Annotated in this window: 108 protein-coding genes and 1 other RNA gene (2 of these 109 only partly in view); 61 read left to right on the plus strand and 48 right to left on the minus strand. The window is 51.4% G+C overall.

Features of this window, described 5'->3' with window-relative positions; translation table 11 throughout:
• The 3 genes in view from ACN0IC_RS07470 to ACN0IC_RS07480 are tightly spaced (at most 31 nt apart) and all read left to right on the plus strand, a layout consistent with a single transcriptional unit that may run on beyond the window.
• Positions 1-595, plus strand: the 3' end of a protein-coding gene (locus tag ACN0IC_RS07470; protein WP_416878145.1) for a TonB-dependent receptor. Its footprint begins 1,574 nt before the window's first position; 595 of the gene's 2,169 nt are visible here — the last part of the coding sequence; the start codon falls outside the window, past its left edge; its stop codon occupies positions 593-595.
• Positions 596-626: 31 nt separating this feature from the next.
• On the plus strand, positions 627-1,730 hold the full coding sequence (locus ACN0IC_RS07475) for a PepSY-associated TM helix domain-containing protein (protein WP_416878271.1): 1,104 nt from the start codon (positions 627-629) through the stop codon (positions 1,728-1,730).
• Positions 1,727-1,945 carry a hypothetical protein gene (locus ACN0IC_RS07480; RefSeq protein WP_416878146.1) on the plus strand — a complete coding sequence of 73 codons (219 nt, stop codon included), beginning with the start codon at positions 1,727-1,729 and terminating at the stop codon, positions 1,943-1,945. Before ACN0IC_RS07475 ends, ACN0IC_RS07480 begins: the two co-directional genes overlap by 4 nt.
• A gap of 5 nt (positions 1,946-1,950) precedes the next feature.
• On the opposite strand, the gene ACN0IC_RS07485 is transcribed toward ACN0IC_RS07480, so the two are convergent.
• The 5 genes from ACN0IC_RS07485 to ACN0IC_RS07505 all read right to left on the minus strand — a co-directional run bounded on the left by ACN0IC_RS07485 (position 1,951) and on the right by ACN0IC_RS07505 (position 11,189).
• A complete protein-coding gene (locus ACN0IC_RS07485; RefSeq protein ID WP_416878147.1) occupies positions 1,951-2,838 on the minus strand; it encodes an S-methyl-5'-thioadenosine phosphorylase in 888 nt (295 codons plus the stop codon).
• A gap of 105 nt (positions 2,839-2,943) precedes the next feature.
• Positions 2,944-5,025: a M13 family metallopeptidase gene (locus tag ACN0IC_RS07490; protein WP_416878148.1), complete on the minus strand. Its 2,082-nt coding sequence runs from the start codon at positions 5,023-5,025 to the stop codon at positions 2,944-2,946.
• A 115-nt stretch (positions 5,026-5,140) separates the two neighbouring features.
• Positions 5,141-8,350 (minus strand): efflux RND transporter permease subunit, encoded by a 3,210-nt coding sequence (locus ACN0IC_RS07495; protein ID WP_416878149.1) that lies wholly within the window; start codon positions 8,348-8,350, stop codon positions 5,141-5,143.
• Positions 8,347-9,723: an efflux RND transporter periplasmic adaptor subunit gene (locus ACN0IC_RS07500; RefSeq protein WP_416878150.1), complete on the minus strand. Its 1,377-nt coding sequence runs from the start codon at positions 9,721-9,723 to the stop codon at positions 8,347-8,349. Before ACN0IC_RS07500 ends, ACN0IC_RS07495 begins: the two co-directional genes overlap by 4 nt.
• Before the next feature lie 8 nt (positions 9,724-9,731).
• A complete protein-coding gene (locus tag ACN0IC_RS07505; protein WP_416878151.1) occupies positions 9,732-11,189 on the minus strand; it encodes an efflux transporter outer membrane subunit in 1,458 nt (485 codons plus the stop codon).
• A gap of 236 nt (positions 11,190-11,425) precedes the next feature.
• On the opposite strand from ACN0IC_RS07505, the gene ACN0IC_RS07510 reads away from it, so the two are divergent.
• From ACN0IC_RS07510 to phoB, 3 genes are all read left to right on the plus strand, one after another.
• Positions 11,426-12,790, plus strand: a complete 1,365-nt coding sequence (locus ACN0IC_RS07510; protein ID WP_416878152.1) for a sensor histidine kinase — start codon at positions 11,426-11,428, stop codon at positions 12,788-12,790.
• A gap of 93 nt (positions 12,791-12,883) precedes the next feature.
• Entirely contained in the window at positions 12,884-13,588 is a 705-nt protein-coding gene (gene phoU / locus ACN0IC_RS07515; protein WP_416878153.1) for a phosphate signaling complex protein PhoU, read from the plus strand.
• Between the two features lie 18 nt (positions 13,589-13,606).
• Positions 13,607-14,299: a phosphate regulon transcriptional regulator PhoB gene (gene phoB / locus ACN0IC_RS07520; RefSeq protein ID WP_416878154.1), complete on the plus strand. Its 693-nt coding sequence runs from the start codon at positions 13,607-13,609 to the stop codon at positions 14,297-14,299.
• A 55-nt stretch (positions 14,300-14,354) separates the two neighbouring features.
• On the opposite strand, the gene ACN0IC_RS07525 is transcribed toward phoB, so the two are convergent.
• Entirely contained in the window at positions 14,355-15,548 is a 1,194-nt protein-coding gene (locus ACN0IC_RS07525) for an aromatic amino acid transaminase (protein ID WP_416878155.1), read from the minus strand.
• Positions 15,549-15,743: 195 nt separating this feature from the next.
• Between ACN0IC_RS07525 and ACN0IC_RS07530 the strand changes: the two genes are divergently transcribed.
• The 11 genes from ACN0IC_RS07530 to ACN0IC_RS07580 all read left to right on the plus strand — a co-directional run bounded on the left by ACN0IC_RS07530 (position 15,744) and on the right by ACN0IC_RS07580 (position 27,139).
• Positions 15,744-17,210 (plus strand): alanine/glycine:cation symporter family protein, encoded by a 1,467-nt coding sequence (locus ACN0IC_RS07530; RefSeq protein ID WP_416878156.1) that lies wholly within the window; start codon positions 15,744-15,746, stop codon positions 17,208-17,210.
• Positions 17,211-17,321: 111 nt separating this feature from the next.
• Positions 17,322-17,957, plus strand: coding sequence for a histidine phosphotransferase family protein (locus ACN0IC_RS07535; RefSeq protein WP_416878157.1), 636 nt, complete (start codon positions 17,322-17,324; stop codon positions 17,955-17,957).
• 180 nt (positions 17,958-18,137) lie between these two features.
• Positions 18,138-19,181: a hypothetical protein gene (locus tag ACN0IC_RS07540; protein ID WP_416878158.1), complete on the plus strand. Its 1,044-nt coding sequence runs from the start codon at positions 18,138-18,140 to the stop codon at positions 19,179-19,181.
• Positions 19,178-19,552 carry a response regulator gene (locus tag ACN0IC_RS07545; RefSeq protein ID WP_416878159.1) on the plus strand — a complete coding sequence of 125 codons (375 nt, stop codon included), beginning with the start codon at positions 19,178-19,180 and terminating at the stop codon, positions 19,550-19,552. The genes ACN0IC_RS07540 and ACN0IC_RS07545 overlap by 4 nt, the downstream gene beginning before the upstream one ends.
• Positions 19,553-19,554: 2 nt before the next feature.
• On the plus strand, positions 19,555-20,490 hold the full coding sequence (locus tag ACN0IC_RS07550; RefSeq protein WP_416878160.1) for a CheR family methyltransferase: 936 nt from the start codon (positions 19,555-19,557) through the stop codon (positions 20,488-20,490).
• A 119-nt stretch (positions 20,491-20,609) separates the two neighbouring features.
• Positions 20,610-21,677: a phenylalanine--tRNA ligase subunit alpha gene (gene pheS / locus ACN0IC_RS07555; protein WP_416878161.1), complete on the plus strand. Its 1,068-nt coding sequence runs from the start codon at positions 20,610-20,612 to the stop codon at positions 21,675-21,677.
• Between the two features lie 46 nt (positions 21,678-21,723).
• The gene (locus ACN0IC_RS07560; protein WP_416878162.1) at positions 21,724-22,188 is read left to right on the plus strand and encodes an endonuclease domain-containing protein; all 465 of its coding nucleotides are present in this window, start codon (positions 21,724-21,726) and stop codon (positions 22,186-22,188) included.
• Between the two features lie 61 nt (positions 22,189-22,249).
• On the plus strand, positions 22,250-24,637 hold the full coding sequence (pheT, locus tag ACN0IC_RS07565; protein ID WP_416878163.1) for a phenylalanine--tRNA ligase subunit beta: 2,388 nt from the start codon (positions 22,250-22,252) through the stop codon (positions 24,635-24,637).
• Between the two features lie 162 nt (positions 24,638-24,799).
• Positions 24,800-25,585 (plus strand): SDR family oxidoreductase, encoded by a 786-nt coding sequence (locus ACN0IC_RS07570; RefSeq protein ID WP_416878164.1) that lies wholly within the window; start codon positions 24,800-24,802, stop codon positions 25,583-25,585.
• A 49-nt stretch (positions 25,586-25,634) separates the two neighbouring features.
• Entirely contained in the window at positions 25,635-26,783 is a 1,149-nt protein-coding gene (locus tag ACN0IC_RS07575; protein WP_416878165.1) for a DNA recombination protein RmuC, read from the plus strand.
• A complete protein-coding gene (locus ACN0IC_RS07580; RefSeq protein ID WP_416878166.1) occupies positions 26,780-27,139 on the plus strand; it encodes a n-acetylglutamate synthase in 360 nt (119 codons plus the stop codon). The genes ACN0IC_RS07575 and ACN0IC_RS07580 overlap by 4 nt, the downstream gene beginning before the upstream one ends.
• Here ACN0IC_RS07580 and recR read toward each other — a convergent pair.
• Positions 27,136-27,741, minus strand: a complete 606-nt coding sequence (recR, locus tag ACN0IC_RS07585) for a recombination mediator RecR (RefSeq protein WP_416878167.1) — start codon at positions 27,739-27,741, stop codon at positions 27,136-27,138. The genes ACN0IC_RS07580 and recR overlap by 4 nt on opposite strands.
• Positions 27,742-27,802: 61 nt before the next feature.
• The gene (locus ACN0IC_RS07590) at positions 27,803-28,726 is read right to left on the minus strand and encodes an endonuclease/exonuclease/phosphatase family protein (protein WP_416878168.1); all 924 of its coding nucleotides are present in this window, start codon (positions 28,724-28,726) and stop codon (positions 27,803-27,805) included.
• A gap of 241 nt (positions 28,727-28,967) precedes the next feature.
• On the opposite strand from ACN0IC_RS07590, the gene ACN0IC_RS07595 reads away from it, so the two are divergent.
• A complete protein-coding gene (locus tag ACN0IC_RS07595) occupies positions 28,968-30,107 on the plus strand; it encodes an endo-1,4-beta-xylanase (RefSeq protein ID WP_416878169.1) in 1,140 nt (379 codons plus the stop codon).
• Here the strand turns inward: ACN0IC_RS07595 and ACN0IC_RS07600 are convergent.
• The 3 genes from ACN0IC_RS07600 to ACN0IC_RS07610 form a co-directional block, all read right to left on the minus strand.
• Positions 30,104-30,427 carry a YbaB/EbfC family nucleoid-associated protein gene (locus tag ACN0IC_RS07600; RefSeq protein WP_416878170.1) on the minus strand — a complete coding sequence of 108 codons (324 nt, stop codon included), beginning with the start codon at positions 30,425-30,427 and terminating at the stop codon, positions 30,104-30,106. The genes ACN0IC_RS07595 and ACN0IC_RS07600 overlap by 4 nt on opposite strands.
• Positions 30,428-30,430: 3 nt before the next feature.
• Complete coding sequence (locus ACN0IC_RS07605; protein WP_416878171.1) at positions 30,431-32,221, minus strand: DNA polymerase III subunit gamma/tau; 1,791 nt, start codon at positions 32,219-32,221, stop codon at positions 30,431-30,433.
• A gap of 110 nt (positions 32,222-32,331) precedes the next feature.
• The gene (locus tag ACN0IC_RS07610) at positions 32,332-32,460 is read right to left on the minus strand and encodes a hypothetical protein (RefSeq protein ID WP_416878172.1); all 129 of its coding nucleotides are present in this window, start codon (positions 32,458-32,460) and stop codon (positions 32,332-32,334) included.
• 62 nt (positions 32,461-32,522) lie between these two features.
• Between ACN0IC_RS07610 and ACN0IC_RS07615 the strand changes: the two genes are divergently transcribed.
• Positions 32,523-33,818, plus strand: a complete 1,296-nt coding sequence (locus tag ACN0IC_RS07615; protein ID WP_416878173.1) for a cation:proton antiporter — start codon at positions 32,523-32,525, stop codon at positions 33,816-33,818.
• Between the two features lie 26 nt (positions 33,819-33,844).
• On the opposite strand, the gene ffs is transcribed toward ACN0IC_RS07615, so the two are convergent.
• Positions 33,845-33,943, minus strand: an RNA gene (gene ffs, locus ACN0IC_RS07620) — signal recognition particle sRNA small type.
• A gap of 120 nt (positions 33,944-34,063) precedes the next feature.
• Complete coding sequence (locus ACN0IC_RS07625; protein WP_416878174.1) at positions 34,064-34,591, minus strand: porin family protein; 528 nt, start codon at positions 34,589-34,591, stop codon at positions 34,064-34,066.
• Between the two features lie 212 nt (positions 34,592-34,803).
• Between ACN0IC_RS07625 and nudC the strand changes: the two genes are divergently transcribed.
• A complete protein-coding gene (gene nudC, locus ACN0IC_RS07630) occupies positions 34,804-35,703 on the plus strand; it encodes an NAD(+) diphosphatase (RefSeq protein WP_416878175.1) in 900 nt (299 codons plus the stop codon).
• A 21-nt stretch (positions 35,704-35,724) separates the two neighbouring features.
• On the opposite strand, the gene ACN0IC_RS07635 is transcribed toward nudC, so the two are convergent.
• Positions 35,725-36,174 (minus strand): YHS domain-containing (seleno)protein, encoded by a 450-nt coding sequence (locus ACN0IC_RS07635; RefSeq protein WP_416878176.1) that lies wholly within the window; start codon positions 36,172-36,174, stop codon positions 35,725-35,727.
• Between the two features lie 61 nt (positions 36,175-36,235).
• On the minus strand, positions 36,236-37,075 hold the full coding sequence (locus tag ACN0IC_RS07640) for a prephenate dehydratase (protein ID WP_416878177.1): 840 nt from the start codon (positions 37,073-37,075) through the stop codon (positions 36,236-36,238).
• Between the two features lie 174 nt (positions 37,076-37,249).
• On the opposite strand from ACN0IC_RS07640, the gene ACN0IC_RS07645 reads away from it, so the two are divergent.
• Positions 37,250-38,026: a c-type cytochrome gene (locus ACN0IC_RS07645; RefSeq protein ID WP_416878178.1), complete on the plus strand. Its 777-nt coding sequence runs from the start codon at positions 37,250-37,252 to the stop codon at positions 38,024-38,026.
• A 26-nt stretch (positions 38,027-38,052) separates the two neighbouring features.
• Here the strand turns inward: ACN0IC_RS07645 and ACN0IC_RS07650 are convergent, their stop codons facing one another.
• The 3 genes from ACN0IC_RS07650 to ACN0IC_RS07660 all read right to left on the minus strand — a co-directional run bounded on the left by ACN0IC_RS07650 (position 38,053) and on the right by ACN0IC_RS07660 (position 40,876).
• The gene (locus ACN0IC_RS07650; RefSeq protein ID WP_416878179.1) at positions 38,053-38,868 is read right to left on the minus strand and encodes an NlpC/P60 family protein; all 816 of its coding nucleotides are present in this window, start codon (positions 38,866-38,868) and stop codon (positions 38,053-38,055) included.
• Between the two features lie 3 nt (positions 38,869-38,871).
• Complete coding sequence (locus tag ACN0IC_RS07655) at positions 38,872-39,342, minus strand: MarR family transcriptional regulator (protein WP_416878180.1); 471 nt, start codon at positions 39,340-39,342, stop codon at positions 38,872-38,874.
• A gap of 97 nt (positions 39,343-39,439) precedes the next feature.
• The gene (locus ACN0IC_RS07660) at positions 39,440-40,876 is read right to left on the minus strand and encodes a leucyl aminopeptidase family protein (RefSeq protein WP_416878181.1); all 1,437 of its coding nucleotides are present in this window, start codon (positions 40,874-40,876) and stop codon (positions 39,440-39,442) included.
• Between the two features lie 179 nt (positions 40,877-41,055).
• Here ACN0IC_RS07660 and ACN0IC_RS07665 point away from each other — a divergent pair, with 179 nt between their 5' ends.
• Positions 41,056-42,429: a tetratricopeptide repeat protein gene (locus tag ACN0IC_RS07665; RefSeq protein WP_416878182.1), complete on the plus strand. Its 1,374-nt coding sequence runs from the start codon at positions 41,056-41,058 to the stop codon at positions 42,427-42,429.
• Between the two features lie 77 nt (positions 42,430-42,506).
• Here ACN0IC_RS07665 and ACN0IC_RS07670 read toward each other — a convergent pair whose 3' ends face one another.
• From ACN0IC_RS07670 to ACN0IC_RS07685, 4 genes are read right to left on the minus strand one after another with little or no spacing between them, the layout of a single operon-like run.
• Positions 42,507-43,472: a type II secretion system F family protein gene (locus ACN0IC_RS07670; RefSeq protein WP_416878183.1), complete on the minus strand. Its 966-nt coding sequence runs from the start codon at positions 43,470-43,472 to the stop codon at positions 42,507-42,509.
• Between the two features lie 14 nt (positions 43,473-43,486).
• On the minus strand, positions 43,487-44,470 hold the full coding sequence (locus tag ACN0IC_RS07675) for a type II secretion system F family protein (protein ID WP_416878184.1): 984 nt from the start codon (positions 44,468-44,470) through the stop codon (positions 43,487-43,489).
• Between the two features lie 2 nt (positions 44,471-44,472).
• Positions 44,473-45,879, minus strand: coding sequence for a CpaF family protein (locus tag ACN0IC_RS07680; RefSeq protein WP_416878185.1), 1,407 nt, complete (start codon positions 45,877-45,879; stop codon positions 44,473-44,475).
• Positions 45,880-45,885: 6 nt separating this feature from the next.
• The gene (locus tag ACN0IC_RS07685) at positions 45,886-47,196 is read right to left on the minus strand and encodes an AAA family ATPase (RefSeq protein ID WP_416878186.1); all 1,311 of its coding nucleotides are present in this window, start codon (positions 47,194-47,196) and stop codon (positions 45,886-45,888) included.
• Positions 47,197-47,201: 5 nt separating this feature from the next.
• On the opposite strand from ACN0IC_RS07685, the gene ACN0IC_RS07690 reads away from it, so the two are divergent.
• The gene (locus ACN0IC_RS07690; protein WP_416878187.1) at positions 47,202-47,441 is read left to right on the plus strand and encodes a hypothetical protein; all 240 of its coding nucleotides are present in this window, start codon (positions 47,202-47,204) and stop codon (positions 47,439-47,441) included.
• A 221-nt stretch (positions 47,442-47,662) separates the two neighbouring features.
• On the opposite strand, the gene ACN0IC_RS07695 is transcribed toward ACN0IC_RS07690, so the two are convergent.
• The 6 genes from ACN0IC_RS07695 to ACN0IC_RS07720 form a co-directional block, all read right to left on the minus strand.
• Entirely contained in the window at positions 47,663-48,340 is a 678-nt protein-coding gene (locus tag ACN0IC_RS07695; RefSeq protein ID WP_416878188.1) for a CpaD family pilus assembly protein, read from the minus strand.
• A gap of 9 nt (positions 48,341-48,349) precedes the next feature.
• Positions 48,350-49,852: a type II and III secretion system protein family protein gene (locus ACN0IC_RS07700; protein WP_416878189.1), complete on the minus strand. Its 1,503-nt coding sequence runs from the start codon at positions 49,850-49,852 to the stop codon at positions 48,350-48,352.
• Positions 49,852-50,712 carry a Flp pilus assembly protein CpaB gene (gene cpaB / locus ACN0IC_RS07705; RefSeq protein ID WP_416878190.1) on the minus strand — a complete coding sequence of 287 codons (861 nt, stop codon included), beginning with the start codon at positions 50,710-50,712 and terminating at the stop codon, positions 49,852-49,854. The genes ACN0IC_RS07700 and cpaB overlap by 1 nt, the downstream gene beginning before the upstream one ends.
• A gap of 263 nt (positions 50,713-50,975) precedes the next feature.
• Complete coding sequence (locus tag ACN0IC_RS07710; RefSeq protein WP_416878191.1) at positions 50,976-51,482, minus strand: A24 family peptidase; 507 nt, start codon at positions 51,480-51,482, stop codon at positions 50,976-50,978.
• A 94-nt stretch (positions 51,483-51,576) separates the two neighbouring features.
• Positions 51,577-51,762: a Flp family type IVb pilin gene (locus tag ACN0IC_RS07715; RefSeq protein ID WP_416878192.1), complete on the minus strand. Its 186-nt coding sequence runs from the start codon at positions 51,760-51,762 to the stop codon at positions 51,577-51,579.
• Positions 51,763-51,869: 107 nt separating this feature from the next.
• The gene (locus ACN0IC_RS07720; protein WP_416878193.1) at positions 51,870-52,064 is read right to left on the minus strand and encodes a Flp family type IVb pilin; all 195 of its coding nucleotides are present in this window, start codon (positions 52,062-52,064) and stop codon (positions 51,870-51,872) included.
• A gap of 319 nt (positions 52,065-52,383) precedes the next feature.
• On the opposite strand from ACN0IC_RS07720, the gene ACN0IC_RS07725 reads away from it, so the two are divergent.
• The 3 genes from ACN0IC_RS07725 to ACN0IC_RS07735 all read left to right on the plus strand — a co-directional run bounded on the left by ACN0IC_RS07725 (position 52,384) and on the right by ACN0IC_RS07735 (position 54,304).
• Entirely contained in the window at positions 52,384-52,971 is a 588-nt protein-coding gene (locus ACN0IC_RS07725; RefSeq protein ID WP_416878194.1) for a pilus assembly protein N-terminal domain-containing protein, read from the plus strand.
• 117 nt (positions 52,972-53,088) lie between these two features.
• Positions 53,089-53,673, plus strand: coding sequence for a TadE/TadG family type IV pilus assembly protein (locus ACN0IC_RS07730; RefSeq protein WP_416878195.1), 585 nt, complete (start codon positions 53,089-53,091; stop codon positions 53,671-53,673).
• A gap of 10 nt (positions 53,674-53,683) precedes the next feature.
• Positions 53,684-54,304, plus strand: a complete 621-nt coding sequence (locus ACN0IC_RS07735) for a TadE/TadG family type IV pilus assembly protein (protein ID WP_416878196.1) — start codon at positions 53,684-53,686, stop codon at positions 54,302-54,304.
• An 8-nt stretch (positions 54,305-54,312) separates the two neighbouring features.
• Here the strand turns inward: ACN0IC_RS07735 and ACN0IC_RS07740 are convergent, their stop codons facing one another.
• Both ACN0IC_RS07740 and ACN0IC_RS07745 read right to left on the minus strand, forming a co-directional pair.
• Positions 54,313-55,092, minus strand: a complete 780-nt coding sequence (locus tag ACN0IC_RS07740) for a tyrosine-protein phosphatase (RefSeq protein WP_416878197.1) — start codon at positions 55,090-55,092, stop codon at positions 54,313-54,315.
• A gap of 98 nt (positions 55,093-55,190) precedes the next feature.
• Positions 55,191-56,225: a ribonucleotide-diphosphate reductase subunit beta gene (locus tag ACN0IC_RS07745; protein ID WP_416878272.1), complete on the minus strand. Its 1,035-nt coding sequence runs from the start codon at positions 56,223-56,225 to the stop codon at positions 55,191-55,193.
• 337 nt (positions 56,226-56,562) lie between these two features.
• On the opposite strand from ACN0IC_RS07745, the gene ubiB reads away from it, so the two are divergent.
• The 7 genes from ubiB (at position 56,563) to dut (ending at position 63,621) form a co-directional block, all read left to right on the plus strand.
• Positions 56,563-58,119 carry a 2-polyprenylphenol 6-hydroxylase gene (gene ubiB / locus ACN0IC_RS07750; RefSeq protein WP_416878198.1) on the plus strand — a complete coding sequence of 519 codons (1,557 nt, stop codon included), beginning with the start codon at positions 56,563-56,565 and terminating at the stop codon, positions 58,117-58,119.
• A gap of 1 nt (position 58,120) precedes the next feature.
• On the plus strand, positions 58,121-58,468 hold the full coding sequence (locus ACN0IC_RS07755; RefSeq protein ID WP_416878199.1) for a hypothetical protein: 348 nt from the start codon (positions 58,121-58,123) through the stop codon (positions 58,466-58,468).
• 406 nt (positions 58,469-58,874) lie between these two features.
• A complete protein-coding gene (locus ACN0IC_RS07760; protein WP_416878200.1) occupies positions 58,875-60,839 on the plus strand; it encodes a DEAD/DEAH box helicase in 1,965 nt (654 codons plus the stop codon).
• A gap of 26 nt (positions 60,840-60,865) precedes the next feature.
• Positions 60,866-61,123, plus strand: a complete 258-nt coding sequence (locus ACN0IC_RS07765; protein ID WP_416878201.1) for a hypothetical protein — start codon at positions 60,866-60,868, stop codon at positions 61,121-61,123.
• A gap of 169 nt (positions 61,124-61,292) precedes the next feature.
• Positions 61,293-62,516, plus strand: a complete 1,224-nt coding sequence (coaBC, locus tag ACN0IC_RS07770; RefSeq protein WP_416878202.1) for a bifunctional phosphopantothenoylcysteine decarboxylase/phosphopantothenate--cysteine ligase CoaBC — start codon at positions 61,293-61,295, stop codon at positions 62,514-62,516.
• Positions 62,517-62,519: 3 nt separating this feature from the next.
• Positions 62,520-63,032, plus strand: coding sequence for a hypothetical protein (locus tag ACN0IC_RS07775; RefSeq protein WP_416878203.1), 513 nt, complete (start codon positions 62,520-62,522; stop codon positions 63,030-63,032).
• Between the two features lie 136 nt (positions 63,033-63,168).
• Positions 63,169-63,621, plus strand: coding sequence for a dUTP diphosphatase (gene dut / locus ACN0IC_RS07780; RefSeq protein WP_416878204.1), 453 nt, complete (start codon positions 63,169-63,171; stop codon positions 63,619-63,621).
• Positions 63,622-63,633: 12 nt separating this feature from the next.
• Here dut and ACN0IC_RS07785 read toward each other — a convergent pair whose 3' ends face one another.
• Both ACN0IC_RS07785 and ACN0IC_RS07790 read right to left on the minus strand, forming a co-directional pair.
• Positions 63,634-64,740, minus strand: a complete 1,107-nt coding sequence (locus tag ACN0IC_RS07785) for a hypothetical protein (RefSeq protein WP_416878205.1) — start codon at positions 64,738-64,740, stop codon at positions 63,634-63,636.
• A gap of 76 nt (positions 64,741-64,816) precedes the next feature.
• Entirely contained in the window at positions 64,817-65,227 is a 411-nt protein-coding gene (locus ACN0IC_RS07790) for a VanZ family protein (RefSeq protein ID WP_416878206.1), read from the minus strand.
• A gap of 239 nt (positions 65,228-65,466) precedes the next feature.
• Here ACN0IC_RS07790 and ACN0IC_RS07795 point away from each other — a divergent pair, with 239 nt between their 5' ends.
• Together ACN0IC_RS07795 and ACN0IC_RS07800 are read left to right on the plus strand one after the other, a co-directional pair.
• Positions 65,467-65,739, plus strand: coding sequence for a 4a-hydroxytetrahydrobiopterin dehydratase (locus tag ACN0IC_RS07795; protein ID WP_416878207.1), 273 nt, complete (start codon positions 65,467-65,469; stop codon positions 65,737-65,739).
• A 97-nt stretch (positions 65,740-65,836) separates the two neighbouring features.
• Positions 65,837-67,690, plus strand: coding sequence for a DUF885 domain-containing protein (locus tag ACN0IC_RS07800; protein ID WP_416878208.1), 1,854 nt, complete (start codon positions 65,837-65,839; stop codon positions 67,688-67,690).
• Between the two features lie 2 nt (positions 67,691-67,692).
• On the opposite strand, the gene ACN0IC_RS07805 is transcribed toward ACN0IC_RS07800, so the two are convergent.
• The 6 genes from ACN0IC_RS07805 to ACN0IC_RS07830 form a co-directional block, all read right to left on the minus strand.
• The gene (locus ACN0IC_RS07805; protein ID WP_416878209.1) at positions 67,693-68,469 is read right to left on the minus strand and encodes an NAD(P)H-hydrate dehydratase; all 777 of its coding nucleotides are present in this window, start codon (positions 68,467-68,469) and stop codon (positions 67,693-67,695) included.
• Between the two features lie 111 nt (positions 68,470-68,580).
• Positions 68,581-69,714 (minus strand): NAD(P)/FAD-dependent oxidoreductase, encoded by a 1,134-nt coding sequence (locus ACN0IC_RS07810; RefSeq protein WP_416878210.1) that lies wholly within the window; start codon positions 69,712-69,714, stop codon positions 68,581-68,583.
• A gap of 18 nt (positions 69,715-69,732) precedes the next feature.
• Positions 69,733-70,980 carry a Gfo/Idh/MocA family protein gene (locus ACN0IC_RS07815; protein ID WP_416878211.1) on the minus strand — a complete coding sequence of 416 codons (1,248 nt, stop codon included), beginning with the start codon at positions 70,978-70,980 and terminating at the stop codon, positions 69,733-69,735.
• Between the two features lie 148 nt (positions 70,981-71,128).
• Positions 71,129-71,524: a YidH family protein gene (locus tag ACN0IC_RS07820; RefSeq protein ID WP_416878212.1), complete on the minus strand. Its 396-nt coding sequence runs from the start codon at positions 71,522-71,524 to the stop codon at positions 71,129-71,131.
• 18 nt (positions 71,525-71,542) lie between these two features.
• Positions 71,543-73,984: a DNA topoisomerase (ATP-hydrolyzing) subunit B gene (gene gyrB / locus ACN0IC_RS07825; protein WP_416878213.1), complete on the minus strand. Its 2,442-nt coding sequence runs from the start codon at positions 73,982-73,984 to the stop codon at positions 71,543-71,545.
• 122 nt (positions 73,985-74,106) lie between these two features.
• Positions 74,107-74,610, minus strand: coding sequence for a hypothetical protein (locus ACN0IC_RS07830; protein ID WP_416878214.1), 504 nt, complete (start codon positions 74,608-74,610; stop codon positions 74,107-74,109).
• Positions 74,611-74,831: 221 nt separating this feature from the next.
• On the opposite strand from ACN0IC_RS07830, the gene ACN0IC_RS07835 reads away from it, so the two are divergent.
• The 5 genes from ACN0IC_RS07835 (at position 74,832) to ACN0IC_RS07855 (ending at position 79,619) form a co-directional block, all read left to right on the plus strand.
• Positions 74,832-75,095 carry a DksA/TraR family C4-type zinc finger protein gene (locus tag ACN0IC_RS07835; RefSeq protein ID WP_416878215.1) on the plus strand — a complete coding sequence of 88 codons (264 nt, stop codon included), beginning with the start codon at positions 74,832-74,834 and terminating at the stop codon, positions 75,093-75,095.
• 163 nt (positions 75,096-75,258) lie between these two features.
• Complete coding sequence (locus tag ACN0IC_RS07840) at positions 75,259-77,640, plus strand: TonB-dependent receptor (RefSeq protein WP_416878216.1); 2,382 nt, start codon at positions 75,259-75,261, stop codon at positions 77,638-77,640.
• 205 nt (positions 77,641-77,845) lie between these two features.
• The gene (locus ACN0IC_RS07845) at positions 77,846-78,079 is read left to right on the plus strand and encodes a hypothetical protein (protein WP_416878217.1); all 234 of its coding nucleotides are present in this window, start codon (positions 77,846-77,848) and stop codon (positions 78,077-78,079) included.
• A gap of 317 nt (positions 78,080-78,396) precedes the next feature.
• Positions 78,397-79,110, plus strand: a complete 714-nt coding sequence (locus ACN0IC_RS07850; protein WP_416878218.1) for a cytochrome c oxidase assembly protein — start codon at positions 78,397-78,399, stop codon at positions 79,108-79,110.
• Positions 79,107-79,619, plus strand: a complete 513-nt coding sequence (locus ACN0IC_RS07855) for a CopD family protein (protein ID WP_416878219.1) — start codon at positions 79,107-79,109, stop codon at positions 79,617-79,619. The genes ACN0IC_RS07850 and ACN0IC_RS07855 overlap by 4 nt, the downstream gene beginning before the upstream one ends.
• Here ACN0IC_RS07855 and ACN0IC_RS07860 read toward each other — a convergent pair.
• Positions 79,589-80,104 (minus strand): DUF2231 domain-containing protein, encoded by a 516-nt coding sequence (locus ACN0IC_RS07860; RefSeq protein WP_416878220.1) that lies wholly within the window; start codon positions 80,102-80,104, stop codon positions 79,589-79,591. The two genes, ACN0IC_RS07855 and ACN0IC_RS07860, sit on opposite strands and share 31 nt — an antisense overlap.
• Before the next feature lie 33 nt (positions 80,105-80,137).
• On the opposite strand from ACN0IC_RS07860, the gene ACN0IC_RS07865 reads away from it, so the two are divergent.
• Genes ACN0IC_RS07865 through ACN0IC_RS07875 form a run of 3 tightly spaced genes read left to right on the plus strand, consistent with a single transcriptional unit; the run spans position 80,138 to position 83,579 of the window.
• Positions 80,138-80,791, plus strand: coding sequence for a cytochrome c oxidase subunit II (locus tag ACN0IC_RS07865; RefSeq protein WP_416878221.1), 654 nt, complete (start codon positions 80,138-80,140; stop codon positions 80,789-80,791).
• A complete protein-coding gene (gene ctaD, locus ACN0IC_RS07870) occupies positions 80,788-83,271 on the plus strand; it encodes a cytochrome c oxidase subunit I (RefSeq protein ID WP_416878222.1) in 2,484 nt (827 codons plus the stop codon). Before ACN0IC_RS07865 ends, ctaD begins: the two co-directional genes overlap by 4 nt.
• Positions 83,268-83,579: a hypothetical protein gene (locus tag ACN0IC_RS07875; RefSeq protein WP_416878223.1), complete on the plus strand. Its 312-nt coding sequence runs from the start codon at positions 83,268-83,270 to the stop codon at positions 83,577-83,579. The genes ctaD and ACN0IC_RS07875 overlap by 4 nt, the downstream gene beginning before the upstream one ends.
• Positions 83,580-83,751: 172 nt before the next feature.
• Here ACN0IC_RS07875 and ACN0IC_RS07880 read toward each other — a convergent pair whose 3' ends face one another.
• Positions 83,752-86,238: a vitamin K epoxide reductase family protein gene (locus tag ACN0IC_RS07880; RefSeq protein ID WP_416878224.1), complete on the minus strand. Its 2,487-nt coding sequence runs from the start codon at positions 86,236-86,238 to the stop codon at positions 83,752-83,754.
• A gap of 1,034 nt (positions 86,239-87,272) precedes the next feature.
• Here ACN0IC_RS07880 and ACN0IC_RS07885 point away from each other — a divergent pair.
• On the plus strand, positions 87,273-88,517 hold the full coding sequence (locus ACN0IC_RS07885; protein WP_416878225.1) for an NAD(P)/FAD-dependent oxidoreductase: 1,245 nt from the start codon (positions 87,273-87,275) through the stop codon (positions 88,515-88,517).
• On the opposite strand, the gene ACN0IC_RS07890 is transcribed toward ACN0IC_RS07885, so the two are convergent.
• On the minus strand, positions 88,514-89,263 hold the full coding sequence (locus ACN0IC_RS07890; RefSeq protein ID WP_416878226.1) for a sulfite exporter TauE/SafE family protein: 750 nt from the start codon (positions 89,261-89,263) through the stop codon (positions 88,514-88,516). The two genes, ACN0IC_RS07885 and ACN0IC_RS07890, sit on opposite strands and share 4 nt — an antisense overlap.
• An 83-nt stretch (positions 89,264-89,346) precedes the next feature.
• Between ACN0IC_RS07890 and ACN0IC_RS07895 the strand changes: the two genes are divergently transcribed.
• The 11 genes from ACN0IC_RS07895 to ACN0IC_RS07945 are packed head-to-tail and all read left to right on the plus strand — an operon-like array spanning position 89,347 to position 100,890.
• Entirely contained in the window at positions 89,347-90,165 is an 819-nt protein-coding gene (locus tag ACN0IC_RS07895; RefSeq protein WP_416878227.1) for a 5-oxoprolinase subunit PxpA, read from the plus strand.
• Complete coding sequence (gene pxpB, locus ACN0IC_RS07900) at positions 90,155-90,829, plus strand: 5-oxoprolinase subunit PxpB (protein ID WP_416878228.1); 675 nt, start codon at positions 90,155-90,157, stop codon at positions 90,827-90,829. The genes ACN0IC_RS07895 and pxpB overlap by 11 nt, the downstream gene beginning before the upstream one ends.
• Positions 90,826-91,773: a biotin-dependent carboxyltransferase family protein gene (locus ACN0IC_RS07905; protein WP_416878229.1), complete on the plus strand. Its 948-nt coding sequence runs from the start codon at positions 90,826-90,828 to the stop codon at positions 91,771-91,773. The genes pxpB and ACN0IC_RS07905 overlap by 4 nt, the downstream gene beginning before the upstream one ends.
• Positions 91,774-91,791: 18 nt before the next feature.
• Positions 91,792-93,552 carry an aminodeoxychorismate synthase component I gene (gene pabB / locus ACN0IC_RS07910; protein ID WP_416878230.1) on the plus strand — a complete coding sequence of 587 codons (1,761 nt, stop codon included), beginning with the start codon at positions 91,792-91,794 and terminating at the stop codon, positions 93,550-93,552.
• A gap of 54 nt (positions 93,553-93,606) precedes the next feature.
• Positions 93,607-94,575, plus strand: coding sequence for a zinc transporter ZntB (locus tag ACN0IC_RS07915; RefSeq protein ID WP_416878231.1), 969 nt, complete (start codon positions 93,607-93,609; stop codon positions 94,573-94,575).
• 58 nt (positions 94,576-94,633) lie between these two features.
• Positions 94,634-95,365 carry a hypothetical protein gene (locus ACN0IC_RS07920; protein ID WP_416878232.1) on the plus strand — a complete coding sequence of 244 codons (732 nt, stop codon included), beginning with the start codon at positions 94,634-94,636 and terminating at the stop codon, positions 95,363-95,365.
• A complete protein-coding gene (locus tag ACN0IC_RS07925) occupies positions 95,362-96,636 on the plus strand; it encodes a hypothetical protein (RefSeq protein WP_416878233.1) in 1,275 nt (424 codons plus the stop codon). The genes ACN0IC_RS07920 and ACN0IC_RS07925 overlap by 4 nt, the downstream gene beginning before the upstream one ends.
• A 5-nt stretch (positions 96,637-96,641) precedes the next feature.
• Positions 96,642-97,598, plus strand: a complete 957-nt coding sequence (locus ACN0IC_RS07930) for an AAA family ATPase (RefSeq protein ID WP_416878273.1) — start codon at positions 96,642-96,644, stop codon at positions 97,596-97,598.
• Between the two features lie 4 nt (positions 97,599-97,602).
• Positions 97,603-98,961 carry a DUF58 domain-containing protein gene (locus ACN0IC_RS07935; protein ID WP_416878234.1) on the plus strand — a complete coding sequence of 453 codons (1,359 nt, stop codon included), beginning with the start codon at positions 97,603-97,605 and terminating at the stop codon, positions 98,959-98,961.
• Complete coding sequence (locus ACN0IC_RS07940) at positions 98,961-100,016, plus strand: stage II sporulation protein M (protein ID WP_416878235.1); 1,056 nt, start codon at positions 98,961-98,963, stop codon at positions 100,014-100,016. Before ACN0IC_RS07935 ends, ACN0IC_RS07940 begins: the two co-directional genes overlap by 1 nt.
• Positions 100,009-100,890: an RDD family protein gene (locus ACN0IC_RS07945; protein WP_416878236.1), complete on the plus strand. Its 882-nt coding sequence runs from the start codon at positions 100,009-100,011 to the stop codon at positions 100,888-100,890. The genes ACN0IC_RS07940 and ACN0IC_RS07945 overlap by 8 nt, the downstream gene beginning before the upstream one ends.
• Before the next feature lie 9 nt (positions 100,891-100,899).
• Here ACN0IC_RS07945 and ACN0IC_RS07950 read toward each other — a convergent pair whose 3' ends face one another.
• The gene (locus ACN0IC_RS07950; RefSeq protein ID WP_416878237.1) at positions 100,900-101,148 is read right to left on the minus strand and encodes a helix-turn-helix domain-containing protein; all 249 of its coding nucleotides are present in this window, start codon (positions 101,146-101,148) and stop codon (positions 100,900-100,902) included.
• A 300-nt stretch (positions 101,149-101,448) separates the two neighbouring features.
• Positions 101,449-102,285, minus strand: a complete 837-nt coding sequence (locus ACN0IC_RS07955; RefSeq protein WP_416878238.1) for a WecB/TagA/CpsF family glycosyltransferase — start codon at positions 102,283-102,285, stop codon at positions 101,449-101,451.
• Positions 102,286-102,372: 87 nt separating this feature from the next.
• Between ACN0IC_RS07955 and ACN0IC_RS07960 the strand changes: the two genes are divergently transcribed.
• Positions 102,373-104,259, plus strand: coding sequence for an ABCB family ABC transporter ATP-binding protein/permease (locus tag ACN0IC_RS07960; RefSeq protein WP_416878239.1), 1,887 nt, complete (start codon positions 102,373-102,375; stop codon positions 104,257-104,259).
• Here ACN0IC_RS07960 and ACN0IC_RS07965 read toward each other — a convergent pair.
• Positions 104,256-105,053: a porin family protein gene (locus ACN0IC_RS07965; RefSeq protein WP_416878240.1), complete on the minus strand. Its 798-nt coding sequence runs from the start codon at positions 105,051-105,053 to the stop codon at positions 104,256-104,258. The two genes, ACN0IC_RS07960 and ACN0IC_RS07965, sit on opposite strands and share 4 nt — an antisense overlap.
• 229 nt (positions 105,054-105,282) lie before the next feature.
• On the opposite strand from ACN0IC_RS07965, the gene ACN0IC_RS07970 reads away from it, so the two are divergent.
• Genes ACN0IC_RS07970 through ACN0IC_RS07985 form a run of 4 tightly spaced genes read left to right on the plus strand, consistent with a single transcriptional unit; the run spans position 105,283 to position 108,527 of the window.
• The gene (locus ACN0IC_RS07970; protein ID WP_416878241.1) at positions 105,283-106,164 is read left to right on the plus strand and encodes an SDR family oxidoreductase; all 882 of its coding nucleotides are present in this window, start codon (positions 105,283-105,285) and stop codon (positions 106,162-106,164) included.
• Between the two features lie 2 nt (positions 106,165-106,166).
• Entirely contained in the window at positions 106,167-106,589 is a 423-nt protein-coding gene (locus tag ACN0IC_RS07975; RefSeq protein ID WP_416878242.1) for a DUF1330 domain-containing protein, read from the plus strand.
• Positions 106,590-106,598: 9 nt separating this feature from the next.
• A complete protein-coding gene (locus tag ACN0IC_RS07980) occupies positions 106,599-107,684 on the plus strand; it encodes a DUF2855 family protein (RefSeq protein WP_416878243.1) in 1,086 nt (361 codons plus the stop codon).
• Positions 107,685-107,693: 9 nt separating this feature from the next.
• Positions 107,694-108,527 (plus strand): enoyl-CoA hydratase-related protein, encoded by an 834-nt coding sequence (locus ACN0IC_RS07985; protein WP_416878244.1) that lies wholly within the window; start codon positions 107,694-107,696, stop codon positions 108,525-108,527.
• Positions 108,528-108,575: 48 nt separating this feature from the next.
• On the opposite strand, the gene ACN0IC_RS07990 is transcribed toward ACN0IC_RS07985, so the two are convergent.
• The 3 genes from ACN0IC_RS07990 to ACN0IC_RS08000 form a co-directional block, all read right to left on the minus strand.
• Positions 108,576-109,517 (minus strand): electron transfer flavoprotein subunit alpha/FixB family protein, encoded by a 942-nt coding sequence (locus ACN0IC_RS07990; RefSeq protein WP_416878245.1) that lies wholly within the window; start codon positions 109,515-109,517, stop codon positions 108,576-108,578.
• A complete protein-coding gene (locus tag ACN0IC_RS07995; RefSeq protein ID WP_416878246.1) occupies positions 109,517-110,266 on the minus strand; it encodes an electron transfer flavoprotein subunit beta/FixA family protein in 750 nt (249 codons plus the stop codon). The genes ACN0IC_RS07990 and ACN0IC_RS07995 overlap by 1 nt, the downstream gene beginning before the upstream one ends.
• 1,258 nt (positions 110,267-111,524) lie before the next feature.
• Positions 111,525-113,162, minus strand: coding sequence for a hypothetical protein (locus tag ACN0IC_RS08000; RefSeq protein ID WP_416878247.1), 1,638 nt, complete (start codon positions 113,160-113,162; stop codon positions 111,525-111,527).
• Here ACN0IC_RS08000 and ACN0IC_RS08005 point away from each other — a divergent pair.
• The gene (locus tag ACN0IC_RS08005) at positions 113,161-113,958 is read left to right on the plus strand and encodes a M48 family metallopeptidase (protein ID WP_416878248.1); all 798 of its coding nucleotides are present in this window, start codon (positions 113,161-113,163) and stop codon (positions 113,956-113,958) included. The genes ACN0IC_RS08000 and ACN0IC_RS08005 overlap by 2 nt on opposite strands.
• A gap of 17 nt (positions 113,959-113,975) precedes the next feature.
• On the opposite strand, the gene ACN0IC_RS08010 is transcribed toward ACN0IC_RS08005, so the two are convergent.
• On the minus strand, positions 113,976-114,657 hold the 3' portion of the coding sequence (locus ACN0IC_RS08010; protein ID WP_416878249.1) for a NupC/NupG family nucleoside CNT transporter. 545 nt of this gene lie beyond the right edge of the window; only the last 682 of its 1,227 coding nucleotides appear in the window; the start codon falls outside the window, past its right edge; its stop codon occupies positions 113,976-113,978.

The following is a 114,657-nucleotide window of genomic DNA, read 5'->3' on the forward strand; positions in this document are numbered from 1 at the left end:
GGAGCCTTTTGCGGGCGAGCAGATCGAGGCCGGCCTGAAATATGACGGCGGTGATTTTGGCGGCACTCTCAGCGTCTTTTCTGTAAACCGACCGAACGGGATCGTCGAAAACCAAGTCTTTTCAGCCGATGGGGAACAGAGAAATCAGGGCATAGAGCTCTCTGTCTTCGGCGAACCCATCACAGGCTTTCGCGTCCTTGGAGGCGCAACAGTTCTGGATAATCAGCTGGAGAAAACACAGGACGGCGTAAATGAAGGCAATACGTCGGTCGGAACGCCGGAATTTCAGGGCAATATCAATCTTGAATATGATGTTGCCGCAATCCCCGGCCTGACTGTTGATGGTCGTCTGGTTCACACTGGCGAACAATTTACCAATGCCGCAAATACAATAGCCGTGGACGCCTGGACGCGTTTGGATCTGGGCCTGCGTTATACAGTCGAAATGAGAGAAACGCCTGTCACATTGCGCGCGCGCCTTGAGAATGTGACCAATAATGACTATTGGGCCTCGGTTGGCGGTTTTCCCGGTGCCAACTATCTTATCTTGGGTAATCCGAGAACGCTTTCTCTTTCCGCGTCAGCCGATTTTTAACTAGGGCCTGAATATCAAAAACCGCAATGGTATAAAAACGTCTACAGTCAGGACATGGAGCTGGATTCACAAATGGAGCAGCTTGGTTTGCACGCTGTTCCTGCTGATGCTGTGTCTGACGGGACTCCCGCTGATATTTCATGCCGAAATTGATAGCGCGCTCAACCCGCCGGACTGGCAGCCTGCTAATCCCGGCGGTGAGCTCCTAAGTCTGGACGATATTCTGAAAACAGCCTTGATCGAGGCAGATGGCGCTCGGCCGCTCTTTATGAGTTTTGATACGGATCGCCCGGTCGTGAATGTCACAACCGAAGCTGATCCGGATATTGCCGGGTCTCAATTTCTATTCAATTCCTTCGATGCGACCAGTGGAGATTTGGTCCCGCCGGCCGATAAAGGCGGAAAAATCATGGACTTCATTTTACAGCTTCATACCGACATGTTCCTTGGCCTGCCAGGCATGTTGTTCCTCGGGTTTATGGGGTTTTTATTTGTCTTAGCGGTTGTGTCCGGCGTCGTCCTCTACGCGCCATTTATGCGAAAACTGGATTTTGGAACTGTCAGAACAAAACAATCAACCCGGCTAAAATGGCTCGATTATCACAATCTTTTGGGCGTGGTCACGGTCGCCTGGGTTTTGGTTGTCGGCATCACCGGCATAATTAATACGCTTGAAGAGCCAATTGTCGAGACATGGAAAGCCAATGATTTGAAAGATCTTATCGCCGCCCATCAGACCGGAGAAGTCGTAGCGGCGCAAGCCTCTCTCGATGCGGCCGTGAAACAAGCCGTCGCGACAAGCCCGGATAAAATCCTCCAATTCGTCGCTTTTCCTGGAAGCTCTTATTCGACGAACTCCCATTACGCGATATTTCTTCACGGGAATACGCCCTTAACAGAGCATTTGATTACGCCCGTCCTTGTGGATGCGGTGAGCGGCGATTTTGTTGGATTGCGAGAAATGCCTTGGTATTCCAAAGCGCTTTCCCTTTCCCGCCCCCTTCATTTCGGAGATTACGGCGGGCTTTTCCTGAAAATTCTCTGGGCCATATTGGATGTCCTGACAATCATCGTTCTCGTATCGGGACTTTATTTATGGCTTAGTCGGGGCGGGCGGAAAGTGGTTGTACCATGAGTCATCCTCTCTCGCCTAAAATCTACCCATCTCTCAAAAGACGACCGCGGAAAACGCTCGTTCAGATATTTGTAATCCCTCTCGCCTTGTTCGTTTTTGGATTATTCGGGCTCATTTTAGCCCTTTTGGAAACAGGCTGGGTCGATATCGTGGCCGGGTTAGCCCTAAGCACAAGTCTGGTGACCCTCCTCTGGGCGCGGTATCTAAAGAGATGAATTTGCTAATGCTTCCCCTTCAGAGCTCGTCCGGCGACGGCGTCCAGCTTTGCCAATAATTTCGAGTCCCGATTTTCAGGAGAGGTAATGAGCGCCACATCCAGATTGGTTTCTATTCCTTGAGGTCCGTTTTCTCTTTCGGTTCCTGCAAGAGAATTGACCAGAATTCGTACTGTTTCGCGCGCTTTATCGGCGTTTTTCAACAGCACTTGTATGACCGCCGCAACATCCACATTTCCGTGGACGTCGTGCCAACAGTCATAATCCGTCACCATGCCAATTGTGGCATATGGAAGTTCGGCCTCGCGGGCGAGCTTGGCTTCGGGCATATTTGTCATGCCGATGATATCACAGCCCCACTGACGATAAAGCTGGCTCTCTGCACGCGTGGAAAATTGCGGGCCTTCGATGGCGAGATAGTTTCCGCCGCGATGCACGTTTGCGCCCGCCGCCTCGGCGGCGTTGGCCGCCAGTTCTGCGAGGCGCGCGCAAACCGGGTCGGCCAGGCTGACATGGGCCACGCACCCCTCTCCGAAAAAGGATTTTTCCCGCTTGAACGTGCGGTCAATAAATTGATCGACCACCACAAAATCGCCTGGCGGGAACTGCTCCTGCAAAGAGCCAACTGCTGAGAGCGACAAAATATCCGTGCACCCGGCGCGTTTCAGCGCATCGATATTGGCGCGGTAATTAACGTCGGAGGGGGACAGAGCATGGGCGCGGCCATGACGCGGCAAGAAACGAAGCTTAATGCCGTCCAGCTCCGCGAATAAAATCTGATCTGACGGCTTGCCCCAGGGCGTCTCTATTTCGACCCACTCCCGGTTATCCAGCCCGTCAATATCGTACAGGCCTGACCCGCCCAAAATGCCAATTACCCAGTCTTTGCTCATATTCTTCTCCATAAAACTGCCATGGCAGAGACCATCGCTTTGCTCAAGCTACTCCCATAAAAAAACCCGCCAGATGGCGGGTTTGTGAGATTTTGTATCCTTTGGTTACCAGATTTCAACGCGTTCTTCCGGCGGAAGATATAGATCATCTTCCGGAGTCACATTGAAAGCGTCATACCAGGCATCAACATTTCGGACGATACCGTTGGTTCGATACTCACCCGGGCTATGTGGCCCATTTTTCAACTGTGTCAGCATGGCATCCTCACGGAATTTTATTTGCCAAATCTGAGCCCAGGCCATGAAGAAGCGCTGGTCGCCGGTTAAGCCATTAATGACGGGAGCTTCTTCGCCGTTAAGAGACTTCTTATAAGCCTGATAGGCCATATTTACGCCCGTCAAATCGCCGATGTTTTCACCGAGAGAAAGCTGGCCATTGACGTTCTCACCGGGAAGGGGTTCAAACTCATCATATTGAGCCACGAGTGCTTTGGCCCTTTCGGAGAAGGCTTCGCCGTCTTCCTCGGTCCACCAGTCGCGTTGAAGGCCATTCCCATCCGTCTTGCGGCCTTGATCATCAAAACCGTGACCCATTTCATGACCGATAACCGCGCCGATACCGCCATAATTCACGGCAGGGTCTGCATTCGGATCAAAGAAAGGGGCTTGCAAAATAGCCGCTGGGAAAACAATTTCGTTTAGCGAGGCATTATAATAGGCATTTACGGTTTGTGGATTCATGCCCCACTCATCGCGGTCGATAGGCCCGCCAAGCTTATCAATGTCCTGTTTCCATTCCCATGCATTTGCAGATTTAACCGTTCCGATAAGGTCATTCCGGTCCACCTGAAGGTCAGAATAATCCGTCCAGACATCAGGGTAGCCGATTTTGGGATTAAACTTGGCGAGTTTATCCTGGGCTTGAACCTTGGTTTCTTCGCCCATCCAGTCAAGGTTATCGATGCCTTCTTTAAAGGCTGCACGAAGGTTCTCGATCAAAGCGTCCATTTTTTCTTTGGACTCTTCCGGAAAATGTTTCTCAACATAGACCTTGCCGACAACTTCGCCCATGGAGCCATCAATCTGATCCACGGCGCGCTTCCATCGAGCTTGTTGCTCAGGAGTCCCGCGCAAGGCTGTTCCATAAAAGGCAAAATTGGCGTCATCAATGCGCTTGGGAAGATAGGCGGCTTTACGGCTCACATAGCCCGCAGCCATGTAATCTTTCAACACATCCAGATCCGCTTCGGCGAACGCTTTCGCCATGCCTTCAAAGGCATCTTTTTCACGGATAACGAATTCGGTTTGGTCTGACAGACCTGCTGCTTCCAGCATGGGATCAAAAGGAAAACCTTCTGCATAGGCTTTCAGCTCTTCGAGAGTCATTTTATTATAAGTCAGACTACGGTCACGTCGCTTTTCAGGCTTCCATTGAGGTTCGGCCAAAGTTTTCTCAAACTCATAGACATTTTGAGCGCGCTCTGCTGGATTTTCCATGCCGAGTTCGGTCATCAAAGTCGTAAGATATTCGACATAACCCGCGCGAACAGCGTCAGACTTCTCGCCTTCATCAAAATAGTAATCCCGGTTGGGAAGGCCCAAGCCGGATTGAGTCATATAAACGATATAAGCTGTCGGATCTTTGAGATCGACTCCGACATAAGGCACCATTGGCGCGCGAATTCCCATGGCCGGGTCGCCCATCAGAGCTGCAACACCCGCTTTGTCTTCAACACTTTGGATACGGTCAATATCGGCTTGAATAGGCTCCAGACCAGCTGCTTCTATGGCGTCAGTATCCATAAACGCTGCGTAGAAATCGCCGATTTTCTGTTCGTTTGAACCCAACTCAGCCTCTTGTGAGGCGGCTTCTTCAATGATTGCGCGAACATCCGCCTGGGATTCATCCCGAAGAATATTGAAGCTGCCATAAGAGGAGCGATCAGCAGGAATTTCTGTTTGCTCCAGCCATTTCCCATTCACATATTCAAAAAAATTGTCGCCAGGGTCGACAGATTCATCGACATATTCCATCGCAATACCAAATTCGCCGAGTTTGGGCGTGGTCGGCATGGTCTGCGTGACGTCAGTCTGGGTTTCCTCAGACGGCGCTTCATCTGAATTGCCACCACAGGCCACAAGACCAATCACCATCAGGCTTGGAATAATCAGTTTCAAAGATTTCATTATTGTCGTCCTCATTTTCTATTTTTATGACTAACCCGTTTATCGGATTAAATTTTTGTATTGGCCTTTAATTGGGGCTTCCCTCCCCGTTTTGCAACTTGTTCCAGCAAAATACCTATTCGGCCGGGGCTGGAACGCCGCTACCGGAAGAAGGCTTGGAGGGTCCTTCTACGATTTCCATATCCTCCAAGGCCAGAATCATATCGGGATCATAATTAGCGCCCAGTCCAGGCTGTTTTTCCCCGCGCCATAGACCTCGGAACGTCCGCGTAATGTCAACGCCAATGCCGTACATGGCCGGCACTAACATCAAAGTGAGGAAGAAATCGAACAACACACCGAAGGCAAGCGCCACAACCATAGGTTTGAGGAATTCCGCCTGACTAGAAGTTTCAAACAAAATGGGCGTAATCCCGACAAAGGTCGTCACGGAGGTCAGCAGGATTGGACGGAAACGCGCCACGCAGGCATCGAGCATGGCTTGATAAGCGCCCACGCCTTTGGCCCTCAACCGATTAACGTAGTCAATCAGAACGAGGTTATCATTGACGGCAACGCCCCCGGCCGCGAACAACCCAAAGAGAGAGAACATTCCAAAAGGAACGCCAGTGATGATATTTCCGAAAATCATACCGACCAGCGCGAAAGGCAGAGCGACCATAATCAGGAGCGGCTGCGCATAGGAGCGGAAGGCGATTGCCAACAGAATATACATCGAAAAGAGAATAACTATTCCGGACGTCTTGAGCTCTCTCACGAGGTTGGCCTGAACTTCATCATCGCCAACATTAATCCGCGTGACGCGAGGATTTCGAAGCTCCCATTGTGGGAAAAAGTTCTCGTTCATATCGGCTTTGATCTCAGCGACTTCCGTCTGCTCGCCGCGAACCCGACCGCCGGTATACGTCACCTGCTTTCGGTCACGACGCTGAATGCGTCCGATCCCATCGGCAAAAGTCACATCAGCGACAGAGAAAAGCGGGACTTCCACGCCGTCCGCCGCGCGAATACGTAATGACTTGAGGCTATCAATGCTTTCGCGCGCGGCTTCGGGGTAACGCACCATGACACGAACATCTTCGCCGTTTCGCGGAAGGCGCTGAACTTCGCGTCCAAAAAAGGCTTCCCGAACCTGGCGGGTCACATCCTGTAGGGTGATGCCAAGTGTTTCAGCGCCCGGTTTCAGAGTAAACTGAATTTCGCGCGCCGAACTTTCCAGACCGTCCCAGGCTCTTGGGACTTGAGCATAGCTTTCTATTTGTTCTTTTATTTCTTTAATCGCCACTTCCAACGCGTCAGCATCTGCTGAGGCAACGCCGTAATAAAGTCCGCCGCCGCCATTTCCGCCGCCTTCGGTTGTGCCGTAATTAACGCGGTAGGCGTCCGGAATGGGACCGACATATTGCTCAAGTTTATCGGCGATCATCTTAGTCGAAACGCCGGGTCTTTCTGAATTCAATCCAAGATAGCCTTCAACGCGGTTGCCTTCAGCAATGGTGGCTGGGCGCGTAATCAAATCCCAATCAATTTCGAAATCACTCTGAGTGTTTTCGTTTAATTCGGCAATTCCGCTATCAAGCTGATCACGCACTTGATTAAGGCGTTTAAACGTTGTGCCTTCCGGGAAACGCGCAGAGAATTGGATCATATCGGCTTCGACTTCCGGCAAGAACGCCGCCGGCGCCACACCCGACATCAATAAAGCCATGGCCATGCCGAATAATCCGATAAATGCAGAGACGGTGACATAACGCCAATGAATGAGCGTTGCGACGAGAGGACGGAAGATTTTTACCGCAAACGTATTGAGGCTGTCCGCCACTTTTGTTTGGAATCTAAGAAGGCGGTTTTGGCTCGGTTCAACATGTTTCAGATGCCGCAAATGGGCCGGAAGAACAAAAAAGGCTTCGATAAGAGAAAACGCCAGAACGGCAATAACGACCAGACTGATCTGCGCCGTAATGGCGCGAATAGGCCCGGTGAACAACATGAAGGGGACGAACATCAAAATGGTCGTAATAACTGCAAAGAAAACCGGCTTGATGACCATATTGGCCCCGGCAATTGCTCCGCGTTGACCCGAAATACCATTTTCTACGTGGAAATGAACCGATTCCCCGACCACAATCGCGTCATCCACCACAATCCCAATCACCAAGAGGAAAGCAAACAGGCTAATCATATTTAGAGTGATACCAAGAAACGGTGCAATCGCGATCGCGCCTGCAAAGGCCGCCGCAATGCCAACTGTCACCCACAGCGCCACTGCTGGCCGTAGGAATAACATCAGCACGATCAAAACAAGAATCATCCCTGAAATCGCATTACTGCCAATCAGACTCATCCGGCTGTCAAACATGGTGGAGCCATCAAAATGAATCTCGAAGTTCAAATTCGGCGGAAGCTTGTCGGCAATATCTTTTTCAAACTGACGAATAGCTTCGCCGGACTCCGAAATGTCCATAGTATCCGGAGATGAAACCCGAAAAATTGATGTGGGCTGCCCCTTGAACCGAGCGTCAAATTTTTGGTCTTCAAACCCGTCAATAACATTGGCGATATCGCGGACGCGAACTGTGCCGCCCTGATTAGTCTGGCGTACAATAATATTTTCAAACTCTGTTTGGGTATTTGCCAGACTGCGCGCGCGAAGCTGTAAATTACCTCCAGTGGTCTCCACAGTCCCGGCGGAAAGATTTACGGATGACCCCGAAATAGATTGAGCCACTTGTGAGAAAGTTAAGTTATAACGCAAGAGAGCGTCTTCCGAGACCTCGATCGTAACCTGTTCAGGAATTTTGGAGACTTGCTCTGTCAATTGTAGGCCCGGCAGTTTGGTCAATTCCTGCCGAAGATCCGTCGCCTCCCTCTGCAAGGTCAGGCGATCCACGTCCCCGTACAGAACGAGATACATGATATCGGCGCGAGCGTCCCACCTGAAAATTTGAGGTCTGAATGAATCTGGAGGAAGATTTTGCACCGCATCCACCCGGCCTTTGACCTGGTCGAGCATTTTTTCATAATCAATATTGAGCTTGGTGCGTACATTAATGCTGCCGCTGCCTTCACTTGCCGTGCTTTCCATATAGTCGATTCCGTCCAAGCCATCGATCGCTTCTTCCAGACGGGTGACAAGTTGCTGCTCAACATCGCGCGGGCTAGCGCCAGGCCAGGACACACTGACGGTCATTCCATTGACCGTCGTTTGAGGAATAAATTCGCGTTCCAGCGAAAAATAACCGTAAGCGCCAGCGGCGAACATGACGACCATCATGAGGTTTGCCGCAACAGGGTTGCGAACAAACCAGGCGACTAAGTTTCTCATTCTGATCCTCCAGAACTCTCTGATGTCGAGGCCGACTTATCAGATTTCCCGCCTGCCGTCTTCTCACGCTCTTGTGTGTCGGAATCCTCTTCAGAGTCTTTGTCGGATTCGTCTTTTTTATTCATCCAATCCGGGCGGGGTGGATCCACGATAACGGTTTGAGGATCATTAATGTCCAATACTTTCAAAGGCGTCGCAATCCGAGAGCGCTCTAACGGAGACACCACAACCAATTCGCCGGGTTCAACTCCGGATGTAATAACGGCGCGCGTGGCATCGCTATCGGCCACCGTGGCATTACGCACTTCGGCATTGCCTTTGTCATCTACGACATAAACTTCGTTTTGCGGGCGCAAGCCATCGCGCGAGAGCACAATCACATTTTCAAGTTTTTTACCTTCAATCATAGCGTCGACAAATAGACCCGGTGCAAGCGGAACGCCATTTTGTGAGGCTCCTTCCCCATAGGGATCAAAGACCTCTACAATTGCAAAAAGGGCGCGAGACTGAGTGTCATATGTCGAGTCCGTCCTCATGATATAGCCTGTCCATTCCTGACGCGTACCAGCAATATTTGTACTCAATATCACTTTCGGAGCTGTTTCTCGGCTTTCCGCATTATAGGCGATAGGCAAATCAACTTTGGACAGATCCGCATCGGTTAGGGGCAAGCGGACTTGCACAATATTAGTTGAGAAAATACGCCCTAGCGGTGATCCGGGAGACACGAATTGTCCTATATCAGATGACTTAGTTCGGACACGCCCGTCAAAGGGAGCGCGAACGTTTGTTCGACTTAATTGCAATTCAGCCGATTCCAAATCCGCTTCTGCAGCCAGTAACGAAGCTTCCGCTTCTTGGCGCTGTGGGATTCGCAGGGCGAGAGCACTTGGTTCTCCTCGGCCCAAATCCTCGAAATCGCTTTTGGCAATTTCGCCCTCTGCAATTTCACGAGCTAATATTTGCTCGGCTTGGGCGATGGTGGCTTGAGCGCGAATTTTAGAAATCTTGAAGTTACTATCGTCAATACGAACAAGCGTTTCGCCCTTTTTGAAAAACCCGCCTTCAATAAAATTGGGGGAGACATACACTATTTTACCCCCAACTTCGGGGACTAAATCAATTTCCGTCAGAGGCTGCACTTCGCCCTGCGTCTGAACCCGCAGCGTAACATCTTGCTCATAGGCCCGCGCGCCCATTACGGCCAGACTATTAAAAGTACGTTCTTTTTCTTCAGGTTTCGAAGTTGCTTTGATCCAGATAACGGTCGCGACCGCAAGACCAACCAGCACCAAAAGAGAAAAGACAAAAGCCCGAAATTTTGGATATTTTTCGTTTTGCTCGGTCGCCCCGACAGTCTGTGGCTGTGTCATTTTTTATCCTAATTCTCGTTTTGGGCTGTTTGGATGAAGGCGGCCTCTGACCCATAAAGACCACCGCCCATAGCCACATGCATACGAACGCGATTGTTTAACCGTTCGGTTCGCGCACTGATTAATTGTCCTTCAGCCGACAAACGGCGTGATTGAGCATCTAATAACTGCAAAATCGTCGCCAACCCCTCAATATATCGCGATTCAAGCCTTTCTTCGGCTTTTTGCGCTTCTTCTACAGATATACGCAAGGCAGCTTCACGTTCGCCTAATCGCTGTTCAGCATCTATCGCGTTTTCAACTTCGCTGTAAGCTTGCAATACAGTTTCGACATAAGTTTCAATCTGAGATCGGAGCTGCGCTTCCTGTCCATCAATTTGCGCTCTTAAACGTCCGCCTTGAAAAATTGGTGCAGTCAACTGGGCGGTCAGGCGAAACGCAATCTCCGCAAAATCAAACGTATCCGCCAGGTTCAACGCTTGCTCCGACGCGCCTCCGGAGAGACTTAAACTTGGATATAACGCTTTTTTGGCCACATCGACATCCAGACCGGCCTGCGCGATACGGCGCTCTGCGGCCAGAATATCGGGACGACGATTTAAAAGATAGTTTGGGTCGGCAAGGCCCTGCAGTACAGGTAGGAGCGGGAGATTTTCAGGCACTGTTAATTGAGTATCAGGGTAGTCCCGCAATAATATTTTTAGATTTCTAATTTGCGCGTCCCGGTTTTGTAATCGCGTTGCTTGTAAAGCCTCTGCATTGGCCACAGCGGATCGCGCCAAGCGCACATCGGAAGAGCCAGTAATACCGCTTTCAAACCGTCTCAAAGTAAGCCGTTGCGCCCGCTTCTGAGTCTCGATCTCCCGATCGGACAAATCCACGAGCAGATTACTCTCGATAATATTAAACCAAAGCTGAGACACTTGTCCTGCAATTGATACCCGTATCGCAGCCAAATCTGCAGAACTTGCGGCGGCGGCCGCTTCTGCTGATCCGACCTGATCTCTGATGCGGCCAAACAGGTCAGCTTCCCAGCTCGCATTCAGGCCCAACTCATAACTCGTCTGCCCCGCCAAAAATCCGGTGCCGCCTTCGCTCCGGGACACTGTGGAGCTAAGGCCGAGCGTCGGGAAAAGGTCAGCCCGACTTGTTCGCACCCGTGACAACACAACATCCAACTGAGCCAGATTACGTCCAATAGTCGGATTTTCTGCCAGGGCCTCGTCCACCAAGTCGACCAAAGACTGGTTTTGAAAACTGGCGACCCAATCCGCGTTTGGAAGGGCGTCTGGAGCAGGTTCAACCCAATCCGGCTGAACTGGCACTGCTGATTTTGCCTCAACGATTGTCGCGTCAGGCCCAAGGCCTTGCAGTGTCTGACAAGCAGACAAAGACAGCACAGCCGCGCTCAACATTAAAGTCCGGGACCAGACGCTCATATTTGAACTCACTCTAATTGACGACATAATAACTCCTCCCGCCGTCATTGGCGAATAGCATGTCGAAAGTCAATGAAATTTTATCGAAAAACAATAATTATATGCGGTTAATTGTCATTTATTGCGCTTTAGCGGGCAAAAATAAATTCCGCAATCAGCAAGGCTTTGATTTTAGACTACAAATTCGTCACAATTGATGCAAAGAGCAGAAACTGATTAAAGGTGGCTGGCTTGACCAGGATCGATTTACGGACTCTTATTGGATGACGTCATACCCAGAATACGGCCTTCTCGCCTGTCTTGGCATTATAATGCTTTTGATTTTGGGCGCTTTAATCAATGCCCCGGCTTCAACAACTTTCATATTAATTCTTGTCTTTACTGGCCTGGCTTACGGCCTGTACCGATTAAGCAAAATGCGTGTTGAGCGCGCCGAAAGTATTTATGGACAGGCCCGCCGGGCTCAACGCCATATTGACAGCTGGGTGACAGTTATAGATGCGCTACCTGTCGCCTGCGCCCTGATCGACAGCGATCGGCGGGTTGTTCACGCAAATGAACGGGCGCAGGATCTGGCCACCATAGACAAGTTCGGATTGCCTCTCACCAGCTATCTCAGAGGCACCGCCATCTCGCAAGCCCTCACAAAAGCACAGGCAGGTTATTCAACCGACGCTATCGAGATTCACAAGCTGACGCCGAATGAGCGCTATCTTCGGGTTAAATTGACGAAAGCCAGCCTCATCCGCCCTAGTAACGGCCAGACTTTCCTTATGGCTGTTTTTTACGATGTAACCGAAGATCGTCTCAGCCAGATCCAAAAAGCGGATTTTCTGGCCAATGCCTCTCATGAACTCAAAACACCTATTGCCTCTCTCATGGGCTATATTGAAACGCTTAGGCATCACGCAAAAGACGATCCGGCCGCGCAAGAAAAATTCCTGGGCATTATGCAATCACAGGCCGAACGTATGATCCGTCTCATTGATGATTTGCTTTCGCTACGTAAAATCGAGCAGACGGAGCATATAGCTCCGGAAGAGACAGCTGATCTCAACCAGTCTATCAAAGCGGCCATGGAAGCGGTCAAACCTCTCGCGGATAAACGCGGCGTAACTCTGACTTTCAAAAGCTCTGGCCCGGCGCGCACAAGGGCAAATTCCGATGAATCCGTACAGCTTTTTCTGAATTTGATTGATAATGCCGTTAAATTCACCCCTGCCGGGAAATCAGTTAAAATCAAACTTCAATCCGTCCCCGATTGGTCTTCTGCTCTGGCCTTTCGAGATAGCAAACTGGCCGCTTCCCGGCCCAGCCGCCGCATCGCAGAAATGACCAGACCCATCCAGTCCAAAGGGGCTTGGCAAGTTCAGATCAGAGATCGGGGTCCCGGTTTTTCCCGGGAGCATTTGCCTAGAATAGGGGAACGTTTTTACCGCATTGCGGGGGACTTGTCCTCCAAGGAAAAGGGAACAGGCTTGGGCCTGGCCATTGTCAAACATATCGTCATCCGGCACCGTGCGGGATTATATATACGCAGCGCGCTCGGAAAGGGGACAGAGTTCACCGTCGTCTTTCCGCATATAGACGTCTCCGCAGAGAAAAAAGCCACAGCAGAAAACGCTTAAAAGCCGGGAAACCGGCTTTGTCACAGACATGTCGCCACGGCGTCATAAATCTGCTACAAAAGCGACATAGAGCGAACTCGCAGGAGAAATGAAATGTCAGCTTTAGCCGACCACATCGTTAGCGGATATGATGCGGATCTTAATGCGCTGAATGCGCAAATTTCCGAAATGGGCAGCCTGACTGAGACTATGCTCTCAGATGTCATTCGCTCACTCAATAAGCGTGACAATGAGCTGGCCGAGGCCGTCATCAAGCAAGACAGCAAAGTCAATCGACTTCAACGAGAAGTCGACGAAAATTCCATGCGGATTATGGCTTTGCGCCACCCCATGGCCTCCGACCTTCGGCGCGTCATCGGCGCTGTTCGTGTGGCCAATGATCTGGAACGCGTGGGTGATTTATCCGAAGGCGTTGCCAAACGCACCTTATCCCTGAACGAAGTTGACCGCATCAGCCATGCCAAAGGCGTGGCGCGTATGGGCAAAATGGTCAAAGCTCAACTTTCTCAGGCCCTCGACGCGCTACTCCGTGAAGACGCCGACCTGGCCGTACAGGTTTGGCTGGCCGATGAAGATATCGACGAAATGTATAATTCCATCTTTCGGGAATTGCTGACATATATGATGGGCGACCCGCGCACGATTTCCGCTTGCGCCTCGCTCTTATTTGTCGCGAAAAATCTCGAGCGGATCGGCGATCACGCCATAAACATCTGTGAAGCCATTTATTTTACCGTGAACGGCTCTCAACTGATTTCAGACTCACGTGTTATTAAAGCCAGAAAGGGGGGAAAGTAATTTCCCTGACCCATCTTTATGAAACCTTTTGTCCTGATTGTCGAAGACGAAGATGCTCTCTCAACGCTTCTCGAATATAACTTTTCCAAAGAAGGATATGAGACGGCGATTGCCGAGGACGGCGAGGAAGCTCTCTTAATAGCAGAAGAACGCTCTCCGGATTTAATTTTGCTGGACTGGATGCTTCCAAAACTCTCCGGCGTTGAGGTTTGCCGTCGCCTTCGTCGCCGCAAGGAAACTGTAAGTACACCCATTATTATGCTGACCGCACGGGGAGATGAAACCGATAAAGTCACGGGCCTGGATTACGGGGCAGATGATTATCTAGTGAAACCCTTCTCTATGCCGGAGCTTTTTGCCCGCACGCGCTCTTTGCTGCGACGCGCGAAGCCTTCCTTATTGCAGGATATTATTACCCAAGGCGACATCGAAGTGGATATGCAGGCCTTTCGCGTTAAACGCGGAGACAATACAATACATTTGGGGCCGACAGAATTTCGGCTTTTGGAACATTTCATTAAAAATCCCGGGCGTGTTTTCTCACGTGAGCAACTTCTTGATGCCGTTTGGGGCCGCGATGTTTACGTCGAAGCCCGCACCGTGGATGTCCATATCGGCCGCTTGAGAAAAGCCCTCGGCGCGCCAAAAAAACCCGACCCAATCCGTACCGTTCGATCCGCCGGATATGCGTTCGAGCCAAAACTGGCTTAAAATCAATAAAAAGGCTGCCTCACTGCAGCCTTTTTGCAAACTATATCTTCCGGCTTTACATTACATCCAAAATGGCCTCTGCCAGTCTCGGAATATTGTCCTTATTGGCTCCGGCAATATTTATCCGTCCGGAATTCGTCATGTAAATCGAATATTTCTCGCGCAGTGATTCGGCCTGTTCCACAGAAACCGGCAAGGTTGAAAACATCCCGTTCTGGTTTTTAACGGCTGCCGCCATGGTTTCGGCGCCTTGGACGGACAGAGCCTCCGAGAGCTGACGCCGTAAATCAATCATGCGGGTGCGCATTTCATCCAGCTCGTCGATCCACATCTTGCGCAGAGACTTGTCTCCAAGAATACGCGCCACCAGAGCCGCGCCGTGATCTGGCGGCATGGAAATAATTTTACGCTGAATTGAGCCGAGCTGACTCTGCGCAATTTTGGCGGTTTCCGCATCTTTGGCAACGACGACAATCAAGCCGACTCTTTCGCGGTAAAGCCCGAAATTTTTGGAGCAGCTCGCCGCCACCAGAGCTTCCGGACAAATCTCCAATATTTTGCGAAGACCGTAAACGTCTTCCTTCATTCCTTGGCCGAGACCGAAATAGGCCAGATCGACAAACGGTATCAGAGATTCGTTATTTAGAAACTCGGCTAGTATATCCCATTGCGCGGGCGTCAGATCCGCGCCTGTCGGGTTATGGCAACAGCCATGAAGAAGGACGACATCGCCCGGTTTGGCTTTATCCCGCAAATGATCCAGCATGTCATGAAAATCGACGCCCAATGTGTCGCGGTTATAATAAGGATAATAGTCCATCTTCAGTCCGGCCGAACTGATAAGCGGAATATGATTGGCCCATGTCGGCGTGCTGGCCCACACCGTGATGTCCGGCGCGGCAGATTTTAGAATTTCCGCCCCAATACGCAAAGCACCAGAGCCGCCGCCGGCCTGCGCTGTGGCAATACGGCTTTCTGTAATGACCGGATTTTTCTCGCCAAACATCATCTCGACCATAGCTTGGCGAAAATCGGGGCGCCCCACAGTCGAAACATAGGTTTTGGTGGTTTCTTCCTTCCACCAGAGTTTCTCAGCCTCTTTGACGGCCTTCATAACGCGCGTTTCTCCAGCGTCATTCTTGTAAACACCGACACCCAAATCAATTTTATCAGGGTTTTTATCCGCCTTACAGGCTTCCATCAGGGCAATAATGGCGTCCGGGGCGCGAGGTACGAGATATTCAAACATATAGTTTTCCGGCTTGCTGGAGATTAAGGCATTATGGCTTTCATGAGGGCTATATCAGGGCCCAAGGATTTTTAAAGCGTGCAAAGCGCAGTTTACTCCCAGAAAACACGCTTTTTCATTTGGCATGGGTCAATTCTCTCGCCTATGGTCGCAAAAATTTTGAAGGACCCCCAAAAAACGGGGCTGGGAGTAAATATGGCATTTGAAGAAATTCTGAATTGGGTCAATTCACAGGTTTGGGGCTGGCCCATGCTCGGGTTGTTGCTCTTAACAGGTTTGTATTTAACCTTTGGCCTTCGCCTTCTGTCTGTGGTGCGCATCCCTTACGCCTTCAAACAGCTTTTCAAAAAAAGAACCGGAAACGAGGATGAAGGAGACGTCTCTCCTTTTGCGGCTCTGATGACCGCTTTGTCTTCCACCATCGGCACCGGGAATATTGCGGGCGTCGCGGCGGCCATTGCGATTGGCGGCCCCGGTGCGGTTTTCTGGATGTGGATGACCGCCATTGTCGGTACAGCGACCAAATTCTCCGAAGGCGTTCTGGCCGTTCGCTACCGCGAAATTGACAAAAATGGCAATCGTCAGGGCGGACCCATGTATTATATCAAAAATGGTCTTGGACCGAAATGGAAATGGCTCGCCTATACTTTTGCCTTTTTCGGCTTTTTTGCGGCGCTCGGAACGGGCGCCTCTATTCAATCCAACTCTGTGGCAGATGCACTGAGAAGCACTTACGGCCTAAGCCCGTGGATTACGGCGGTCTTTATCGCTGGCGGCGCGGCGGCTGTGATTATTGGAGGGATTAAGCGGATCGGCGTTGTGGCCTCTTCCGTCGTGCCGGTCATGGCTGGGCTTTACCTCTTAGCCGGTATCACCGTTATCTTCCTTCATGCCGACGCTATTCCAGAGGCTTTTGGCCGCATTTTTGCCGGCGCCTTTGGCCTGCAAACGGCCGGGACAGGTATCTCAGTAGGACTTTTAGTACTGGCGATGCAAAAGGGTGTGGCCCGCGGGATTTTCTCGAACGAAGCCGGGCAAGGCTCTGCGCCGATTGCTCATGCCGCCGCTCGTAACAACGATCCGGTTAATCAAGGCATCATTGCGATGCTCGGGACAATTATTGATACACTTATTGTCTGTACGATCACGGCATTGGTTATCCTGACGTCCGGCGTCATTCCGACCGAATGTATTGCCAGTCCTGAGAACCTGCAAACTCTTATGACCGGGTTGCAGCCTCCAGGATGTGATACGGGCGCGCCACTGACGGCCTCGGCCTTTGACGCCAGCCTGTTTGGTTGGGGCGGACATATTGTGGCCATCGGCCTGACGGTCTTTGCCTTCACGACCATTCTCGGCTGGAGCTATTACGGCGAGCGTTGCTCGGCGTTCCTGTTCACCGAAAAATCCATTCCGATTTACCGCGTCCTTTGGATCATTGTTGTGTTTGCGTCAGCCGCTGCAATTGCTCTTCAGGATCAGATCGGAAATATCGTAAATCTGTTCTGGCTGATGGCCGATACTTTGACGGGGCTCATGGCCGCGCCAAACCTCATCGGTATCATCCTGCTGTCCCCGATTGTTTTCAAATTGGCGAAAGAATATTTCGACAAGGAAAAAACAGCCAGAGACGGTTTGGTCGATCAGGAAGACCTGCCTTAATCTTTGGCAGACCTAAAAATCGGAACCCCGGCCCGGCGCCGGGGTTTTTTATTTGTCGTGACGGGCAAATCAGCTCAGAACCAAAATATAAGAATTATCGGAGTGTGACCCATGAGTGCTAATGTCATCAAACTTACCCCGTCGGCTCTCGCCGCTTTGCTTTGCTCGCGAGTCTGTCATGACCTCATCAACCCGGTGGGTATGGTCAATACGGGGCTGGAAGTTCTGGATGACGAGAGCAATACGGACATGCACGCCGACGCCATCGACCTCATCCGCAATGCCTCGCGGCAGGCCAATGCCAAGCTGAACTTTCTCCGCGACGCGTTCGGCGCGGCCGGCTCCGCCCCTGGAATCTTTCCGCTTGAGGATCTCCAGAAAAAGACAATGGACATGTATGCCGATAGCAAAGCCACTCTGAATTGGCAGCTTTCAGTGGACGGTCTCGAAAAGTCCAAAGCGAGACTATTGATGAATATGGTCATGATCGCCGTGAACGCGATTCCGCGCGGCGGAGACGTTGTGATTTCGGGCGAAGAAACGCAGCTCAAACTCGTCGCAACAGGACGAAAGGCAGGCCTGAAGCCGGAAATAGAAAAAGCGCTTAATGGTAAAACGCCGGAAGACGGCTTTGACGGCCGCTCTATTCAGCCCTTTTACGCGGGCATGATCGCCCGCGAGCTGGGCGGAACTCTAAGTCATGTGGCGGAGGAAGACAGCGTCACCTTCACGGCAAATTTCTCTTAAGACTTCCAACTAGGCGTCATCAGACGCTCCAAACTGAAAAACATCCCTTTTTTAGAAGTTACGGCTAATTTTATGAGCCCGCTTTAGGCCGTCTTAACCCTTTTTGGTCATGATTCCCTCAAGGTGCCGGGGATGATCCGCGAGCACCAATTGGTGAAACGTTTTGGATGATCTGACCGTATGGGTGATTGCATAAAACAGGCCCGCGCTTTCGTACAGGGCTGTCACGAGGCCCTTAACCGGGCTGACGACAGCTGCGTGGAAGATATGACCGGGATTCTGGCTGACATCCAGAGCGGCGCAAAACTCAATCGAGCGCGCGCCATCTATAGAGCCGCCCAAGACGCGCTGCAGAGTTTGGAGGATAAAAACGGCCTCCCGCTACGACTTCACGCACTTTCCAATGTCGTCGCGCTTTACGAAAGCGGACTTTCCGAAATGGAAGAAGAAGAGGCGCAATTCGGACAAGGCCTATCTGAGGACGAAATTTCTGAAGATAACGATGTTGATAGCGCTGATATTATTTCAGTCGATTTTTCGGATGCAGCCCGGCTCAGCCGCGCGAAAGACGCAATCAAGTCCGCCCTACCCTATGCGGATGACGCTCAAAAACAAGCCTTAGAGAAACTTTTGGCATTTCCATGTTCGCCGCCTGCAACGAAAAAAATTTTACCTGCCAAGAATAAAGTAATGACGGAAACTAAGCCCTTCAAATCCGGTATAGCGCTGGAAAGCTTTATTCGCGACATTATACAGACGGGCTTGTCCGCGGCGCGTCAGGTCAAACTTACGCTCAGCCTGTCTTATGATATGGCCGGCGTGACCCTTCCCGAAGCTCAGGCCAAGCAAGCCAAACTTCAAACAGAAAGCAGTCTTGTAAAACTCATCTGCCACCTCGCGGCGACGACAGAGCCAGAATCTTTAAGCCATATTGATATCTCGGCGTCCCGCACCGGGATGAGGCTGAGAACACTCGCCGACCCCATGAGCGAGCCGTCTCTGGACGGCCCGGGCGGCTTCAAGGGAATAAGCATAGAACATGACGCCAAAAGTGATCACCTCACCCTAACGATGCGATTTTCAGCTTTGGACGGAGCCAAAGACGCCAAACCATCCCCACAAAAAATGCCGGTAGAAGAGGGTATCAGCTCCAGGCTTGAAGCTCTGCTGGAGTCTACACCGGCAGAAGACGCGGATCCGTTTCACCTGGGAGCTGTCTTATGAAACGTTTCAAAAAATGCCTCATCGTAGACGACTCCAAAATGATCCGACGCGTGGCCACACGGATTCTGAAGGATATGAGTTTCGACGCCTCTGAAGCCGAAAATGGCAAAGAGGCCCTGGATCTTTGCAAGCTGGAAATGCCTGACGCCATACTCTTGGACTGGAGAATGCCAGTCATGGACGGGTTTGGATTTCTGAAAGCTTTGAGACAGCTCCCGGAGGGCGACAAACCTGTCGTGATTTTCTGCACCGCCGAGCGCAGTGTTGAGCGTATCACCGAAGCTCTCCAGAACGGGGCCAATGAATATATTATGAAGCCGTTTGATTCCGATATTATTGAATCCAAATTTCAACTCGCCGGATTGATTTAATCATGACGGGGGTGCTGAGTTTAAATCCTCCTTACTATGAGGCCCTGAAACGGCTGACTCTGGAACTCGCCGGCGTCAATCTGGGGTCGGATCATGCCTTCTTGGTCGAAACGCGGCTTTCGGCTCTGGCCCGGAAAGAAGGCTTCGATTCGCTTGACTCACTGGTTGATGAATTATTCGGGTCCGGGGACTCTCGATTGGCCGTGCAAGTCGTGTCGACCTTATTGGAGCGGGACACTCATTTTAATAAAGACCCCAAAAGTTTTGCGCATTTCTCTGAAAACATTCTGCCGGATCTTTATGCCGTCAGAGGCGGCGGACAGGTCCGGCTCTTGTCTTTTGGCTGCGCGGCAGGACAGGAAGCCTACGGCATGGCCATGGCCTTTGAGCGAATGAAAGATCAGTTTCCCGGCTTGAGCGTAGAAATTATCGGGGTGGATTATCCTTCTGCTGCTTTGGATCGGGCCAAGGCCGGACGGTACACGCATTTCGAGGTTCAAAGAGGACTGGCCGCCCGCGACCTTATAGAACATTTTGAACCCTCACCTGAACCCAATAGCAGTGACTGGATTGTGGGTCATTCCCTGAAAGAATTGGTCACTTTCCGCGATGTCCATCTCTTATCCAGCCTCGGTAGCCTGCCTAAATTTCATGGTGTGCTATTTCGTGGATCCCTTCCGCATTACTCCGGCCCGGCAAAGCTGCGCGTCTTGAGGGGGCTCTCTTCTCTTGTGCTTCCATATGGATATCTTTTGCTGGGCAGCAATGAATCTCTCAAGCAGATCAATTTCGGATTTGATCCCGTGGAGGGAACAAGCTGCCTTTATCGTAAACGCGAGGAAATCGTCGAAGATACCGACCCTCTGGAGGAAGCGCCTAAAATAAAATCCAATGGCCGAACGACATTCCTCAAACCTCAAAAGAAAAAGACCGGCTGAGGCTCAACCGAAAGCTCTCGCAGGCTTTTGGTTGACGGACGCGGCGCAAAACGTCAAAACGCCGCTCACATAAAGCGGACAGGTGTCCGCCTGCCAGCTACGCCGAAAGACCCGCCACTATGGCCGATATCGACTCCGTCAAAACGAAAATTGCCGCCCAGATTGAGGCGGCGTCTGATCTTCAGGCACTGGACGACGTTCGCGTCGCCGCGCTCGGCAAAAAAGGCGAAGTTTCGCTGATGATGCGCGAGCTCGGAAAGATGAGCGTTGAAGAGAAAAAGGTCATGGGCCCGGCGCTGAACGGTCTGAAAAATGATCTCAACGCTTTGGTCGAAGACAAGAAATCAGAGCTTGAGAACAAAGCGCTCGACGCCGCGCTCGCTTCTGAAACTCTGGATATGTCCTTACCGATTGCGCGCCGCAAAGGCACGCTCCATCCTGTTCCTCAAGTCATGGAAGAAATGGCCGTCATTTTTTCCGATATGGGATTTTCTGTCGCCGAAGGCCCGGACATTGAAGACGATTTTCATAACTTCACGGCCCTGAATTTCCCGCCCGGCCATCCGGCCCGCGATATTCACGACACATTTTTCATGTCTCCTGTGGGTGATGAAGAAAAAAAGGTTTTACGGACTCACACCTCGCCAGTGCAAATCCGCACGATGATTTCGCAAAAGCCGCCCATTCGCATTATTGCGCCGGGACGGACTTACCGCTCTGACTCTGACCAGACCCACACGCCGATGTTTCACCAGGTCGAAGGCCTCGTCATCGACAAAGGCATTCATATGGGCCACCTCAAAGGCGTGCTCATGGATTTCGTCAGCGCCTTTTTCGAAACAGATGTCGATGTGCAGTTCCGCCCGCATCACTTCCCTTTTACCGAGCCGTCAGCTGAAATGGATGTACGCTACGAACGCGACGGCGCAGCCATTAAGATCGGCCGGGGCGAAAGCTGGATGGAAATTCTGGGCTGCGGCATGGTGCACCCGAATGTGCTGCGCGCCTGCGACCTCGATCCCGAAGAATATCAGGGCTTTGCCTTCGGCATGGGCGTCGACCGCCTCGCCATGTTAAAATACGGCATGCCCGACCTGCGCGACATGTTCGCCGCAGATACACGCTGGCTCGGCCATTACGGCTTCGACCCCCTCCTACAAGCTAACCTCGCGACGGGGTTGAGTTAGTTTGTCCAACACAACACATTATAATCCCTTCCCCTTGAGGGGGAAGGTGGCTGCGAAGCAGCCGGAAGGGGTGAGGCGTCAAAATGCTCCATCGCAATTCATAGCCCCTTTTCCTCCCCCTCAGTCACTGCGTGACAGCTCCCCCCTCAAGGGGGAGCAATCGAAGAAGATTGCGCAACACTTACGAAGAAATGCAACCGAACACGAGCGCTGGCTCTGGACAGAATTACGACTGTTTAAAAAAACACTCGGCTGTCGTTTCCGTCGTCAGGTTGTTCTAGGGCCCTATATTGTGGACTTCGCCTGCCATAAAAGCAAAATGGTTATCGAAGTTGATGGCAACCATCATGCAGAAATAGAGCATGCCCAAAAAGATGGCATTCGAGACAAGTTTTTAGAAAATGAAGGCTATAAGGTTTTAAGATTCTGGAATGCCGAACTTCATGAAGATTGGGAAAATATACTGGATCACATCGCGGATACAGTCACACAAAGAATGCCTTCCTCTTGAGGGAGAAGGTGGCCGCGCAGCGGACGGAAGGGGTGAACCCCCACAGGAATAAGAGACTATAATGAAATTCACACTCTCATGGCTGAAAAAGCACCTCGAGACAGAGGCAACGATTGACGAAGTGGTCGAGGCGATGACGCTGGCCGGTCTCGAAGTCGAAGACGTTGAAAATCCGGCAGAGAAACTGTCGGAGTTTTCTATCGGCAAAGTTCTCACGGCGGAAAAGCATCCCGACGCGGATAAGCTTAAGGTCTGCACAGTGGAGACCCGGGACGGCACGAAGACAATCGTCTGCGGCGCCCCGAATGCGCGCGCCGATATGACCGTCGCCTATGCCCCGCTCGGCGCCTATATTCCGGGTCTGGATTTCAGCCTCGATAAAAAACCCCGTAAAATTCGCGGCATTGAATCCTCCGGTATGATGTGTTCCGGCAAAGAGCTTGAAGTCGATGAAGAAAATGACGGCATTATGGATTTGCCGCAGACCCTCGAAATGGGCACGCCTCTGGCCGACGCCCTGAATATGAATGACCCCGTTATTGATTTTGAAGTGACGCCTAACCGCCCGGACTGGCTTGGCGTGAATTCGATAGCGCGCGATTTGGCCGCGGTCGGGCTGGGCAAATTAATTACCCCGCCGACAAATCTGACCCCGCCAAAATTCGAGACGGATCAGAAAATCCGCGTGGACGATACGGAGGGCTGTCCGGCTTTTGTTGGCCGCCACATTCGCGGCGTCAAAAACAGCCCCTCGCCGAAATGGCTTCAGGACCAATTAAAAGCCATTGGCCTGCGCCCGATTTCAGCGCTCGTCGATATTACAAATTACATCACCTATGACCGCGCGCGGCCTCTGCATTTCTATGACATGTCCAAGCTGACCGGCTCTATCATAGTGCGCCGCGGCAAAGACGAGACATTCGAAGCGCTGGACGACCGCACTTACACAGCAACCGAAGACGATGTCGTCATTGCGGATGAGAGCGGCATTCTTGGCCTCGGCGGTATCGTCGGCGGCGAGGACTCGAGCTGTGATGAAAACACGACAGATATTTTAATTGAAAGCGCTTACTTCGATCCGCTGACCATTCGCCGCTCCGCTAAACGGCTCGGCGTCAATTCCGATGCGAAATACAGGTTTGAACGCGGCGTCGATACGGGCGGACTGATTGACGGCTGCGAGCTCGCGACCCAGCTCGTTCTGGAAATCTGCGGCGGCGAAGCCAGCGATATCGTGATTGGCGGCGAAATTCCGGCTGACCCTGACCCCATCGAATTTGATCCCATGCAGGTCAATCGCCTGACAAGCCTCAGCCTCTCAGATGAGGAAATGAACACAATTCTGACCAAGCTTGGCTTTACCGTCAAACACGGCCCAATTTGGAAAGTCACCGTGCCGAGTTTCCGCCGTGACTGCACCGAAGGCGCGGATCTGGTCGAAGAAATCGCCCGAATTCACGGCTATCATAATCTGGAGGCCGTCAGCCTGCCGCCTCTGCCCGGGCGGCGCGAACCGACGGCGACCCTGACGCAGAACCGCACGCGGCTTGCGCGCCGGGCGTTGGGCCTGCGCGGCCTGTCCGAATCCGTCACCTGGTCCTTTGCGCTGGACGAACACGCGGCGCTTTTCGGCGGAGATAATCCTACTTTGCGAGTGGACAATCCGATCTCTACCGATTTGAACACCATGCGGCCTTCTGCCCTTATCCACCTCTTGCTGGCCGGGCAACGCAATGCCGATAAAGGCTATCCGGGCGCGGCCCTGTTCGAGCTTGGCCCCGTCTTTGCCGGGCAAGAGCCAAAAGATCAGCGTCTTTCACTTGCCGGTATGCGCCGCGTCGAAAGCGTGCGCGATTGGGCCGGAGCGGAAGAGATTTCGGCTTTGACCGCCAAAGCAGACGTGATCGAAGCCTTGGACGCTATGGGCGCCTCGACAGACAACCTCATGCTCATGGAAGCTGTGGGCGAGTATTGGCATCCAGGTCGGTCCGGCTCTCTGCGTATGGGTCCGAAAAAGGTACTCGCCAGTTTTGGCGAACTTCATCCGCGCGTGTTAAAAGCCTTAGGCGTAGATGGCCGCGTTGCGGCGTTTGAGATCTGGCCCGAAGCCCTTCCTGCCCCACGCAAGAAAAACGCCTCGAAATCCAAAGGCGCTCTGACCCTCTCAGACTTCATGCCGGTCACCCGGGACTTTGCTTTCATTGTTCCCGACGCCGTTGCGTCGAACGACATTTTGCGCGCGGCCCAGGGCGCAGATAAAAAGCTCATTACAAATGTAAGTTTGTTCGATGTCTATCAGGGCAAGGGCGTTGAAGACGGCCATAAATCTCTGGCAATAGAGGTGACTTTGTCTCCGACAGACGCCACTCTTACGGATAAGGAAATCGACGCGGTCAGTGACAAAATCATTGAGAGCGTGATGAAAGTCGGGGGCCGTTTACGGAGCTAGCGCCTCGATTTATTAAACCCGTTCCTTGCTAAACCCGTTCTAGGCCGCTATCTATTTAGCGCATCAGGAGAATGAAACGTGAATAAATAATCAAATTTAAATATTAGATTATTTCTCCGCTTTGGTGATTAAGCGGAATTCACATCTTTTTCTGGATGTTCCATGAAACGATTAGAAAATAAGACCTGTGTTATCACAGGCGCCGCCCGTGGCATTGGCGCAGCCATTGCCGAAGCCTTTATAAACGAAGGGGCAACCGTCATTGTTACGGACATTGATTTAAAAGCCGCCCAAGTTACTGCCGAGACGTTAGGCGCAAAGGCATTTGAACTTAATGTGGCGCGTGAGGATCATTGGAACAAACTCGCTGAGCTTTGTCCCGAAGTTGATGTGCTTGTGAATAATGCGGGCATTACGGGATTTGAAGATAGCGCCGCCTCCCAAGACCCAGAACACGCCGCCTTGAAAGATTGGCGCAATGTACACCGCGTAAATCTGGACGGTACATTTCTAGGGTGCCGATATGCGATCAAAGCCATGCGCCCCAAAGGCGCGGGTTCGATCATTAATATGTCCTCGCGCTCAGCAATGGTCGGCATCCCGCAAGCGGCTGCCTATGCCTCGTCAAAGGCCGCCATTCGAAACCATACGAAAACAGTTGCGCTGTATTGCGCGGGACAAGGTTTAAATATCCGCTGTAATTCCATTCACCCTGCCGCCATTTTAACGCCAATGTGGGAGCCTATGCTCGGGGATGGCAAGAACCGCGAAGCCCGTATGGCAAGTTTCGTCGCCGATACGCCCGCGCGGCGGTTTGGACAGCCCAGCGAAGTCGCGGCCATGGCCGTCCTGCTCGCCTCAGACGAAGCAGCTTATATAACAGGCGCAGAGATGACGATTGACGGCGGGCTTTTGGCAGGCTCTGTAGCGGCCCCAAGCCGAGAATAGGCTACTCTTCCCCTTCCCCGACTCGATTTTCCGTGTCATTAGAACAAATATGGAACCTCTCCTTACATTTGGCGGGCTAGACCTTTCTCTGGTCCACATTATTCTGCTTCTGGCCTTTGCGTTGATCGGCGCAATGATCACGCTGATATTTTCGAGCGGGCGCAAGGATCCTGAGAGCGCGAGACAGGCCGCGCAGCTTCGGGAAAAATTACTGGAAATGCAGGCTCAGCAAGGAGAGCTTCAGGGACGCTTGTCGCAATTTGCCGAGGATAGCGCCCAGCGCGACACCATGTTCCGTCAAAGTTTGGACGAACGCCTGTCCAAAGTGTCTGAGCGTGTGGGAAAGTCTATTGTCGATACGCAGGAGCGAAACTCCGCCAATCTGAAACAACTTCATGAACGGCTGGCGCTGATTGATCGCGCGCAAAAGAATATCGAGACTTTGTCCGGCGAAGTCTCCGGCCTGCAATCTCTGCTTTCCAACAAGCAAGCCCGCGGGGCATTTGGCGAAAAACAGATGCAGGACCTGATAGAAACCTATCTACCGCCCAATGCGTTTTCCTTTCAGCATACACTTTCAAACGGGAAACGCGTGGACGCGCTTATCCACCTGCCCGGAGAGCAAGGCGATGTGGCCATTGATTCCAAATTTCCAATGGAAGCGTGGCGGCGCCTGACCGAAGCGGACAATACGGATCAAAGCACCGTCGCCAAACGGGGGTTTGCAGCAGATGTCACCCGCCATATCAATGACATTGCTTCGAAATACCTCATATTTGGCGAGACCCACGATATCGCGATGTTGTTCCTGCCCAGCGAGGCCGTTTACGCCGAGCTCCACACGCATTTCCCGCAAGTCATTGAGCACGGCTTTACGAAGAAGGTGATGATCGTCTCTCCAACGACCTTTATGGCGACCCTTCACACCATGAGAGCCGTGATGCGTGACGCCGCCATGCGCGAACAGGCCCATATTATTCAAAGCGAAGTCGGGAAAATGTCCAAAGACGTGACGCGCCTCGACGAGAGGGTCGCGAAACTGCAAAACCATTTCAATCAAACGACGGAGGATATGCGTCAAATCCGTATATCGACCGAGAAGATTTCCGGCCGTGCGGACAAAATTGAGAGCCTCGAATTGAAAGAGCGGGACAGCTCGACCGACAATATCGCTCAATTTCCTAAGACAAATGAATGACCAAGCGGCCGAAGACCCCAATCTATTATGGCGGAAGACTTTTTCGGCCTGTTCAAACGCAAGGGGCGTCAGAAACCTCCTCCGAGACAATTTTCATTTACCAACAAGACCATGATCTGGTCACGGCGACCTATTCAGGGGGCGAAATCGCCTTTGGGCAACTTATAGGAATCATAGCGCGCGACGGCTCTCTTGATCTGCGTTACCATCATCGTAATAAATCTGGCGCCCTCATGACCGGCAAATGCCATACCGTGCCGGAAGTTCTGCCTTCCGGCAAATTGCGCCTTCATGAAAGCTGGCAGTGGACGAGCCCGAAACAAAGCTCCGGCACGTCAATATTGGAAGAGTTTTAAAAGGGCCGCCGGCTTTTCATCGCCGCGGATATCGTCCCGTCATCCAGATAATCAAGTTCTCCGCCGACCGGCACGCCGTGGGCCAGACGGGAAATCGAAACGCCCGTCCCGGAAAGATGATCCGTAATATAATGCGCCGTGGTTTGCCCGTCGACGGTGGCATTCATCGCCAGAATAACCTCCTTGAGGTCTGGATCGGAAGCCCGCTCTATCAAAGCAGCAATATTCAAATCCTCAGGCCGTATACCGTCCAGCGCTGACAGCGTCCCGCCGAGAATATGATACTGGCCTTTAAAGGCGCTCGCTCGCTCCATCGCCCAGAGGTCGGCCACGTCCTGCACAACACATATGATGGATTTATCCCGGCCCGGGGCCGTACAGATATGACAGGGATTACGGGAATCCACATTACCACAAATCCGGCAGGTGGAAATGCGCTCCGCCGCCTCCCCCAAAGCCCGAGATAAGGGCCGCATAAGGGCGTCCGGTTTCTTCAATAGGTCCAGTGCGGCGCGCCGGGCCGAACGCGGACCAAGCCCCGGCAATTTGGCCAAAAGCGCGATGAGGCGCTCTATTTCCGGACTGACATTCAAGCCTGACATAACAACCCTTTTGATTCGGTTTCAGCTTAGCAGGCGAAAGGCCCGGTAAGAGAGTCTGAATTCAGTCCTGCAGAGACTCCAGCGTCAATTCCACAAACATCGGAAAGTGATCAGAGCCGAATTTTGGCAATCGTTCCATCCTGACCAATTTAAAATGCGGCGTGTGAAAAATATGATCCAGCGGCCATCTCTGCAAAATATTTTTTGCGTTAAATGTATTATATAGTCCCCTCCCGCGCCTCGGGTCCTGCATCTCGCTGATCGCGAGGAATCGCTTTGTCGTGGGGGACCACCCGACATCGTTCAAATCCCCCATAACCAGAGTTGGCCCATTGGTCTCTCTAACTTCTTTGGCAATAATCAGAAGCTCGTGATCCATATCCTCTGTATCGTCTTGCGGACGCGGAGGGCGCGGATGAACGCCGTAAAGTCTGAAATTATGACCTTTCTCGAATTCGAGATCAATTTTAAGAGATGGGATATGATCCTGGATCAAGCGCCTGTCCTGAACATCTAAAATCGGGAATTTGGAATAAAACAACATCCCGTTATGATCCGGTAGAGGCAGTAGAAAATTATGCGGATAACGCGCTTCGACATCTTTCATAAAACCGCGCCATTTTTCATCTGTCTCCACCATCAGGATAACGTCGGGGTCCTTATCGTCTATGGAAGCCAATAATCCGCTGGCGCTGTCATTTTCCATAAGTACATTCGCGGCGAGCAGTTTGATATGCGGAGCGGAAGAATTCGGATCTGCATCTTTCGTCAGCTTGCGCCCAAAAACGGTAAAAGCAAAAATGTCTTTTAGACAAAACCCAACAATTATGAGCAGCCCTACGAGCATAAAGGCGTTCAATCCGAAGGCATAATGATAAACAATATAGACTATTGCGGCGATATATAAGAGCTGAATCCGGGTATAGGTCCAGGCTCTTAACCACCAAATTTGAAGGTTGAACACCGGAATAATAGCCCCGACCACGCCCACCGCCATCAGAGCGAAAAAAAGAAATTCGATGAAATGTGTTATGACAGACCCTTTTTTTGCATATTTATATAAAGCAGTAATCGATAACTCGTTCCATGACAGCCATTATGTCTAACTTTTTGAAATATTGATCTCCTCAATAGTCCGTAATCGCAAATAAATAAAAAGACAACGTTGTCATATTTGCTCCCGAATGCTAGTTCTGACTAGCAGGGAATTACTAAAGGAGAGGCTGATGAGCTTTAATCGTCGGGAAACAATCGGATTACTTGGCGGAGCCAGTTTGGCCTCTTTAACGGGATGTGCAAACACAGCTCAAATTCCGACAGTATCGCAAGTAACAGGTTTAAATGATTTAGCCCGCACCAAAGGCTTGCGTTTTGGGACGGCGATAGGATCCGATGCTCTGCAAGACCCTGCTTATCTTGACGTGATCAAACGCGAATGCGGCATTCTCGTCGCCGAAAATGAACATAAAATCTATGTGACGCAGGGCGAAAAAGGCCCAATGGATTACTCGCGCGGTGACGCGATTGTAGTTTTCGCAGAAGAAAACGATATGGCGATGCGCGGTCACGTTCTGCTCTGGAATCGGGACGATTTTCTCCCCGCCTGGATGCCGGACTACGATTTTGGGCCCGACCCGCGCCAAGGCATGAAGGCTTATCTGACTGATTATATCCGGGATCTCGCGACGCATTATAAAGGACGTATCTCCAGCTGGGACGTGGTCAATGAAACCATTTCGCCGGAAACGGGGTTGATGCGCGACACTGTTTTCACACGAAATTACGGACCGGATGTTGTGGATTTTGCCTTTCGGGAAGCCCGGAAACACCTCCCCGATACACAGCTCGTCTATAATGATTATATGATCTGGGAGCCCGGAAATGAAAAACACATCTCCGGCGTCTTAAAACTCCTGGAACATTTCCGCAAAAACGATGTGCCAATAGATGCGTTCGGCGTGCAATCCCATTTGGGAACAGGTGACGGAGACGTTTATCCATCCGGAGTTTATCCGGATCCACAGCGCAAAGAGTTCCGCCAATTTATCGATGAAATCGTCGCGATGGACTACGACCTCATCTTGTCGGAATTTGATGTAAACGACACCCGCCTTCCCGCAGATATCAAAACCCGTGACCGGTTAGTGGCCGATTATGGCGGCGCTTTCCTCGATATGATGCTGGATTACAGCGAAGTCAAAGACGTTCTCGCCTGGGGTCTGTCAGATAAATATAGCTGGCTGCAGGAATGGTGGCCGCGTGAAGACGGCGTAGAGAAACGCTCGACTCTATTTGATGAAAATATGGAGCCGAAACCGCTTTACTACGCCGTAGAAAAATCCTTCAAGACGGCCAAACCGCGTTAAAACGGCATTTTCATCCCGGGCGGCAGCTGAACGTCGCCCATGGCGTTTTTCATGGTTTCGCCTTGCGCCGTATCAAGCCTGGCCTTGGCGTCTTGGAAAGCGGCCACGATCAGATCTTCAAGTATCTCGGCCTCTTCGTCTGATAAAAGGCTCGGATCAATTTTGAGCCCTTTCATATTTCCGCCGCCTGTGAGCGTTACTGTCACAAGCCCGCCTCCGGACTTTCCTTCCACAACAAGGTCGGCGACTTCTGCCTGAGCCTGTTCCATTTTCTTTTGCATGTCTTTTGCCTGTTTCATCAGGCCCATCAAATCTTTCATGATTTAATCCTCTTCATCGTCTGTCTCGGCAGATGTCGGTTCATGTCCGAAATCGCCTTTAATGACGTTATGATTTTCTATTTCCGTAATACCGAGTAATTTGGCATTTTTCAGTAGTGAATGAGAAAAAGCGGGATGCGCGCGGTCTTTTTCCGCCTGCTCTTTTTTAGCCTTACGGCGCAATTCCGCTAACGTAGGGCCGCCGCCACTTTGTTCAGTCGAAATAATCCAGAGTTCACCCGTCAGGTCCTGAATGGCACTCACCATTTTACCAACCAAAGAGGAAGGAGCAGAGCTGACCAATTCTATCGTGAGGCTACCATGGCGAAACCGAACCGGACGGACATAGCGTTCTATGTCCGAGCGGAGTTTAATCATCGTTTCGGGCAAAGCCTCCACCAAGTCTGACAGACTCTTCAGCTCAATTGGAGGCGGCCCGGACGCGACAGGTTTGGGTGCTTTGAGCTGTGCAGTCGCCTGAGACGAACCGCTCGAGTCCACTTCTTGTTTAGCTACCTCTGACGTTTTTGACGTCGCGGGAGCCGTCACAGATGTTGCGGAGTGGGCTGACGGCGGAGCGGACGGTAGAACGGGAAGCCCCTCTCCGCCGTCTTTGACTGATTTTTGTGCCTGTTCGATAATCTGCGCAGCAAGTTCCGGCGGCGGCATTTGTCCCGCCACAGCCAGTTTCAGCATGGCCATTTCCGCAGCCGCGAGAGGCGCCGGGGCCAAGCGGACTTCATTGTGGGACTGCGTCAGTATTTGCCACAGCCGCGTCAGCTCTCCCATGGAAAGCTGCTCTGCCAATTTTTTAATTCGGTCTATCTGGTCCGGCGCCGCGTCAAAATCAGCGTCATCTTCGAGCGTTTTCGCACGGCTGATCTCATGGCAAATATCCATAAGGTCGCGCATCACTACGGCGGGGTCGGCGCCGTCATCATATTGAGCGCGCATTTCCGTAATCGCGCCTTTTCCGTCCCCGAGCGCCGCCATACCGAATAAGTCCAGGACGCGGACGCGATCCGCCAGACCCAGCATTGTACGAACCTGTTCAAAGCTGACTTCATCACCGTTCAGCCCGGCCTGAACAATGGCTTGGTCAAGCAGCGATAAGGAATCGCGAACAGACCCTTCCGCCGCCCGCGCAATCAATGCCAGTCCTTCATCAGAGACTTTGACATTTTCCTTTTCGCAAATTCCGCGCAGATGTTTAGCCAGCACCCCGGCATCAACCCGACGCAAGTCAAAACGCTGGCAGCGGGAGAGAACCGTGATGGGGACTTTTCGAATCTCGGTCGTCGCAAAAATAAATTTGGCGTGATCAGGGGGTTCTTCGAGGGTTTTCAATAGCGCATTAAACGCCCCCGCCGAGAGCATATGCACCTCGTCAATTATATAAACCTTGTAACGCGCCGTCGCCGGAGCGTAGCGTACGCCGTCGAGCATTTCGCGCATATTTTCGACGCCTGTCCGAGAGGCGGCGTCCATCTCCAGCACATCCATATGAGAACTGGTCATGATCAGATCGCAATGCTTGCCCGGTTTGGACAGATCCGTCGAGGGGTGATCAATCTCGTTAGTTTCGTAATTGAGCGCCCGCGCCAGAAGGCGCGCCGTCGTGGTTTTACCAATACCGCGAACGCCCGTCATCATAAAGGCATGAGCCACGCGACCTGCCTCAAATGCATTGGTGAGCGTCGTCACCATTGCGTCCTGACCAATCATATCTTCAAAGGTATAAGGGCGGTATTTACGCGCGAGTACCTGATAGGATTGTTGCTGAGTCTTGGTCATCCCAAAATATATAGGCAGAATGACGGGGCGGGGAAAGGGTGAAGGCCTTAAACTCCGCTACGCGTCCACAGTTAATCCAATTCCCAAAAGGACCGAATTTCAATTCCTAGCTAAAGAAAGACCACCACGGCTATAACGCCAATAAAGACGGCGAGAATAACTATAGTACTCAGCCGTTTATGATGCGGTTTAGGCGTGCTCGGCATATCATCTGTTCTGGCTTGTTCATTGTCAGGCATATAAACTCCTTTATGTATAAACGAACTTGAGCCAAAGCGGTTCCCTGTGCGTAAGGCATGCAATGACTGACTTCATAATGCAAAATCAGATTGCTTTCTATTACAGCTTGATAGGGGCAGCATTTATGGGGCTGACCTTTCAGCCTGCCTTCCGCGATAAAATGCTCTTCAATATTCCAATCATATATATTGTGGTTGGTATAGTTGGGGCTCTGATTGGGTTGCCTGTCATAAATCCTATGGGAACCGAAATAGAAGCTAAAATTGTCGAACACGCCTCTGAGTTAATTGTTATTATTTCCCTCGCCGGGGCAGGACTTTCCATTGATCTCAAAGCCCGTTGGCGAACGTGGCAGCCGACATGGCGATTACTGGCGATTGCCATGCCCCTAACAATTTTATGCGTTGTCTGGCTCGGAATAAATCTAGCCGGACTTAGCGTGGCCGGAGCGGTTCTGTTGGCGGGCGCTCTTGCCCCAACCGACCCTGTATTGGCGAGATCCGTCTCCGTGGGTTCGCCCCATAGCGAGCAAGACGGCACGCGGACGGCGCTCACATCCGAGGCCGGGTTAAATGATGGGCTGGCCTTTCCGTTCATTTGGCTAGCGGTAGGTCTGGCTCTTGCCACAGGTGATTTTTCATGGGGGAACTGGATACTCGAAGATGTAATTTACCGCATCACGACAGGAATTATTGCCGGACTTGCCGTCGGATGGTGTCTGACAAAAATCCTGTTTTCCTCAATTGGCGACGCGACGAATAATCGCTCCAATGCGGCCCTGGTTCTGCTCGCCGCCACATTTCTTTCTTACGGGCTCGCGGAATTGGTTCATGGGTACGGCTTTTTATCCGTCTTCATTTCGGCCCGCGCCGCGAGAGCCTTGACCAAGGACACAAAAGCGGAGCCGTATGAGAACAAAACGCACAAGTCGGCAGATCAGCTAGAATCCATTTTATTGGCCGTTATCCTCCTTTGGTTCGGAACATTTATCGGAGGCTCTCTCTGGCATGTCTGGACCTGGCAGGATTTTGCGATTGCATTGGCGGTTGTCTTTATTATCCGACCGCTGGCGGGATGGATCTCCCTATTGGGTCATAATATGGATAAAACCGACCGTGCCAAAATCGCGTTCTTCGGCATTCGGGGCATGGGTTCGATTTTTTACGCGGCGTTCGGACTAAATCAGGTTGATTTTGCCAATCCGGAAAGAATTTGGTGCGTCATTAGTTTCACCATACTGATCTCGGCCTTGGTACACGGTAGTCTCTCAAATCGCTGGATGACTGATGCGGGCGTGGAGGAAACTGATGACACTGACAGTGAGAACGCAAAAACAGGCGAGAAAGAAACCGCTTGAAACTGACATGGCAAGTTTGGGAAAAGAGTGGAAGGCTGAACCCTGACCCGAAAAAGCCACGTTACGGCTGCTTCGTTCCCGACCTGACCGGGTTGGCGCGGATTCCCGTCCAAAGCCAACCTTCCGAGCGGCTATATGGACAATGATAATGTCAGGCGCAAGTCTTGAGCCCAGAAAAAACCCCGGCCAAAGTTTTGACCGGGGCTTCCGAGAGACGGTTTGACCCGCCTGAAAATTCAGCCGTTTTAGAATTTCCTCACATAGGCGATATCCCACACATCAGCGTCAATATCTACGCCGCCAATCTCGCCGTCCTTATAGGTATATCCGGCCCGAATACCATTTCGGCTGTCCATATTGTATTGCAGTCCGCCGCCAACAGCATAGCCGTCCGCTTCGTCCTGAAACTTGACTCCGGCAGTTTCTGTCTCAACACTCACAACGGTGTAACCCGCACGGGCAAAGGCTTCGACGCGTTCCGTAATGGGAAGACGCCCGACAGCATAAGCGCCCAGATCCCACTCTGTGTCTGTTTCCACGCCATTTTCTTCTTCGCCAATGACGCCGATAGAGCCTTCGCCCTCAACACCGAAATAGCGGTTGAAATTATACCCCAGACGACCTGTGGCATTGTATGTGTCGAATTCGTAGGTGCTGGCACCCAGAGTACCATAAGCCCCTGAATCCTGAGCTTGAGCGACACCTGCGCTGGCAAAAAACGCCATGGAAAGTGCCATTGAACCCGCTAGGGCAGAAGTTGTTAGTTTTCTCATTGTTTTATCCTTTCGTGATTAAACACGGAAAAGGATATGCTCATTCACGGCGCTTCGTTCCCCGGCAATATGCTCGCCCTGAAAGTCGTTGTATTTTTATCACTGTTTCTAAATTCCGGGTAATTTTGGGCTAAAAGCCGCTATATTTCCAATTCTCCTTTATGCTGTTATTTACGCCGTGTCTTTTGAGATTAGCCCCGTTATAGAGCCTCATGACTTATACTGATCTCATGCCTTTTGCGGGTAGCCCCATTGATTTTTGCGAAACCCGCCGCTCTCCGGATGAACTTCAGGCCTTTATGGCCAAACCCGCTGCCCGGGCGATTTTGTTTCACAAGGGTCAGCCGGCGATTGATGCGCAAGGAAAGCTTATTCGCATTCACCCCTCCGAGTTGATTGGCCAGAATCTGGTGGATCCACATGTCATCTTCTTAGGGCTGGAAGGCGAGCGTCCGATTTTCGTCGGCAATCTACAGAAAAACGATGCGGTGACCTTGGAAAAAGATTTTCAGAACCTTCGGGCTGCAGGAGGACACTTAAGCGCCGATGAACTCTCAATGGCCGGCCGGGCCAAATCTATTCTGGACTGGCATTTTCAGCATCCTTTCTGTCCAAAATGCGCCGCTCCCACTAACCCCGGTGAGGGCGGAAACAAACGTATCTGCTCCCGCGAGACCTGCGCCGCAGAACATTTCCCCCGCGTCAACCCGGTTGTCATTATGCTGGTCGTGCACGAGGACAAGCTCTTATTGGGCCGCGGTCATGGCTGGCCGGAGGGGTCTATGTCCGCCCTGGCAGGTTTTGTCTCACCCGGCGAAACCATAGAAGAAGCTGTGGCCCGCGAAGTCGAAGAAGAAAGTGGAATCAAGACCAAAAATCACCGCTATATTGCCAGCCAGCCCTGGCCTTTCCCAAGCCAGCTCATGATGGGCATTATCAGCGACGCCATCAATACGGATATTGTCGTCAATAAGGACGAGTTGGAAGACTGCCGCTGGTTTACTCGCGAAGAGGTAAAAGCCGTCTTTGACAAAACCGGAGATGCCTTTTTACGGCCTCCGCGCGTCACCATTGCTAATCAACTGATGAAATATTGGGTCGAGCAGGGCTAACGCTGCCAATAACTTTTGGGCTTATTCCAGGATTTCCGGCCAACGTGAGTTGGCAATCGAAATAAAGTCATTTTTATCTGCCAGCCAGCGATCCCGGATGCGTTCACTAAAGTTTAGATAAAGCTTCCCATCTTCCACATACCAATGGGACGGAGAGCCTCTGGCCAGCTTTCCTTTAGAGATGGCCCAGGCACAATATCCGCCAAATTGCGGCTCAAAGGCACTTGGATTGGAGACGAAGAGATCCCGGTTGGCCTCTGTCTGAAAATACCATCTTGCGCCTTTATAGATGGTCGAAAACTCTCTTTCGCCTTTTTGCGGATTACCGGAAAAAAAACTAACGGCATCATATCCGCCCAGCGCCAAATTATTGCGCCAGGATGTGTAAATAGGGTCATCTGCGGCCTGAGCAGCCAATGGAGTCAGGCTCACCCACCCAAACAACGCCGTTGATATGAGGAGTAGTTTCATACCCTTAACATAAGTGTTTCTTGGAAAAGCAACAGTCCTTTTCCCCGAAACATTCTGAGCCCTATCCTAAATTGCGGATTTCGTCGGCCGGATAAGTGCCGAGAATTGTCAGGTTTTCCGAGAAAAATGAAAGCTCCTCCAGCGCATGGCGCATGGCCTCACTATCAGGGTGACCTTCGACATCGGCGTAAAACTGAGCCGCCGTGAAAGACCCGCCGACCATATAACTTTCCAGCTTTGTCATATTGATTCCGTTCGTCGCAAACCCGCCCAAGGCTTTATAGAGCGCGGAGGCAACGCTTCTCACCTTGAATACGAAACTGGTAACAACCGGGCCGTCTGTCAGGACGGGCATGATGGGGTTAGGCGCCAGAACAAGAAACCGCGTCGTGTTATGGGCTTCATCCTCGATATCCTCCGCCAATATATCCAAATCATAAGTCTCTGCGGAAAGCCGAGAGGCCACTGCCGCCACGGATTTATCGCCCAGTTCGGCCACTTTGCGGGCCGCTCCGGCTGTATCCACATCCGCAACAGAGCGTATATTCCATTCAAGCAACTTCTTTCTCACCTGCCCCAACGCCATCGGATGTGAACGGGCCGTTTTGATGTCTTCTTTTCTTGCGCCTTTTACGCCGAGTAATTGGTGATGGACGGCCAAATAACGTTCGCCGATTATGTGAAGACCACCTTCTGGCAAAAGGTGGTAAATATCGGACACACGTCCGGCGACAGTATTTTCAACGGGAATCATGGCCAGCTGCGCCTCACCGCTTCGAACCCGGGCAAAGGCGCTGGCAAAACTTGCACAAGGAAGCGGGGTATAATCTGGGAAATACGCCTGACAGGCCAGATGGGAATAGGCTCCGGATTCCCCCTGATAAACTATCACATCGCTCATAATCGTCTCAATCCTGCTAAAAGGGCTGTAATTTGCGCTTAAAGCCTTTGCGACGGTGTGCCGCAAGAGGTTTTCCATTTGCTTTCGTGTGATATGTTTATATTAAGACCACCAAACAAACGGGGCTGTCTTTGCCGCGTTATAGAAGCATAAGATTACGAAGGAAATCGTCCCATGGATGAGCTTGGTTTCAACAAAATTGCAGGGGCCGTTCTGGCAACCGCTCTGGGTGTCATGGTTTTGCGCGAAGTTCCGCATTTTTTCATGCATACGGACGCCCCTGAAACACCTGTCTATTCCGTCGGCGCCATTGAAATAGCGTCCGGCGAAGAAGAAGCCATTGACCTTCCTTTCCCGCAACAAAGCTGGGTGGACGCTATGAACGCGGAAGAAGGCGCAAAAGTCTTCAAGAAATGCCAGTCCTGCCATAATGTCGAGGCCGGCGGAGCCAATGGTACAGGACCGGCGCTTTACGGCGTTGTTGGAAATCAAGCAGGGAGCCATGCCGGGTTTAACTATTCCTCTGCCATGTCATCAGTGGGATATAACTGGACATTCGAGGAGCTGGACGGATTTCTGACAAAACCCGCCGCGCATTTAAGCGGGACTAAAATGGCTTTCATCGGCCTGAAAAAAGAAGAAGACCGGGCCGCCGTGATCGAATATTTACGGGTGAATGACAGCAGTCCCGAACCAAGGCCCGAAGCTGTTGCGGCCCCCGAGCCTGAAGAAGCCACGGATATGGCGGAAGACGCCAGCTCAGACCCTTCAGACACAGATAACGTCGACGTTGAAAATACGGAAACACCGGTTATCGATGAAAGCGGAGACGCCGTTGAAGCCAGTATTGGCGATCCAACGCCTGATCCAACTGAAGCCGAGGATGAGACAGAAGAAACAGACGCTTCCGAAGAAGTCACCGAAGAGACAGAAGAAACAACGCCCCAGTAATCGGGCCTTGTTATTCTCAAGTTCGGTTATTTCAACCGTTTAACTCTGCGGGGCGTTCCAATACGTGCGAGCGCCTCGGCATAAGGTTCTTTCTCTGTTTTCATATGAAACGCATTGGCGTGGAGTAAAGTCTCTGCATCCCACATGATGCCGATATGACCCGGCCAAAAAACCAGGTCTCCACGTTTCAGATTATCCATATCCTCTATGGCGAGACGTTCTCCCAGCTCATCTTCCTGCATGTCTGCATCTCTCGGGGCGTCAACTCCTGCGGCGCAGAGCGCCATTTGAAGCAAGCCGGAGCAATCCACTCCCATTGCCCCAGTCCCGCCCCACACATAGGGCGCTCCAAGATATATTTCAGCGATATCGACAAAGTCCAGATTTTCACTCGGTTCAGACAAAGCTCTTAAATGACGGACATGAATATAGGCCCCCGCTCCGATCTGCAAAAAATCACCTTCTTCTGATTGCCCCTGAATCTGAGAGTTGAGAGGGAGCGCGTGTATAATATGGGATTTGATATTCGGTTTGTTAAAAACCGGAGCGCGTAAGGCGGCTATGCAATGGCTCGCTTCGAACACGTCGTCAGAAACTGATTTTTTGGGAACATAGCCCACATATCCCGGCCTATCGCTTCCGGGAACCAGGGAAACCGCTTGCCCCCAGACCCAGCCGCGGCCTGTTTCGTATACATTGAACTTCTGGCCGTGAAGCAACTCTGTCTGCAATCCTTCACGCCATCCGCGATTATCACGAAGCGGTGCAGACGGCGCAATAATGTGGGCCGTAGAGAGGAGCGGCATATCCGCATTCGGAAGGCTCACTCGTGAATCCGCCATAGCTTACGCCGTAAATTCCGTTTGGATGATCCGGGCAAAATTCCTTAAATAATGAATTCCGCCGGAGGTCCGGCACATAACCACAGAGCGTTTATCCCTGTGATCCGGCGCGCGTTCAACATACCCATGATGAGTAAGTCGATCAATGGCGCGCGAAATGACGGCTTTTGTCACCTCCAAATGCTTGGCCAGAGACCGAACGGTATGCGGCCCCTCGGAGAGATAAATTGTCATCAGCACCGCCATTTGCCGGGTCGACAAGTCCGGCTCGCTGGCCCGGACAGACTTTACTGTCACTTGGCGCCAAAGGTCCAATCCTTCGGACAGGTTTATTTTTGGACGGGCCAGAGGAAGCGGCGCTTTAGAGGCCTGACGCGAAGCCGAGGGAACCGGCGCCAGAAAAACCACTGTATTGTCTGCACCGTCCGCCATAAATATTTGTCCCTGATTTGCAACCGAATCAAGGAATCGCATAGGCGGGATTCTTTGGTCAAGACGCAAACCAACGGCCCTGGCCCCGGAACGGGCTAAGACCTTAAAAGGACTCTATATTTTTTTAAGACTTTCTTAACTATTTCGAGAGGTCGGAGTTCAACCCGCCGGCCTTGAGCCAGAAATACAGTGCGCGCACGCCATACATGTCGCCTCCCTTGGGGTGGCCGGCCCGATTACTTGGATTCCAACCATAGGTATCCAAATGCATCCACGGACGGTTTTTGACGAAACGCTGCAGGAATAGGGCGGCCGTAATACAGCCGGCAAAACTGCCCCCCGCATTTTTCATATCGGCAATGGGAGAGCTGAGAAGAGAATAATAGGGTTTCCAGAGCGGCATGCGCCAGATGGGATCAACTTGTGTTTCGCCCTGCGCGAGAACATCCGAAACGGGCTTTTCGCGGTTGCAAAAGAAAGGCGGCACTTGCGGTCCCATCGCCACACGCGCGGCACCGGTCAAAGTCGCGAAATCGATGATGAGAGCTGGTTCGCTTTCAGCGGCTTTGGTCAGGCTGTCGCCCAAAACCAGACGTCCCTCCGCATCCGTATTGTCGATTTCGACGGTCAGCCCCTCTCTCGAATGCAGAATATCGCCGGGGCGGTAAGCGCCTGCCGAGACAGCATTTTCCGCGACCGCCACCAGACAATGCAATCGTATCGGCAAATTGTTTTCCATGATGAGTTTAGACAGTGCCAGCACATGCGCCGCGCCGCCCATATCCTTCTTCATCAGGCGCGCGCTTGAGGCGCCTTTGATATTCACGCCGCCCGTATCAAAAGTAATTCCTTTGCCGACTAGTGCCAGACGGGGGTGAGAGGGGTCTCCCCATTCAAATTCCACCAGGCGCGGCGGCTCATGCGCGGCGCGGCCCACCGCATGGATCATGGGAAAGTTTTTTTCGAGCAGCTCTTCGCCGACCGTAGCCGACACCGTTGCGCCGTATTCTTTTGCCAGATCCACCGCAGCTTTGTGCAGAGCCACAGGCCCCATATCGCTTGCCGGTGTGTTGATAAGATCGCGGCAAAGCGCCGTCGCATCGGCCAGAGACTGGATTTCCACCAGGGGGCTCTCTTCGCTGACAACAAGAGTAGGAAATCGGGTTTCATCTTTCAGATATGTTTCGAATTTGTAAGCGCCCATTCCCCAACCGGTTTCGGCCAGAGCCCGTTTCCAGTCTTTGGGAATTACGGCCAGTTTGTAGAACCCTTCCGGCAGGGCTGAAGATAATCCCCCGACGCGTATCGGGCCGAGATCGTCATCTTCAACAGGCCCTAAACCATAAAGCACCGCAGATACGGATCCGTCCGGTTTCGGGAGCCGGACTCTCTGTCCGGCATCCGCGCAAAAGCCACGGGCTGTTGCATAGCTTTGACCTATGTCGTCCAGTGAAGACTTTACATCTGCCCACTCGTCCGGCCGGACACAATAAATCGGAATAATCGAGGTCGCTTCCTTGTCACTTAGCTCTGAAGCTCGAACAAAAATTGGCGTTTCGGAGGGGGAATCGGACATTGTGACTTTTCTTTCTCTATCATTTTAGCTTCGATTTTGAGGCAGGACCCATCTCAGTGATCGGCGCAGAATACTAACGAAGCATTAACCGTCTCTGTTTACGATTGTGAACGCAATTAAAGGCAGGTGCAAGACGTGTCGCACGACCGAAATGCACATTGCAGGAGGCAAAGCCTAACATGACATCACATAAATTACGAATTTTATTGGGCTCGGGGCTATTAGCGGCAGGGCTTGTCAGCGGTTTGGCCGGATGCGCCACCGCCCCGCAATACACGGAGACCGAACGCGAACTTTCCGAAAGTATGAGCAAGGAAAGTTTTCAGCCCGCCAATCGCGCCCTTCGCGACGGTATTGAAACGCAAGACACTTTGGCACAGGCGGCCTTCTGGATGCGCGAATATGATCTTAATCCGGGCGATTTGGAATCTGCCATCAAACTCTCGGCCACTATTCGCAAACTCGGCAATCCTCAACGCGCTGTTGAAATCACCCAAACAACGCGGGCGCTTTATCCCCGTGATCCGTATCTGGCGGCAGAATATGCGGCGGCTTTGATTGCCTCGGAGCGTTCCGTCGATGCGATGGAGCCATTGGATCAGGCTCTGAACTACGCCCCGGCTTATGGACGTCTATGGTCGCTGAAAGGCGCGGCGCTGGATCAGCAAGAGCAATATGAGCTGGCCCGTAAATACTACACTCGCGCGCTGGACATTACGCCGAACGATCCGAGCGTTATGGCCAATATGGGCTTGTCCTATGCTCTATCTGGAGATCCGGTGACAGCCGAAACCTGGTTAAGACGGGCCGTTGCCATTCCGGGAGCCTCTAAAAGCGTCCGTCAAAACCTGGCCCTCGTGCTTCAAATTCAGGGTAAAACCGAAGAAGCTGAATCTATGGCACGGATGGCCCAAAGTCAGTCATCCAGCCGATTGCCAAACCTAAACGCGCAGCCAGCACAAACCATACGCGGCAGTGCCTCATCGCAGGACAGAGCATCGACTTCACTTTCTCCGCAATCCCAGCCCCAAGCCACGGCGCAATATAATAGTTCCGGAAACTATCAGGGGACAAATGCTGATAGCGGATTTACCTCTCCGCCTCCCAAAATCACTGTGCAAAATTCTCCGTCTGTTCAATCGGGCGCGAGCGCCTCTCAGAACAAAACGGCGCCCTATCCACAAGGCAGCTCCGCCAGTGACGCGGCCCGCCTGGCGGCCCAACAGTCTGGCGCGAGGCCCAAAACGCAAATCGTGAGCCCCGAGCAACAACAAGCGCAGGAACACATTCTGGCGAAGTTAGCTGGAAATGTGGGCGCGAGACCGGCCAATCCCGCGCTTCGGCGTCCGCAGACATCGTCGGCACCTCAAAGACAAAACCAGAGCGCTCAAGACCAAGCGGCGCCTTATTTTCCAGGACGGGCTGACCCGGGCTCATCCGGAGCGCAATATCAGCCGCCTCAAGCGCAGCCTTATCCTCCCCAAGGAAATACAGGCACGCCCTATCCGCCGCAGCCGCAAGAGCCGCGCGGGGCCTTGCGCGAGCGAAGATAAGTTTGATTGCAGATACGGAATAAAAAAGCCGCTGAAAACTCAGCGGCTTTTTTTGGTTTGTAGTTTCTTTCGGCAATCTATCCCAGAGCGGCTCCGAGGCGCATACCTGCCGGGGTCAGGATAACGATAAACAGAACCGGAAGGAAAAAGACGATCATGGGTACGGTAAGTTTGGCAGGCAGAGACGCCGCCTTTTTCTCAGCCTGCATAACCCGCATTTGCCGGTTTTCATTCGCCATTGTCCGAAGCGTATCGCCGAGCGGCGTACCATATCGTTCAGCCTGAATGAGGGCTGTCGCCACGGCCCGAATTCCCGGATGGTTATTGCGCCGGGCAAGGTTTTCATAGGCCAGACGGCGGCTACTAAGATAGGATAATTCAGCCGTTGTCAGAGAGAACTCCTCAGCCAGCTCAACCGAACTTTCCGCCATTTCATCGGCGACCCGTCCGAATGCCAATTCCACAGACATCCCCGATTCCACACAGATAAGCAGCAAATCAAGCGCATCAGGAAACACAGGCACAATATTGGCCAGGCGTTTACTGGCGGCGTTCTTGACGTAAATAGCCGGCAAGTAAAACCCGAATAATGTCAGGCAGATTGTCACGAAAAGGTTCTGCATCAGTGACCACTCGCGGACATTGAGAAGAACAAAGAATAGAATACCCAAGACAAACAGCACCACTGGCGCAATAAGCCGGAATAGATAAAAGGTATAAACCGGTTTTTGGCCGCGCATACCCGCCTGAGCCAATTTATCTTTCAGATCAGACGCTTCCAGGAGCTTTTGCAAAGAGAACCGATCAACAAGGTTTTTAACGGCCCCTTTATTTTCAGTTCTCAACCCTTTCTGGGCAGAGTTTAGCTCGGCCATCCTGTTTTTCTTTAATCCCTCGCGGGCGCTTGAGACCGAGTCCATCCGTTTCTTGAGTTTATCCCCTTCAAGTATAGGCGCAAAAATAATGTAAAGCGTTGCAACCGTCAGCAAAGCGATAACCAGAAAGGCAAAGTTCTGAAGAAGGGCGAGTGATTCAGCTGGCATGGTCTACTCCTCCCCTAAAACTTGAAGTTAATCATTTTGCGCATCATGAACGTGCCCATGAACATCATGACAGCCCCGATCATCATATTTCTTTGACCGGTCGAGGTGAAATACAGTTCATTCATGTAGTCCGGGGACATCATGGTGACGAGCAGCATGACGACAATAGGCAAAGAGGCAATAATGATCGCACTCATTTTGGCTTCGGCCGAGAGGGCCTTGATTTTTTCCCGTAGAATTTTGCGTCCCCGCAGCACAGCTGACAAATTGGCAAGACTTTCGCCCAGATTACCGCCGGTAGACTTTTGAATGTTTAGAACGGTTGCGAAAAAGTTCACCTCGGAAATGGGCATACGCTCATAAAGTTGTTCCAGACAGACCTCAATCGGAATGCCTACGCTTTCGCCTTCGACAACCCGGCGAAATTCCGCGCCAAGCGGGTCGGGACTCTCATGCGCAATAATTTTAAGACAGTCATTGAGCGGAAGGCCGGTTCGAACGCCGCGGACAATAATATCCATCGCGTCAGCAAAATGAGCTGTGAATTTTTTCTGACGCCGGGTAATGGCGCTGTTGAGGAAAAACCGCGGAAGACCAAATCCAACCACAAAAGCAAGTCCGAGACATAAGAACGGATTCATGCCCAGAAGAAAGGCCGGAACGCCGGCCAGCCCTGCAAGAACTGCTGATATAATAAGAAACTTTTCCGGTTTTATAGACCAGTCCGCTTGAACCAAGCGCATCTCCAGAGACTTTGCTTTCTTTTTTTTCTTTTTTTGTCTTTCTTCAATTTTAGAGAGCGTTTCTTCAATTTGCTTTCGCCGCGTTCCCTGATCTTCGGTTTTGAGTTTGCCGAGAAAGCTTTCTTTTTGCTTTATATCCCCGGAAATGGATTTCAGCCGTTCAGTTTTCTTACCGCCGCCATCGCCCATGAGAATATATCCGGCCACGAGAACGAAACCAACGACAACTATTCCGATGAGCGTAGTTTGATCCATTCCTAACTCCCGGCCTCATCCAGAGCCTGGGCCAATTCTTTTTCAAGATTGAAATATCGGGCGCGGTCCCAGAAGGCCGGGCGGGCAATCCCAGTAGATTTATGCTCTCCGATAATATTGCCTTGGGCGTCTTCGCCGTCCATTTCATAGACAATAAGGTCCTGGGTTACGATAACGTCCCCTTCCATGCCAATAACTTCGGTAATTTTTGTGATACGGCGAGAGCCGTCTCTTAAGCGCGCCGCTTGCACAATCACATCGACAGAGCCGACAATCATTTCGCGGATTGTTTTCGCCGGTAGGGAAAAACCGCCCATCGTAATCATGGATTCCAGCCGGGACAAAGCTTCGCGCGGTGAGTTGGCATGGAGCGTTCCCATAGAGCCGTCATGACCCGTATTCATGGCCTGTAACAAGTCAAAGGCTTCGGGTCCCCGGACCTCACCCACAATAATTCGTTCCGGACGCATCCGCAGGCAGTTTTTGACCAAATCGGCCATTGTGACTTTACCCTTGCCCTCGAGATTGGGCGGACGGGTTTCAAGTCGAACCACATGTGGTTGCTGGAGTTGCAATTCGGCGGCGTCTTCGCAGGTAATGATCCGCTCATCCGGATGAATAAATCCTGTCAGACAGTTCAGGAGCGTTGTTTTACCGGAACCGGTACCGCCGGAAATAACAATGTTACACTGACAGGCCCCAATGATTTCGAGCACTCGCGCACCGGCCGGAGAAATGGATTTAAAATTGACCAAATCCTTCAGCTGGAGTTTGTCCTTTTTAAATTTCCGAATAGTGAGCGACGGCCCGTCAATTGAAAGAGGAGGCGCAATCACGTTTACCCGAGACCCGTCAAGTAATCGCGCGTCACAAATCGGACTGGCTTCATCAACGCGGCGACCCACTTGGCTCACAATGCGCTGGCAGATATTCATCAGCTGCGTGTTATCGCGGAAGCGGATATTCGTCTTGATCATCTTACCATTGGTTTCGATGAAGACGTGTTTTGCGCCATTGACCATAATATCGGCGATATCGTCACGCATGAGCAAAGGCTCGAGGGGGCCATAGCCGAGAATATCGTCACAGATTTCTGTTATAAGCTGGTTTTGTTCCGCAACTGACAGCCGCACATTCCGGATGGCGATGATTTCGTCCACAATGGTTCGAATTTCTTCGCGGGCTTTATCCATTTGCATTCCGGCCAGGGCCGTAACGTCAATGGTTTCAAACAAGGCGTTGAAAATCGTTGCTTTGGTTTCGTAATAATCCTCTGAAGGCTCCGCCGCGCGAGACGCCCCTTGGGCCTCAGTCGCGGGGGAAGGCGCCGCCTGGACAGGGGGCGTTACCACCTTTTTTTCTGTGGCAGGCGCTTTTAGCGCTGTGGCGTCTGAACGTTTACCGAACATGGGCGCTTACTTTCCTTTTTTCAGGAATGAAAAGATAGATTTGCCTTTTTGTGTGTCCCCTTGCTTGCTTCGATCCTTCTTGGGCAGAGCGATTTTCCGCTTTCCGCCCTCATTTTGCATAGCCATATCGAATCGGCCCGTTTTCAAACGGTTGGCAACATAGTTTAATCCGGACACGGTGCGATCTGCAGATTTGACCTGATTGAGCATTTTGCCTTCATTCGCGGCTTCAAAGAAGCTCTCCGGGTCGAAACTGATGACGAGGCTCGGCTCCAGGCCGACAGCTGCGGCAAATTCCTTGACAGGGATTTCTGCGGTTTTACTCATACCCGTTTTATTGAGGATCAAAACCGGATCTGGATCGTTCGGGCGTTGCGACCGAAGGAAATCCACCAGGTTTTTTGTGTTACGGAGATTGGCCAGATCGGGCGTTGCCGTAATAACAACGTCATCAACGCTAGTCAGCACTCCGGTTGTCCAATCCGCCCAGTAATGCGGCATATCCAATATGGTGAGCGGGCTGATAGACCGAACGCCGTTCACTACGGCTTCATAAGCCTCGCTATCGAGAATGGGTTTGCTGTTCAGAGAGCTAGCGGCCGGAAGTATGGACAGTTTCGCTGTATGACGGATCATGATGCGATCCAGAAGCGTTTCGTCAAGACGGTCTGGCTGGCCGAGCGCCTCTTCCAGCCCTTGTGAATTGTCATAAGCAAAATCGAGACCTGTTGTCCCGAAAGAACTGTCAAGGTCAACCAAAGCCGTTTCCTGCCCCAGCCCTTCGGCGAGACACCACGCCATATTATGCGCTAGAGTTGAAGAACCGACTCCACCCTTCGCGCCGAAAAACGCCGTAACGCGCCCAATAAACGGGGCTTCCGGATCGGTATAAAGATCGCTGAGTGAACGGATCAGATTAAGCGGCATGAGAGGCGGAACGATATATTCGGATACGCCCTTTTCCATTAACTGGCGGTAGAGCCGAATATCATTTGCCGCCCCGATAATGACAACTTTGGTGTTTTCATCACAGACTGAGGCAAGCTGTTCCAACTGGGCGAAAAGCTCCGGCCCGCGCATACCCGTTTCGACGAGAATGAGGCTTGGCGTATTTTCCTTGCGATAAAAGTCTATCGCGGAGGGAAGCCCGCCCATGTAAATCTTCATGTTGACACGTTTCATGCGCCAATCACGAGTCGTGGAATTTATGACGCTGGCGGACTCCTGGCGATCACAAAACGCGTGAATGGAAATCTGTGGCAGGGCCTTTTCACCGCCTTCTCGGGCAGCTTCTTCTTCCTCAGCAGGGGGATTCATTCCCATTGCGGCCGGCGGCGGCATACGCTCCGGCAGAGGTTGACCTTGCTGGCCCTGGTTCTGATATGGCGGTTGTTGCGGCGTTGCCCCCTGATTTGGAGACTGCTGATTTGGTTGCAATGGCGGAGCTAATTGCGGCTGTCCTTGTCCAGACTGTGGTTGCGGGTGAGGTTGCGGCTGACGCTGCGGTTGCGCTTGCGGCTGACTTGGGTGTTGTCCCGGCATCCCTTGCGGCCTCGGCATAGGTTGCGGCGCAGCCATCTGGTTTTGCGGTCTTTGGGTTTGCGGCATTGGAACAGGTTGCGGCGCAAATTGCGGTGCCGGCATCTGGCCCATAGGCGTAGGCTGCGAGGGAGGGTTTGTATTTTGGGGATTTGGGCTTTGGGTCATAGGATACATCCGGTCATTTCCGTCTGGCTCAAAATGAGACCGCTCCTGAAAGAATATGGGGCCATATTATAAGTCATTATTCGGCATCAAACTTTTCGGATTGTTGCGGGGGTCGCTCAGCCGCAGTTGATTCACCTTTTATATATTTGTCATAGACGACAGTCCGGCGCTGTGAATTTGGACTGGCCGCCGGATACGGTTCCAGGAACTGACGCGGATCCGCCACCATCGCCGCCAAATTCGCGTTTTGAGAACATCCGAATGACTGGCTGGGCTGATTATTATAAGTTCGGGTCAGGTCATCCATAAAACGGCAATCCGCCGGAATGGCTCTCAGAGTTCTATAGGAGACAACGACAGGCGACGGCGCGTCAGCCTCGCTCTGATATTCGCCTGTTTGAAGTGCGGCAGGATTGATCCCGGCTTGTGCCATCATGGTTCGCAGCAAGGTATTGGCCTGTTGCGTGCCAGCACCGGTTATCTTTCCGGCGGGTAGGTTAACATAAAGCGGACCGTCGCCGCCGACGCGATAACTTTCCAGAAACTGTCCGACAGCAAACTGATCCCGGGCGGACAGCTCAAGTCCTTCTGGGCGGGCATAAAGCTCCAGGCGTTCAATGGATTCGGCGACCTTGATTTGATTCCGCAAGGGCGTCGGGGCGTAGGACGGCGTTGGCACCGCGCACGCCGTCAGTATTCCGGCTCCGATGGAGGCGAGAAGGATTTGTTTAAAAGCTGTGGAGGTCTTGATCATCATCATCTCCTAATCCACCACATGCCCAAAGGGCCCGCCCAGGGCAGGTTGTGAAATTCTTGGCTGGCCATCTTCTGAATAAACCTTGTTCAAACGGCCCAAGAGAATGGACTCGCCGTCGGAAGGCGGAACATATCCATCAAGCGGTGTTTGAAGCTTATCCGGATGGGTCGCATCGACAAGGTAAGGCGTCACGATCACAACCAGTTCGGTTTGCGTATTGGTGGAGTCGCTATTTCGGAAAAGGGCCCCCAAACCGGGTATATCTTTGGCGCCGGGCGTGCCGTCACTGGAGCTCCGGCTTTCCTCACGGATGAGCCCGGCGATAACCAGGCTGCCACCGGCTGGCATTTCGACGACTGTATTGGCGCGTCTGACCCGTAAGCCCAGAATATCAGAGGAAATCCCTCCCGTTTCAAAGGAACCTTCCGTTGTGGGCTCTGAAACTTCGGTTGAAATATTCAGGGAAATCAAACCTTCACTGAGGACAACCGGGGTAAAACCGAGAGAGACGCCGTAAGGTTTGAATTCAAATTCGCGCTGAGTTCGCCCAAATTCATCCAGAAAAACATTTGTCAAAAGAGGGAATTCGCCGCCGATTAGCGTATTGGCTGTTTCGCCTGAAATTGCGGTCAGGCTCGGCTCGGCCAAAGTTCGAATAAGGCCGACACGTTCCAAGGCCTGAATGGCGCCTGTTAATGAGGTGATATCGCCGCCGGCGGGGCGAACAGTCGCCTCTCCTGACAAACCTGCCATGGCGCCTAGTCCGGCATTACTGACCAGAGAAACGGTGGATTCGCCCAACTGAGCCACCGCTCCGATATTAAAGCCAAGCTGTTTGGTGACCGAGCGCTGCATTTCGACAATGCGGACCTTGAGCATGACCTGGTCACGGCCTTCAATCGACATGAGATTGACAACCTCGCCAGGTTCATATGTCCCGGTGGCGATTTCGTTTAGCCAAAGCTTGGCCAGTTTTTCAATTCTATCCGCCGAAGCCGCATTTTGAACAGAGCCTGTCAGAAGGATATTGTTATGAATGGCCTGCACCTCAACTTCTGCGTCAGAGGCATTTTTACGAATTAGCTGATTCAGCTCTGATATATCGCGTTCAACACGTATGTTCAGATTAAGCAGCTCCTGATCGTTTTGTCCGTAAAAATAGGCATTTGTCTGTCCGGCCTGTTTACCGATCAAAACTGTCCGTGTCGAAGTGTGCACCACCGCTTCGACCACATCCGGATTGGACACGATGACGTCCTGTATACCTTGAGGAAGTTCGATAACCGTGGACTTTCCATAAGGCAGAATAATATTGCGTTCATTGGCGCTTTGGCTGGAGACGGATAGGGAGCTGGCCTTGACGGCGCTCATATCGGCGTATGAGCGCGTATTTGCCTGAGCTGAGACGCTCATAATCGCAGCCAGACTCAGACCGACCCCACTTAAGGCCGCGCGGCGGATGGAAATATTCTCCATCGTCTTTTTGATGGATTGGCGAATAGTCTTCATTATTGACCCCTTATCGCGACGCGTTGCGGCTCGCCCGAGCGGTAAACAACAAGGTCAGATGGCGGCGCTTCTTCTTCGTAGACAGTCCGTTTCGCCGCACTCGGGGCGCTCATCCGCGACGCATTCAGCCCGCGCAAGGCCAGACTGATTTCTCCGGAAGACTGGGCTTCCTGTAAGAGAGTGGCATCAGACGGGCTTAGCTCAAAAGTTGCGGTAGACCCGATAACAAAGGCTTCGCCCTCCGGATCGGTCGCGTAAGTCTGATCAATGGCGAGAACCTGAACGTTTTCAAACAGAATATTGGCAATATTGACTTCATCCCGAATAATGCCGGTTGAGCCTTGTGTCCCGGAATTATTGCTTTGAAGACTGAATTTCTCGGTAATAATAATGTCAACGCGGTCGCCAGGCTGAATAAATCCACCTGCCGCTGTCTCAACTGAAATACGCGTCGTCACGGCTCGCATACCCGGGCTTAACATCGCCGCCATCACACCGGAATCGCCGGCGCGAACTAACTTAGACTCATTGATCGGTTCACCTTCGAAAATTTCAGCTCTTACGATAGAGCCTTCCAGTTCCTGAATAGCTTCGGGGCGATCACTTTCCTCATTCGTAATCAGGTTTGGCTGAACATTTTCCTTTGGCCAAGGCTTCCAGGAGAGGTGATCCGCCGTAAGGCGAGTCCCTAGCGGGACATTCGCGTTCGCCACCAAAACTTCGACATATTCGACTTGTTCAACAACGGGCGCGACCTCATTGGTCGTTGGGGCGGGCGCCGCAAATTTCTGTATGGCAAACCACAAGACGAGAGCTGTGCCGCCCAGAATCGCCACTTTTATAAGTTTTGAGCTGTCCATAACCCCTCACATGACCGGAATAGTCAGAATTCATTACGACTCTCTTAGACAGAGATTCGATAAAGTATGGTTAAGATGTAAAAAGGGACGGCAAAGAATTAGTTAACAGGGCAGAGAAAACAGAGGGAAAACACTGAAATTTATTGATTATTTGACCTTCAACCCTCGATTAGACTCCTGACAGACGACTTATTGCCAAGGCGCTCTTCGCCTGAAAGAGCCGGTCTGAAAGTCTAAAACACTCAGATATACAATTTTAGATATTATAAACCAAGCGCCGCATTAAAAATTGCGCTCTGCGGCAAAGTCAAAAGCGCGCCGCCCGCCAGAGCAAGGCCATACGGCATTTTCTTTTCTTCCTTGAAAAGACCGTATCCCCAGGAAGAGGTGGAAAGCCACACCGGAGCGTATTTGCGCCCGACCAGCATCAAAAGAGCCAAAACACCACCTATCACGCCCGTATAGAATATATACATGATCAAATCACTCCACACCCACCAGAGAGAGGTCGCGGCCATAAGTTTCGCATCGCCCCCGCCGAGCCAACCCAGAGCAAACATGGCAAACCCGGCGGCAAAAACAACCAATCCAACAAGGAGGTGTTCTCCAAAGGCAGGAAAACCCGTCCAGGCAAAAGGCATCATGATAAAAAAGAGGGCAATTGTCAGCAAGCTGATCCAATTCGGAATTTTCATGATTGCGGCATCTTTGATGGCCGCCATAATCATACAAATAGAAAACCCGAAAAATATAAGAAATGGAAATATCATCTGACTCTACCGACTAATTATTTTAGGTCGGAATAGCGAAACAGTCTTAATATTGGGTTTCCCACATTCAAATTGAGGATCAGTTTGATTGGATTTAAGATGTTCCTGGAGCTTCAGCCGAATTCAGACCTTCACCTGCATTATTAAAAATTCCGTCAAGTGAGGTTCCAAGGGCGGATGCGCCCCCGATCAGAGCCACTGCAATAAGGGCTGCAATCAGACCATATTCTACCGCCGTCGCGCCGGTTTCATTTTTTAGAAATGTTTGAAATAATTTCATTGTGCCCCTCGGTGGAAAAGCTCTCAACGAGCATAAAAAAAGCTGCAACCGAAGTTGCAGCTTTCAAATAATACAATCGAATTAAATTCGACTTAATTTTATGGCGATTAACCGGATGTACCAGTGTTTTCTGTAGCACCGGAAACAGATGTTGCAGCGTCATTGAATTTTGTGTCAATTGCTGAACCAAGTTGCGTTGCGCCGCCGATAAGGGCCACAGCGATGAGGGCTGCGATCAGGCCATATTCAATGGCGGTTGCGCCGGATTCGTCTTGAATAAAACGGTTTACTAAATTTTGCATAACTTACTCCCACGTATGCTAGTCAATTATAAAGGGACAATCCCAATTACAGGGTTTTCCCTGATGAGATGACTTATAGGGGAGATGAATTACGAGCCGGTTAGGAGACGTGGTAAATTTGTAATTAATTTCGTTTTTTCTGATAAAAACATCCAAAATCCCCAGTTTTTATGGGATTTTGGCATTAAATTATCTGACAATTTTCTCCTATATATAATGTAAGCCAAATAAATAATGCAAAATCCTGCTTCCGCGGGCCATTTGTAAACGCTTCATTCACCACATGGCTATAGACAGGCCCCGAATGCCGGAGGCTTATATGCAGAAAATATCATCATTGATTTTAGGAACAGCGGCGGCAGTCGGCCTATTGTCTCTCTCTCCTTTGGCCGTAGCCGGTCAATATATGACGAACGGTCAAGCCTATCAGGTGGAGCTGAATAAAACGCAAATTCTCCGCCTCCCGGCCTCCGCCGGAGCTGTTGTTATTGGTAACCCGTCCATCGCAGATGTGTCTGTTCATGCCGCTGATACATTATTTGTCGTTGGACGAGGCTATGGAGAAACCAACCTAATCATTCTGGATCGGCAGGGGCAAACCCTAATGGACACAAATATTCAAGTGTCTCAGTCGGTTTCCTCGCAAAGCGTACGTGTCTTCAACAGAGGTAACCGGCAAAGTTATAATTGCACACCTTCTTGCCAGCCCGCCCCTGTTTTAGGCGACTCACCCGATTTTATTGGGGATTTTACCTCCAGTGAACGCCGCATCATTTCCTCTGAGGCTCTCGGAGCCCAAGGCATAGGAAATCAGGGTTTTCCGGGAGCAGGTGGCGGCTTTAATGCAGAACAAACTGGCCCTGGCCCGATAGGTCCCGGCCCTGCCTCCCAAGGCACTGAATTTTAGATTTTTTAAATTTTTTCAGCAGATCTTCAATGAAATTCAGTCTCTATTAAGGGTGTTTCTTGGTCTAAATTTAAGCTCTTTTCCCTAGTCTTATAAATAATCTTTGTGGGATGAATTATGACTCTGCCTGCTTATAACGCCCTTGGACGTTTGCACTCCCGGGCCAAAACCTATCTTCGCAATGGAGAGGGCTCGGCTGCAATTGAATTTGGCTTGCTGGCCATTCCCTTTTTCATGCTTATTTTCGGCATCTTGGAATTGGCCATTGTCCTGTTTCTAAATGCGAGCATGACTCACGCCGTTGGAGAAGCCGGTCGACAGATTCGGGTGGGCAATTTTCAAGCCTGCGGTGGCGACAAGGCAGAAAAATTCAAAGAACTTGTCTGTTCCAATATGGCCAGTATTGGTCGATGCGCGGATCGTCTCCGCGTTGATGTCGAAACCGGTACAAGTTTCCAAAGTATAGTGCTTCCAGATCCTCCAGAAGCTGAAGACACAGATTCATCTGTACCGAATGGCACAGTTGCCAACACTGTCGGCGGAGAACCTGTCGTCGCGAGAGCGATCTATTATTATTCCCTAGCTATGCCGGCTGCTTTGACCCGTTTGGAAACGAGAAAAGGCAGCGGAATCCGCGAGCTTCAATCTTCGACCGCTTTTCGAAATGAACCTTTCTCAACCGCTGGCGTCTGCCCGTCTTAAAGGTGAAAAGATGAATAAGAAACTGACCCTTAAAACGCGCCTACAACAGAGCGTTTCCGGAATTCGGAAAAATGAAGACGGTTTAGCCGCCATTGAATTTGCCATTCTCGCGCCTTTGCTCATCTCGATGTATTTTGGCCTCGCAGAAATCGCCTCGGCTGTTGCGGTGGATCGGTCTGTGTCGCATGCCACAAATGTGATTGGCGACCTCGCCTCACAAACCTCAAATATTGATAAAGAAGACCTTGAAGATGTGCTTTCGGCCACTATTCGCGTCATGAATATTGAAAATGCCTCCGGGGCGACTATTCAGATTGACAGTTGGGCGCGGGATTCTGATGGAAAGAATACCCTTGTCGGCTCGGCCGTCATGAATAACGGATCTGCGTCATTACCCAGTTTTGATCCGGCCAGTGTTGACAATTCCATGATGAATGAAAATTCCGGAATAGTCGTCGCCCGCATTGCGTATAATTATACACCTTTGAAATTTATGTATATGAAACAGGACTTTACAATGTCTGATACCTTCATTCTAAAGCCGCGGCGATCCACCGAAGTGACCTTTGGCTCGGCCAGCGGAAAAAGCTTTAGTTGCACAGCGTCGGGCCGAACGGTTTCCTGTTCTTAACAGGTTACCTATTCCAGATAATGATCGCGGAGTTTCGTGATATCCTGATCACTTAGCCCTAATATATCCTGCGCATATTTTCGCAAATCGCCCATCTGATCCAGAGCTGAGTCCAGATAATCGGCCTTGACGCCAAACATTGGACGTAAGGCGTCAGGCGCGATAGCGCGTCCATATCGTTTGGTGAACGCCTTTGACGCTGGCTCAAGAAAACCTTCGATGTCCACGGCTTTGTTTGTGAGCATGTAGTCTTCTCGAATATCTTTCGCCGGCACGCCCAATAGACCCTGTATCAGCGCCACCAGAGTACCGGTTCTGTCTTTTCCAGCCGCGCAATGTACCAAAATGGCATCGCCCGTTTCCGCCATGTGATGCAGTGTATCACGGAAAATATCCTGAAATCCCTTATCTCCGGCCCGAAGAGAATAGGATTTCATCATATAATTATGCGCGTCTTCAGGCGTATTAAGCTCTTGCTCCATAAAGGCTTCATGCGGCGCGGTCTTGGCCGCCTTATATTCCGGCGGGTCAATATAGACCAGGACGCGCGCTTCATCCTCTATGGGATAACGTGACGGTTGACGAGTGCGTTCGGGCTTATGGCGAAGGTCCACCACCAGTCCGATATTCATGTCAGCGATCGCGGCCAATTCCGCATCGTCCAGATTATTCAAATGCGCCGAGCGAAATAACTTGTCACGGGCGACTTTCGCCCCGTCCACGGTTTCATAGTGCCCGAAATCCCGGAAATTCAGAATGGTTTTAAAAGGTTTGACGCGGTCTTCCATGCGCTTCGACTAGCAGGGTGGCTCCGTTTTCACAAAAGAAAAGACCCGGCCTGCGCAGTGCAAGCCGGGTCTTTTCTCACGTAAGGGACTGATCCGGGCTAAACCGCGTCTTCAACGGCTTTTTTAGCGCGCATTTTTTCAAATTGTCCCCAGACGCCGTCCTCGCCGTGCCACTGGCCGCCCGTGGCGCCTTTGGAATATTCGGTCGAACGGGCCTCGAAGAAATTGGCATGTTCCACGCCATTGGTGATTTCCGTGAGCCAAGGCAAAGGATGCTCTTTCGTGCCGTAAATTTTCGGCAAGCCAAGCTGATTCATCCGCCAATCGGCGATATAACGGATATAGGCTTTGATATCTTCCGACGTCATGCCCTCGACCGGCCCCATCTCAAAAGCCAGATCAATAAATTTATCTTCGAGTTTAACCACGGTCTGGCAACAATCGGCAATGTCATCGGCGACGGCCGGCGTCAGCGCGCCGGTTTCCTTGGCGAAAGTGTGGAACAGCTTGATCATGCCTTCGCAGTGCAGGCTTTCATCGCGAATAGACCAGGTTACAATCTGGCCCATGCCCTTCATTTTATTCAGGCGCGGGAAATTCATTAACATGGCGAAGGAGGCAAAGAGCTGTAGCCCTTCTGTAAATCCGCCGAAAACGGCCATGGACGTCAGAATGTCTTTTTCCGTCTCAACGCCGAATTTACCAAGATAATCGTGTTTGGCGGCCATTTCCTCATATTCCATAAAAGCGGAAAATTCGGAGTCCGGCATACCGATTGTCTCAAGCAATAATGCATAAGCCGCGATATGAATGGTCTCCATGTTGGAGAAAGAGGCGAGCATCATGCGCACCTCCACCGGTTTAAACAGCGGCATGTAGTTTTCCATGTAATTCGCGCCGACTTCGACATCGGATTGCGTAAAGAAACGGAAAATTTGCGTCAGCAGGTTACGCTCGACATCTGTCAAATTGGTGGACCAGTCTTTCAGATCTTCGCCCAGCGGCACTTCTTCGGGCATCCAGTGAACTTGCTGCTGCTTCTGCCAGAAATCATAAGCCCATGGATAGCGAAAGGGCTTATAACTGTGACTCGGAGTCAACAGTCCTGATTTCGGATCTTTTAAAAATTCCATCTTGCCCATAGCTTGCTCTCCCTGCCGCCGTTTCATGACCCCGCCCGAGGTCTTTTTTCTGATAAATGCAACATCTTGACAGATTTGCAACAAGACACACCATATATAGGGCGCCCTTTGAATCAATGCCAAAGTGGACGTAAATCTCCGACGCCGCAATAACGCCCTGATTTTAGCCTGAATTTTTTTATGCAAACCCTGTGTATAAAATCCCTCAAAATTTGAGATGAAAAAAGTAAGCCCTTTTCAAACAGAGAGGCGCGTCAAAATGGTCTGATTTGACCCTATCCGCCGCGCCGCACCTGTCATATAAGCGGCCCATGTTCAAAGGCGTTTCATGATAAAATCTGTCGCGACATTTTTCCGGCTCATGCGGACAGGATGGGTGCTCATCCGCCACGATTCGCTCGTGCCTGTGGAATACGCGCCGCTCGTTCCCTGGCCCGTCCGCATTGTGGGCGGAATTTCTCGCATATTTTCCATCGGAAATCGTAAAGGAAATGCAGGAGAGCGGTTTGCCAACGCCCTCGAAGACCTCGGTCCGGCCTATATCAAGTTCGGGCAGATCCTGTCCACACGCGGTGATATGTTCGATCCCGAATTTGCCGAAGGTCTGTCCCGCCTGAAAGATAAGGTTCCGCCCTTCCCCATGGAAAAGGCCGAAGCGATGATCGCCCAGGAATGGGGCGTGCCTTGGAAGACCCATTTGAAATCTCTGAGCGAGCCCATCGCGGCAGCGTCCGTTGCGCAGGTTCATAAAGGTGTGCTGCATAGCGGCGAAACCGTGGCTGTCAAAGTTCTACGGCCCAACATTGTCCGGCGCATGACCCGCGATATGGATGTGATTCAGCTCGTCGCCAATCTGGCGCATAAAGCCGTTCCGTCCCTTCGTAGATTACGTCCCAAAGATTTCGTCAAAGAGGCCCGCCGCGCCGTTATGCTTGAGCTTGACTTACGGCTTGAAGCCGCTGCGCAATCCGAGCTCACCGAAGTGTCCGAGGAAACCAAGCTCTTCCGGGTCCCAACGCTTTATTGGGATCTCGTCGGAAAAAACGTTCTCGTCAGCGAATGGATAGACGGGGTGTATTTCTCCTCGCCCGAAATGCTGACCAATCCGGAAATAGACCGAATTGGCCTGGCCCGGAAAGTTATTCAAAGCTTCCTCGCCTCCACCTTTAACTTCGGTGTTTTCCACGCGGACATGCATGAAGGCAATTTGATCGTCGATAGGGACGGCAATTTGGTCCTGCTCGATTTCGGGATTCTAGGGCGTCTGGGCGAAGAGGAAATCCGGTTTGAGATAGACACGCTCTACGGATTTCTGCAGCGCGATTATTATAAAATAGCCAAAGTCCATTTCGACATAGGTTATGTCCCGCCGCATCATTCCATTGAAGAGTTTGCGAGCGCTCTCCGCGCTGTGGGGGAGCCTATATTCGGTAAAAAGGCCGAAGACGTCTCCATGGCCAAAGTGCTGATGCAGCTGCTCGAAATCACCGAAATTTTTGACATGGAGATGCAACCGCAATTAATTCTTTTGCAAAAAACCATGATGCAGGCCGAAGGCGTCGCCCGCCGCCTCGACCCGAATTTCGACATGTGGGACGCCGCGAGGCCTATCGTCGAAAAAGCTGTCAGACGCGAGCTTGGCCCCGAGCGCTATATCAACGACCTCCTCGACGGGTTGGAGCGCACAGGCAAAACCCTTCGCACCCTCCCCGACGCCACAGACAATATCGCGCGGCTCGCCCAAGCCTGGGCCGACGGAGACATAGACCTCTCCCCGCAAAAAGACCCTGTGACGCCCAAAAGAAGTGTTATGAAGCCCGTCGCCTATCTGGGCGCCGGCGCGGTGATTGCGCTCGGGAGCGCCTGGGCAGCGGGGCAGTTTTAGGATGATGGAGTCGCGTACTTTAATAAGCAAAGAAAACTCAATTATTCGTAATTTCTTAGGCATGGCTGCGTTCATTTTTATTGTTCCCGCCGCGATGGTCTTAGCTTTATTAACTCTGCCGTTTTCGAAACCCGTAAATCGTTCCGCGCAAGAAGTATTAGAAATTTTTGATAATTTTCTAGAAAATGAAGGAGATCCCTATGAGTGGGATGACTTTATCAGTATGAAAATCTCTAACTCTCAACTTGAATATATTCGTCAGCAAGCCGCTCAAATTCACTTGCCGTTGACTGAGGAAGGTTCTGAAATTTTGGACCGTCTTCGTTTGAAAGCAAAAGAATTAATTTAAGCCGCCCCGTCATTGCAAGACCCCGTTCTTGCAATCCATCTCCGGGTGTTTCTGATTTTACCTCGTGAACTTTTAAAAAGGATATCCTGCAGAATTATCCAGAATACTGACCTGACATACTGTCTGATAGGTTTGGGAGATGGATTACAAGGTATGAGCGTCAAAATTTGATCGGGGATCAAATTAGCGATTGGCCTTGTAATGACGAGATAAGGACTATGACGAAACCTCTCTGAATCCTGACGACCTAATATTTACTGCTGTTTCGAATACTTACGCGAAGTGAGGCTAATTGGCTATCAGCGCCACCAGCCACTGAACTCCTCTCTATGCAAACGCGCTTAAACCCCATAGAGGGCGCGGCGAAGGTGCCGCCATTTTTTCTGCGGCCAGAAAGACCACTTAAATGTCCAACATAACCCACGCGCACCCGGCGCTCGCTGAGGCCTTAGCGAAAAAAGGCTATAGCGCTTTGACGCCCGTTCAAAATGCGGTGCTCGACCCGAAATTGCTTGACCAAGACGTTTTGGTCTCCGCCCAGACGGGCTCGGGGAAAACGGTTGCCTTTGGCTTGGCTATGGCCTCGACTCTATTAGGGGATGAGGAAAGTTTTTTTCAAGCCGACGCCCCTATGGCTTTAGCGATTGCCCCCACACGGGAACTCGCCTTGCAGGTCAAACGCGAACTGGACTGGCTCTATAAACAAGCCGGCGCCAAGACCGCGAGCTGCGTAGGCGGTATGGATATGCGCGATGAGCGCCGGGCCTTGTCGCAAGGCGCGCATATTGTGGTCGGAACGCCCGGACGGCTTTGCGACCACATCAAGCGCGGCTCGCTGAATATGACCCAGCTCAAAGCCATCGTTCTCGACGAAGCAGATGAAATGCTGAAAATGGGGTTCCGCGAAGAGTTGGAGCTTATTCTCGGCGCCGCCCCTGATGAGCGCCGCACGCTCATGTTTTCGGCGACGGTGCCTAAAACCATATTGGGCCTGACCAAGACATATCAACGTAACGCCGTGCGCGTGAATACCGCCGCCGAAGCCAAGCAGCATTTGGACATTGAATACCGCGTCATGACGGTCGCCTCTGACGACCGCGAAAACGCTATTATCAATGTCTTGCGGTTTTATAATGCCAAAAACGCGATCGTCTTTGGCGATACGCGGATTGCCGTGAACCGGATGACCCAGCGATTTAACAATCGCGGGTTTTCAGTTGTCGCCCTATCCGGAGAGCTTTCCCAGGCCGAACGCAGCCAAGCCCTTCAGGCCCTAAGGGACGGGCGGGCGCAAGTCTGTATTGCGACGGATGTGGCGGCGCGGGGCTTGGACCTTCCGGATCTGGAACTTGTCATTCACGCCGACGTGCCCAAAAACCGCGAAGCATTGCTTCACCGTTCTGGGCGGACCGGACGAGCGGGCCGCAAAGGCGTCTCTGCTCTTATCGTAACGCCTAATCGTCGCCGCAACGCCGAACGACTGCTCCGCGACGCCAATATAACCGCTGATTGGGGCGTGCCTCCCGCGGCTGATGAAATCATAAAACGCGATAACGAACGCTTGCTCGATAATATGACTTTGGTCAGTGAAGTCACCGAAGAGGAGCGCACTTTGGTAAAGCGGCTTCTGAAAGCACATTCGCCGGAACATATCGCCACCGCCTTCATACGAAAAACCCGTGAGGGCCAATCTGCCCCCGAAGAATTATCCAACGCAGCCTATACTCCCGGCAAAGACGATCGCGGCGGAGCAAAATCCAAGATACGAAATGATTTTACGGATGGCGTGTGGTTTGCGCTGAATTTAGGCCGAAAACAAAAGGCCGAGCCGAAATGGATATTGCCTATGCTGCTCAAATCCGGCGGGCTAAAAAAACCAGAAATCGGCGCGATTAAAATCACCGAAACCCAGACCTTCATAGAGCTGGAGAGCGGAGCCGTAGATCAATTTATCGAAACCATCGGCCCGGACGGAAAAATCGAAAAAGCCATCACCGCCACCCGGTTAGAAGGTCTACCCGATTTCCGAACGCCCGGACACTCGCCTGATAAATCGCGCAAGACGGATAAGCCCAGACGTAAATCGAATGACGCCAAGGGAAAGAAAGACGCGCCTCAGGGGAATAAGCCGAAAAGCAATTTCAAAGGCAAACCGACAAATAAAACTTTTTACGAGGAAGCCAGCCTAAAGCGGAAACCCCGGGTAAAAACTGAAGGCAACACTGGAGAATCTAACGCTTCTAAGGAGTCTGGCGGAAATCCTAAAAAGCCTCATAAGAAGAAACTCGCCCGCGCCGCGGCCTTGAAAGCCAAATCCGGAGGCGTGAAAAAAGGACAACGGAAAAGCACACGCAAGAAAGATCGGCGGTGAGCGCGTGCATTTTTTAGTGCAAAACTATGTCCCTCAGCTCTCTAAAATTTAACCCGATTCTGGGCGCGCCGAATAAAATCCATCTTGTCAGAATTTACCAGAAGCGTATTTTTAAGGCGCGGGATATCTCGTCCCGCTACGGGGTGTTTTCCCCTTTGACGAAAGTGATTGTCATGGCAGATAAATTTAAGACAGCCGGCAAACCTACAAAGACGGCTCCTTCCGACACAAACCCTAAAAAAGGTCCAGACCATAAAGGCGCGCAACCTAAACCTAAGAAATAAAACTTAGGCGACAAGGTCGCCGGGGCACGGCCTAGTCAAAATCGTGCCGCTCTATTTTCCATCAGATTTAGGGCGGCACATTCTTAAATCTTTTTTCTCCTGACCTGGACAATTCTCCCTACCGCAAATCCCTCTTTCCACGCCAGTCCCCACCCTCTAAACTCCCTCCATGACAAAACGGGTACTCCTTATCATTGGCGGCGGCATTGCAGCTTATAAATCGCTATTTCTCATCCGCGTTCTCGCCAAACGCGGGATTGAAAGCCGGGTTATCCTGACGCGCGGCGGGAAAGAATTTGTGACGCCACTCTCTGCCGGAGCGCTCTCCGGGGATAAGGTTTATTCAGACCTCTGGGACTTAACCGACGAAGCCGAAATGGGGCATATAGAGCTCTCGCGCTCCGCCGATTTAGTCGTTGTCGCGCCTGCGACCGCGAATATTCTCGCACAGGCCGCGCACGGCCTGGCAGGGGATCTCGCCACAACGACCCTGCTGGCGACCGATAAACGCGTCCTCTTCGCCCCCGCCATGAATGTGCGCATGTGGGAACACGCTGCGACCCAGCGCAATATTCAGACCCTCCGAAATGACGGCCAGCTTTTTGTAGGCCCGGATAGCGGCGATATGGCGTGCGGCGAATTTGGCGATGGCCGCATGGCAGAACCCGAAACGATAGCGGACGCCATTGAGGACGCGCTGAAAGGCGTCACGCATATTGACGGGGAGAAGAAAGATCTACTTTTAAAAGGGAAAAAGGCGCTCATTACCGCCGGTCCGACGCGCGAAGCCATTGATCCCGTGCGTTATCTCTCCAATCACTCTTCCGGCAAGCAGGGTTATGCGATTGCAGCGGCCCTGTCTGAACTGGGGGCGGACGTCACCCTTATTTCAGGCCCCGTTCATTTACCCTGCCCTATGGGTGTGAAACGCATTGATATAGAAACGGCCGAGGAGATGATGAGCGAAGTTCAGGCCGCTTTGCCAGTAGATGTCTTTGTCAGCGTCGCCGCCGTCGCCGATTGGCGCCCGACAGTGTGCGCGGACCTTAAAGTCAAAAAGGACAAGCAAGGAGATGGCCCGCCGCCGCTTATGCTGATGGAAAACCAGGATATATTGAAGACTGTATCGCATATGGAACAAGGCAGACCGGAACTCGTTATAGGCTTCGCAGCAGAAACAAATGACGTGGTCGAAAATGCCCGCGCCAAGCGTCTGCGTAAAAAATGTGACTGGATTGTCGCCAATGACGTCTCAGGAGACGTTATGGGGGGCGATCATAATGTAATGGTGCTGGTCACGCCGGAGACAGAGACCGAATGGCCTCGACTGGACAAACAAGCGGCCGCCAGAAAACTGGCCGCAAAAATATCGGAGGCCCTGACGGGACATTAAACGATGAAAACATCTACTCTGACGCGGCGTATCGCCCCTGCCTTTCTGACTTTCAGCCTCTTGGCCATCAGCCCCGCTTTGGCCTCTGCCGCAGAAAAATCCGCTCCCAAAAATTCCGATTGTGAAATTGTCCTGATGCAGACCATTGCAGATGAATCAGGCCGCGGCGGCGCTCAAATCGCCAGTTACCGCCCTGCCGAAGACTTTTTAATTTCAGTTTACCAGGAAGACACCGACCCTATTGTTACGGTCAACGAAAAACCTATTCAGGCCGTTATGTGTAAACGGGTGGATGTCATTCCGACTAAAAAGGATTTTCCGATAGTCGCCACGGGTATTCCATTCTTCCTGTCTCAAAGTTTTGAAAGCCAGGATACCGATTTGGTCTCCGTTTATTACAAGGACGGTGCGTTCCGCCATGATTATAAGGGCCCCGGCCTAAGTGAAGAATCAGAGGCTTTACTCGTGAAACGTCTGGCGATGTTTGATGATATGAAAAAACAGCAGGATAAGTAATTTTCAAAGCTTCATCTTCGCCGTAATAGCGCGTTTAAATGGACACTTGTCCACGACTGATACACAAAGCTGACTGGCGAAGAGCGGCCCCTTCCCCTAGACATTTTCCATATTGCAAGACTGTGAAGGGACCCTCATGATTCGCGTGGAATTCAAGACATTAGATCATTTTGAAGGTCTCAAGCTTCCGGCCTTTGAAACGGTATTGGCGGCCGGAGCGGATCTTCGCGCCGCCGTAAGTGACAGCGCCCCGACGGTTTTGGCGCCGGGGGAACGCGCGCTTGTCCCGACAGGGTTTTGCATGGCGCTGCCCGCCGGATATGAAGCGCAAATTCGGCCGCGTTCCGGCCTCGCTTATAAGCACGGCATCACATGTCTGAATACGCCCGGCACAATTGACGCCGATTACCGCGGAGAAGTCAAAGTCCTACTGATTAATCACGGACAGGAGCCCTTCACCATTCACCGGGGCGAACGGATCGCCCAAATGGTGGTTTCCCCGATTACCCAGCCGGAATTTGTCGAAGTAGACGTGCTCTCCGAAACCGACCGCGGCGCGGGCGGCTTCGGATCAACAGGTCAGACTTAAGCCAGAAAGACCTTAGTCCCGATAACGTTTTGGTCCCTGAGGATGCGCCTCATAGCTCTGATAGCCATGAGCCGTATTACTGACAGGGCCGGAATAAACACGCGGTTGATGAGAGGAGGAATACCTCCCCTGATGCGTGGTCACGCCGCCGGCTAAGGATTCGTTATATTGCGTTCCTGACGAATAAGTCGTTGTGGTTTCGCTCTTGTGGTAGCTCGCGGACGGGCGGATTGCGCCGCTGCCGGGCGCGCAGAGGACTCGGCGCCATTCATAGCGCTCCGGCGAGACAAGCGTTTTTGTCTGAACCTGCCCATATTTGGCCGGAACCTCGACATATTGCCCGCTGGCTTCACGCACGACGTCTTCAACCGTATAGCTGCGATATTCAGCCGGAATCGGAATTTCTGTCACGCCGCCGGGATCGGCCACAACCTGTTTCGTAATCGTCTGATATTTGGCCGGAACAGTGACGCGCTGCACGCCCCCGGGATTGGTCATGACTTTACGCTGGTAAGACGCGGTCTGCCCCGGCTCTTCCACCAGACACCAAATCTCGCACATCTCGCCGCATTGCGCGCCGCCCTGTTCGCCGTATTGCATGGTAGAGCTGTAGCCTTGGCCATGGCGCCCGCCATCCGCGGTCGAATGGATGACATAACCCTGCGCCCTTAATTTACCGGGATTGCCTCGCTTCCAGACCAGACGCGGCGCAGAGGTTTGAATCGTTTCGGTTACCGTCGAGAATTGCGGCGCGGATACGGTCAGTTTGTCATAAGACGGACGCACCAAAAGTTGCTCTGTAACAGATTTATAGGTCGGCTGACGCACCTGATAGCGCACAGACGCCTCCTTCACGAGGACGTCTTCCTGACGCGTCGCAAGCTCGGGCGGGAGAACCTGAAGCGTTTGATATCCCTCTTCGGTCATGACCGTTTCTGAGCCGTGTTGATACTGCGCCGGAATTTCGACGCGGGCATAACATTCCCCGCTATTGGGATTGGCAGGCAAAAGATCAGGCGTATAGGCCGGTCCGGAAGAGTTTCCCGCAAAGGCGGTTCCACTCAAAAGGGCTGTGGCAAAAGAGGCCATCAGTCCGCTACGAAGCTGTATTGACGTCATGGTTCGTCCCTTAAAAGTTCAGTTTATCAGGTTTCATGTAAGCTGACCCTGCAAGTTTCGTGCTAACTTGACCGCTCTACCGATTTTTTTTGACATTTTTATGCCAAAGGAGCTGACCGACTCTCCAAACGCTCCATGCCACCAGAACGCCTGACAGATTTGCCAGGAAATCCGCAAAGGAGGCAGTTCGCCCCATATTCATTGCTCCCTGCAATATTTCTATCGCCGCGCTAAAAACCAAAATGGCAAGGAGCAAACTGACCCGGCGCAGGGGCATGCGGGATAAAAGGGCTAAGCCGCTCAAGATAAAATAAGCCAGAAAATGCTGCACTTTGTCGATATAATGCGAGCCGGGCTGGCCATAAAACGGCTCAAGAGATTTCCACAAAATAAAAATCGCCAGTGCCGCAAACAGAGCTCTCATGCCCCAATTAAGCCAGGTCGCCTTATTCGTCTCTGAAGCCAGGTTGATTGTAGTCTTGGTCATCGCAATCGGTCTTAAACAGAAGGCTCTACAAAAGCACGTGTGAAGCGAGGTATTCTATGTAATTTTTGAAATCCGAATTCCCGAGGTCAATCCTGCCCCGAAATGGAACAGATTTTGCCCTGATGGATTAAATGACTACAATTGTGTAATAGACAAAGTAATATTCGATGTGGCTATTTTAAGGCAAATTACCCTATCAGGATTTACGTTATTCCAATAAATTCAAAAGAGAGATCATCATGGATGTTTTAAACCCCAAAGACGCTGCCGAAGATTTACCCGGATGGACTGGCGGCGACGATTTTATCACCAAAGTTTTCAAATTCGAAGATTTTGCCGAAGCCTTTGGTTTCATGTCCCACATCGCGGTTATTGCCAATACGATGGATCATCACCCGGAATGGTACAATGTTTACAACCGCGTTGATGTGACTCTGACGACCCATGATGCAGGCGGGGTCACGGAAAAAGACATCAAACTCGCCAAAGCCATGGAAAAGGCCGCTAAATAGAGCAATTCTTATCGGCCTGTTTCTCGGCTCTTGAATTTAACGTCGTAAAGCGTAGGGAACGGAGAATATCCTTTCTCACTATGGGGTTCGTAGGACAATGATGAAGTATTTTCTCGGGACAGCGCTTATAATAACTCTAGGGAGCATTAGCCCCCTGGTTCAGGCGCAAAATCAGACAATTGATGTGGCGCCTGGCTTTTGTACCAATGGCCAAATCGTTGTGGTGGACGGTCAAACCGAATGCCGCATCGAAGACAGTCTAGATGCGCTTATCCATGATTTCGAAGAAGCCCAATTAAAACGTGACCCCGTCACAGCCGGTGAATTGGGCGACGCCGATGCGTTAAGACGCCTCCCGGATGTGTCTCTCGCCGCAGAGAAACAGAGCCAGATAGAAAATAAGGAATTCCTCTCCCGCCATGTTCAGCTCTCTACGCGGCCCATGAGCGAAGAGGAACGGCTGAACTACGATCTCCTTGGCTTTGCATTAAAACAGAAACAACGTCTGGCCCCATTTGATGAAGCCCGGCTTCCCTTCACCAATGACAGCGGATTTTTTAACAATATTCTCTATCTCGCCCGTCAAACCCGGTTTGAAAAAGTTTCTGATTATGAGGCCTATGCCTCCAGGCTGACCGAACTCCCCAGATATTTCCTGCAGCACAAAAACAATATGCGGCGCGGAATGGAAAGTGGTTTTACCGCGGCCGCAGAGATTATGCCGGGCATCCTGGAAACCGTGGAAAATCTGGCCAGCCAGCCAGCGACTGAGCATCCGCTCTATGAACCCTTCACCCGTTATCCGGAAAGCATTTCGGCCGAAGATCAAGCGAGACTCAAGGAACTTGGGGAAGCCGCAATAAAGAGCTCCGTCCTCCCGGCCTATAAAAACCTCGCGGAATTTCTGGCCGAAGGTTATATTCCCGAAGCCCGCCAGACCTCCGGCATTGGCGATAGCGAAGAAGCCCGAAATTATTACCGCGCGCTCGTGCGTTATTTCACGACTCTGGATATGACACCCGACGAAATCCACCAGAAGGGATTGGCCGAAGTCGCCCGAATTCGCTCTAAAATGGATAAGATCATTGAGGAAGTCGGCTTTGAGGGAGATTTCTCAGACTTTATCGCAGAGCTCCGGTCCAATCCGAAATTCTACGCCAAATCCGAACGCGAACTACTCATGACGGCGTCTTATATCGCCAAGAAACTGGACGGGAAAATGCCTGAATATTTCGGCACACTCCCCCGCCTCTCCTATGGGGTGATGCCGGTGCCAAAGGAAATTGCGCCGACCTATACAACAGGCCGCTATTGGGGCGGCAGTCCCGAGCAGGGCCGCGCCGGCAATTATGTAGTCAATACTTACAACCTCAAACAGCGCCCTCTTTATAACCTTCCGGCGCTGACGGCGCATGAAGCGGTTCCCGGACACCACCATCAAATCGCCTTGGCGCAAGAAAACGAAAATGTGCCGCGTTTCCGTCAGTCGCTGTATCCAAATGCATTCGGCGAAGGCTGGGGACTTTATGCCGAGAAACTGGCCGGAGAAATGGGCATTTACGAAACGCCCTATGAACGCTTCGGACAGCTCACCTATGAAATGTGGCGCGCCTGCCGTCTGGTTGTTGATACCGGATTGCACTGGAAAGGCTGGAGCCGCGAACAGGCGGAAAGCTGTTTCCTTGAGAACTCTGCGCTCGCCGCGCATAACGTAAAAACCGAAGTGGATCGCTATATCAGCTGGCCGGGGCAGGCTTTGGCCTATAAGATTGGCGAGCTGAAAATCCTCGAATTGCGCCAACGAGCCAAAGAGGCTCTGGGGACTGATTTTGACATTCGCCGTTTCCATGACGCGGTGCTGGAAGACGGCGGCGTACCGCTGAATTTGCTCGAGAAAAAAATAGACCGTTGGATCGGACAGGAAATTCAGCGGATAGAGGCGAAGAGGTAGGCTTACTTTGCCAAGCAACTCTCAAGGGTGTGAGCAATATTCGCCACCAGATCACTCGCTGTAAAACTGTGCTCTGCGCCTTTGCCCGCTTCGCTGTGAATCCAGACAGCGGCGCAGGCGGCTTCAAATCCCGGCATGCCTTGAGCCACGAGGCCTGCAACCAATCCAGCAAGGACGTCGCCTGTTCCGCCCCTCGCCAGGGCCGGGTTAGGATGGTCATGCTCAACGCTTCGCCCGTCCGGATGAGCGATAATTGTCTTGGCATTTTTTGCGATGAGAATTGTGTTTGATTTTTCAGCCGCCTCCAATACGTCTGCAGTTTTTTTAGAGTCCAGCTCCGGAAACATCTTTTTAAATTCTCCGCCATGCGGCGTCAGAATGGCTTCTCCCTTAAGCGGAAATTTATCCGGCATTGGCAAAGCGGAAGAATCCAGAATGCGCGGCGCATCTTCCATCTCGTCCATCGCTTCATGATGAGAAATGGCAATGCCCCCCGGCCCGGCCAGCCACGCCGTAATCTTGGTTTCTTCAATATCCAGTTTATTTGTGACCATGATATCCGCAGGTAAAGTCATGCGGTAGATATCGTCCCTCACCTCCGCGATGACGCGCACGAGGCCCGCCCCGGATCGGAGCGCCGCTTCCGCCGCCAGCCGGGTCGCCCCGGTCAGCTCCGGCGCGGCAATAATTCCGCAAAAGCCCCGGTCATATTTATGAGACTCCATCGAAGGATGTGGCAGGCTATCTTTCCAAAGCTCGGGCGAATTAGATTGGGTCATGAAAGAGAAACGTCAGGGTTTAGGGGAAGGTTCCTGTTAGAACCGAGAGTGTGAATAAAGCGGTTTGGCTGTCTTTATTGCACCTTACTCCATATAAGGCGCTAGGTTTATTTAGCTTGAAGACTTGCTCCAGGGCGCCACCGCTTCCGCATGAACGCCCCATTTTGTCAAACCTTCCGGCCACTCCATTCCGGTTATCAAAGTTTCGGTTATAACGCTCATGGCCGGCGCGGTTTGCAGCCCGTAACCGCCCTGCCCCGCCAGCCAGAAAAACCCGTCCGCGTCGGGCGCAAAACCCGCAACTGGGACACGGTTCTTTGTAAATGTTCGCAGACCTGCCCAACTCTGGTCAATCCGGCGTATAGGGATATTTGTGTAGTCCTCGACTTTGGAGGCGGCCAAGGCAATATCATATTCCTCCGGCTGCGCATCTGTAGGTGCCGTTGGAACCTCATCCACGGGGCATGCAAGGAGCCGCCCGGATTCAGGGAGCATATAAAAGTCATCAACGACTGTTTTGGTGAAGGGCCAATTTCGCACGTCATGACCAGAGGGAGGATCAAAGCAAATCATGGTCCTTCGCAAGGGGTGAAGTCCAAGCGGCTTAACATCTGCGAGGCGGGCTATTTCATCACACCACGCTCCAGCAGCATTCACAATAATAGGGGCGGCGTAACGCACGCCGGATTGGGTCGTCACGACCCAATCGCTTCCTTCTCGGGAAATTTCGACGACACGAGAGTTAGTTCTGCACGCTCCGCCATGCTCTTTGATTTGCGCGCGATATCCTTGCTGCATTGCTTCGCTGTCCAAGCGTCTTGCTGTATGATCTAAAACACCCGCAACGATATTGTCGCCGCCGCATTTCAAGACAGGAACAAGGGTTTTTATCTCGCTTTCACCGACATGTTCAATCGTCTCGGAAAACCGGCGCATATTCTGCTCAAGCGCAGACAAGGCGCCCAGCATGTCGGGGGAAGCGATAAACAAGGCCGGAGATTGGCAGGACAAGTCAGCACCTATGTGATTTTTCGTTTCTAAATAGGGGCGGCTAAAGGCTGTCATGCCGCGGACGACGGAGTCCCCAATTCCGAAATGGTAATAAGCCGCGCTGCGGCCGCTTGAGTGATAGCCAAAGGCCTCTTCAGCTTCGAGAAGAATTGTCCGTCCATGAGGCGCCAGCCGCGCCGCCGCAGACACACCCGCAATGCCGCCGCCAATAATTAGAAAATCCACCGCATTCATATGCGCTCCCCCGTTCCCTCAATTTCGCATCGTTCCATCGGGATTAAGTTTTACGGATTGCCCCCGTTTTGCGGACGCACCTATCGCTTCTATCAAACGCAGATCACGCAGGCCCATCTCGCCTGGAGTTTTTATTGTCGCTCCATTCTGCACAGCATCTGCAAGATGATCCATTTGGGCCGAAAACTGGATCGAGGGGTCACCCGGATTGAGCTTTTGTATTTTATCCGACTCCAAGACATAATTATGTCCACCATAACCCGTAGCAGGATCCATTGTCAGTTTACCCCGATTGCCCCACACCACACCGCGATTTGAAGACCGAGTGTCATAAGAGGTGGACAGCTCCGCCAATGCGCCGGATGGAAATCTCATCAAGGTTCCCACCATCGCCGCAATTTCTGCAAAACGTGGATCACTTTGCGGTTGGTACATATAAGCTGATATCTCTGTTGGCATTTCGCCGCTCAGATAAAGAGCCTGTTGTAATCCATAAATGCCGTAGTCTTCTAGTGGGCCGTACCCCGCCAACGCTTTGGCCAATCGCCAGTTTTTCTTTGGCGTTGAAGAGCCAGTGACATAATGATGGTTTGTACGGATCATTCGAATATCGCCGACCGCCTTTTGCTGCATCAATTCCATAGCTGAAAGGTTATGCGGCTCGAAATGACAGCGATAGGCAATCATTAATTTGCGATCCGCCGCTTTGGCAGCGTCTATCATTGCCTGACAATCTTCGCTCGATAGCGCCATGGGTTTCTCGCAAAGGACATGCTTACCCGCTGCAAAAGCACGGACGGCAAACTCCTTATGCAAACCGCTTGGCATCGCGATATAAACCGCATCAATACGGTCGTCCTGCGCTATGTCATCAAAATTGGAATAACTATAGCAGGCATCTTCCGAAATACCGTAAGCCTCACCAACCTTAAGACATTTTTCTCGATTTCCGGAAACCAGAGCTGAAATATAAGCGCGTTTACACGCGGCAAAACTCGGCATCATATTGCGCAGCGCATAGCCGCCTAATCCAATAACGGCAAAACCCAAGCTGTTTTCGGTTTTTGCAGCGGGCGGGTTAGTCGGCAAACTCACGCCGCTCGGCATAGGCTGCCCTTCGGCTGTGGGTACGGTGGTAATAGGGTCGTAAATAGAAAGGCCGGTCTGAGCGGTCGACTCACTGCCACATGCTGAAAGTAGAGGAAGAGCGCTCCCTGCAACCAGATATTTAAAAACCTGTCGGCGCGATTGGCTATTCTGAGTCATGGCAGGGCTCCTAATGTATCGTCTTTCTATTTACGAAGCTTAAGCAATCGCAGTTCCTAGAAGCGGCACAATTTCTTATAAGCCGAGGAAGAAAGCTATCTTGGAGCCTAAATCTTGCATTTATCAGTTATGCCTTTTGCATTTCTCTCTACCCCGTCCAGTCGAAATACCAAATCCCCAAGACAACCGCGACCGCCCCTATGACCATGACGGCACAAAGCAGACGTAAATGGTTGCGGGATGAGGTTTCAAATTGATGACTGTCCATGCGGCGAAATACCTGATGGGCCTGACGATAGGCAGACACGAAAATCAAAATCGCAATGGCGGCAAATCCTGACGCCACCAGTTTAGGAAGCCAGACTGGATCAATCTTGCCAAAGACAGCTTGGAAGCCGAGGGCCAGGCCCAGACAGGCCAGGCCGGTACGCATCCACCCCGCGAAAGTACGTTCATTCGCCATGAGCGTGCGGTCTTCGGCAAAATCCGTCCGGTCTTCGGCAAGGCCAGTCGTCCCGTTAGATTTTTCCGACGCATCCGCCATGTGAGACCTTTTTTCGCTCTAGCTATCGACCTCGGCGTCGAGGGCATTGGAGATAATAAAGTCGCGGCGCGGCTCCACTACATCCCCCATCAGCTTGGTGAAGAGATCATCCGTTGCATCGGCGGCTTCAATCTTGACCTGTAAAAGGGAGCGCGCATTTGAGTCGAGCGTTGTTTCCCAGAGCTGATCCGGATTCATTTCGCCGAGACCCTTATAGCGCTGAATCTTGAAGCCCTTCCGGCCGCCTTCAAAGATGACCTCAAGTAATTTGGCTGGACCGGAAATGGAAATCGGATCGTCCTCGCCGCGGCGGAACTGGGCGCGTCCGACATAGGTTTCCGCCAGAGCCGGAGCTAATTTATGCAAGCGGCGCGCATCAGAACTGTCACGGAAGCCGGGACGCAAAATAACCCGGTCGGTGACGCCGCGCACGTCGCGTTCAAAAACAAGGGCGCCGTCTTCGTCATAGCGCCCGGCCCAACCGTCTTCGCCTTCATCCGCCGTAAGGTCCAGACGCGCTGCAGCACTTTCCAAAAGGTCAGGATATTCTTCCACGTCCAGCACACCTGCAATGGCGAGCTGCGCAATCGCCGAATTTGGAGCGCGGTGTTTCATCCGCGTCAACAGGCTTTGCACCTGAACGGCTTCCTTTGCGACACGTTTCAGATCCTCGCCCGATAAAACGGAGCCGTCCTCAAGAGTAAGAGTGGCGTCTTTGACGCCTGCATCAATGAGATATTCATCCAGCTGCGCTTCGTCTTTCAGATATTGTGTGCTCTTGCCGCGCTCAACCTTATAGAGCGGCGGTTGCGCAATATAGAGATAGCCGCGCTCGATCAGCTCGGGCATTTGCCGATAGAAAAAAGTCAGTAAGAGCGTACGGATATGCGCGCCGTCAACATCCGCGTCGGTCATGATAATCACTTTGTGATACCGGATTTTTTCAATATCAAAATCCTCGCGGCCAATGCCTGTGCCGAGCGCCGTAATCATCGTGCCGATTTCCTGAGAGCCGAGCATCCGGTCAAAGCGGGCGCGTTCGACGTTCAAGATTTTACCCTTTAGAGGCAGTATCGCTTGGTTTTGACGATCGCGCGCCTGTTTGGCAGAGCCTCCGGCAGAATCCCCCTCCACAAGGAAAAGCTCGGCCTTGGAGGCGTCGCGTTCCTGACAGTCGGCGAGTTTGCCGGGGAGCGACGCAATATCGAGCGCGGATTTTCGCCGTGTCAGATCGCGGGCCTTTCGCGCGGCTTCACGGGCCGCGGCGGCTTCGGCGATTTTCTGAATGATGATTTTGGCTTCATTGGGATGTTCTTCGAACCATTCGCCGAGCGCTTCGTTCATCGCGCTTTCGACCACAGGGCGCACTTCCGAGGACACCAATTTGTCTTTAGTCTGGGAACTGAATTTTGGATCCGGAACTTTAACGGATAAGACGCAGGTCAGACCTTCGCGTGCATCATCACCGGAGATGGAGACTTTTTCCTTTTTCGCCGTCCCGGAACTCGCCGCATATTTATTAATGGTCCGGGTCAGCGCGCCGCGAAAACCGGCCAAATGCGTGCCGCCATCCCGCTGGGGGATGTTATTGGTGAAACAGCGAACATTTTCGTGATAGCCATCATTCCACCACATAGCCGCTTCGACGGTAATGCCTTCGCTCTCGCGCATGACGGAAATTGGCGCCTCGAGCAGGCCGACTTTATTTGTGTCCAAATGGCGGACGAACGCTTCTATCCCGCCTTCGTAAAACAGCGGCGTCACGATATCTTCTTCGGGCCTTTCATCCGTCAGAATAATCATCACACCTGAATTGAGGAAGGCCAGTTCCCGCAGGCGGCGCTCCAGCGTCTCGCGGTCAAACTCAACCATGGTGAACGTCTCTTCGGACGGCAGAAAGCGCACCCGCGTGCCGGTCAGCACTTTTTGCGACCCGTCGCGGCGATCATCCATTGGCGCGTCGCCGACAATCTTGAGCGGAGACACGGTCTCGCCATGGGAGAACTCCATGAAATGTTCCTTGCCGTCGCGCCAGATGGAGAGATCAAGTTTCACGGAAAGCGCGTTCACTACCGATACGCCCACGCCGTGAAGTCCGCCCGAGACCTTATAACTGTTCTGATCAAACTTCCCGCCCGCATGGAGCTGCGTCATTATAACTTCGGCCGCTGAGACGCCTTCTTCTTCGTGAATGGCGACAGGGATTCCGCGCCCGTTATCCCGTACAGACACGGAGCCGTCCGTATGCAGCGTCACCTCAACGCGGTCAGCATGACCGGCCAGGCTCTCGTCAATGGAATTGTCCACAACCTCATAGACCATGTGATGCAGACCGGATCCGTCATCCGTATCGCCGATATACATGCCGGGGCGTTTGCGCACAGCATCGAGGCCCTTAAGGACCTTGATCGACTCGGCACCATATTCGGCATTTGACAGGTTTTCAGCAGGTTCGGCCATATTCATCCCTCTTCCCGTTTGAAGCGCGCGAAAATCTGCACCGAATCACGGGTTTATTCTGTTTTATATAGGGGGTTTGGACGCTAATTGGTAGGGCAGAATGGGGATTAGCCTGCAGGGACTCAAGCTTGCTCTGTGGGTGTAATACTGCTGATGACATGCATTATAGTCTGCAACAGGATAAGCACGATGCTGACGCTGATTGCGCTGACAAAAATAATCAATCCAAAAGTCACATTGTATAAAACATAATACCAGACTTCCGGCACTTTCTCGAATTCCCCTATCGGAAGCGACAAGGTCAAAAGCAGTATGACCGAGCTGATAAGACCTATTGCGCTTGTCAGCCCGATAAGAGCAACCGTGCGGTAGAGTTTGTCACTGAAATCCTTGTCGATACGCCTGACAAGACCCACCATGGTCAGCATGAGCGCCAATGTCGTGCCAGAGCTCGCCATAGTCGCGCTACCCAGATAAAGCCCGCTCTGTTGCAGATTATCGAATAGGCTCAGAACTTCGGTTTGAGAATAAATCGCCCCGTTCAGATAACGCGCCAGTAAACCGATCAGACAGATAATGATGAAGCCTGCCATAGCGGACTTGTGTCTGAGAAAAGCTTTAAACATGCTTATTGCGCTTTGGCGAAATCAAATTCGGCCCCCAGAATGAATTTTTTGTCTTTTCAAAAGAGAAAGACGTTAGCTTAGAAACACGGCATAATATGAAGTGTTCCAAAATGTGTCGATCAGCGCTGCCGTTCAACGCCCCAGACCTGGAACAATATTCCAGTGGCGCTCATTGCTATTGATAGACTTTATAGCCCCTCACCTAATCGGGAGATCTAATTATGGCAGGCGGATGGACGCGCGACGGCGCGATACAGGACCAAATCGACGACACAGTCTCTGACGCGGTAAAAGCCGCCAGAAAACGCATGCCCCAGGGCGAAAGCGCCAAGGAATGCGTTGAATGCGGAGACGAAATCCCCAAAGCTCGAAGAGAGGCCCTGCCCGGAGTCAAAACTTGTGTGCTGTGCCAAGCCGAACGGGACGGGCAACAAATGAGCGTGGGAATTAACCGACGTGGGAGTAAGGATAGCCAGTTACGATAGGTTAAATTAGCCAAAAAACGAGAGATACCACGCCAATTATTCACTGTTGCTTTATTGTCACAAATCTAAAGATTATTTATTCTCCATATAAATTGCCCTTTTTTTGCCCCTATTAAGGCCTCATTCTGAGCTTCTTAAAACAAATAAAAAAAGGGGAAACTTTATGTTCTTTAAGCCTTCAACAAAGCGTGCAACTCTCGCCGTATCTTTGACCGCCCTGATGGCGGCCAGCGGTACATCGGCCTGGTCCCAGACAGTGGATGACGAAGTTATCGTGACAGCAACCAAGCGGGCCTCCACCATTCAAGATGTTCCGTTTTCTATCAATGCCCTGACGCAGGAAGACATCCAACGAACCGGCGCCACTAATCTCGAAGACGTATCGCGCAATGTGGCGGGTTTAACGATCCAAAACCTCGGCCCTGGACAGAGTCAGGTCGCCATACGGGGCGTTTCAGCAGGACAAATCGTACGTGACCAACCCGGCGTAAAAGAACAAGTCGGGGTATATCTCGACGAAAGTGTCATCTCTTTATCTCTCTTCACACCCGATCTGGATCTTTTTGATCTGAACCGCGTGGAAACACTGAGAGGCCCTCAAGGCACACTTTTCGGCTCCGGTTCCGTTGGCGGCACTGTTCGCTTTATTACAAACCAGCCTAATCTAAACGAAACCGAAGCGTCGTTGGAAGTTGATGCGAATACAGTCACGGATGGCGGCATTGGCGGCCATCTGAAAGGCATGGTCAATCAGCCCTTCATGGACGGTAAAGCCGCTTTGAGGGCCGTTGGATATTATACAGAATATGCTGGTTTCATTGATGCTTTGCGCGAAGGGGGCGGCATTGACGAGGATGTAAATGATGGCTCTCGAATTGGGGGACGCGTTGCGTTGACTTTCGAGCCGACCGATAATTTCAGCATTACGCCTCGCATTATATATCAGGAAATCGAAACGGACGGTTTCAATCGTCAGGAAGTTTTCAACCTGTTCGCCAATCCCTTTACAACGACCCGGCCAGCCGTAACATTTGAAGAACGTCAGCAATTCCTCTTACTTGACGAAGCGTTTAGTGATGAAACCCTTATTGGCGACCTGACCGTAAATTATGCCTTTGGAGGAGTCGATTTTACCTCTATCACCAGTTATACGGAACGCGATATCTTGGTTAGCCGTGATGCGAGTGCGTTAACCGGATCTGTTTCAGTCGATCTTGGGTTCCCTGACTCTTCCATTACATTGCCGTCTAATCTCCGCGATACAACGGATGTAGAACAAATTACCCAGGAGCTACGACTTTCCTCCAATAATGAGAGCCGTTTTCAATGGCTCATTGGTGGCTTTTATGCCGATACCCAACGTGTTTACACACAGCGCCTTCCCACGCCGGGATATGATGCTGTCACAGATGCGACGCTTGGTGACGGTACCTCCGCTGCTGTCGCCAATGGGTTCCAAGCAGACTCCCCTTTCAATTCCGACTTGCCTTATGACCTCACCCAATATGCAGTATTTGGTGAAGCAAGTTATGATTTGACCGAAAAATTAACGGTAACTGCCGGAGGGCGGTATTACGACTTTGAAGAAACCCGTGATATTAAAACAGGCGGACTTTTTGCTGCAGGGGGCCCGCTTCAAACGGATGAAACATCCTCATCTGGTTTTACGCCGCGTTTCCTCATGAGCTATGACGTGACAGACGCCGTAACTCTAAACGCCCAGGCCTCACAAGGTTTTCGTCTGGGGGGCGTCAATGATCCGCTCAACACAGGTTTGTGCAATCCGGAAGACCTTGCCATTTTCGGCGGCTTTCAGGACTATGATGACGAGACGCTCTGGAACTATGAAGGCGGCATCAAAATCCGTAAAAATGGCCTGACCTTTAACGCCGCGGCTTTCTATACGGATATTACAAATCTGCAGGCAACTTTGGATGCGGGCTCCTGCTCATCGCGGATTGTCTTTAACGTTCCGGAGGCTCACACAGCCGGCGTGGAGTTTGAATTCAACGCCCCGGCAGGGGATGATTGGGAATTTGGCTTATCTGGCAGCTTTATTGAAGCCGAGTTTGACTCTACGGTTGTTGACGGCACAGGCGCCATCATCGGCGGTCTGAAAGAAGGAAACAGATTGCCATCCGTACCTGAAGTTCAAATTTCGGCCAGTGCAACACGTCTTTTCGGAAACCCGTTTAGTGAAACCGGAGGAGGTTATATCACGGCTTCCGTACAATCTATTGGAACCCGTTTTACGCAACCAGGGGATCAAACCTTTGGCGCTGGCAGCTTTGCGTCCGGCCTTCCATTTGGCGGCGCCACAGGCGCAGAAGTTACCAATGTTGATTTGAAACTCGATCCTTATGAGATCTTCAACCTCATTGGGGGTTTGGATTTTGAAAACTGGAGTCTGCAACTCTATGCGACCAACCTTTTCGATAAAAACACCAATTTGTCCTTTGACCGCGAGCGCGGCGGCCGGGCACGTCTCGGCTTCCGAACCAACACACCAAGAACAGTCGGTGTGACGGCACGGTTCAATTATTAATCAAACGAGACAAAACGCAGCAAAGAAAGCCCGCCTAGGCGGGCTTTTTATTTACTCAAGAACTAATCGTGACGGCCTAAACACAAATACAATAAATTTAATAGGAGGCCCGGCCCTTTTAGTAAGCTTTGCCGCCTAGGCATAGCTTGCTAATATTTGTAATGAATTTATCGATAGCTGTGCGACAAAATTTTAAGTCCAGAAAATGCCATATGCCCTCAGCCAAAATACCTCTTGCCCCTCTCGTAAAATTCATCGGGCTTTTTCTAATTGCCCCCTTATCCTCGCAAGCTGCGCAAGTGCGGCCTATAATATTCAGGAACGCTTGGGCATTGAAAAACGCGACATCCTGGTTGACCGCGTCCTTTACCTGAAGCACAATCTAAACGCCCGCGCCATCACCTCGGCGGATGCGTTTACTAGCGAGATAAAGGGGTAGGTTTGCGTTACTAAATGCGTTTGTAATTATATCTATATCGCGGACATTAGCTCCTACACAAAGATTTAATTACTAGCCCCTGCTTTGGCGCCTAAGTCAGCCCTTATGAGACAGATTAATCCTGGGCCGATGCCGAATTTCCTTACCCGATATCGGGTTTATACCGAATGCTAGGCACTATCGTCTGGTTCAACTTGTCTGGTTAGGCGATATCTGGTTTTATTACGTCGAGGATCAAGAGGAACATTGCACAAGCTAAAACGTAAAATTGCTGGCTTTGACACTAGACTTAAGTTGATCATCATGATGGAGGGGCCGTGATTGGCGAGTTCATAAACCAGACCTATTGCGGGACAGCGCCGGACCCGGCGGAGCTGTTAATGCGCTGGAATCTCGACCCTGTAGTTCTGGCGGCTTTGGTTCTATTCGTATTTGCGGTTCGAAAGTCACGGCTTGGCTTAGGCGCTGTACTGGTTCTTTTTATTGCATTTGTTTCGCCCTTATGCGCCCTATCTTCTGCACTTTTTTCGGCCCGGGTCGTTCATCATATATTACTTATCGCCCTCGCGGCCCCGTTGCTCGCGATGGTATGGCCGGCGCGGCGGCCACAACAGTCTGTGCTGCTATTTGCTATTGCTACCGTTGTCCTTTGGGTCTGGCACCTGCCTGCACTATACGATCTCGCCTTAAGCAATGTTCTGGTATATTGGGCCATGCAATTGAGTTTGCTTGGATCAGCCGTGATGTTCTGGCGCGCGGTTTTGAGCCCGCAGAAAAGTCCGGTTCAAGAGGTGCTATTAATTTTGGCGGCCTATATGCAGATGGGTCTTCTGGGCGCAATATTAACATTCGCGCCTGAGCCGCTTTATGCCGCACACGCATGGGGGCCCTATGCTTGGGCTTTAACGCCTTTACTCGACCAGCAATTAGGCGGACTCATAATGTGGGTGCCGGCTGGTCTTCCCTATGCGATTTTTGGTACCCTTTTGGCGCGCCGGGCATGGCACAACGTCGGACATGGACTAGCATGACCGAGTGGCTTGCTCCCGCCATTCCTTATCTCAAGGCCGTTCACGTCATGATGCTGGCGTTCTGGTGTGCCGGGCTGTTTGCGATACCGCTCCTGCTCTCACGTCATGGTAGCGTCGTTGGGCAGGAAGATTACACGCGTATCCGCCGTCTCACTCATTACGGCTATATCTATGTTACGACCCCGTTTGCGGTTCTTGCCATTGCTTCCGGTACTGTGCTGATGTTTGCGCGCGATGTATTCGAACTCTGGCTGTTTGCCAAATTTCTTTTTGTGGCTGCCTTGGTCGTCTTTCACGTCTGGGTCGGATATACGATCGTTACCGTCGCGGAAACACCCGGGACGCACCACAGCGTCGATCCGCGTCGGCCGCAGATCATTCTTATGGTGACGATCATTGCTATCCTGTTTTTCGTATTGGCCAAGCCCGACCTGGGCGCAATACCGATACCGGACTGGCTTAAAAACCCCCGGGATATTCAATTACCCTTTGATGTGCCAAGACGATGAGAAAAAACAAGGGCACCGCCGTGCCACCCAGTCGCAATCACCAGACAAACATTGAACCCGGACAGAAGGATACCGTAAGGCAAGACCGCTGTTTCCCAACCATCAAGTCGGTATCCCCAATTTGCTCCCAGCATAGACAGAAGGAAGACGGCGATTATGAAATGCGTCCAGACTTGAGCCCGCATTCTAATGCCCGAGACCAGCAGCATCTCGATGAAACCTGTTGCGCCCGCGAGCAAGCCAAACAGAAAGGCCGTGCCCGCCGCCCAGATCGCGGCAAGGGCCCAAAATGGCTCTCCAGAAAGCCAGTAAAGCCCATCTGCACCGAGGGCGCAAAACGTCAACGCAATAGGGAAAGAAACACTCATCGCATGAAGAGGGTGACCCCAGATGCCGATACGGGACTCAGTTTCGCTATAGCCCGGCACTTCTTCGATCGGGTCCACCAGTTCGTCGCGGCGCTTCTGCTTCATTTCATCGGACATAAACGCCTCAAATATTCTCTTTCTCTTGCTGTCATGGTTTTGCCCCTTGCCGGATGCAAGGGAGCCCTGTCGACCCTCGATCCGGCAGGCCCTGCAGCCCGCGAAATTGCCACGCTATGGTGGGTTTTATTGATCGGTGCGACACTTATTTTCATCCTCGTTACTATGTGTTTGGTCATGGGGTTTCGCAAGCCAAAAACACGCCGAGAAACGGACACACAGGATGTCAGGGTCTGGATATTCGGTTTAGGGCTCGGTTTTCCGTTGACAGTGCTCGCCGCGCTTTTGGCTTACGGCCTTGTCATTGGTGAAGCCCTGCTGCCGCATCAAGAACCGGATCTGGTTCGGGTTAGCGCCGAGGCCCGTCAGTGGGAGTGGCGGTTTGGTTACGCCGACGCGTCCGGACGTGTGACAACCAACGTTTTGCATCTGCCGGCGGGACGGCCTGTCGATGTAGCGATTACCTCCACCGACGTTATTCATAGCTTTTGGGTTCCGCGTCTTGCGGGCAAACTCGACGCCGTTCCCGGCCATACCAACACACTTAGGATCGAGGCCGATGCGCCGGGGCGGTATCAGGGACTCAGCTCGGAATATAGTGGGAAAGGCTACCGTGAACATCGGTTTGTCGTAATTGCTCACACACCTGAAGCCTGGGAACGTTTCCTCGCTGGAGAGACACCATGAGCGCACTAAAACGCCACAAAGAGCTCACGCGTATTTGGGCGTCTGATCCGGGCTGGCGCAAATGTTTTACGACGGTAAGCCATACTGATCTCGGGCGTATGTTCATTTGCGCAGCGTTTTTTTTCTTTGCCATTGGAGGACTTCTGGCCATGCTCATCCGGGCACAGTTGGCCAGTCCGAATTCAGCTTTTATGGGCCCTGAAGGCTATGCACAGGTCTTTACCATGCATGGAACCATCATGATGTTCCTATTTGCGATTCCCCTGATAGAGGGAGTTGCAGTTTATTTGCTGCCGAAACTTCTTGGAACGCGGGATTTAGCTTATCCACGTCTGACGGCCTATGGCTTTTGGTGCTATATTCTAGGCGGCACGATGCTCATATTTGCCTTGCTGGCCGGGATCGCGCCTGATGGGGGATGGTTCATGTACCCGCCCCTGACCAGTTCAGCCGCTTCGCCTGGCATTAATACGGATTTCTGGCTTTTAGGGATTACATTTGTGGAGATTTCCGCGATCTGCGCGGCCGTGGAGATCATCGTGTCAATTCTGCGTTACCGCGCCCCGGGCATGGCGCTTTCAAAAATGCCAATCTTTGCCTGGTACATGCTCGTGGTCGCTGTGATGATACTGACGGGTTTTCCGCCCATGATCCTGGGATCGATCCTGCTGGAATTGGAACGCGCATTCGGCCTGCCATTTTTCCAGATGGAGGCCGGTGGCGATAGTCTGCTCTGGCAACACCTTTTCTGGCTCTTCGGCCATCCCGAAGTTTATATCATTTTTCTGCCCGCAGCCGGCGTTATATCGACTATTCTGCCGATCATGTCGCGCACCACTCTTCTGGGATATGGTTGGGTTGTGGCGGCTGCGGTTGCGCTCGGAGTGCTTAGCTTTGGGCTCTGGGTTCACCATATGTTTACCACAGGGATACCGCATATGGGGCTAGCCTTCTTCTCGGCGGCTTCGACGCTAGTGGCGGTACCGACGGCGGTCCAAATTTTTGCTTGGATTGGAACGCTTTGGAAGGGACGGCCGCGAGCGACCCTGCCCATGCTCTATATTCTAGCCTTTTTTGTCACTTTCGTCATAGGCGGATTGACTGGCGTCATGGTGGCAATAGTCCCTTTTGACTGGCAGGTACACGACACACATTTTATTGTGGCGCATTTACATTACGTACTTGTGGGCGGTTTTGTCTTCCCGATGCTGGGCGCAATTTATTACTGGTTACCGCATTTTACCGGGCGACGACGTTTCTTCCGGCTGGGAGAGACGGCTTTCTGGCTGATTGTACCTGCTTTCCATGTCACCTTTCTGGGCGTTCATTGGGCCGGGCTACTGGGACAAAGACGGCGGACCTGGACCTATGAGTCTGGACAAGGATGGGATATCATAAATTTGATCTCGTCCATTGGCGGCTTTGTCATGGCCATTGGCTTCGTCCTGGTGCTAATTGACATTGTTACAAATGCTGTTGTGGCGGTGCGGGGATCGCGAAACCCTTGGAAAGCAGGAACTCTGGAATGGGCGATGCCCACGCCGCCTCCCGCCTATAATTTTGCCAGCCTACCTGAAATTACGACGCGTGATCCGCTCCACGCCGATCCCGATCTGGCTGTAAAGATAGCCAAGGGAGAAGGGTATCTGGGCGACTGGAGCCGAGGCCGGCGCGAAACCTTAGTTGTGAACGCCGCAACCGGAGAACCGGCTCACCTGACAATTTATCCTGGGAATACCCTCTTGCCATTCATCATGGCATTGGTGACGGCGGGGATATTCTTGGGTATGCTTCTCAAGCTCTACTGGTTGGTGCCGATTGCCGCAATCGGAGTAGCGACGCTTGTCGTGCATTGGGTTTGGGGGCTAGGTAGCGCTGGTGAAGAAGGATTACTCAATGTAGGCCGCAACCTAAGTCTGCGTCCGGCCGCGGAAGTCTCCGATCCACCCGGCTGGTGGGGGTCAATGTTTTTGTTACTGGCGGACGCCACGCTATTCGGTTCACTTATTTTCGGATTTGCATTTTTGTGGACGGTCGCCCCGAACTGGCCACCGCAGGAGTGGGTCGAGGTAAGCCCTTTATGGCTCACCCTTTTCGTCATTGGCATTTCACTTGCGCCTTGGGCCATTCGCCATGGCTTGAAGCAAGTTGAGAAAGGCCGATCGGCGCGTTTATCGTTTAGCCTGGCCGCAATTGGCAGCGTGATGCTGACTGCGGCGGCATTGCTGTTGTTGACGTTCGTGCCTGACCCAACCCGCCATGCCTATGATGCGACGCTTTGGGTGATTGCGGGTTATGTTGGTTTTCATGCCACGCTTATTACGGCTATGTCGATTTTCCTCCTGGTCCGAAATGCGCGCGGATACCAATCACCCCGTAAAAAAGGCGAAATCAGGATCGCTCGTTTATGGATTGATTACGCCGTCGTGACCGGACTTATCGGTCTTGGCGGCGCCAGTCTTTCGGGAATTCTGACATGAAAGATATCCTACGCCTTTCGGTGCCGATGACGGTTTGGCTCATGAGCTTTAGTGCGGTCTATGGTTTGCAGGGCCTGGTCTGCTCTGAACGCCTGCCCTATACGGGTGCGTCTACTCGCCACCTTCTCATTCTGACCGCGATTTTAGCCGTTTCCACACAGGCGGTCCTTTTGTGGGGACTTCACTCGGAACGCTGGGGGTCTCCGCACGCTTTCATACGCGCAACCAGCATTATTCTTGGGATTGTCGCCCTTATCTCCACGATATGGACGTTATTCCCGGTCGCGTTCATGTCTATTTGCATGTGAACGCAAAATATTCGGGCCAGAAATTAAGGAGTTACATTCAAAAGTTCGGCAGCAGCGGTAGAATTCTAGCTTTGCGAAGGGCCGGAGGCTAAGACCGTTAACGGGGTGGCACGATGTTTACAAATCCGGGGTCGCCAATAGCGCCTTTCAATCGGCCTCCTTGGTCATGATCTCAATTTATAAATCGATCCCATTTTCCATATTCTGACGTAATTTTACCTTTATAGAAAGATAGCGCAATAATCGCTCCCCCAAACACAATATTGACGATCAGATGTAGGCCTAACGTCTGCAGGGCCAATGTCGAAATGATTAAGCCTGCTCCCAATGGGATAAGGGCATAACGGGCCACACGCGCTACTTCTGCTGCAGCAATGGCCAAGACAGTCAGCACTAAAGCGCCAATTAAATGTTCTGCATCGGCAAGCGTGCCCTCAGAACCGAAAGTCAATCGCGAAAACATGAGAAAGAGTCCGATTACGCCAGCGAGTAGAAGTGTCCATGGTAAGTTCACGCCTCCTGACCACATATCTTTCAGCACGGCGCCGGGACGACGATCAAATTCATGTTTTACTGTAGAAGGGTCTGCGCCCTTGTCCGTATCACCAAATAACAGAACCCCTATCAGGCTAGCGCCTGCACGTTTCCGCCGCCTTAGAAACTGCCCTGTGGCCACCAACTCATCCAAGGAATAAGGAATTTGAATCAACATCGCTGCGGCCCCCATCAGAGCAAGCGTGCTCCAAGTGCTAATAAGTATAGGCTGAATAATAATAAAGCCAATCGATACGATGCCGAGTGGCACTATCATCAAACCGAAAAGCAAGACCAGCCACGGCATGGTTCGCCATCGCGCCCGTGTCCCAACCATACCGGTCAACATTTCCAATGCATATGTGTAAGCACCAAGAGCCGCATCCGGGACGGGCCAGGCTTCGGACACGCTGGAAGTGATTATTTCCTCTGTTCCGTTCCGAGGGTCGCTGGTCGCTCCTGCAAAAAAAGGTTCCCACACCCCGTCTATATGACCGAGCTGATATCCGGTCAAATAACGTGAAATTAGCAATCCAATCAATGCGAGGAAAATTATCGGTATTCGCTGACACCAACTGGACGGATTAATGCTCCAGCCTAGTGGCACTTCCGGACCGCTCATTCGCGCGGTCATCTTTGGTCCAACTTCTGGCTGGATGGCCATCGCAAATCCAAACACGAGTGCGCCAATCAAAGTGTCTGACAAATATGCTGCGGCGCTTTGTGTCCAGAAAATAAAAGGAGCGGCCATTATTAACGCGCCGAGTCCGGCCGTGATAAACCGGGCCCAGCCCATTTTCCAACTAAGCGATAAGCTGGCAAATATGATTACCATTACGCCAAGGCCAAATTCGCTCCAACGCAGGAGAGGTTCAGGCGTGCCAATGATCCAAGGCTGCGTTACCAGCCAAAACCCGAGAGCAATATTTAGAAAATGGGCCCATTGATTCTGGCGATGGGCCTGGCGTCGATGATTTTCTTCTTTTTCTCGTAGATCTTCAGCCTCACTTCCTTCTTCCGGGATCTCATCTAGCCAAACAGGTGGTTCGACATTATTATTTTCATACCAGCGTCGTGGATCAGATTTCAGTTCCGCTATCATTGACGGCAATTCATCCTGCAATCTATGTTTTGGTCGCCATCCGAGTTCGCGCTCCGCTTTAGCGATATCGAGTGCATAGTGATCGTCAGCCATATTCACCATGAACGGTTTAACAAAAGGTTTTTCCCCTTTGTCGATCGCGTCGGGAATGACAGGCTCCAATACCTCTTGGGCCTTTGCACCCACGGCCGCAACAGGTTTTGGCAAGCGCAAAGTTAGCCACTCTTCTCTGCCGTGAATTTCTTCGCCTATCTGGTTTTGTAGATTGCCGTAACTCGGTGCGAATGGTTCCCCAATCAAAATTTCGGTTTTCTGGGGTAATTGTTCTCGCCGTTCCACAGTGCGGTACACAGCATCCATCATATCTTCGCGGTGAAGCATTGATTGACCCGAGGTCAGCGTCCCGGAATATAGGTGAGACTCCATTTGACGCTCGTAAATCCGAGCGATTTGTTGAGATAATGTTGGGACCATGGTTGCCGTATCGTAAACCCCGGCCAGCCGCAAAATCGCATAGGGCATATCTCCGTGATGACGACGAATTGTATCTTCTGCCCGCTTTTTGGATTTGGGATACTCCCATCTTGGGCCATACGGAGACTTTTCATCAATTCGTTCTCCCGGCAGGCACGGCTTGTGAACCAGCATCGTGCTCGCATAGATAAATCGTTCAACCTGAAAGTCCTGCAGACTTTGTAGCAAATGTTTTGTGACCTCGACATTCACCTTCTCATAAAGAGGACTTGGTTCGCCGGACCAATCAAAATATGCCACAAGATGAATCACTGTCAGGGTTTTGCCGTATTTCTCAGCTATCTTATCAAATGCCAGGTCTACGGATTGTCTTGAGGTCAGATCTACGCCTATTATCTCAGTGTCAGAGTGGCTACTCTCTTGGTCGAGACCGACAACAATAAATTCATCTGCAAATAATTTAATTATGGACTGACCAAGATTACCCGACGCTCCGGTGACTACCAAGAGAGGCTTATCATTTGAGTTATTTTGATTTTTGACGGGCATAATGTGTTCTCACGACTGCTTGTCAGATTTTTTGGGGTGGTCGAAAGCTAATTGCGTCTTGTCTTGGTTTTTACAGAAAACATTATTCTACAAAACTTGGTTAAATTATATCGGTCAATACCACCACGCCTTAATATTGTCAGGTTTAGCTTATTTAACCCTATAGCTTGTTTTGAAACGAAATCAGCATATCATAAATGCCATCTAAGTCATTTTACTTAGGTGGGCTCAACTCAAATATTTTGTTACGATTATGAAACTTTGGAAGCACTACGCCTTCCCTCTGCTAATCAGAATGAGCAATTGAAATTATGCTCTTATCAATAAACTTCCGCGTTTATCCATTCTAAAACCGCAGCCGTTTCAATCGCTTGTCAGAAAAATTAAGGGATGTGTCCTCACTTTGCATTTTACCCTTAAATTTAGGATGTTGTTTTTGACGGGCCCCTCTAAGTTTTGGGCCCCGGCTTTGACAATTTTGGTTCGAGCCGGAAATCGACTATATCGATTTCTTTCTCGGCCAAACTAAACTCGTTCTTTTGTTCATGGACAGGTAGACGTCACCTACCGGAGCAAGGGACAACGAGGTTGAGCGACCCTCTGTGACGGGAGGTTGTGTGCCGGGCCACCGAGAGTGGGTTAGCCTGCCTACCGCGTCCAGAAGCTGTAAACGGCTTCGTCCCGGCGCGACTGTGGGAGCCATGTAAGAGGCCGCTCCGGTTCCAATCGCTGCCGCGGGGTTAGCGCCCTTGCGAAACACATAGTTATTACGGTCTCCGGCAAGGATACCGACCCCGCGGGCAGTCCACTTTATCTGGAAACCGTGAGACAGGCTTGGCCCCCGATGGCGAGCAGGAGAAAGCGCATGGGAGAATTACAAACAATATTCTCCTGTCATTCCGCACGCAGCGAAGCGGAGATGCGGAAGGTCGAGAGATGAAGAGCCATCGTCAATGAGGCCCCAACCTCTCGACCTTCCGGGTTCGCTCCGCGCCCCGGAATGACAGGAAGGAATAAGGGAAAGCTCTCTGACTTTGTCGTCCTTCGCAAGCAGAGCGCAGCCGCAGCGCTTGCCAAAGGCATCTGCCCTCGCTTACACGCGCCTCATGTCTCAATCCTATGACACTATTATAATCGGCGCGGGGGCGGCGGGTCTTATCTGCGCGGGGCGCGCGGCGCAAAGGGGGCTGTCTGTCCTATTGCTCGACCATGCTGAACGGCCCGGGGAAAAGATCCGAATTTCCGGCGGGGGGCGATGCAATTTTACCAATCTTCATTCCCGTCCCGAAAATTTCATTTCGCAAAACCCGCATTTCGCGCGCTCGGCCCTTGCGCGTTATACGCCGCAGGATTTTATTGATCTGGTCAATCGATATAAGATTGACTGGCATGAAAAAACCAAAGGGCAGTTATTTTGTGACGGCCCGAGTCAGCAAATCATCGATATGCTTCTGGAAGAAGCGAGCGGCGCGGAAATCCGCCTCTCCACCGAAGTGCTGGGCGTCGATAAATTTGAAGAAGGATTCCTTGTCACGACTGATCGGCAATCGCTCGAGACGCGCTCTGTTGTAATTGCCTGTGGCGGGCCAAGCATACCGAAAATGGGCGCCACACGGTTTGGGTATGAACTGGCGAAAAGGTTCGAGCTGCCTTTGGTCGACCCTGTTGCCGCCCTCGTTCCGCTCACATTTACCGACCAGCTGAAAGAGATGATGGCGTCTCTCTCGGGAGTCTCCGTCAATTGCCGCGTGACGCATCCGGACCATGTCTTTGAGGAAGCCCTGCTCTTTACCCACCGGGGCCTCTCCGGCCCGGCTATTTTGCAAATTTCGTCCTATTGGTCGCCAGGGGACGCGATAGAGATCAATCTCGCGCCTGAAGTGGATATTCTGTCCGAGCTTAAATCCGCACGGACGGAAACGCCGAAGGTCAGTCCGGAAAACTGGCTCGGGCAATATCTGCCGAACCGTCTCGCCGCCTATTTTGCCTCGCAGATCAAGCAAATCCGCCTGGCCGATATGTCGGATGCGGCGCTGAATAATCTCGCGCTCATGGTCAATCACTGGCATGTCCGCCCCGGCGGGTCCGAAGGCTTCCGCAAGGCCGAAGTTACCAAAGGCGGTGTCGATACGGCCGTTCTCTCTTCGAAAACCATGGAAGTGAAATCCGTCCCCGGACTTTATTTCATCGGCGAAGTTGTCGATGTGACCGGGCATCTGGGCGGACATAATTTCCAATGGGCCTGGGCGAGCGGAGTTGCCTGCGCGGAGGCGCTTTAAACAAATCCATCATAAAGGAGCTTGCACCCCGTGACGAAAATCAAGGTATAAATAATTCGGTAAAATATTGTCTGGTCAATTCGTTTCACAAGCCACACCCCCAGGAGCACGCCAATAGGCGCAAGCGGGATGAGCAGAGCAGACGTTTTTAAATTGGTCGCGCCGAGTTGTCCTAAGGCCGCGTAGGGAATGAGTTTGACAAAATTGACGACGAAGAAAAACATAACCGCTGAACCCGCATAAACGCGTTTCTCCAGACCTTGCGGAAGGGCGTAGGCTTGAAACGGCGGCCCCCCGGCATGGGCGATGAAGCTGGTAAAGCCTGCCACGGCTCCGGCAAAGATCCCGAGGGGTTTGTTCCCTCTCACTCCGGCCCCTGGCGTCCATTTGAAGACGGACGAGCCGACGGCATAGACAGGAAATAAAATTGCCACCAATCCGACGCAGAGGAGAACGACCTGTTCATTGACATAGCCCGCCAGCAGACCACCAATGGCGATACCCGCGATTGCGCCCGGCAAGGTGACTTTCAAAAGGTCTTTATTCCAGGTCTTGCGGTATGACCAGACACTTACCCAATCCATGACAATCAAAATCGGCAAAAGAGTACCGGCGGCCTGTACGGGGGAAATAAATAGCGCCATAATCGGCACAGCAAATAAGGCCAGCCCTCCAAACCCGCCCTTGGATATGCCTGTAATCAATGTCGCGACGACAGCCGCCACCCAGAATAAAGGAGACTCCATTATACGACCTCACCAATCATACGCCCTCATGACAACTGAATTTCCCATAGTCTATTGCTTATTCACGCGCTAAGAGTCGCCATATGAAGATTATCGACCTAAATGCTGATGTTGGAGAAGCCGATACGCCCGAATGGGCCGCCGCCGAGGCTGAAATCCTGCGCTATGTGACCTCCGCGAATATCGCTTGCGGCGGTCATGCCGGGAATGACGAGAGCATGCGCAAAACGGTTAGGGCGGCCAAAACTAATGGCGTCGTCATCGGCGCCCATCCGGCTTATCCGGATAAAGAAAATTTTGGGCGACGTTCTTTGGAGTTGGGTGCAGATATTTCGTCAGAAAATCTAGAGGCCGCACTAAAGCAACAAATTCTGCGCTTAAGGGAAATTGCCAGAGAAGAAGGCATAAGCGTCTCTTACGTCAAACCGCATGGGGCGCTTTATAACGACGCCGTCAAAGACCGCCAAAAAGCCGAATTAATTGCGAAGGTTGTGTCTGATATTAACGGCGGCCTTACACTTCTAGGCGGTCCAAACTCCGAGATGAAGCGAGCGGCGGAGAAATATGGTTTAGAATTTGTCGCTGAAGGCTTTATTGATCGCCGCTATACAAATGAGGGACACCTTCTTAGCCGGGCGAAAGAAGGCGCGGTTCTAAAGACAGATGAGGCGCGAATAGAACAGGCCCTGAGTCTGGCGACTCAGCAGCAGGTCAGAACCAATAGCGGCGATAAGCTTACAATTAACGCTGGTTCCCTTTGCCTCCATGGTGACAGCCAGGGGGCGGTCCATACCGCTCAAAAAGCCAGAGCGGCCCTTGAACAGGCAGGCATAAAAATTCAAGCTTTCATCCCTCGAAACGAATCAGATGCGAAAATGACAAGAGCAATCAATGGCGTCTAAATTAATCCCCCGAATTCAGCCCTTTGGCGATAATGGCATTCTGATAGGCTATGACGTCAAAGGCTATTCTGAAACGGCCTGCAAAACTGTTCATGCCCTCGGCGATATTTTGCGAGGTCAGGACAATATCTGGACCAATGTCATTCCGGCTTATGACAGCCTGATGGTAACATTTAATCCCATGGTGACGGAAGCGGCGGCGGCTTTACGGAAAGTGGAGGAGGCCTATGAAAAAATCTCAAAGCGCTTACCCCGAACGAAAACGCGCGTAATTGAGGTTCCTGTTTATTATGGCGGTGAAAGTGGGCCGGATATGCAAAACATTTGCAAGTCTTCCAAACTTTCAGAAGATCAGGTTATCAAACGTCACAGCAAGATCACGTATCGGGTTTGCTTGATGGGCTTTATTCCGGGCTTTGCGTTTTTGTCAGAGACAGACAAAAAACTACATCATCCGCGCCATGAAACCCCTCGCGGTCTCGTGCCTCCCGGGTCTATCGGTATTGCGAACTGGCAAACGGGGATATATGGGTTGGAAAGTCCTGGCGGCTGGCAAATTATCGGCCGGACGCCTTTATCTGTTTTCGACCCGAAACGTGAAACTCCCTTTGCTTTGAAAGCAGGCGATATGATCCGGTTTGTTCCTCAAGGAGCTCCGTCATGAGCGAACCTGTTCTGAAAATTCTCAAAGGCGGGACGCAAACCACTTTGCAAGACGCCGGTCGCCCCGGTCATCGTCATCTCGGCATTCCCAAAAGCGGCGCTGCGGACAGGCTCTCTTTTGCTCTCTCCAATTACCTTGTCGGCAATCCATGGGATGCGCCCGCTTTGGAATGTACTTTAGGGGGGCTTCATATCCGCTTTCTCAAGACGTCACGGATAGCGATTTCCGGCGCGGATATGAAAGCGCAAATCAATGGGATGAATGTCGGCATGAATCGCTGCGTTCCTGTAGAGCCAGGCGATATCTTGACTTTCAGTTTCGGCCGTGTCGGTTGCCGCGCCTATATCGCCGTGGAAGGCGGCCTGAAAGGCGAGACCTTTATGGGATCTGTCTCGACATATATCCCGGCAGGCTTTGGCGGGTTAGAAGGCCGCGCCTATCGCGCCGGGGATGAAATCTATTCAGCGGAGCTGGAAACAACCGGTCCGAAAAGCCTGCCCTTTGGCTATGCGCCCCGTCTCTCACGTCATATTGTTCTTAGAGCCCGTTCTGTCACCGAATGGGACTGGCTGAGCCCGGCAGCGCAACGATATATGTACACATCTCCTTTTCACGCCACAGCCGATACAGACCGTATGGGCGCCCGGTTAAGGGGCGATAAAATTGATCTGGTCGAGAAAAAAGACATGGTGAGTAGCCCCATTTTGCCGGGCACACTCCAAATTCCGCCGAACGGACAGCCTATTCTGGCACTGATTGATGGGCACTGTACGGGGGGATACCCCCGCGCCTTGCAGGTCATTACCGCAGATCTCTGGCTTTTGGGCCAAATTGCGCCAAGCTCTCCTGTCAGTTTCCGGCGCTGTTTTCCGGAAGACGCTCCGGTGATTTTACGCGGACGAAATGCCTTTTATGAAGGCCTCATGCCGGGTTTCAGGTTTTAGGGTAGCCTTTCGTCCGCCATGACATTTGATTCGGAAATTCCCTATGTTCTGCTGGATGATCAACAGACAGGGATTACGCGTTTTTTTTCTGACCCGATAAAAATTATTCAAGCGCATCATCCTGAGGACCTTGAATCAGCCTTCGAGTCGATAGAACTCGCTCAGAAGAGCGGGCATTATCTTGCCGGGTTTTTATCTTATGAGCTCGGTTATCTATTGGAGCCCAGCCTTCGTGACTTATGGCAAGAATGCGAAGCGCCTCTTTTGAAACTTGGTGTATTCGAAACAGCCCCTGAACGCGCACCGGGAGACTGCCTCTACACCGCCGAGACTCCGAATATAGCGCTTAAGCCTTCTTGGTCACTCGAAGACTACAAAGCTCGGTTTAGAAAGGTTCAGGATTATTTGCAGGCCGGCGATGTTTATCAAATCAATTTAACCTTTTTGATGACAAGCAAGTCAGACGCCAAAGCTCATCAGCTTTATGCGGCTTTTCGCCGGACTCAGCCGGGACGTTACGGCGGGCTCGTTAATCTGGGCGAAACCGAGATAATTAGCTTTTCACCCGAACTTTTTTTCGAAAAGACGGATATGACGATGCGTATGCGACCGATGAAGGGTACGCGTCCGCGACTGCCCAACGCCATTTCCGATCAGGCTCTGTTGGAGCAGATGCGGGGGGAGCCTAAATCCCAGGCCGAAAATTTGATGATAGTTGATTTATTGAGAAATGATCTTTCTCGCCTGTGCGAGGCGGGCAGCGTCACTGTTCCCGAATTATTTGCCCTGGAAACCTATCCGACTCTGCATCAAATGACGTCTCAGGTTGAAGGACGGCTACAAAAAAATAAAAACTGGCAGGAAATTTTTACGGGCCTGTTTCCTTGTGGCTCTGTCACAGGCGCGCCGAAAATTCGCGCTATGGAAATTATCAAAGGCCTCGAAGACAGGCCTCGCAGAGCCTATTGCGGATCTATCGGTTATATCATGCCAAGCGGAGAAGCCTGCTTTAATGTGGCGATCCGCACTCTGCAGAAAACAGGCCCGGATATTCGGTATGACGTGGGGAGCGGGATTGTCCTGGATAGTGACGCCGAAGATGAATATCGCGAGTGTCTTCTCAAGGCGCGTATTTTGACGGCGCCCAAAGCAGGATTTTTCGAAACCTTTCGATGGGATATCAAAAATGGACATCAACGTCTTGCGGCGCATAAGGCGAGGTTCCTAAAAGCGGCCCAGGCATTTCAAGTGAACATTCATTCGCAAGATATAGACGCTTTATTAGATGACGCGACCTTCGAAAATGAAGACATTCCTTATCGCGTCAGGCTCTCATATGATTTTCTCTCCGGCCTGTTATTGGAGACATCGCCTTTATTGGATTTGGCACTCCCGCTAAAAATTGCTTTGTCAGATTATCGACTCCTATCTCGCTGGCAGACGACGGCCCATAAGGTGGAAGCCAGGAATTTCTATGATGGTGAGCGCAGACGGTTGAAATCCTTATTGGGAATTGATGAGGTATTATTTCTGAATAAGGAAGATCAGCTTTGTGAGGGCAGCTTTACATCGCTTTTCATCGAGGAGAACGGCAAATTGATAACGCCGCCCCTAAGCGAAATTCTACCCGGCATTTTTCGGGATGAAATGATAGAGCAGGGCAGGGTGAAAGTTGAACCCGTGACGTTTGAGCGTTTTCGGGCAGCCGAAAACGTATATGTAGGGAATTCATTGCGAGGCTTGATGCAGGCCGAATTAATAGACCATCAGCTTCACTAACTTCACTTGACGGGTCTCTATGCCCGCCTAAAGTGTAAAAAAGGAGTGAACTTCATGAACTGTCTTCTCTACGCTTTTCATATCGACAATAAGGGTCATGCAACTCAGTTGCCGATAGATAAGGTCCCACCAGCGCCCAAAAAAGGTGATGGCTTTATATGGCTACATTTCGACCGCCGAAACCCACAGACGCGCCAAGTCCTGATTGACGATAAGATGGTAGATGATGTGGCCACTCGTACACTTCTGGCCGAGGATAGCCGCCCGCGAACAATTGTTAGAGGGATGGACGCCTTGATCAATTTGAGGGGAATTAACCTCAATCCGGGCGCAGAGCCGGAAGATATGATTCCGCTGAGATTCTTTGCGCAGCATAACCGGGTCATCACTGTCTGTGGACGCGTCTTGAAAGCGACAGAAGACAGAGTTCGGCAATTGCAAAATCAGAAAGTCTCTCCGACACCTGGAGGGTTTATTGCAGGCTATGCTTTGGCTTTGTCAGATAGGATGGCCCCGACAATAACCGATCTGAACGAACAGATCGATACGCTCGAAGAAATGCTGGATGCAGATAGAGATGAGGACGCGGCCGCTCAGGTGTCTGATATTCGAAGGGAAGCGATTATTTTACGTCGCTATTTAGCGCCTCAACGGGATGCTCTGAATATGCTGTCCGCGCAAGCCTTGGATTGGATTTCTCAGGACGATCAATTACGTCTTCGTGATGCCGCCGATCAGGCGACGCGGATAACAGAAGAACTGGAAGCCGTTCGGGATCGGTGCGCTATTGTAAAAGACCAGCTCACCGATATGCGCGCCGAGGAAATGAACCGGAATATGATGCTCCTATCCGTTGTCGCTGCCATCTTTCTGCCATTGGGTCTACTATCCGGTATGATGGGTATAAATGTCGGAGGCATGCCCTGGGTCGAAAGCGATATGGGTTTTTGGTATGTAACAGCTATCGTTATTGGAATTGGCGCTATACAGCTTTTCATTTTCCGACTCATGAAATGGATATAGCTGAATTTTGGCGCGCCGGTTTTTGATAGGTTTGGTTATGCTTGGCGCCGCCATTTTTATGGCTTCATCTGCTATAGGGCAAACAAATGAAGCGCGTAAGGTCGAGCCAGAGATCGAAGTTGTGGTCGAAAGGTCTTCCATATCGGATGCGGATTTTGACAAAGCTTTCCGGCGATTAAAATCTCAAGACCAATTGCAATTTGAGTTGGCCAATGCTTTGCCTCCACCGAAAATGGACTGGCTTAAAAAGCTACTAAAGCCCTTCTTCGAATTCCTGGGTGCCATGCTTCCGGTCTTCAAAATCTTGTTCTGGGTTTTGCTGGCCTTTGGAGCGGGGCTAATTCTTTACATTATCGGAATGGCGTTGTGGAATTTCCGGCAGGCCCGACTTAATCGCGACGAAGAAGATAAGCAATCTTCTCCGCTTTATCGTCCCTCTAGCGAAAGAGCGAGAATTTTACTGGCAGCTGTCGATGAACTTGCGGAACAAGGTTTATACGCCGAGGCCGTTCATCAACTTCTTTTCCGTTCAGTGCAGGATCTCACCCTCGCCAGGCCAAATATGATCCGCCGTTCTTATACCTCACGGGAAATAGCCGGACTTCACGAACTGACGCCTGAAACCAGAACGGCCTTTTCGTTTATTGCGGCTGAAGTTGAACGGTCATATTTTGGAGGGCGACCATTGGACAAGCAGGCCTTTTTGCGGTGCCGCGAAGCTTATGCGCAATTGGCTGTACAGGACTCCAAGAGCGAAGCGCCCCTCTTGGCCGAGGGAGCCAGAGCGTGAATTTATCGGCGCCGTCAAAAGATAAAACCGAAGAGGTGGATAGTCGCCTAATGGGAACAGGCTTGATAATCGGCCTGATCTTAATTGGGCTGTTTTCCTTTTCCGCCCTTATCGGGCTTACGGGATATGCTGATGAATTGCGCAGTAAAAATAACGGTCAGGCGCATGCCTTGTCGAATTCAGCAATCGGATTTGCCGGCTTAAGAACCTTGTTGGAAGAGAGCGGGCAATTCCTTTTTCTGGACCCAAATGAAGCCGCTCATTCTAGTTTATATGACCTTAGGCTTTATACGCTGACATCTAGCTTTCAAACCGATGTTTTAGACGAATTAAATCCGCAATCTCCCAAATTGATTATTCTTCCCAAATGGAATGTGGTGCCTGTTGCGAAAACAGCGGGGTGGGTCAGAAAAGCTCCTATTCAAGAGGTTTTAACCCCCGAGATACTTGCGTCCAATTTGAAGGCTTTTGCCGGTGATATTAGTTTTACTCAGGCAAAGGACGATAACGAAACCCTATCTAAAGACTACCGGTTCACTTTACTGCCGACAAAAGTTGATTATTCGACCCGGATTCCAAGATTGCAGACAATGGAAGGAGAGCAGCTGGAGCCGCTCATCTTCACAGAGTCGGATCAAATCGTTTTGGCGCGGGTCAAGAACACCCAGAGCTATTTGCTTTCCGACCCGGATTTACTGAACACGTCGGGATTGAAAACAAGGTCCGGCGCCAAATTTGCGGTGGATATACTGGGTTATTTATCAGATCAAAATCTGACAGAGCGTTATGTGTTTGACCTGGCCCTTCACGGCATTGGGGGAGGCCGAAATATGATTAAGCTATTCACCCAGCCTCCTTTTTTAGGTGTCACGCTTATGCTCATAATTTTCATGGGGCTACTAGCTTGGCAGGCCTTTCTACGCTTCGGAGATGCGAAACGGGGATCAGACGAGGATTTTGGGGAAGACTTTCATATGGGCCCTCAATCTTTGACGCGAACGACCGCGGAGTTTCTGGCGATCGCAAAACGGGAGCCGAGCATTGCAAAGGACTATGCCACCCTTGTCCGTCAACAGGCTCTGAAGGCGTTACATCTTCCTGGGCGAGACCATAAAATTAGAGAGACAGCTTTAGACCGACGGGAAACGAAAAAAGAGTTGGATCCGACTTTTGCGGAATTGAAATTACAGGCGCAATCCGCGGCCTCCCGTCAGGACATGCTGGAAGTCGCAAAATTATTACAAGATTGGAAAAAGGAAATAATTTCATGAGTGAGATAGATTTAGGCGCCGTAGAGAGCCTGACAGAAAAACTCCGTGCTGAAGTCGGAAAAGCCATTGTCGGTCAAAACAGCACGGTTGATTTAATGCTCGTGGCTTTATTGTCAGGCGGACATATTTTATTAGAGGGAGTTCCGGGAACCGCTAAGACATTTTTGGCACAGACTTTCTCTTACGCCATGAAGTTGGACTTCGGTCGTATCCAGTTCACACCGGACCTTTTACCCGGTGACCTTATTGGAACCAATCTGTTTAATTTCCAGACGTCAGAATTTTCACTCATAAAAGGCCCGATTTTTTGTGATTTGTTGTTGGCGGATGAAATCAATCGAACGCCTCCTAAAACGCAAGCGGCTTTGTTAGAAGCGATGCAGGAACGTCAGGTGACGATTGACGGAACCGCTCATTCTCTCGGCCAAAACTTTATGGTGATTGCCACACAAAACCCAATTGAGCAGCAAGGCACCTATCCGCTTCCAGAGGCTCAACTTGATCGGTTCCTGTTTAAACATGTTCTGGATTACCCGAGCCGGGAGGAAGAAATCGAGATCATTCAACGCCATGGGTCTCAAACTGGCGCGCCTGATTTGAAATCCATGGGCGTAAAACCATTTGCGAGCGCTGCCTCCATCAAAGCCGCCAAAGCAGTAATTCCCAAAATCCGGTTAAATGAAGATATTTCACACTATATCGTGGATTTGGTGCGCGGAACCCGGAGTAACCCTTTATTTGAAACCGGAGCCTCTCCGCGGTCTGCGGCAATGATTGCTGTCGCCTCACGCGCCGCAGCGGCGCTGAACGGGCGTGACTACGTCATTCCGGATGATGTCAAAGCAATCGCGTTACCTGCCCTGCGCCACCGCGCTATTCTTTCGCCGACGGCGGAGATCGAAGGACGCAGCGCGGACACCGTAATCAAAGCGGTTGTCGAGCAGACTGAAGCGCCAAGGTAAAATTTTGGCGTCCTCCACTGACAAACCGAATTTTACGCTGTACCCGACCCCTCGTGCCATCTGGGTTTTAGCTTCGGCAATTCCATTTGCGTTGATAATTGCCGTTTTGTTTCCAAGTGTTTGGGCTCTTGGCGCGGCCTGGGCCGCCGCGATTACAGGTGCTCTCCTTTTGGATGCTTTTTTAGCGGTCGCCAGTAAGTATATGACTCCAACGCTTACAATGCCTGTCCGTCTTTTTATCGGGGCTGAAGAAAAAGCGGTTTTTCACTTTCGTGATTTAACGGCGCGCCGCCCGGACCGAGCTGAATTCAAGTTAAGCGCGAATGACAGGTTAGACGTTAAAACCGACCTTTCAGGATTCATCCCTGAGCCTGGCATGCCTTCGATTCAATTCAGAGTGCAGGCCCGACGCCGCGGGGACGCGGTTCTTAAACGTCTGTGGTCACGTTGGCAGGGGCCTCTTGGTCTGATTTGGTTTCAACGGTGCGATCCATTAAACTTAAGTATCGCCGTTGTGCCGGACACGCAGCTGGTGAAAGAGACCGCAATTGATTTCTTCTCCCGCAATGCTGTTTTCGGTCAGAAGATACAACAATTGCGCGGCGAGGGCTCTGAATTTGACGCGCTCTCCGAGTTTTTACCGGGGATGGATAAGCGGGCAATAGATTGGAAACACTCCGCTCGTCACACGACATTATTGGCGCGTGAATATCGAACCGAACTAAACCATAATATCGTTTTTGCGATCAATAGCGGGTATTTGATGTGTGAGGATATGGTTGATGAAGCCACACAAAAGCTCACCAAGCTTGACCGGGCGATTTCAGCCGCTCTCGTTATGGGCTATGTCAGTCTCAAACTGGGAGATCGTGTCGGGCTATATGGATTTAATAAAGCCCCGACCCTCTACACAGCGCCCGTTGCAGGAACGTCCATGTTTTCGCGCTTACAGAGCGAAACCTCAAAAATTGATTATTCCCATGAAGAAACCAATTATGCATATGGCCTTTCTTTTTTAGCACAAAAATTAAAGCGCCGGAGTTTGGTTGTCGTTTTTACCGACTTTATCGATACAACACAGTCAGAACTGATGCTGGAAACGGTCGCGCGGTTAATTAAAAAACATATCGTGATATTTGTAGCCTTTCGCAATCAGCCGCTCGGCGCCCTGACGAGGGCGCATATCAACAGTCCGGACGACATTAGCCGGGCCGTAATTGCGCAGGGCTTATTGTCGGAGCGGGACATTGTGTTGACAAAACTGGCGCATATGGGCGTAGATGTCATAGATGCGGATCCGAATACATTAAATGCCGATGTCGTGAATCGCTATCTGGAAATGAAACGAAGAGGCGCAATTTAATGACTGACTTTGTGTCTGAAAACAACGATCCCTCCTTTGCGGTTTTTGAAAATCAGGCCCTGAAGTCTGAACGTTTTAGGGAAATCCGCAAAAAGGACTGGGCAGAGTTGGAAGCTTTACTGAATCGAATGGACAAAAAAGGCATTCGCAGCCTTGAGGCCGAAGACGTTCTCAGACTGCCTAAACTTTACCGCGGGGCATTGTCCGCCTTGTCAGTCGCCAGAGCAACGTCGCTGGATCAGAGCGTGATTGCCTATCTCGAAAGTCTTTGCACGCGCGCTTACTACCGACTTTACGGCACACAATCTGGCTTAGGAAAACGCATCTGGGCTTTCTTGTCACGTGACTGGCCACTAGCGGCCCAGCGTCTCTGGAAAGATACAGCTTTATCAGCTTTGCTTATCCTCCTCTCAACCTTGGCGGCGTATATTTTGGTGCAGAATAACCCCGAATGGTTTTATAGTTTTGTCGACGCCGGTTTGGCCGGTGACCGAACCCCGGCAGCGTCGACAGAAGCTCTGCGGTCAACTCTTTACGACCGTCCGGATGACACCGGAGGGCTTGGTGTGTTTGCCAGTTATCTCTTTTCTCACAATTCACGCGTCGCCATATTTGCCTTTGCTCTTGGATTCGCTTTTGGGATTCCAACTATTTTCTTTATGCTAAGCACGGGGTTCATGCTGGGCGGCTTTATCGGGTTGTTTGCATCGCGGGAATTGGGTTTTGAACTGGGGGGATGGCTAATCATTCATGGATCCACAGAGATTTTAGCGATAATTCTCGCCGGCGGGGCCGGTCTTCATATCGGCCGTGCCATAGCTTTTCCGGGTCAATTATCGCGGACTCAGTCTGCGGCGCTAGCCGGAAGAATGTCAGGGCTCCTCATGGTGGGCGTGGTCATCATGCTCTTATTCGCAGGATTGTTGGAAGGCTATGCCCGCCAATTGATTACTGAGGATTTTGTTCGCTACGGCATTGGGGTTACTCTCTTCGAACTTTGGATGATTTATCTTTACCTTCCTCGACGCCAAATTGGGAGTGAAGATCATGACTGAAACTCTCCGCCATAACAAACAAATACAGGCGACAGACAGACGGAGCCTGATAACGCCCGAGGGCATCGATCTTCAGATTCAATTAGCGGATGTTGGAGCCCGTATCGGGGCCATTGTGATAGACCTTATCATAATTCACGCCGTTATTTTTCTTGGCGCTATTATTTTCATCTTTGGCGGCATCACTGTTAATTTTGAACTAGCCCTAAGTCTGTTTATCGTCTTTTCCCTGTTTATGCGCAGCTTCTATTTCCTTGCTTTTGAGATGGGGGCCAAAGCGGCCACACCTGGAAAACGCCTGATGAAAATCAGGGTTGCGGCGCGGAATACAGCCGTGGGGCAAGCGCGTCTGTCCGCCAATGCTGTTTTTGCTCGTAACGCCTTGCGCGAAATTGAAATATTTTTACCCTTGTCCTTTCTGGCCAGTAACTCCGGGAACGTAGATGGAATGATTGGCCTACTCGGCCTCATTTGGAGTGGGATATTCCTGCTTTTCCCACTTTTTAACAAGGATCGACTGCGGGCAGGGGATCTTGTTGCCGGAACGTGGGTTGTCCGGGCGCCTAAACCGATACTGGGTCGTGATTTGGCGTCACTAAACAGCCAAACGGCTAGAGCACTCTCGTTTTCCGGCGAGCAAGTGGAAGCGTATGGTGTTCATGAACTGCATGTGCTTGAGACAGTTTTACGCACAAATAAGCCGGCTACTCTGAAAGAAGTGGCAGATAGAATTCGTCATAAGATAGCTTGGGAAAAAACAGCAGAGGAACGCGATAAAGAGTTTTTGCAGGCCTATTATCGCGCTCTCAGAAAACGCCTCGAGTCCCGTCTAATTATGGGTGTTCGGCGTAAAAATAAATTTGATACACGTTAAAAGAGCTGTCTAGGCTGCCTTTATTGTCTCATCAATATTAAAGAAGTCATTGGGCATTTTATCAAAAACTTGGCAAATCGCATAAAGGCGGCTGGCGGAAATCCGATTTGTGCCGCGTTCATATTTTTGTATTTGTTGAAAAGTTACGCCAAGCGAGTCGGCCAATTCGGTTTGCGTCATTGAAGCATCTTTGCGTAATTTCCGAAGATAACGACCTATATGTTGGTCAATATGGTTTGGATTTCTTGGATTGGTCATTATGTGTCCCGCCAATTAATTAAAATGAATGTGTTCCCTTTACACATGTCAAAGCCGATATAAAAATATGAGCCCTGCTAAAGTTAATTTGTTTTAGTGTGATAAAACAAACAAGAACCTCAAACGAAAGGCTCACAGCTTCATAAAGTGCTTTAAACAAAATTAAAGCATAAATTGCAAAAAAGCACCTAAAATTTTATTTAAAATGCCGTAGAGGCATTCCTTTTGCGAGAAGAAATAGAATTAATTATCGTTTTAGGGGAAAAATCGCGTTTTAATTTTTAAGTATTCTCAAAAAATTTATCGCTGATTTTTGCGTAACGCCCATTTCATCCAAAGAAAGAATATTTTGGGTCCTTCAAGCAGGTAGCGTTTCCAAAGCCTTCTGGGTTCACTGGCCAAACGGAAGAACCATTCAAGACGCAGTGACTGCATCCAGTTAGGGGCTCGTTTGGTCCGTCCCCCAAGAAAGTCGAGCGAAGCCCCCACACAAAGTCCCAATCCAACACAATCGCCTCTATCCAGACAGGCCTTGGCGACCATTTCCTGCTGAGGAGACCCAACGCATATGAAAGTGTAACGAGCAGGGTTTCGCGCAATAAAGTCTGCGGCTGCGGCAATCGACTCGGGTTTATGGCGCATTCCCATAGGTGGCTGATGTAAATTTATTTTCTCAAGTCCATAGATGGATTTGACTTTTTCTATGATTTCCTCATCCGCGCCAATCACGTTAATTGTATCTTCAGCTGAGATGACGTTGTCAAAGAGTTGCTGGGTCAAATCAGATCCAGGAACCGCTTTCAACGGAATTCCTGAAAAAGCGGCTAGCAATTCAAGGATGCGGGAATCACAAACAGATAGCCAAGAGGCCTCATATAGCGGCTTGAATATCTCTGGCTCCTTAGCGAGCCTCACCAGATGGTCGACATTAGGCGTAACAATAAACCGGAAGCCGTGATCGGCCGTCATCCATTTGGCTCGAGCAAGCGTCTGCATGGGCGTCAAAGGGTCAAACGTCGCGCCAATAAAGTCGTAAGAACGTTTATTTATCCGCCAATCTAATTCTCCTTCCCGGAGTACTCCTCTACGGTCTTCTCCGCGCGCTACAGCTGGAGCAACATATTTAGTGGCACCCATATTCCCTGACTTTCCTACTTTCTAATTTCTTCAGTTTTATCAAAAGAGCGTTAGGATTGGGTTTACATGAACGTGTCTGAGCCCCACATGAACGAAATGCCTGAAAACAACTCTCAAACTTCTCCGGATCAGCCAAACCCGAGCTCAGTTGCCCCTATTGGCTTTGATCAACGTATCGAGGCGATGAAAGAGCGGCGCATTGGAGAGCAGCTAAAGAGTCTTTTGCGCCTTAAACCTTATCTCTGGCCAAGCGATAACTGGGTTTTCAAGTTTCGTTCCATTACCGCCATTCTTCTTACGATAGCCGGAAAATTTGTATTGGTCGGGGCGCCCTTTGTCTTCGGATATGCTGTAGACGCCGTCAGTGAGGCCAAAAGCGCTGGCGATGTCTGGACGAGTGTTTGGATCGCCATAATTGGCTTTATTATCGGCTATGGAGCGCTGAGATTATTTTCTGTCATTCTTTCGGAAGGCAGGGAGTATATCTTCGCCCCGGTTGCGCAATTCGCCCAACGAAGTATTGCGACGGCGACGTTCAAACATATGCATAAATTATCATTGCGCTTTCATTTGGAAAAGCGGACGGGCGGCCTAACCAGAATTATGGAGCGCGGCGTTAGGGCCATTGATTTTCTGTTTCGTTTTTTATTGTTCAATATTGGCCCAACACTTTTGGAGCTATCTATCGCGGCGGTAGCCTTCTGGCTGGCCTATAGTGGCGGCTTCGCCATTATCGCGGTCGTCGTCGTTATTGGGTATATTATTTTTACCGTCATGACGACGGAATGGCGTCTTAAATTCAGGCGTGAAATGAATAAGCGGGATACAGAGGCCGCCGGGAAGGCCGTGGATAGTTTGTTGAACTATGAGACAGTCAAATATTTCTCCGCCGAACCGTTCGAAATTAACCGCTATGACAAAGCGATGGAAGGGTATCAGGAAGCCGCCATTCGTTCTCGAACATCGCTCGCGACTGTAAATATTGGTCAGTCGTTTATTATGAATGGGGGCCTCGTCGCTATAATCTCACTTGCCGCCTATAATATTATCGCAGGGGACATGACGATTGGCGACATGACCGCTGTCATGCTTGTCATGACGCAGCTCTATCGCCCATTGAACATCCTTGGTTTTGCTTATCGCGAAATTAAACAGGCTCTCACAGATCTCGAGAAAATGTTTATCCTGATGGATTTAAAGCCTGAAATAATTGACCAAGGCAATGCAAAAGCCGCGGGACACCTCAGCGGTCACATCGAGTTCGAGAATGTAAGTTTTCATTATGAAGAAGATCGGAGGATATTGGACAATATTTCCTTTGATATGCCGCCCGGTAAAACTCTGGCGGTTGTCGGTCCAACGGGCGCGGGAAAATCGACTTTGTCACGTATTCTCTTTAGGTTTTACGATATCAGTGCCGGACAGGTAAAAATTGATGGAATCGATATTCGGGATTTTACACAAGATAGCTTGCGCCAAGCAATCGGCATTGTCCCTCAGGATACGGTTCTCTTTAATGATACGATTGGATATAATATTGCGTATGCCAATCCGGGGGCCAGTCAAGATGATATCGAAAGAGCTGCAAAGGACGCTCAAATTCATGACTTTATCACGACCCTTCCCAAAGGTTATGAAACGGTTGTCGGCGAACGCGGGTTGAAATTGTCCGGAGGGGAAAAGCAACGGGTCGCTATCGCAAGAACCTTATTAAAAGATCCGGTTATACTCATCCTTGATGAGGCGACCTCCGCGCTTGATAGCTCCACGGAGCGCGACATACAAACCGCGCTGGATCGGGCGACAACAGGTCGAACGACTCTGGTCATCGCCCACCGCCTCTCCACAATCGTCAAGGCGGACAATATTCTCGTAATGGAAAACGGAAAAATAAAAGAGCAAGGCAGTCATACCACCTTGCTCTCTAAAAATGGTTTATATTCGGCGCTATGGGCGCAGCAGGAAGACGCTTAGAACTTTCTCGTATAGCCAACGGAAATCGCATCCAGATCAATATTATCTGCTTCGTACCGTGTATAGTCGAGACGTATAGCGCTGCGCGGCGAGAAGGCATATTCTGCGCCGGCGCCATATGCGAAACCATCTAAATCGTCAGAAACTTCAGTGGTGACACCCGCTGTTTCCGACTCTGCGGAAACACCCGTCAGATGATATCCGCCTCTAGCATGGATTGAAAATCCTTTTGCCAAAGGTAATTTTGCACGGGCGAAAGCTCCGACAGAGTATTCTGCGCCCGATTCAATGGTTGTCGCGCCGACTGTATCTTCATCATCTGAAATGCCGATGGAGCCCTCAACCTCGGCCCCTAAAATACCGGAAGATTGGTACCCTAGCCTTGCCTGAATGCCGTAATTATCTGTTCCCTCGTCATAATTGACAACGCCCAAAGTCCCATATTTATATCCGTGGCGTATTTTATGACCATAAGCTCCACGAAGTTTAGGACTTTGCCCGTATCCGGCCGCATTATAGCTCTCGTCTATTTGAGAGCCATAGACGTCATAAGATGGCTGATGCGGCGCGTGTCCGTAATTATGGCTCGGTTTGTTCGAGACTGAATATGTCGCGCTCGGTGCGCAGCCTGCATCACTGCAGATTAAATCCCCTTGATAAGAGACGGCCTGTGCCTGATAACTTCCATTGTGATGGGCATATGACGCACCGCTGTAGCCAAATTCCTGATTTTGCGGCCCATAACTACAAGCAGTCAAAGCCGGCACTAGTAAAAGAGCCGGAAAAAGTTTCACAGAGTGTCGCATTTCATAAATCCCAGTTTTAGGTCGTCAAAGTCTTACGTTGGGACGTTTCTGACAGAAGATATTTAAATTTCGGTGAGTATGCTGTTAAGGTTACGCTAAGCATGTTTTTTGGGAGCTGACATCTTCTCATACAAAATTGAGGAATGAACCATTGGGGATGACGCTTGTTGCCGTGTCGGTTCATGCTAACTTCAAGATAAATACAAAGAGGGAAATTATGTCACTTGCTGGTAAAACAATTTTTATGTCGGGCGGGTCTCGGGGAATTGGCTTGGCTATGGCCAAAAAATTCGCCGAAGACGGCGCTAATGTTGCCATTGCCGCCAAAACGGCAGAGCCTCATCCCAAGCTTGACGGTACGGTTTATACGGCCGCCAAGGAAATCGAAGACGCCGGGGGACAAGCCTTGCCAATTGTCTGCGATATTCGGGATGAAGACGGCGTGCGCGACGCCGTGAAGGCTTGCGTCGATAAATTCGGTGGAATTGATATCTGTATCAATAATGCGAGCGCCATTTCTCTGACGCCAACTCCTGATACGACGATGAAACGCTATGATCTGATGAACCAGGTCAATGCGCGCGGCACATTTTTGGTCTCTCAGACCTGTCTTCCCTATTTAAAGAAGGCCGAAAACCCGCATATCGTCAACATTGCGCCGCCTTTAGATATGAAAGCAAAATGGTTCAAAAATCATGTCGCCTACACCATGGCGAAATACGGAATGAGCCTTTGCACGCTAGGCATGAGTGAAGAATTCAGACCGGACGGTATTGCTGTTAATTCCCTCTGGCCCATGACGTCAATTGACACAGCCGCTGTTCGGAATGTTCTTGGCGGGGACAGTATGGCGAAGATGAGCCGCCTGCCGCAGATCATGGCTGATGCGGCTTATGTTTTGCTCAACAAGTCTGCAAAAGATTTCACCGGCAACTTTGTCATTGATGAATTTATTCTGGCTGAAAACGGCGTCACAGATTTCAGTGTTTACACGCATCCTGATTATGATGGCCCTCTCGCCGCAGACTTTTTCGTTCCTGATGAATTTCTGGCAAAGTCCAAATCCAAAGTGATTCAACATCCGGGATATACGGATTAATCATGGCTACTTTAAACGCAATCGATCCGACCCCTGAACAGATTAAAGCCTTTTTGGGAGACAGCGATGAAAACGAACCCGTCTTCATGCTCAATCTTTTGAAGTTTAAAGTGAAAGCCACCTATAAAGATGGAGAAGACGTGTCTGGCGCCACAGCTTACGGCAGATATGCCGAAGCCTTTGCCAAAATGTTGGTAGACCTAAATATTGAGGGCACTGAAACTGTCTATAGTGGCCGAACGCATAACTTTTTGATTGGCGCGGGACAAGGTGAGTGGGATGCCGTCGCCATTGTTCGGTACCCGAATGCGAAAACCATGTTCGAAACCGTCAGCTCTGATGCATATCGTAAATTTCACTATCACCGTAAAGCGGGACTAGCTGGGCAGCTTTTAATTCGCTGCGATAATGAAAGTGTATTTTAAAAGACCTCTATGACTCAAACTCTACTCGTCAATAAATCTGATTTCTCTGACGTCTCAGTCATCACTCTGGACGCCGCCCCGCTCGCTGACGGCTTCATTCGATGTCAAGTTGGTCCGTGGGCTCTGACCGCAAATAATGTGACCTATATGGTGACCGGCGACCGAATTGGATATTGGAATTATTTTAGACCTGATGCTTATGGCATTCACATTGAGAGCCACGGGCGAACGCCGGTTTGGGGCTTTGCCGAAATTGTTGAAAGCCAGTGCGAGGGCGTCAGCGCCGGGCAGAAAATTTACGGATTTTTTCCAATAGTTGATCAGTTTGATATCAAGCCTGTCGACATCTCGCCTATGGGATTTCAAGACGGAAATGATCACCGCAAGAAACTTCACAGTCTCTATAATCGCTACACATTTACCGATGCGGACCCGTCCTTTGATCTTCATCAGGATCTTCAGCCAATATTACGCCCTCTATTTACCACGAGTTTTTTGATTGACGATTTTCTCGCCGAGAAAAACTATTTTGAAGCGGAGCAAATCCTTATCCTCTCCGCATCCTCTAAAACCGCTCTCGGGACAGCGTTTTGCGCGAAACAGCGCGGCGCAGTCAAAGTCGCGGGCCTGACGTCAGAGGGAAATAAAGACTTCACAAAAGGCACGGGTTTTTATGATAAGGTCGAGACCTATGACACAATAACGGATCTTAATCCCGATATTAAAACCGTTGTCGTGGATATGTCCGGTAACGGAAAAGTCCTCGCGACAGTGTCTGACCATTTCGAAGAAAACCTGAAATATGTTTGCAAGGTCGGCCTGTCCCATTGGGACGCCGCGTCTGAGCCCGCGCCCAAACCCTCGGCCCCAACAGAATTTTTCTTTGCTCCGGATCAAGCCAAGACCCGCATCGCGGAATGGGGCGGCGCAGGTTTTGCGCAGAAACTTGGCGAACGCTGGAGGCCTTTTCTGGAAAGCGCAAGCCATTGGCTAACAGTCGGAAAATCATCAGATGTGACGGAGCTCCTCAACACCTACAAGGATGTTCTGAACGGGGAGGCGTCTCCGGATAAAGGCTTCCTCTTTTCTCTTTAGGAATTTCTCATGACCTATAAATGTTTCAATGTCTCGATAGCGGATAATATCGGTCATGTTGTGATGTCCCGCCCGGAAAAGCGCAATGCGATGATTGCCGACTTCTGGACTGAACTTCCTGAAATCATCCGGGACATTGACGACAATTCCAAAGCCCGCGTCATTGTTATCTCCTCCACCGGCCCCGTCTTTTCGGCCGGGATTGATCTGTCCATGTTTGCCAATGATGTGGCGGGGCCGAAAGATAAGAACGACCCGCTTTTCGGCGCGAGTTTTTACGAAAATGTCAAACGCCTCCAGGACAGTTTTACGGCAATTGAAGCGTGCCGCATTCCAGTTCTTGCCGCCATTCAGGGCGGGTGTTACGGCGGCGGAGTGGACCTCATCACCGCTTGCGATATGCGTTACGGCACGGAAGACAGTTTCATCACCATTTACGAAATCATCGTCGGCATGACCGCCGATGTCGGCACTTTCCCGCGTATCCTAAACCATCTGCCTGAGGGCCTTGTTCGCGAGCTCGCCTATACGGGCCGCAAAATGTACGCCAATGAGGCGAAAGCCCAAGGCTTATTCAATGCAGTATACAAAGATCAAGACGCGATGATGGAGGCCGTTATGGAAACCGCCAAACAGATCGCCAAAAATCCTCCTCTGGCTGTTTACGGCTGTAAACGCGCGATCACCTATGGCCGCGATCACTCCACCAAAGACGCGCTCGACAATATTGCCATCTGGAACATGTCCATGCTCATCCCGTCAGAGATGATGGAAGCGATGCAGGCCAAGGGAGAGAAACGGGACGGCAATTATGCGGATTTGCCGAAACGCACTCGCAACTAAAAAGCCCCGCAAAAGCGAGGCTTGATTTATTTATTTTTGAGGGCGGGATTAATACCCGACCTTTTCCAACTCCGCTTCAAACTCCGGCAGGGCTTTGAATAAATCAGCGACCAGGCCGTAATCGGCGACCTGGAAAATCGGGGCGTCTTCGTCCTTATTGATTGCGACGATAATTTTGGAATCCTTCATCCCGGCCAGATGCTGGATCGCGCCGGAAATACCGACGGCGATGTAAAGCTCTGGCGCAACGGATTTCCCGGTCTGGCCCACTTGCCAGTCATTGGGCACAAAGCCCGCATCGACGGCGGCGCGGGAGGCGCCCATGGCGGCGCTGAGTTTGTCGGCAATGCCTTCAATCAGTTCGAAGTTTTCGCCACTGCCCATACCGCGTCCGCCGGAAATCACGACTTTTGCAGCTGTCAATTCAGGACGGTCGGATTTTGACAATTGTTCGCCGACAAATTCGGATTTGAAATCACCTGAAGGCTGCGGGCCGTCTTTGGTTTCGGCAGAACCGCCTTCGCCAGCGGCGTTAAACGCCGTGGTCCGCACGGTAATTACTTTTTTCGCATCAGACGACTGAACGGTCGACATGGCGTTACCCGCATAAATAGGACGCACAAATGTATCTGCGCTCTCAACGCCGGTGATGGAGCTGATTTGCTGAACGTCCAATTTGGCGGCAACACGCGGCATATAATTTTTATGCGTCGTTGTATCGGGCGCAAGAACCGCGTCGTAATTATCCATCAAGGGCACAAGGACAGTCTGCATGGATTCGGCCAGCTGACGCTCAAGCGTATCATGATCGACACCAAGGACAGCGCGGACGCCGTCAATTTTCGCCGCGGCGGCGACAACGTCTTTAATGCCTTTGCCGGCCACGAGGATATCAATGTCTCCGCCGATTTGAGCGGCGGCCGTAACGGTTTTATGAGTAGCGTCTTTCAAAGACACATTGTCATGTTCTGCAACAACAAGAATAGCCATTAGATTACACCTGCTTCGTTTTTGAGTTTATCGACCAGTTGAGCGGCGTCCTCGACCTTAATGCCGGCTTCGCGTTTGGGCGGCTCGGTTACCTTCAACGTCTTGAGACGTGGGGCCGTATCGACACCGAAATCTTCGGGTGTTTTGGCGTCAATCGGTTTTTTCTTGGCCTTCATGATATTGGGCAGGGACGCATAACGCGGCTCGTTTAGACGTAGATCGGTCGTGACAATCGCCGGCATTTGCAATTTTACAGTCTGCAGGCCGCCATCGACTTCTTTGATGACATTGATGGCGTCGCCGTCCTGTTCAATGGAATTGGCCGCGGAGCCAATAGGCCAGTCTAGCAATGCAGCGAGCATGCCGCCCGTTGTGCCGAAATCATTATCAATCGCCTGTTTACCCAGGATGATGAAATCAGCTTCCTCGGTTTCCGCAACAGATTTGAGGATTTTCGCAATGGCGAGAGGTTCCAGATCTTCATCCGTCTGAATGTGAATGCCGCGATCCATCCCCATGGCGAGCGCTGTGCGGATGGTTTCCTGCGCCTTTGCCGGGCCGATAGAGACCACAATGGTTTCTGTGGCGGTGCCGGCTTCCTGCATTTGAACAGCCTGTTCGACGGAAATTTCGTCAAACGGGTTCATGCTCATTTTGACATTGGCAAGGTCAACGCCGGTCTGGTCAGGTTTGACCCGGGCTTTGACGTTATAGTCAAGCACGCGCTTGACGGGGACGAGGACTTTCATGAAATACTCCGAAGGTTTTGACCTGAATTCTTTTATCAACCGCAATCAGGGCGGCCGAACTAGCACTTATATGTGCTAGACAAGCCCTATTTTCAAGATGTGCTTTGCTTGCGATTTCGCATAGCGGCAATATATCCGCGTTTGGGGGAAAGTGGGGAAGGGAATATGAGCTGAGCATCGTCCACGCTTTCGGTCCCGCTCGCCATCTCTACATCCGAACGCGGCACCGCGAAACGGGGTTAGTGAGGATGTAGCCGACTTTTCAATTCCTTAGTCACACCGACGCAGGCGAAGCCTGCCCGGTGCAAGTGCCTTATGCTTGGCGTCTTGACCCGTAGAAGACGTTTTTCGCTGAACCGGCAAGGCACTTATACCGGGCGACCTGAGGGTCGCGTCGGTATGACATGGGACAGAGGTTCGCTCTCCTATTATTCCTGTCATTCCGGGGCGCGCAGCGAACCCGGAAGGTCGAGAGGTTGCGGGCTAACTCATCGGAGGCATACAACCTCTCGGCCTTCCGCATCTGCGCCCTTCGGGCTTGTGCGGAATGACAGAAAAAATTGATTTGTGCATTGCCCAAGCCTTTCGTCCCACTGCCCATCTCGGGGTCAGTCTTTGCGTTCGTCCTTGAATAAAGTGGACGGCCCGCGGGGTCGGTATCCTTGCCGGAGACCGAATTTGGTAATGTTTCGCAAGGACCAAGCCCCGCGGCAGCGGTTTTATCGCAGCGGCCTTGTAGCGATCCTCCTGTGTTGGAGGTCGTCCGCAGTCTAGGCGATCGGCCTGCATCCTTCAAAGAAGTCACAGGGTGGAACGCCAGAGCGTCAGGCACGCGCATTGACAGACCCGGCACACACCTCTCAGTCACGAAAGGTCGCTCAGTCCCGCCGTCTCGTACTCCAGAAGGTGACGTCTTCCTGTCCATGAGCAAAAGAACAATGTTGAATATAAGGGTAAATGGGGAAGAGGGGATCGGTCTCTTGGAATTTTTTGTAAGGGATTGAGAGGGTTGGAGTTTTTGGCAAGATAAGTGTGGATTATCTTCCCCCGTTTACGGGGGAAGTCCCGCAAAGCGGGGATGGGGGGAGCGTATTACGCTGGCGTCTGTTTTGCGCGGCTCCCCCCTCCGAGCCGCATGCGCGGCCCACCTCCCCCGTAAACGGAGGAGGGTAAACCCCGTGAACAGGAGGAGCGGGATTACTTCCGACGCCAGATCGTGCCGTCTGGGCCGTCTTCCTATATAATGCCGCGCGCCTGGTTATTCCTCCGGCGGCGTGACACTCGCGGAGAAACCGATATCCTCCGGGCTTAGATTGTTTTCGCGGGCCTCGGCCAAGGTCTTAACAGAAAGCGGCTCTGGCGGATTGACGGACACGGTTAGAGTGCCGCCATTGTCGATAAACTGCGTTGCGGCGGTACCGAATTGCGCAATGACTTCGCTTTCCAGATCGGATTTACCCATAAAGGTGGCCGCCATAATCGCGAGTTTCAATTGTTTCTTCAGATTGCCTTCTGATTGACCGGACATTTCACTGGCGAGTTTCAGGCCGCGCTCGACAATGGATTTATCTTCCAGGCTCAGTTTCATTGTGCGGAGTTTGACAGGTTCGAAAGCATTGAGAGTTTCTTCGAGGGTTGGAGGGGTCACCTCTTCGGCGTCTGCACTTTCCCGCTCCTGCTCTAATTTCGCCTTTTCGACCATGGCAGAGAGCCCTTCCGCCTCATAGGTATAATTTAATCGGAAACCCTCTTCCATGTCGATCAGCCCGTCTCTGAGAGTGATCGTATCTTCATTTTCATTCAGAACCTGCGTTTGGGAACTCCGCAGAACGATTTCGTCAAAGCCGAGACGCTTCAGAGCGTCATATCCTTGCGCGGCCTGAGGGTTTTCAGGTTGCGATAAAAAGGAAAACCGGAACGGTTTACTCACCTGGGTAATCGTGGTCACGCCGCCCGCTTCGCTCGCTTTGCCTTCAAAGCCCTCAAAAGCGGCCTTGATAAAATCATTGGTAAAGCTGCCTTCTCCGATGACGACCGAGTCATAGGGTTTGGCATAGAGGTTCATTTGCCCGAGAAGTTGCCCCAAACCCAAATTGGCATCTTTTGGAGACACATCCTGATAAGCATTCATATTCAGGCCCCGGGCCGACCCGCCCTCGAAAACCAGCTTTGATGTCTTTTCATTCTGGCCTTTCAGAGTGAAATCGACTTTGCCGATCTTTGCGTCCGCCAGGCGTTGGTCTTCATTAACGCCCCAGATTATATGGTCTATTGTGCCATTGGCCTCGTCTCCGCGGACCGTAATGTCATTCAGGGAAATAGCGCCAAAACTGACCTTTTCATCTTCTTCAATTTCAACTTCCAGATCATCAAGTCCTTCGCGGCTTTGCAGAGCCTCGATAATGGCTTGCGCCATTTTCGGGCTGGGCCGGGCCACGCTCATGGCATCTATATCAAGATTGACGTCTTCGCCGGTGATGACAACGTTCTGGAAATTCGCACGGTCAAAACTCGGCTCGCCTTCGACCATATGTATGCCGAATAATTCGGCTTTACCGATCGTCAGCCGGCTGTCTTCGGCTTTTGAGACAAGATCTGTATAGACGTAATTCCCGTTTTGGCCTTTTCGGCTGTCCCAGCTCATAACGCCCTGGCTGTCAAGATTGAGCGCTTTCAAGGCCTGATTGGCCTCGGCATCAGGCACATCGCGTTCTGCAACGTCAAAATAGGGCGCAAAGACTTTTTCGTCCGGCGTGGAAAGGCCCAAAGGCGGCGCTTCTGCAGAAATTTGTGCGCTCTCCCCCTTGTCCTTTGGCGAACACGCCCCCAAAACTAAGCTGGTAGAGGCGAGCGTTATTGCTACTGTACCAAGAAGGGATTTTCGTAAAGTCGTCATGGGTCGTGTCCATTCACATTTAGGGTCAGCGGGTCAAAAAGCCCGACAATGGCTGTCTGGTAGCACGCCGGACACGCCGTCAAAAGATTCTTTTCCCTTACGGGATAGTCATGATCCTCGCATTCTCTATGTGCTGAGCGACAGAGCCCGGCGCATATCCTTGAAGGTCAAGACATCCGAACGCGAAGTCCACGTGGTTGTTCCGGGGGCCCGTCATTTCAAGGCGGCGCAGAAATTTGCGCGCCAGCAGGCCGATTGGATAAATGTGCAGCTTGAAACCCTGCCCCCGCCTCAGCCTTTCGCGCCCGGAGAGAACATTCTCTATCGCGGCGTGCCATACCGCCTGATCAAACCCGAAGGACGCGGCCGCGCCAAAGTCGATAACGCCCTTCGCAAGATTATTGTGCCTTCCCCTGACCTTGAGAGTTTTCCCGGACGGGTTCGGCGCTTTCTCATCCGTGAGGCCCGGGAAGAATTAGAGGCGGCAAGTCACCATTACGCTGAAAAACTCGGTATGAGGGTCGGTAAGGTCAGTGTGCGGGATACCTCTTCGCGCTGGGGCTCCTGTATCACCCGGAAAGGCGAAGGTCATATCAGCTATAGCTGGCGGCTGATCTGCGCGCCGGCTTATGTTCTGGATTATGTCGCCGCCCATGAATGCGCGCATATGGTCGAGGCCAATCACTCCCAGGCCTTTTGGGATGTGTGTGACTCTATTAATGAGGATGTAAAAAAATCCAAAAAATGGCTCAATAAAAACGGCGCGCATCTTCACGCCGTGGGCGCGGATTTTTAAAGACGTCAGCCTGACAGTTAGATCAGCGCGGCAATAGCCAGCAGCACGCTGACAATCGACGCCGACATAAAATTGGAGAGGTTCCCGGCGAGAACTGTTTTCAGTCCAAGCTTGGAAATCTCTGATTTACGTTCCGGCACGAGGGCGGAAAGCCCGGCGAGAAGAATAGCCAGCCCGCTAAAATTCGCAAATCCGCACAAGGCCATAGTTATGGCAATCTGTCCCTGATTGGAAAAACTGCTGATTTTCGGCGCAAAACTCGCATAGGCCAGAAACTCATTCAGGATAACTTTCTGTCCGAGATAAATCCCGGCTTCGCGGCATTCTTCCCACGGCACGCCGATGATAAAGGCAAGGGGCTGAAAAATCCAACTAAACAGACCCTCAAGAGAGAGGTCGTCGGCTCCGAACCACCCTCCGATACCGCCCAATATACCGTTTAAAAGTGCAATCACGGCCAGAAAGGCAATCAATACCGCGATCACGCTCAACATGATTTGTAGGCCCGTCAGCGCCCCATTCGTAGCGGCTTCAACGAAGCTGCCGGCTTTGCGTGTATCTACCTTTTCGGCGTCTTCCTTGGTGATATCAAACGGCATTTCTGTTTCGGGCACGAGCATGCGTCCCATCAACAGCCCTCCCGGGGCGGACATGAACGCCGCCGTGATCAAGAGGTCACTGCGGATCCCCAAGGCGGCA

The sequence above is a fragment of the Litorimonas sp. genome, from assembly GCA_029936425.1.
In the GTDB taxonomy this organism is placed as follows: domain Bacteria; phylum Pseudomonadota; class Alphaproteobacteria; order Caulobacterales; family Maricaulaceae; genus Litorimonas.

Excerpts from the sequence above, each read along its gene's own strand:
- ACN0IC_RS07600 (WP_416878170.1), bottom strand. The coding sequence starts at position 30,427 with ATGAAAGATTTGATGGGCCTGATGAAACAGGCAAAAGACATGCAAAAG.
- ACN0IC_RS07615 (WP_416878173.1), top strand. The coding sequence starts at position 32,523 with ATGACTGACTTCATAATGCAAAATCAGATTGCTTTCTATTACAGCTTG.
- ACN0IC_RS07635 (WP_416878176.1), bottom strand. The coding sequence starts at position 36,174 with ATGAAACTACTCCTCATATCAACGGCGTTGTTTGGGTGGGTGAGCCTG.
- ACN0IC_RS07540 (WP_416878158.1), top strand. The coding sequence starts at position 18,138 with ATGGGTGATTGCATAAAACAGGCCCGCGCTTTCGTACAGGGCTGTCAC.
- ACN0IC_RS07920 (WP_416878232.1), top strand. The coding sequence starts at position 94,634 with ATGGCTTCATCTGCTATAGGGCAAACAAATGAAGCGCGTAAGGTCGAG.
- ACN0IC_RS07955 (WP_416878238.1), bottom strand. The coding sequence starts at position 102,285 with ATGGGTGCCACTAAATATGTTGCTCCAGCTGTAGCGCGCGGAGAAGAC.
- ACN0IC_RS07995 (WP_416878246.1), bottom strand. The coding sequence starts at position 110,266 with ATGAAAGTCCTCGTCCCCGTCAAGCGCGTGCTTGACTATAACGTCAAA.
- ACN0IC_RS07510 (WP_416878152.1), top strand. The coding sequence starts at position 11,426 with ATGACGTCATACCCAGAATACGGCCTTCTCGCCTGTCTTGGCATTATA.
- ACN0IC_RS07545 (WP_416878159.1), top strand. The coding sequence starts at position 19,178 with ATGAAACGTTTCAAAAAATGCCTCATCGTAGACGACTCCAAAATGATC.
- ACN0IC_RS07665 (WP_416878182.1), top strand. The coding sequence starts at position 41,056 with ATGACATCACATAAATTACGAATTTTATTGGGCTCGGGGCTATTAGCG.
- ACN0IC_RS07650 (WP_416878179.1), bottom strand. The coding sequence starts at position 38,868 with ATGGCGGATTCACGAGTGAGCCTTCCGAATGCGGATATGCCGCTCCTC.
- ACN0IC_RS07645 (WP_416878178.1), top strand. The coding sequence starts at position 37,250 with ATGGATGAGCTTGGTTTCAACAAAATTGCAGGGGCCGTTCTGGCAACC.
- ACN0IC_RS07790 (WP_416878206.1), bottom strand. The coding sequence starts at position 65,227 with ATGACCAAGACTACAATCAACCTGGCTTCAGAGACGAATAAGGCGACC.
- ACN0IC_RS07985 (WP_416878244.1), top strand. The coding sequence starts at position 107,694 with ATGACCTATAAATGTTTCAATGTCTCGATAGCGGATAATATCGGTCAT.
- ACN0IC_RS07755 (WP_416878199.1), top strand. The coding sequence starts at position 58,121 with ATGATGGAGTCGCGTACTTTAATAAGCAAAGAAAACTCAATTATTCGT.
- ACN0IC_RS07810 (WP_416878210.1), bottom strand. The coding sequence starts at position 69,714 with ATGAATGCGGTGGATTTTCTAATTATTGGCGGCGGCATTGCGGGTGTG.
- ACN0IC_RS07490 (WP_416878148.1), bottom strand. The coding sequence starts at position 5,025 with ATGAAATCTTTGAAACTGATTATTCCAAGCCTGATGGTGATTGGTCTT.
- ACN0IC_RS07760 (WP_416878200.1), top strand. The coding sequence starts at position 58,875 with ATGTCCAACATAACCCACGCGCACCCGGCGCTCGCTGAGGCCTTAGCG.
- ACN0IC_RS07890 (WP_416878226.1), bottom strand. The coding sequence starts at position 89,263 with ATGGAGTCTCCTTTATTCTGGGTGGCGGCTGTCGTCGCGACATTGATT.
- ACN0IC_RS07505 (WP_416878151.1), bottom strand. The coding sequence starts at position 11,189 with ATGTCGTCAATTAGAGTGAGTTCAAATATGAGCGTCTGGTCCCGGACT.
- ACN0IC_RS07945 (WP_416878236.1), top strand. The coding sequence starts at position 100,009 with ATGACTGAAACTCTCCGCCATAACAAACAAATACAGGCGACAGACAGA.
- ACN0IC_RS07610 (WP_416878172.1), bottom strand. The coding sequence starts at position 32,460 with ATGCCTGACAATGAACAAGCCAGAACAGATGATATGCCGAGCACGCCT.
- ACN0IC_RS07695 (WP_416878188.1), bottom strand. The coding sequence starts at position 48,340 with ATGATCAAGACCTCCACAGCTTTTAAACAAATCCTTCTCGCCTCCATC.
- ACN0IC_RS07960 (WP_416878239.1), top strand. The coding sequence starts at position 102,373 with ATGAACGAAATGCCTGAAAACAACTCTCAAACTTCTCCGGATCAGCCA.
- coaBC (WP_416878202.1), top strand. The coding sequence starts at position 61,293 with ATGACAAAACGGGTACTCCTTATCATTGGCGGCGGCATTGCAGCTTAT.
- ACN0IC_RS07915 (WP_416878231.1), top strand. The coding sequence starts at position 93,607 with ATGAACTGTCTTCTCTACGCTTTTCATATCGACAATAAGGGTCATGCA.
- ACN0IC_RS07805 (WP_416878209.1), bottom strand. The coding sequence starts at position 68,469 with ATGACCCAATCTAATTCGCCCGAGCTTTGGAAAGATAGCCTGCCACAT.
- ACN0IC_RS07670 (WP_416878183.1), bottom strand. The coding sequence starts at position 43,472 with ATGCCAGCTGAATCACTCGCCCTTCTTCAGAACTTTGCCTTTCTGGTT.
- ACN0IC_RS07845 (WP_416878217.1), top strand. The coding sequence starts at position 77,846 with ATGCCATATGCCCTCAGCCAAAATACCTCTTGCCCCTCTCGTAAAATT.
- ACN0IC_RS07500 (WP_416878150.1), bottom strand. The coding sequence starts at position 9,723 with ATGACACAGCCACAGACTGTCGGGGCGACCGAGCAAAACGAAAAATAT.
- ACN0IC_RS07735 (WP_416878196.1), top strand. The coding sequence starts at position 53,684 with ATGAATAAGAAACTGACCCTTAAAACGCGCCTACAACAGAGCGTTTCC.
- ACN0IC_RS07570 (WP_416878164.1), top strand. The coding sequence starts at position 24,800 with ATGAAACGATTAGAAAATAAGACCTGTGTTATCACAGGCGCCGCCCGT.
- ACN0IC_RS07675 (WP_416878184.1), bottom strand. The coding sequence starts at position 44,470 with ATGGATCAAACTACGCTCATCGGAATAGTTGTCGTTGGTTTCGTTCTC.
- ACN0IC_RS07880 (WP_416878224.1), bottom strand. The coding sequence starts at position 86,238 with ATGCCCGTCAAAAATCAAAATAACTCAAATGATAAGCCTCTCTTGGTA.
- ACN0IC_RS07595 (WP_416878169.1), top strand. The coding sequence starts at position 28,968 with ATGAGCTTTAATCGTCGGGAAACAATCGGATTACTTGGCGGAGCCAGT.
- ACN0IC_RS07855 (WP_416878219.1), top strand. The coding sequence starts at position 79,107 with ATGACCGAGTGGCTTGCTCCCGCCATTCCTTATCTCAAGGCCGTTCAC.
- ACN0IC_RS07495 (WP_416878149.1), bottom strand. The coding sequence starts at position 8,350 with ATGAGAAACTTAGTCGCCTGGTTTGTTCGCAACCCTGTTGCGGCAAAC.
- ACN0IC_RS07895 (WP_416878227.1), top strand. The coding sequence starts at position 89,347 with ATGAAGATTATCGACCTAAATGCTGATGTTGGAGAAGCCGATACGCCC.
- ACN0IC_RS07710 (WP_416878191.1), bottom strand. The coding sequence starts at position 51,482 with ATGATATTTCCATTTCTTATATTTTTCGGGTTTTCTATTTGTATGATT.
- ACN0IC_RS07830 (WP_416878214.1), bottom strand. The coding sequence starts at position 74,610 with ATGTTTAAAGCTTTTCTCAGACACAAGTCCGCTATGGCAGGCTTCATC.
- ACN0IC_RS07625 (WP_416878174.1), bottom strand. The coding sequence starts at position 34,591 with ATGAGAAAACTAACAACTTCTGCCCTAGCGGGTTCAATGGCACTTTCC.
- ACN0IC_RS07660 (WP_416878181.1), bottom strand. The coding sequence starts at position 40,876 with ATGTCCGATTCCCCCTCCGAAACGCCAATTTTTGTTCGAGCTTCAGAG.
- ACN0IC_RS07605 (WP_416878171.1), bottom strand. The coding sequence starts at position 32,221 with ATGACCAAGACTCAGCAACAATCCTATCAGGTACTCGCGCGTAAATAC.
- ACN0IC_RS07860 (WP_416878220.1), bottom strand. The coding sequence starts at position 80,104 with ATGTCCGATGAAATGAAGCAGAAGCGCCGCGACGAACTGGTGGACCCG.
- ACN0IC_RS07800 (WP_416878208.1), top strand. The coding sequence starts at position 65,837 with ATGATGAAGTATTTTCTCGGGACAGCGCTTATAATAACTCTAGGGAGC.
- ACN0IC_RS07745 (WP_416878272.1), bottom strand. The coding sequence starts at position 56,225 with ATGGAATTTTTAAAAGATCCGAAATCAGGACTGTTGACTCCGAGTCAC.
- ACN0IC_RS07875 (WP_416878223.1), top strand. The coding sequence starts at position 83,268 with ATGAAAGATATCCTACGCCTTTCGGTGCCGATGACGGTTTGGCTCATG.
- ACN0IC_RS07700 (WP_416878189.1), bottom strand. The coding sequence starts at position 49,852 with ATGAAGACTATTCGCCAATCCATCAAAAAGACGATGGAGAATATTTCC.
- ACN0IC_RS07580 (WP_416878166.1), top strand. The coding sequence starts at position 26,780 with ATGACCAAGCGGCCGAAGACCCCAATCTATTATGGCGGAAGACTTTTT.
- cpaB (WP_416878190.1), bottom strand. The coding sequence starts at position 50,712 with ATGGACAGCTCAAAACTTATAAAAGTGGCGATTCTGGGCGGCACAGCT.
- ACN0IC_RS07550 (WP_416878160.1), top strand. The coding sequence starts at position 19,555 with ATGACGGGGGTGCTGAGTTTAAATCCTCCTTACTATGAGGCCCTGAAA.
- ACN0IC_RS07530 (WP_416878156.1), top strand. The coding sequence starts at position 15,744 with ATGGCATTTGAAGAAATTCTGAATTGGGTCAATTCACAGGTTTGGGGC.
- phoB (WP_416878154.1), top strand. The coding sequence starts at position 13,607 with ATGAAACCTTTTGTCCTGATTGTCGAAGACGAAGATGCTCTCTCAACG.
- ACN0IC_RS07480 (WP_416878146.1), top strand. The coding sequence starts at position 1,727 with ATGAGTCATCCTCTCTCGCCTAAAATCTACCCATCTCTCAAAAGACGA.
- ACN0IC_RS07865 (WP_416878221.1), top strand. The coding sequence starts at position 80,138 with ATGGTTTTGCCCCTTGCCGGATGCAAGGGAGCCCTGTCGACCCTCGAT.
- ACN0IC_RS07975 (WP_416878242.1), top strand. The coding sequence starts at position 106,167 with ATGGCTACTTTAAACGCAATCGATCCGACCCCTGAACAGATTAAAGCC.
- ACN0IC_RS07820 (WP_416878212.1), bottom strand. The coding sequence starts at position 71,524 with ATGGCGGATGCGTCGGAAAAATCTAACGGGACGACTGGCCTTGCCGAA.
- gyrB (WP_416878213.1), bottom strand. The coding sequence starts at position 73,984 with ATGGCCGAACCTGCTGAAAACCTGTCAAATGCCGAATATGGTGCCGAG.
- ACN0IC_RS07840 (WP_416878216.1), top strand. The coding sequence starts at position 75,259 with ATGTTCTTTAAGCCTTCAACAAAGCGTGCAACTCTCGCCGTATCTTTG.
- ACN0IC_RS07680 (WP_416878185.1), bottom strand. The coding sequence starts at position 45,879 with ATGTTCGGTAAACGTTCAGACGCCACAGCGCTAAAAGCGCCTGCCACA.
- ACN0IC_RS07685 (WP_416878186.1), bottom strand. The coding sequence starts at position 47,196 with ATGAATCCCCCTGCTGAGGAAGAAGAAGCTGCCCGAGAAGGCGGTGAA.
- ACN0IC_RS07835 (WP_416878215.1), top strand. The coding sequence starts at position 74,832 with ATGGCAGGCGGATGGACGCGCGACGGCGCGATACAGGACCAAATCGAC.
- ACN0IC_RS07990 (WP_416878245.1), bottom strand. The coding sequence starts at position 109,517 with ATGGCTATTCTTGTTGTTGCAGAACATGACAATGTGTCTTTGAAAGAC.
- ACN0IC_RS07730 (WP_416878195.1), top strand. The coding sequence starts at position 53,089 with ATGACTCTGCCTGCTTATAACGCCCTTGGACGTTTGCACTCCCGGGCC.
- ACN0IC_RS07740 (WP_416878197.1), bottom strand. The coding sequence starts at position 55,092 with ATGGAAGACCGCGTCAAACCTTTTAAAACCATTCTGAATTTCCGGGAT.
- ACN0IC_RS07725 (WP_416878194.1), top strand. The coding sequence starts at position 52,384 with ATGCAGAAAATATCATCATTGATTTTAGGAACAGCGGCGGCAGTCGGC.
- pxpB (WP_416878228.1), top strand. The coding sequence starts at position 90,155 with ATGGCGTCTAAATTAATCCCCCGAATTCAGCCCTTTGGCGATAATGGC.
- ACN0IC_RS07980 (WP_416878243.1), top strand. The coding sequence starts at position 106,599 with ATGACTCAAACTCTACTCGTCAATAAATCTGATTTCTCTGACGTCTCA.
- ACN0IC_RS07765 (WP_416878201.1), top strand. The coding sequence starts at position 60,866 with ATGTCCCTCAGCTCTCTAAAATTTAACCCGATTCTGGGCGCGCCGAAT.
- ACN0IC_RS08005 (WP_416878248.1), top strand. The coding sequence starts at position 113,161 with ATGGGTCGTGTCCATTCACATTTAGGGTCAGCGGGTCAAAAAGCCCGA.
- dut (WP_416878204.1), top strand. The coding sequence starts at position 63,169 with ATGATTCGCGTGGAATTCAAGACATTAGATCATTTTGAAGGTCTCAAG.
- pabB (WP_416878230.1), top strand. The coding sequence starts at position 91,792 with ATGACATTTGATTCGGAAATTCCCTATGTTCTGCTGGATGATCAACAG.
- ACN0IC_RS07775 (WP_416878203.1), top strand. The coding sequence starts at position 62,520 with ATGAAAACATCTACTCTGACGCGGCGTATCGCCCCTGCCTTTCTGACT.
- recR (WP_416878167.1), bottom strand. The coding sequence starts at position 27,741 with ATGTCAGGCTTGAATGTCAGTCCGGAAATAGAGCGCCTCATCGCGCTT.
- pheT (WP_416878163.1), top strand. The coding sequence starts at position 22,250 with ATGAAATTCACACTCTCATGGCTGAAAAAGCACCTCGAGACAGAGGCA.
- ACN0IC_RS07970 (WP_416878241.1), top strand. The coding sequence starts at position 105,283 with ATGTCACTTGCTGGTAAAACAATTTTTATGTCGGGCGGGTCTCGGGGA.
- ACN0IC_RS07640 (WP_416878177.1), bottom strand. The coding sequence starts at position 37,075 with ATGAGCGATGTGATAGTTTATCAGGGGGAATCCGGAGCCTATTCCCAT.
- ACN0IC_RS07485 (WP_416878147.1), bottom strand. The coding sequence starts at position 2,838 with ATGAGCAAAGACTGGGTAATTGGCATTTTGGGCGGGTCAGGCCTGTAC.
- ACN0IC_RS07655 (WP_416878180.1), bottom strand. The coding sequence starts at position 39,342 with ATGCGATTCCTTGATTCGGTTGCAAATCAGGGACAAATATTTATGGCG.
- ACN0IC_RS07785 (WP_416878205.1), bottom strand. The coding sequence starts at position 64,740 with ATGACGTCAATACAGCTTCGTAGCGGACTGATGGCCTCTTTTGCCACA.
- ctaD (WP_416878222.1), top strand. The coding sequence starts at position 80,788 with ATGAGCGCACTAAAACGCCACAAAGAGCTCACGCGTATTTGGGCGTCT.
- ACN0IC_RS07715 (WP_416878192.1), bottom strand. The coding sequence starts at position 51,762 with ATGAAATTATTTCAAACATTTCTAAAAAATGAAACCGGCGCGACGGCG.
- ubiB (WP_416878198.1), top strand. The coding sequence starts at position 56,563 with ATGATAAAATCTGTCGCGACATTTTTCCGGCTCATGCGGACAGGATGG.
- ACN0IC_RS07525 (WP_416878155.1), bottom strand. The coding sequence starts at position 15,548 with ATGTTTGAATATCTCGTACCTCGCGCCCCGGACGCCATTATTGCCCTG.
- ACN0IC_RS07905 (WP_416878229.1), top strand. The coding sequence starts at position 90,826 with ATGAGCGAACCTGTTCTGAAAATTCTCAAAGGCGGGACGCAAACCACT.
- ACN0IC_RS07720 (WP_416878193.1), bottom strand. The coding sequence starts at position 52,064 with ATGCAAAATTTAGTAAACCGTTTTATTCAAGACGAATCCGGCGCAACC.
- phoU (WP_416878153.1), top strand. The coding sequence starts at position 12,884 with ATGTCAGCTTTAGCCGACCACATCGTTAGCGGATATGATGCGGATCTT.
- ACN0IC_RS07795 (WP_416878207.1), top strand. The coding sequence starts at position 65,467 with ATGGATGTTTTAAACCCCAAAGACGCTGCCGAAGATTTACCCGGATGG.
- ACN0IC_RS08000 (WP_416878247.1), bottom strand. The coding sequence starts at position 113,162 with ATGACGACTTTACGAAAATCCCTTCTTGGTACAGTAGCAATAACGCTC.
- ACN0IC_RS07950 (WP_416878237.1), bottom strand. The coding sequence starts at position 101,148 with ATGACCAATCCAAGAAATCCAAACCATATTGACCAACATATAGGTCGT.
- ACN0IC_RS07575 (WP_416878165.1), top strand. The coding sequence starts at position 25,635 with ATGGAACCTCTCCTTACATTTGGCGGGCTAGACCTTTCTCTGGTCCAC.
- pheS (WP_416878161.1), top strand. The coding sequence starts at position 20,610 with ATGGCCGATATCGACTCCGTCAAAACGAAAATTGCCGCCCAGATTGAG.
- nudC (WP_416878175.1), top strand. The coding sequence starts at position 34,804 with ATGACTTATACTGATCTCATGCCTTTTGCGGGTAGCCCCATTGATTTT.
- ACN0IC_RS07535 (WP_416878157.1), top strand. The coding sequence starts at position 17,322 with ATGAGTGCTAATGTCATCAAACTTACCCCGTCGGCTCTCGCCGCTTTG.
- ACN0IC_RS07815 (WP_416878211.1), bottom strand. The coding sequence starts at position 70,980 with ATGACTCAGAATAGCCAATCGCGCCGACAGGTTTTTAAATATCTGGTT.
- ACN0IC_RS07940 (WP_416878235.1), top strand. The coding sequence starts at position 98,961 with ATGACTGACTTTGTGTCTGAAAACAACGATCCCTCCTTTGCGGTTTTT.